This window comes from Acidovorax sp. FG60, assembly GCF_057808995.1.
In genome coordinates, this window is the sequence record NZ_JBMDJC010000024.1 from 1 (window position 1) to 83,946 (window position 83,946).

Sequence of the window (83,946 nt, forward strand, 5' to 3'; positions counted from 1 at the left end):
TCCTTCGGGCATGACTTCTTTGCCGATGCCGTCTCCGGGCAGGACGGCGATGCGGTAGGTCTTGGTGGTGGGTGCGTTCATGGTGCTGGGTATGGTGGGGGCAGGGTAGAGGGAAGCCGCAGGTGGGTGCGGTCGGTGTGTGCACTGCATTATTCCGAGCGCCATCAAAAACTACAATCTGCCAACTGTGGCTCCATTTTTCACATATCGTGCATAAAACTCCCTCAGCCGACGATTTGCGCGTTTTTACGGCGGTGGTGCGCAAGTCCAGCTTTGGCGCGGCAGCTGCCGAGCTCGGCACGTCGCCCGCCTATGTGAGCAAGCGCATCCGCCTGCTGGAGCAGGACCTGCAGGTCAAGCTGCTGCATCGCACCACCCGCCGGGTGGCGGTGACGGAGGAGGGCGAGCGCGTTTTCCACTGGGCGCTGCGCATCCTGGACGACATGGAGCAACTCATGCAGGAGGTGGCCATCACGCGCAGCGAGCCACGCGGGCTGCTGCGGGTGAGCAGCAGCTTTGGCTTCGGCCGCCAGATCGTGGCGCCCGCGCTGTCGCGGCTGGTGGAGCAGCACCCGGGGCTGCAGGTGCGGCTGGAGGTGTTCGACCGGCTGGTGGACGTGGCGGGCGAAGGGTTTGACCTGGACGTGCGCGTGGGCGATGAAATTGCCCCGCACCTCATTGCCCGCCGCCTGGCCGACAACCACCGCGTGTTGTGCGCAGCGCCCGCCTACCTGCAGCGCAAGGGCTCGCCGCGCACGGTGGCCGACCTGGCCGCGCACGATTGCCTGGTGATCAAGGAGCGCGACCACCCGTTTGGCGTGTGGCGCCTGCGCAGCGGCGCGCAGGAAGAGTCGGTCAAGGTGCGTGGCCCGCTGTCGGCCAACAACGGCGAGATGGCCGTGCAGTGGGCCGTCGATGGCCGCGGCATCGTGCTGCGCTCGTTGTGGGATGTGGGTACGCACCTGCAGGCAGGGCGCCTGGTGCAGGTGCTGCCGCAGTGGCAGCAGGAGGCCAACGTGTGGGCCGTGTACCCCACGCGGCTGGAGCGGTCGGCCAAGGTGCGGGTGTGCGTGGAGTTTCTGCAGGAGCATTTCCGCGCCGGGTGGATGGCGCGGGATGCCGACGCGGGGGGAAGCACCCCGGTTTGAAGCAAAAATAGCTGCTACCGCCCGTCTGGCAAGCGGTAGCAGCTATCAAAAAGATACTGACTGGGTGGTGGTGAGGGGGCGGTCAGCCCGCCAGCGCAGCCTTCACGGCGGCCGACACCTGGCCCATGTCGGCCTTGCCCGCCAGGCGGGTCTTGACCACGCCCATCACCTTGCCCATGTCGCCAGGGCCTGATGCGCCGATTTCGGCCACGATGGCCTTCACGGCAGCCAGCGTTTCTTCGGCCGACATGCGCTCGGGCAGGTAGGCCTGCAGCACGGCCATCTCGGCCTTTTCCTTGTCGGCCAGGTCCTGACGGCCAGCGCCTTCAAAAGCGGTGATGGAATCCTTGCGCTGCTTGATGAGCTTGTCCACGATGGCGACCACGGCGGCGTCGTCCAGCACGATGCGCTCGTCCACTTCCTTTTGCTTCATCGCAGCCTGAAGCAGGCGGATGGTGCCCAGGCGCTCACTGTCCTTGGCGCGCATGGCGGTTTTCATGTCTTCGGTGATCTGGTCCTTGAGGCTCATGGCGGCTTCCTTTTTTGGGTTTCAAACAGGGACAAGGGTTTGCCAAAAGGCTTTCTGGCTAGGCGTCAACGCCGCAGACAGTAGTCTCGCTACGGCAAGGGGTTGCAACGACGCCAGAAAGCCTTTTGGCAAACCCGAAAAACAAAAACCCGCGCTTGGCGTCCCTAGCGCGGGTTTTGGGACCCAAGCAAAAGGCTCGGGGCCGAAGATGGATCAGTACATCTTCTTGGGCAGTTGCATGCTGCGAACGCGCTTGTAGTGGCGCTTCACGGCGGCTGCCTTCTTGCGCTTGCGCTCGGCGGTGGGCTTTTCGTAGAACTCACGGGCGCGCAGGTCGGTCAGCAGGCCGAGCTTTTCAATGGTGCGCTTGAAGCGGCGCAGTGCAACGTCAAAGGGTTCGTTTTCTTTTACGCGGATCGTAGTCATTAGCTAATGGTTTTCCAAATGGTGCCTGCAGAGGGGCTTGGGGAGATCGGGCCTCAAGTCCGTACAAAGCGGTTTCCCCGTCTGTAACTAGTATTTGGCCGACGGGGCATTGCCAGCAAAGCCGGAGATTATAGCCTTTGTGGCGCGGATGGGAAGTACCCCTGTGCAGCTCCCTGCGTCCCGTCCCGCGCTGCGGGACGCCCCCACTGGTGGCCTGGCTGGGCATGGGCCATGTGGCACGGCTGTGGGCCGCGCCCGAACAAGGACTGAGGTCGTTCTCACCGGAGGCATTGCCTCCGTCCATCCTCGGGCCGCGCAATGGCGTGGAAATTGCTTCACGTTGTAACAATCACTTACCACCGTCGGTGGGTTGCCCAGGTCATCCGCCCGGGTGGGCCTGCCGCCACAGACACCATGGCATTCATGCACCGCGTTTCGGGCTGGCTGGGCCGCCTCAGTGTGGGGCGCAAGCTCATGCTCATCTACCTGCTGGACCTGTCGGCGGTGATCTATGTGTCCAGCATCCTGATCCACGAAAAGTACGTGGCCATCGATTTCACACGCAAGGAGATCGTGGGCACCACGTATGCTGCGGTGCTGCGCGACGGGCTCATGGGGCAGTTTCTGGATGCATCCCAGCAGCCGCCGCTGGCGGGCGATGTGATTGCACGGCTGACGGGTGTGCGCAAGGCGTATGACGAGCAGTTGCGCACACAGGAAGTGGGCGAACGCTTCAGCATGGTGCTCGGGCAACTGGCCGCCAGGCCGCCGTCTGCAACGGATGCGCAGGTGCTGACCGGGATGCGCAGCCAGCTGCTGCGCGAGGGCCGCGAGCTGCTGACCACGGTAGGCAACCAGTCCAACCTGATTCTGGACCCCGATCTCGACAGCTACTACGGCATGTCGTTGGTGGTGCTGCGGTTTCCAGAGCTGCTGCAGGCGGTGCACGACACGGTGGTGTTCTTGAACGCGGCGCAGACCGGGCGCGGTCCGCAGTGGTCCTTTGAGTTGCTCACGCTGGTGGGGCGGCTGGATGCTGTGATGCAGGGCATTGAGGCGGACTACAACCAGGCATTCATCGCAGGTTCGCCCGAAATGCGGGCGGCCTTGCAGGGGCCGCGCGAGGCGCTCCACCAATCCCTGGAGGGCTTCCAGGCGTTGCTGCAGGGTGTGGCGGCGGGGGAGTCGCGCCTGACCATGGCGCAGGTGGGCACGCAGCAGATGCAGGTGCTGGGCGCGCTGCGCGATGCCTGGACGGTGGGTATCGTGGACCTGGAGCGGCTGCTCAACCGCCGTGTGGATGGGCTCTTCGCTCGCATGTGGCTGCATTTAGGCACCGCGCTGGTGCTGCTGGGCTGCATCCTCTCCCTCGTGACGCTGGTGGCGCGGCAGATCGCCAAGCCGCTGCAGCAACTGGCGCGGGTGGCCGACGAGGTGCGCAAAAGCGGCGACCACACACTGCGCGCGCACTGGGTCAGCCGTGACGAGATCGGGCGTCTCGTCACGGCTTTCAATGAAATGCTGTCCCAGCTTGACCGCGACCGCGTGCTACAGCAGGAGCTGGCCGCCAGCGCGCGCGCGGCCGAGGCCCAGCGCGAGCTGGTCGAGGCCTTCCCCATCCCCATGGTGGTCACCTCGGTGCCCGAGCACGAGGTGCTGCACTCCAACGCCCCGGCTGCCCACTGGCTGGGTGACCGCAAGACCGACCCGTGGGCCGTGGGGCTGGAGCCCGGCGTGCGGGCGCGCTTCTTCCAGCGCCTGGCGGACCAGGGCTCGGTCGATGAGTTCGAGGTGCGCTGGAAGGGCACCGCCGAGCCTTCCTGGGCCGTGCTGTCGGCGCGGCGCCTGCAGTTCCAGGGGCGCGATTCGGTGCTCACCGCGTTCACGCCCATCAATGTGCTCAAAGTGATGGAGCAGCGGCTGGAGCTGTGGGCCAAGGTGTTCGAGGCCTCGTCCGAGGGCATCATCATCATGAACGCCGATCAGCAGATCATCAGCGTGAACAAGGCGTTCTGCCGCAGCACGCACTACGACTTTTACGAGGTCATCGGCGAGGACCTGGGCTTTCTGCTGGAAGAGTCGGGTGCCGAGCCGCTGTCGGCGCAGATCCACCGCACCATGCTCGACAAGGAGTCGTGGCAGGGCGAGGTGCGGTTTCGCCGCCGCTCGGGCGAGACCTATCCGGCCTGGCTTATGGTGTCGGCCGTGCGCGAGACCAAGGGTGGTACGTTGGCCAACCACATCGGCATCGCCATCGACATCACCGACCGCAAGCGCAGCGAAGAGCGCATTCAGTTCCTGGCGCACCACGACGTGCTCACCGAGTTGCCCAACCGTTCGCTGTGCGTGCAGCGTCTGCAGATGGCGCTGGCGCAGGCGCCGATCACGGGCGAGAAGGTGGCTGTGCTGTTCATCGACCTGGACCGCTTCAAGGCCATCAACGACACGCTGGGTCACCACATCGGCGACGGCCTGCTGCGCTCGGTGGCCGGGCGCCTCACGCAGGCCGTGCGCAGCCGCGACACGGTCAGCCGCCTGGGCGGCGACGAGTTCGTGGTGGTGATGCGCGACGTGGCCGGGCGCGAGGATGTGCAGCAGCTGGTGGAGCGGCGCCTGATTCCGCTCATCCGCCAGAGCCACCCGGTGGAAGGGCACGAGCTGAACGTGTCGTGCAGTGTGGGCATCGCCGTCTACCCCGAGGACGGCAGCGACATCGACGAGCTCATGCGCCGTGCCGACGCCGCCATGTACGAGGCCAAGACCACGGGCCGCGACATGGCGCTGTTCTATTCGGCCGAGACCGACCAGCGCGCGCTGGCCCGCCAGACGATGGAGCAGCAACTGCGCCGCGCGCTGGAGCGCCAGGAGCTGAGCCTGCACTACCAGCCGCGCCTGTCCGCCAAGGGCGGCGGCCTGCTGGGCGTGGAGGCCCTGCTGCGGTGGAACAACGCCACCCTGGGCCACATCCCGCCCAGCGAATTCATCCCCATTGCCGAGGAGACCGGCATGATCCGCGCGATCGGCGGCTGGGTGCTGCAGCAGGCTTGCGAGCAATGGGTGCGATGGCAGGTGCCGCTGTCGGGCCCATCCGCGCGCGCGCTGGTCCATCCGCTGGCGCATGTCTCCATCTCGGTCAACCTCTCGGCCGCGCAGCTGGCTGACCCGCTGCTGGTCAGCGACATCGAGGCACTGCTGGTGCGCACCGGCATGCCGGCCCACCGGCTGGAGCTGGAGATCACCGAGTCCCAGCTCATGGACAACGCCCACGCGGCCGAGCAGCAACTGGCCGCGCTCAAATCGCTGGGCGTGCAGCTGTCCATCGACGACTTTGGCACCGGGTATTCCAGCCTGGCCTACCTCAAGCGCTTTGACATCGATCGGCTCAAGGTGGATAAGTCCTTCGTGCACGACATGCTGAGCAACCCCGCCGACATGGCGATCACGCGCGCCATCATCGCGCTGGGCCACACGCTGGGCCTCAAGATTGTGGCCGAGGGGGTGGAAGACCTGGCCACGGCCCAGGTGCTGAGCGCGCTGGACTGCGAAGAGCTGCAGGGCTACCACTTCAGCCGCCCGCTGCCTGCGGACCAGTTGGAGGCCTGGGCCCGACAGCATCGCGGATTGTTGACGCGAGAGGTTGCGGCAGCGTAGCGAGAGCGGGGGGAAGGCCCGCAGGGCCTCAGGAGAGTGTCACTGCCAACGCCTGCGCGCACGCCGCAGCGCTGGCCCAGGCCCACTGGAAGTTGTAGCCCCCCAGCCAGCCCGTCACGTCCACCACTTCGCCAATGAAGTACAGGCCGGGCTGCGTCTTGCACTCCATGGTCTGCTGCGACAGCGCCTTGGTGTCCACGCCGCCCAGCGTGACCTCGGCCTTCTTGTAGCCCTCGGTGCCCGTGGGCGTCAGCTCCCAGCGCGCCAGCTGCTCGGCCAGCCGCGCCAGGGCCTTGTCGCTGGCCTCGTTGATGGGGCGCTGCCAGTCGGCCTCGCGCTGCGCCCAGGCGTCGGCCAGGCGGCTGGGGACCAGGGTGGCCAGTTCGTTGGCGATCAGCTTGCGCGAGCGGGCCTTGCCCTGCGCCAGCGCGGCGGGCACATCCACCGTGGGCGCGAGGTTGATGGCCAGCGGAGTGCCTTCCTGCCAGTAGCTGGAGATCTGCAGCACGGCCGGGCCCGAAAGGCCCCGGTGGGTGAACAGCAGGTCTTCGTCGAAGGCCATACGGGTTTTCTTGGCCCCGGTGCTGATTTGCACCGGAAGCGCCAAGCCCGCGAGTTGCGCATACGGCGCCCAACCCGTGCCATCAAAAGTCAGCGGCACCAGGCCCGGGCGGCGCTCGACAAGCGGGATGTTGAACTGCTGCGCCAGCCGGTAGCCAAAGTCGGTGGCGCCGATCTTGGGAATGGACAACCCGCCTGTGGCAATGACCAGCGAGCGCGCGTGCACCGGGCCACGGTCAGTATCAATTTGATAGCTGGTAGCGCTTGATGGATAAGCGCCAGGGGCCAAAAACTTTATATTTTTGACCGCACAAGGTTGCCAGTGCGTCACCTGGCCCGCCGCGCACTCGGCCAGCAGCATGGCGATGATGTCCTCGGCCGAGCGGTCGGCAAACAGCTGTCCCTTGTGTTTTTCGTGGAAGGCAATGCCGTGCTTTTGCACCAGCGCAATGAAGTCGGCGGGCGTGTAGCGCGACAGCGCCGAGCGGCAGAACTGCGGGTTCTGCCCCACAAAGTGTTTGTGGGGCGCGGCGGGGTCCAGGTCGCGGTTGGTGAAGTTGCAGCGTCCGCCGCCCGAGATGCGGATCTTTTCGGCCACCTTTTCGGCATGGTCGATCAGCAGCACCTTCAGGCCCCGCTGGCCCGCCTGGCCCGCGCAGAACAGGCCGGCAGCACCGGCGCCGATGATGACGACGTCAAAAACAGGGGAAGTGTGGGACACAGTGATGAACAGGCAGCGGTGACAGGGCCGCCATTGTCGCCGCAGCGTTCATCGGGCCCTCACGCCATCACTGCCGGTACACCCCGCCAGAGCCCACCACCGCGATGTCCACGTAGTTCGAGCCGTGGTGGTTCTGTGGGCTGAACTGGTAGCTGTAGCCGCCCAGGTCAAGGTTGCCCAGGCCTTCCATGGCCTGGACCAGGCTGGCCCGGGTGACGCCAGGCCCTGCTGCGCGCAGGCCTTCAATCAGCACGCGCGCATCCATGTAGCCGGTGTAGCGGTCGTAGTCCACAGGCTTGTCGTGGCGCTTCATGGAGGCCTGGAAGTCCCGCGTGAGCGCAATGGTGGGCTTGGTGGGCGAGGGGCCGGTGCGTGCCACGGCCAGACCGCGCGCGTCGTCACCCAGCGCCTTGAGCACTGCGGAGCCTGCGCCCAGCGACAAGGTGTAGACCGGCACTCCCAGGTGCGCGCGGTTGGCCCGCACGTAGGCCACCACAGGCGGCCCCGCCGCCACCAGCAGCACGGCTTGTGGTTTCTGGGCGGCCAGGGCCTTGGCGGCGTCGTTGGCGTCTGCCCCGGTTGGCGCGATGGCATGCGAGCCAGCCAGCGTCGCGCCTTCGGCGGCAATGGTTTTTTCGACCAGCGGCAGCAGCAGCTTGCCAAAGTCGTTGTTTTCGTAGGCCACGGCAATGCGGGAGGTCTGCACTGCCACCAGGTTGCGCACGATCTTGACCAGCTCGTCGGCATAGCTGGCGCGTGTGGTGAAGAGGTAGGGATGCTGCTGCGCCCGGATGGCAGGGCTGCCCGTGTACACCGAGATCAGTGGCAGCTTGGCTTGCACCAAGTAGGGCAGCAGCGCCATCACTTGAGAGGTGCCCGACACGCCCAACAAGGCCAGCACGCCCTCTTTTTCGCTCAACTGCCTGGCGTTCTCCAGCGTGCGGCGCGGATCGAACCCGTCGTCGAGCGTCACCAGGCGAATCTTGCGTCCGCCAATGCCGCCCTTGGCATTGGCGTCTTCCACTGCAGCGTCCTGTCCTTCATGGATGGGCGCAAGAAAAGGGGCCATGCCACCCGATAGCGCGGTAGACCGGCCAATGAGGATGTCGCCCTTGCCCGGAGCGGGTTGCGCCCTGGCAGACAGGCTGGCCAAGGCCGCACCGCCTGCCAGCGCCAGCATGAGGCTGCGGCGGCGCGCTTGGGAAAGCCGCTGGCTAACGGGCAAGGCAACGTGGGTCTTCATCAAACAGCTCCTCCTGGTCGTGGCCACCGTGGCCTCAAGGTGCGGCGATGGTAGGAGTGCGGTAGCCGCGCACCCACCGGGTTTTTACCGGGGGTGCGTCAAGTTAGGGACAGGCGTCTATCCCAATCCCTTTTTAAAACTGGAGCGGCTGCCCCCAGCCCTGGGGCACGCCTTGTTGGTGTCGGTCAAGGCCTCGATGCCACCAAGGAGGCTCTGAACCGGTCGTGCGCGGCGCGGTAGCATGTGGCATCCACCCGCCGAGGACTATTCCATGAAACCGATACGCTGTGCCGCCTGCGCCCTGGTGCTGGGCTTTCTGGCCCCGGCCTGGGCCGTCAACAAATGCACGGATGCCGATGGCAAGGTGTCGTTCCAGGATGGCCCTTGCCTGGGCCAGGGCGAGAAGATCGAGGTGAAGCCAGCCATGCAGGGCGCCACCCCTGTTCCACCCGGCCCCTCCACCGCGAAGGAGGGCGCCTTCGGCCCCACCTGGCAGCGCAAACACTATCTGCAGAACCAGGGCGTGCCGCAGGCGCGCGCGGCCCTCGAACGCAACCAGCAGGAATGCGCGGCAACGGCACCGGATGCCGCAGTGGCGCATGCAGGCCCGCTGCGGCGCAGCACCCTGGCACAAGGCTCCCAGTTCGCGCAGGAACGCGCGGCTGCAGCGGGCAAGGACAAAGCCGCGTGTGAGGCCCGAACCGAGGAGCTGCGCAACCAGCTCAAAGCGCTCGAAGCCGAACTCGGCAAGCTGTAGCCCTCCTCGGTGTGGGAGGTGAATCAGCCTCTCAGCCCTTCCATGTGAACGGAAACTTGAACTGCTTCACAAACCCGTTGGGCACGTAGTCGCCCAGCACGCCGTAGTGTTCTGGCCAGAGCTTGGTGCTTTTGACGGCGGTGCCAAACAGGTAGTCCAGAAACGCAAAGTGCGCCGCGTAGTTCTTGTCCAGCGCCTCCTGGTCCTGGCTGTGGTGCCAGTGGTGGAAGTTGGGCGTGACGAGCACGTAGCGCAGCGGGCCCAGGCGCACGCTCACGTTGGCGTGGTTGAAAACGGCCTGGAAGCCCACGATGACGATGTAGGCGTCGATCACTTCCTTGCTGAAACCCAGAACGTAGATGGGCGCCAGCACCAGTGTGCGGGTGATGAGCAGCTCCAGGATGTGCTGGCGCGAGCCGGCCATCCAGTCCATGCTTTTCACGCTGTGGTGCACCGCATGCAGGCGCCACAGCAGCGGCACCTCGTGGTAGGCACGGTGCGTCCAGTACTGCACCAGGTCGGCCACCAGCACGATGAGGAACAGCGCCACCCAGAAGTTCAGGCCCTGTACCCAGCCGCGCATACCGTCGTTGGCCGCCCAGCCAAAAAATTTGTGCACGATGAGGTTGGTGGCCAGGAGCACAAAGCCCACCACCATGTGGTTCACGATGAAGTGGTGGAAGTCGGTTTGCCACTCGGCGCGGAAGATGGGCTGGTCCTTGCGCAGTGCAAAGAGTTTCTCGATGAATATGAAGATCAGTGAGCTGCCCAGCAGGTCGAGGATGAACCAGTCCAGGCCGATGTACGGTGTGTTGTCAGGGAAGTTCGGGTCCACCTCCACCTTGTGGCCGCCCAGTAACGCCGCCAGCGCCACCATGGCAAAGGCAAACGTGGCCAGCCAGCGCGAACGGTTGAAGAGGATGTTGACGAGGGAGATGCCCCCCGCGATGGCCATGGCGGTCAGCATGATGGTGCGAATCACCGTCACGTCGTAGCTCTTGCGCAGCTGTGGTGTCGTCAGGTACTCGGGGAAGTGGAAGGCCAGCACGCCCAGAAAACACAGGATGGCCAGCGTGAGTGCAATCACGCCCGACACCAGCCCGCGCCCGGTGCGCAGCGCGCCATGGCTTTCGGTGAATTCATTGAGCTTGTCGATTTCGAGCATGGTTTCCCCTCTGGCCTCCCGGCCTGCTTGGCTTTTTTGATGGGCCGTGATCTGGCTTGTGTGGCGCGAGTGTAGCGGCCTGCAGCGTTGCGCCTGCGACACGGGGGAGCCCTAAAATCGCGGCATGAACATCCCTTCACACCAACTCAGCATGACGGTGCTGATGTCCCCCGACATGGCCAATTTTTCGGGCAATGTGCACGGCGGGGCCATTCTCAAGCTGCTGGACCAGGTGGCCTATTCGTGCGCAAGCCGCTATTCGGCCTGCTATGTGGTGACGTTGAGTGTGGACCAGGTGATGTTTCTGCAGCCCATCCATGTGGGAGAGCTGGTGACCTTCCTGGCTAGCGTGAACTACACCGGTTCCTCGTCGATGGAGGTTGGTATCAAGGTGGTGGCCGAAGACATCCGCTCGCAGGTGGTGCGGCATGTGAACAGCTGCTTCTTCACGATGGTGGCAGTGGACGAGGCGCGCAAGCCGGTGCAGGTGCCGCCGCTGTCGCCTTCCACGCCCGACGAACGCCGCCGCTGGGATGCGGCACTGCTGCGCAAATCCTTGCGCAAGGAGCTGGCGGAGCGTTTCAGGCAGGTGCGCGAGACTGCTGGCGGGTAGGCCGGGAACCCGGAACAAAAAAGGGCCCTGCATGGCAGGAGCCCTTGTTCAATTGGGGAAAAAGTTGCTTAGCGCGCGGCGCAGAAACCAAATTCGGCCGCTGCCCCGGGGGCGAGGGTCTTGTTCCAGTCCACGCCGGACGCGTTCAGGTTGCTGCCAGCCTGCGTCCATGTGGCATTCCAAAGATTGTTGATGGTGCCGCTCACGGGGATGGTGATCGCCCAGTTGCCAGCGGCGGTGCCCTGGTTGGTGACGCGGACCCGCTGGCAATAGCCTGCGTTCCAGACACTGTCCATCATCTCCTGCACCGAGAAGCCACCGGTAGGCGTCGGTGGGGTTGGCGTTGTCGGCGTTGTGGGGGTGGTTGGCGTCGTAGGTGTTGTTGGCGTCGAACCATCGCCCCAGAGGCGCTGCAGCAACTGGACCTTGTCGGTGCGCACGGTGGTCCAGTCATCGTCCAGAATGCCGCCGGTGTCGCCACTGTTGGGGTTCCACGACCAGTAGAAGCCGCTGCGCATGCCCTTGCCGACCATGTAGTCCACCAGCGCGTTCTGCCACTGCACATCCCGCGCATCGCCCCGGCCAAATTTGCCACCGAACTCGCCCAGCATGACGGCATAACCGGCCTGCACGAACTGGCCAAAATGCTGGTCCCAGATGGCCGGCATGTTGCTCGGGAAGTTCGAAGCATTGAAGTAAGGCTGCACGTAGACATCCGGCCCGTAGGTGTGCGGCGCCAGCAGCAGGCGATTGGCGGGGATGTTCAGGGGCGTGCAGGCCAGAGGTTCTAGGTTGCCACCCCAGAAGTGCGCGTTGCTGCCCGAGCAGCTGGGGTTCTCGCCGATGCCTTCCACGGCAATCAGCCAATGGGGAGCCAGCGGCAATATGGCAGCGGCTGCGCGCTCGGCGGCGCGGTTCCAGTCGGTGGCGTTGTTGCCCGTGCCCCAGGTGGCGGCGCCGTGGGGTTCGTTCTTGATATCGATGCCGATGACGCCGGGTACGCCTGCGTAGCGCTGGGCGACAAAGGCCAGATCACTGATCCATTGCTGTTCGCTGTAGCTCTGGGTGTACCAGAGTTCACTGATGGTCTGGCAATCGGGGGTGTGATGGTCCAGCAGCACATACATGCCACGGTTGCTCAGTTCCGTGACCACCTTGTCCATCACCTGGATGGCCGAGAGGCCCTGCAGGTCGGCATTGCGGCCGTAATCGATGCTGCTGGGCGGCGCCGAGCCGTGCAGGGTGGCGGGGCAGAACGGCAGGCGCACGGCGTTGAAGCCCTGGGCCTGCATTTGCGTGATCATTTCAGTCCAGTTGCGCGCCCACAGGCCATGCACCACATGGTTGTTGGTCTCAAAGCCAAACCAGTTGACGCCGCGCAGCTGGATGGCCTTGCCCGCACCGTCCAGCACCTTGCCTGCGTTGATTTCGTAGCTCCAGGCCATGCTGGTACTTGCCAGCAGGCAACCGGCCAACGCCAAGCTCTTGCACAGGGTGGTGATCTTCATGGCTTACGCATCTCCCGAAAGTGTTGTGTGTCTGGCGTGAAAGAGTACAGGCCCGCTACAGCCGGGCTACGGCCCGGTGGTGGGCTGAGTGTGGGCGCTCTGCCCATCGGCCACCGTTTCCAATGGCTGTCAATTGTAAGTGCCTGTTGCGCCCTTTTCAGGCTGCGCCACGGCTGCGTCCAGCCAGCGATACTGCCTGTAGCGAAAGGCCGTCTATTTCGTTGGTGATACCCGACAGTACGTTGGCCACCACCGCAAATTCCCGTCCGTGCTGGCCTGCGCGGGCGGCCATGACCTGGGCATTGAAGCTGACCACCTTGGCCTCGCGGGCCACGGTCTGGATGGACGCCACGATGCCCGCCAGTTCTTTCATGAGGGTTTCGGACTTGGCCTTGCCCACTTGATCGAACGCGGTGGTGGCGGTATTCAAGGCCTCCAGTGCGCTGTCGGTGGACTCCACCAGCCGCGCCAGCGCGTCTTCCACACGCGGGCTGTGGCGCTCTGCCAGGTCCAGCGTGGTGCCCACCTGCTGAGCAAACGCATCAATCGTGGCGCCAACGCCGTTGGGGCCGTGGTAGGTCTTGCGGATGATGTCGCCGTTGGCGGCATCCAAGTGACCGGCAGTGTCTACCAGCTTGGCTTGGCTGTCGGTGAACAGCGTCAATGAGCTGCGCGCCGCCTTCATGTGCAGATCGCTGCCGCGTGCGGCCAGCACCGTCTGCAACACCATGCGCTGCGACAGCATGCGCTGGCGTGCCGCCAGGTTGACCAGCGACATCTCGCCGTCACGGTCGGTTGAAGACCCGGCCTTGGGCGCCAAAGACAGCGTCGAAGAGGGGGGCGAAAAGGACGTCGAAGCTGGCATTGAGGAAGTGGCCATGCCGTTGCGGGTGGAGATGGGGAAGGCTGCCATGGTGTTCCTTGTGCTGATTGCATTCAGATACATCTGGTCAAGCAATACCCGGGCCAGTGTCACGGTCGCAGCCGCTTTCGATGCGATGGATGCAGACGCACTGACGAGGTTTGGCCCGCGCCCGCTACCAGCCGCGCAAGGTGCTCTGGCACGTTGGCGGCAGGGAAGGGCGCGTGCGGCGCGGCGCTGGGCGCTCAGTACAACGCTGCGAAGCGCTCCACCATGCGCGTGGGGCCTGCCACGATGAGGTGGTCGCCCGGTTTGATTTCGGTATCTGCCTTGGCGTAGATGAAGTCGAGGTGGCGACGTTTGATGCCCACCACCGTAATGCCATGGCGTTTGCGCACGTCGGATTGCGACAATGGCTTGTTGTGTGTCTCCATCGGCGCCCGGGTTTTGGCAATGGCAAAGCCGTCGTCAAACTCGATGAAGTCGATCATCTTGCCGGTGACCAAGTGCGCCACGCGCTCGCCCATGTCCGCCTCAGGGTAGACGACATGGTGCGCACCCACCCGCTCGGCAATGCGGCCGTGCTGGGGGTCAATGGCCTTGGCCCAGATGTCCTTGAGTCCCAGCTGGCTCAGGTTCAGGATGGTAAGCACGCTCGCCTCCAGGTTGCCGCCGATGCTCACCACCGCGTGCGCAAAGTCGGGCACGGCCAGCTGGCGCAGGGTTTCCAGGTCGGTGGCGTCGGCCTGCACCACATGGGGTAGCACGCTCGCCAGCGACTGCACCGTCTCGGCATCGCTCTCGATGGCCAGCACGTCGTGGCCCAGCTCCACCAGTGATTTTGCAACCCCGGTGCCAAAGCGGCCCAGGCCAATCACCACCACGCTGCCCGACAGGTTCTTTACGGCTTTATCCAACAATGGGTTTCTCCTCGGGGTAACGGTAGTTGCGGCGCATCTGGTTGGTGGCCAGGGCCACGGCCAGGGTGACCACGCCCACGCGCCCAATGAACATGAGCGCAATGATGATGGCCTGCGCCCCCGGCACCAGGTCGGCGGTGATGCCCGTAGACAGCCCCACGGTGCCGAACGCTGAAATCACTTCGAACAGCACTTTTTCCAGCGGTAGCGGCGTGAGTGGCAAGATGAGCAAAATGGCCAGTCCCACCACGGCCGCGCTGAGCACCAAGATGGTGATGGCCTGGCGTTGCACCGAATCGGCGATGCGACGGCCGCGAAACTCGACGTCGCGGTGCCCACGGATTTCGTTCCACACCACCAGTACCAACACAAAAAACGTGGTCACCTTGACGCCCCCGGCGGTGCCCGCGCTGCCCCCGCCGATGAACATGAGGATGTAGTGCAGCGCCAGTGATTCGGTGCTCAGCGCTCCGATATCGACTGCATTGAACCCTGCCGTGCGTGCCGATACCGAGGTGAACAGTGCCACCAGCCCCTTGTGCGCCCAGCCCATGGGCCCCAGCGTTCCCGGATTGTCGAACTCGGCCAGAAAGATCACCACCGTGCCCAGTGCGATCAACGCCAGCGAGCCCCACACCGTGAGGGCGGTGTGCATGGACCACAGTGGGCGTTTGCGTCCGCGTTCGGCCAGCAGCTCGTGCAGCACCGGAAACCCCAGGCCCCCGATGATGATCGCCAGCATCAGCGGAGCCAGCACCAGCACATCGGACGAGAACCGCACCACGCTGTCTGCCCAGGTCGAAAATCCCGCATTGTTGAAGGCCGATATGGAGTGGAACATGCCTTGCCAGGCAGCCTCTCCCCAGGGCATGCCATAGCCCAGTGCGAACCGCAGGCCCAGGGCCAGCGCCATCAGCAGCTCGACGGCAACCGTCACTTGGAGCACGATCTTGGCAACGCTCTTTACGTCCCCCAGCGCCAGCGAATGGGTCTCTGCCTGCAGCAGCAGCCGGGTGCGTATGCGCATTTGCCCGCTGATGAGCAGCCCCATCAGCGTGGCCGACGTCATCATGCCGAAGCCGCCCAGCTGAAACAGGCCCATGATGAGGGCCTGGCCCGTGCCGCTCCAATAGGTGCCGGTGTCCACCACCACCAGTCCTGTCACGCACACGGCGGAGGTGGCGGTGAACAATGCCGTGAGAAATGGCGCGCTCTGCCCCTGGGCGTGCGAGAGCGGCAGCATGAGCAAGACCGTGCCGGCAGCGATGACGGTCAGAAAAGACAGCACCAGAACCGCTGCGGGGTGCACGACACGTTGGTTCAAACGAATTCCTGGGCGGGTGGCAACAATGCGCGGCCCGTGAAGGGTCGGGGCTTGGCGAAGACTCTCTCCAGAGTCTGCGCGCGGCGATGCTATCAGCTTTGGATAGATCTCTCGCCTGCTGCGACGCTGTGGAGGCGGCCGGTGCTGCGCACAGCCGCAGGCACCCCCACGTCGTCAGACAGCGCGCCGCGCCCGGGGTGCTTCGGATTTTTCAGACGTGGAATGCATCGCGTCCTGCGACGCCAGCGCCACACCCCGCACCACATCCCCCACAACGATCACCGAGGGGCTGGCGAGCCCGTCGCGCGTGATGGTGGCGTGCAGGGCTCCCAATGTGGTGACCGCGTGGCGCTGATGGGGCAAGCTGGCATGCTGGATGATGGCCACGGGCGTGCTGGCGGGCAGGCCGGTGAGCAGCTCCTGCTCGATGGTGGCGGCGCCGCTCACACCCATGTAGATCACCAGCGTGAGCTTGGCGTCGCGGGCCGTGGCGGCCAGTTGGCGCCAGTCGGTGCCCGCATCGCCGGGCTTGGCATGGCCGGTGACGAACACCACGCCGTGGGCATGCTCGCGGTGGGTGAGCGGCGCGCCCAGCGAGGTCAGGCCTGCCAGGCCCGCCGTGATGCCGTTGATGACGGTGACCGGCACGCCTGCCGCGCGCAGGTGCTCCACTTCTTCTCCACCCCGGCCGAAGATGAACGGGTCGCCGCCTTTAAGGCGCACCACGTTCTCACCCTCGTTCACCGCCATCAGCATCAGCTTCTCGATGAAGGCCTGGGGCGTGCTCTTGCAGCCACCACGTTTGCCCACGTAGACGATGCGGGCCGTGGGCGACGCGTGCGCCACGATGGCGTCGCTCACGAGGTCATCCACCAGCAGCACGGTGGCGGCCTGGATGGCCTTGAGCGCCTTGATGGTGAGCAGTTCCGGATCGCCGGGGCCAGCGCCCACCAGCGTGCAGCTGCCTCCCGTTCCGAGGTGGGGCTTGGAAGGGGGCAGGGTGTTGGTGTGCGTGGGGCGGCTCATGGGGATGTCTCCGAATTGGTTTGTTCCGCAAGTCGCAAGATATGTTCCACCTGGCGCTCAATCGCAGGCGGAATCGGCAACTCGCCCGCCAGCACGCAGCGGGTGTAACTGGCCGTTGTGGCCACGTCGATCTCCGTGGGTAAGCCGGGCACCTCGCTGGCGGTCCCGGGCTGCTGTGATTCCAGCACCGCGTGCATGCCGTGCACAAAACCGTCGTATCGCGGTGTGCGGCGCGGATCAGTAGCGACCTCGCCCTCCAGCCCGCGCGAGAGCAGCGCGCTCACGCCCAGCGTGCGAAAGGTGGTCTGCAGCATCTCGAAATATTCAGGGTGTGTGTACGCAGTGACCACCACCGACGGCCCCGCGCACGGGCTCATCAGCTTGACCACGCTGTGCCCCGGGTTGCGCAAGCCCACCACCTCGCGCACAGAGAGCAGGCGCGCCAGGCCTGCGTGCAGATGCTGGGTGTGGATATGGCGCACGGTGCCGTTTGCTATTTTTTCAGGAGCTGTTAGCGCAGGTACATCAAGCGCTAGAAGCACATCGGATGCCAAAATGCGCCGCGCCTCGGTGCGCATGCCGTGCAGCAGCACGGGCAGCCCCTCGCGCGCCAGCAGCAGCGCCAGCAGCGGCGTCAGCACCGGCAGCTTGCGCGCGCCGTTGTAGCTGGGCAGCACGATGAGCGGGCGGTCGGTGGCGGGCAGCAGGGCCAGGCGCTGGTGCGTGGCATCCAGAAAGCCGCACATCTCTTCGGACGTCTCCCCCTTGATGCGCATGGCCAGGCAGAACGCGCCGATCTCCAGGTCGCTCACCTGCCCGTCCAGCACCTGGCCGAACAGGTCAGTGGCCTGCTCGCGCGACAGTGGCTTGGCGCCGCGCGCGCCGCGGCCGATTTCCTTGATGTACTGGGCGATGGCCATGGTCTTTGGTGGCGGGACTTGTGAAACAGGGCTTCAGCGTCGTTGTTTCGGCTTGCCGTACAGGCGTACTGTCTGTGCCGAAAGCGCCTGGCTGCAGCCCTGTTGCACAAGTCCTGGTGGGGTTTGTTGGTTTGAAGGCTATTTTCTCGCAACCCAGAGAACTTTTGGTTATATGGTGGCCTGCGCCAGGGGCTTGGACGCCAGTGGCCCCGTGGCGCGCACCATGCGCTTGAGTTCGGGCAGGCACGAGCCGCAGTTGGTGCCGCAGCGCAGCTTGCCCTGTAGTTGCGCCAGCCGGTCGTCGTCGGTTCCGTGGCAGTGCGCCAGCTCGGCGGTGATGGCGGTGTCCGTCACGTTGAAGCAGGTGCACACCGATTTTCCACGCGACTGCACGGCCACGGGTGCTTTGGCGCCGGGCACGAGCAGCAGGCGGCCATAGGTCTGCGCGGGCAATTCTTCCTGCAGCAGGGTCTTGAGCCAGCCCTCGGCGCTGGTGTCGCCCGCGAGCACGATGCCTTCGAGCGTGGTGCTTTCGCCTCGGCGCATCAAGCGCGCGGCGCGGCGCTGGCCGCGTTTCTTGTCGGCATAACGCAGCGTGTCGGCCGAGGCCAGGCCCATCAGAGATTCGATGCGTTCCACAGTGGCGTCGGGCGGTGCCTCGTGCGCGGCGGCGCGCAGCAGCACACCCACGCGCTCACGGCCGGGTTCGCCCAGCGGTGTGTTGTTGCTGAAGGGAACGCAGCTCGCAAAAGGAAACTGCGCCATCAGCGCGGACAGCGCCTCGCGCGTGGCCTGGGCGCTGTCGGCGGGCAGCCAGGCCATGGCCAGCAGCGTCCAGGGCAGCTCGGCCTTGAGCACCTTCACGGCCGCGTGCTTGAGCTCGGGCTGCTTGGACGTGGGGCAATAGGCCGAGGTGGTGAGCGCGTTCACGCCTGCCAAGCGCTCGCCGGTGGACGAGCAGCCGCTCAAAAATTCGCTGCCCCAGTGCATGGCCATGAACGCCTGCGACAGGCCCACGGTGGTGTCGGCCTGCGCGGGCACCACGATGGTGCCGCGCTTGCTCGTCACGTAGACCAGGTCGCCGTTCTTCAGGCCGCGCCGCTCCATGTCCTGTGGGTGCAGTTGCACGCTGGGCTCGGCCACATGGCCGAACAGGCGGCCCAGTGTGCCGGTGCGCGTCATGCCGTGCCACTGGTCGCGCAGGCGGCCGGTGGTCAGGCTGAAGGGGTAACGCGACTCGCGCTGCTCGGCCGTGTGTTGCCAGGCGTTCGCGGCAAAACGGGCGCGGCCATCGGGGGTGGGGAACACGCCGTCTTCGTACAGGCGGGCCTTGCCCGTGGTGGATCCCTCAGGCAATGGCCACTGTTGGGGGCCTGCAGATTCGAGCGTCTCCCACGACAGACCGGTGATGTCCAGGTCGCGTCCGCGGGTGCTCTCGCGGTGCTCATTCCACACAGTTTCGGCGCCTTGGTCGGCGTCGTCAGTGGAGTAGGGGAACAGCGTGGGCTGGCCGGGGCGCAGGCGGGCCTCCAGCTGGTGCGCAAACTGCACCGCAATGGCCCAGTCGTGGCGGGCCTCGCCCGGTGCGGACACGGCAGTGCGCACGCGCGAGATGCGGCGTTCGCTGTTGGTCACCGTGCCAGTCTTCTCGCCCCAGGTGGTGGCGGGAAGCAGCAGGTCGGCATAGGCACAGGTGGCGGCGGTGGCAAAGGCTTCTTGCACCACCACAAACTCGGCGCGCTGCAGTGCGCGGCGCACGGTGGCCTGGTCGGGCATGCTTTGCGCGGGGTTGGTGCAGGCAATCCACAGGGCCTTGATCTCGCCGTCGGCGGCGGCCTGGAACATCTCCACGGCCGTCTTGCCCGGCTTGCTGGGCACATCGGCCACGCCCCAGAGCGCGGCCACTTCGGCGCGGTGCTGCGGGTTGGCCAGGTCGCGGTGGGCGCTGAGCAGATTGGCCAGGCCACCCACTTCGCGCCCGCCCATGGCGTTGGGCTGGCCGGTCAGGCTGAACGGGCCCGCGCCGGGCTTGCCGATCTGTGCGGTGGCCAAGTGCAGGTTGATGAGCGCTGCGTTCTTGGCCGTGCCGCTGCTGCTCTGGTTCAGGCCCTGGCAGTACAGGCTGAGCGTGGCGTTGGACTGCGCAAACCACTTGGCGGCGGTGGTCAGGTCGGCCACGCTGATACCGCAGGTCTGCGCCACGCGTTCGGGTGTGTAGTCGCGCACCAGGGCCTTGAGCTCGTCAAAGCCCGTGGTGTGCGCAGCGATGTATTCGGCGTCCGTCCAACCCTCCCACAGCATCAGGTGCAGCATGCCGTTGAACAGCATCACGTCGCTGCCGGGCTGGATGGGCAGGAACAGGTCGGCCATGCCGGCCGTGTCGGTGCGGCGCGGGTCGACCACGATGACCTTCATGCCCGGGTTGGCGGCGCGCGCGTCTTCGATGCGGCGGAACAGGATGGGGTGCGCCCAGGCCGCGTTGCTGCCCACAATGAACAGGCACTGCGCGTGTTTCACGTCGTCGTAGCAGGCGGGGGGCGCGTCGGCGCCCAGGGTCTGCTTGTAGCCCGCCACGGCGCTGCTCATGCACAGGCGCGAGTTGGTGTCGATGTTGTTGGTGCCGATCAGGCCCTTGGCGAGCTTGTTGAAGACGTAGTAGTCCTCGGTGAGCAATTGGCCGCTCACGTAAAAGCCCACGGCATCGGGGCCGTGGTTCTGGATGGTGTTTGCGAATTTTTCGGTGGCCAGGTTCAGCGCGGCGTCCCATGGCAGGGGCTGGGGAGCATCGCTGCGTTGCGCGCGATGCAGGGGCTGTAGCAAGCGGGTCTGCAGTGTGATGGGGCTGCTGGCCGTGAGGTGCAGGGTCGAGCCCTTGGTGCACAGGCGGCCAAAGTTGGCGGGGTGGGTGGGGTCGCCGCGCACGCCGGTGATCTGCGCGCCATCGGATTCGATGATCACGCCGCAGCCTACGCCACAGTAGGGGCAGGTGGATTTCGTTTCTTGCATGGCGTGGATTCCAGATGTTTTTGGGCTCTAGCGCTTAATGGAAAAGCGCTGATAGCTATGTATTTAATAGCTTTGGTGTTCGATGGACGTTGCGGGGTGATCAGGCCGCCAGGCCGCGCCGCGCCGGCCCTGCTACGGGGCGCGTCAAATCGACCGCATGCTCGTCCAGCTCCAGGGCATCCAGATACACCGCGCCATCTTCCACCTTCACGGCGAATTTGGGCGTGCAGCCTTCGTCGGGAGCCGATGCCTGCCCATCGCACAACCCAATCGTCCAGTTGTGCAGCGGGCACGCCACCTGCGTGCCAAACACAATGCCCTGCGACAGCGGGCCGCCCTTGTGAGGGCAGCGGTCGAGCAGTGCGAACACGCCTCCGGCATCGTTGCGGAACACGGCCACATCCAGGCCCTGTGGGCGCGCCACACGGCGCGAGCCCAGCACGGGGATGTCGTCCACGCGGCAGATCAGCTTCCATTGCGGGCTGTTGGTTGTGGTCATCAAGGTTCCTTCGGTGTCTTTGGATGTTGTCGGGGAGCCTGCCAGGGTCATCGTGGGGCGGCTCGTTATTTTTTTGAGGAAGTCTCGGGTGGGCTCAGGCGGCCAGCGCCGCATACATGCCGGTCACGCGGTCCATGCTGGAGAGCAGGTTCTCGCTGGCCACGTACACCTCGGCCACTTGGCGGTTCACGTTGCCGCCGCCCTGCATGCGCTGCAGCGCAGCGTCAAAAAACACCCATTGGCCGTCGGCCAGCTGCAGTTCCTGGCGGATGCGGTTGGTGGCCTGGGGGGCATTGCGCAGCAGCTCGGTGGCTGCGATGAATTCACTGCGGGCCTTGGCGATTTCGGTGGTGGCGGTGGACGCGTCCACCGGCAGCATGGCGGCCAGGTAGAACTTGGCCATGCGCTGGCTCAGCATGCGCTGGCGACCTGCAATGTTCACCAGGTGGCCCACGGGCTTGCCCGAGGCTGCCTCGTACTGCGTGGTGCCCAGATGGGCCAGGGCCAGCACCTTGGAATCGGCCTGCAGCATGGCGCTGGCATTGTCGGTGGACGATGTGGCGGCAGCCAGCGTGGTCTTGTGGGCGGCCCACGCGGTTTCCAGCTTGGTGTACGTTTCGCGGATGGTGGGCGAGGGCGCATAGGCCTTGAGTTCCACCAGCTGGCGCTCGAACAGCGCGATGGACTGCTCCATCACCTGGCGTGCCGTGGGCGTGTCGGCCTTGTGTGCCAGGGCCAGCCAGGCCTTGCCCACACGCTGGCTCAGCATGCGCTGGCGCCCAGCCTTGTTGATGGCGTCGTTGAGGTCGGTGACCTGGGCGTGGGCGCTGCCCAGCGGGGCGAGGGCGCTGCACGCAGCGGCGCAGCTGGCGGCGGTCAAAAGGGTTCTGCGGTGCATGGTGGGGTCTCTCCGGACTTGGGCGATCAGGCGCTCAAGGGCGCGAACTGGCGTGTGTCCACGGCCGCCTTGTCAAAGTCGAACCAGGGATCGGGCTCGCCGTCCAGCGCAAACTGCAGCTGCTCCCACAGCGCCTTGCGGCCTTCGTGGTCTTCCAAAATGCGCTTCTTCACGTAGTCCAGGCCCACACGGTTCACGTAGTGCACGGTGCGCTCCAGGTACCAGCCTTCCTGGCGGTACAGCTCGCAAAACGCGCCGGTGTACTCCAGCACTTCCTCGGCGGTTTTGAGCTTGGTGAAGAAGTGCGCCACCTCGGTCTTGATGCCGCCGTTGCCAGCCACATACATCTCCCAGCCGCTGTCCACGCCGATGATGCCCACGTCCTTGATGCCCGCCTCGGCGCAGTTGCGGGGGCAGCCGCTCACCGCAAACTTCACCTTGTGCGGCGCATACATGCGCCACATGGCGCGCTCCAGATCCTTGCCCATCTGGGTGCTGTCTTGCGTGCCCATACGGCACCACTCGCTGCCCACGCAGGTCTTCACGGTGCGCAGCGCCTTGGCGTAGGCGTGGCCGCTGGGCATGCCGATGTCCTTCCACACGTTGACCAGGTCTTCCTTCTTCACGCCCAGCAGATCAATACGCTGGCCGCCCGTGACCTTGACGGTGGGGATGTTGTATTTGTCCACCGCATCGGCAATGCGGCGCAACTCATCGGCCGTGGTCTCCCCGCCCCACATGCGGGGGATCACGCTGTAGGTGCCGTCTTTCTGGATGTTGGCGTGGCTGCGTTCGTTGATGAAGCGGCTTTGCGGGTCGTCCTTGGCTTCTTTCGGCCAGGTGCTGATGAGGTAGTAATTGACCGCCGGGCGGCAGGTGGCGCAGCCGTTGGGCGTCTTCCATTCCATGAACTTGAACACCTCGGCAATGCTGACCAGCTTGCTGCCGCGGATCGCGTCGCGCACGGCCTGGTGGCCGTGGTCGGTGCAGCCGCACATGGCCTTGGTCTTGGGCGTGGCGCTGTAGTCGCCACCGGCGGTGAACATGATGATCTGTTCCACCAGCCCCGTGCACGAGCCACAGCTGGCGCTGGCCTTCGTATGCTTGCGTACTTCATCCAGTGTGAACAGGCCTTTGTCCTTGATGGCCTTGCAGATGGCGCCCTTGGTCACGCCATTGCAGCCACACACCTCGTCGCTGTCCTGCATGGCGGCGGCCTTGCTCTGGCCCTGGTGGCCGGTGTCGCCCAGGTGCGATTCGCCAAACATCAGCTTGTCGCGGATGTCGCTCACGCTGCGGCCATCGCGCAGCAGCTTGAAGTACCAGCTGCCGTCCACCGTGTCGCCATACAGGCAGGCGCCCACGAGCTTGTCGTCTTTGATGACGAGCTTTTTGTACACGCCACCGAAAGGGTCGCTCATCACGATCTCCTCAGTGTCGTCTCCCCCTTGAAAGTCTCCCGCCGAGAAAAGGTCAATGCCTGTGACCTTGAGCTTGGTGGACGTGAGCGAGCCCTGGTAGCGGCCGATACCGAATTCGGCCAAGTGGTTGGCCAGCACTTTGCCTTGCTCGAACAGCGGGGCCACCAGGCCATAGGCAATGCCCCGGTGCGCCGCGCATTCGCCCACGGCGTAGATGCGGGCGTCGGTGGTGGTCTGCAGCGTGTCGCTCACTACAATGCCGCGGTTCACGTGCAGGCGCATCTTTTCGGCCAGGGCGGTGTTGGGGCGGATGCCCACGGCCATCACCACCAGGTCGGCGGGCACCTCGGTGCCGTCCTTGAACTTCACGCTGGCCACGCGGCCTTCGGTGTTGCCCACCAGCTCCTGCGTCTGCGCCTTCATCAAGAACTGCATGCCGCGCTCCTGCAGCGACTTTTGCAGCATCTTCCCGGCCACGTCGTCCAGCTGCCGTTCCATCAGCCAGTCGCCCACATGCACCACGCTCACTTGCATGCCGCGCTTCATCAGGCCGTTGGCGGCCTCCAGGCCCAGCAGGCCGCCGCCGATGACCACGGCATGCTTGTACGTGGCGGCCGCGTCGATCATGGCCTGTGTGTCGGCAATGTCGCGGTAGGCCAGCACGCCCTGCAAGTCTTTGCCGGGGATGGGCAGGATGAAGGGGTTGGAGCCTGTGGCGAGGATCAGTCGGTCGTATTCGGCGGTGACCACCGTGCCATCCTTGCTGGTGGCGCTGACCACGCGGCGCACGCGGTCCACGTCGGTCACGGTGAAGCCGGTGTGCAGCGTGATGTGATTGTCGGCATACCAGGACCAATCGTTCAGAATGATCTCGTCGATGGTCTGCTCGCCGGCCAGCACGGGCGAGAGCAGGATGCGGTTGTAGTTGGGGTGGGGCTCGGCCCCAAACACCGTGATGTCGTAAAGATCCGGGGCAATCTTGAGCAGCTCTTCCAGCGTGCGCACACCGGCCATGCCGTTTCCTACCATCACCAGCTTGAGCTTTTTCATCGTGACTCCGTCGGTTCTATCGCCTGGGCGATTCGAAAAACAAAAAAGGCGTCCACACGATGCCGTTTCGAATTCCTGTCGAAACCGCATGTGCGGACGCCTTCGTCCGGGCAATCCACCCCTGCGCCATTGCACGGGTGGATTGCGTGACCCTGTGGGGTCGTTGCTGGAGTTAAGCAATGCTTGTGCCAGTCGATTTGCACTGAGGTGGGGCGGCTTCTGGGGGTGTTTTGAGACCCGCGTGTGGGGGGTGGTGCAGTGCTGCCCCGGCTCTGCGCAGGCGCCACGGGGGTATGCCCTTGTCTGGCGCGGGGCGCACCACCTTGGGCACGGAACCTGCAAGGAGCTGGTGCATGACTTTTGAACTGGATTTCGGCCACACCTCGCAGGCCGGGCGCAAGGAGGTGAACGAAGACTTCGCCGCGCTCGTGCTGGGCCAGGGGCGCGACCGTGAGCGCGGAGCCATCGCGGCCATTGCCGACGGCGTGAGTACCGGCGGCAATGGCCGCGAGGCCGCCCAGACTTCAGTGAACACGCTGGTGAACGACTACTTCGCCACGCCCGACACCTGGGACACCACGGTGGCGCTGGACCGCATCCTGTCCGCCCACAACGGCTGGCTCGCCTCCATGAACCGGCGCCGCCAGCCTGCGGTGGGGTTGACCACGCTGACCGCGCTGGTGCTGTGTGGCCAGTCGTACACGCTGGCCCATGTGGGAGACACGCGCGCCTACCTGGTGCGCGAGGGCCGCCTGCAGCAGCTGACCACCGACCATGTCATGGCGCAGCACGATCTCAGGCACCAGCTCACCCGCGCCATGGGCCTGGACGACCACGTGGTGGTGGACTACAGCCAGGGCGAGCTGCGCAGCGGTGACCTGTTTGTGCTGCTGTCGGACGGCGTGCACGGCAGCGTGCCCGAGCGCGAACTGCGTCAGCTGCTGCGCCAGGAGATACCGGCCCAGGCGCTCAGCGACGAGCTGGTGCAGGTTGCCCTGCGCCGTGGCAGCAGCGACAACGTGACCGCGCTGGTGGTGCGGGTGCAGGGCGCGCTGGAGGCCACGCTGCAAGACGAATCGCGCCGCGCCCAGGACCTGCCTGTGCTGCCCCTGCTCAAGGTGGGCGACACCGTGGACGGCCTTACGGTGACAGCCATCGTGGCCGACAACGGCATCCACCGGCTGTACCAGGTGCGCGACGGGGCCACGCAGCGGCTGTATGCCCTCAAGACCCTGCTGCCCGCGCGCGCCCACGACACCGAAGAACGCGCCACGCTGGCGCACGAGGCCTGGGTGGCGCGGCGCATGCAGTCGGGCCAGGCCGCCGCCTATCTGGCGCGGCTCAACGACTGGCCGGTGGGAGACGGCGGCTTTGGCGATGGCGCCGCAGCCAGCGCGTTTTACCTGCTGTACGACTGGCATTCCGGCGACACGCTGGGGCAGCGCCTGCGCCATCGCCAGCACATGGCCGTGGGGCAGGCTGTGACGGTGACCGTGCAGGCCGCGCGCGTGCTGGGCTGGCTGCACCGCCAGGGCGTCGTGCACCGCGACATCAAGCCCGACAACCTGCACCTGGGCGACGACGGGGTGCTGCGTGTGCTGGACCTGGGCGTGGCCCTCTCAGGCCGCGAGCCCGAGGCCACCCGCCGCCTGCACGCCGGAACCCCCAGCTACATGAACCCGGAGCAGTGGCCGGGCTATGAAAAGGGCGGCGACCCCTCCGGCCAGTTGCCCGACATGGGCAGCGACCTGTTTGCGCTGGGGGTCACGCTGTACCAGCTGCTCAGCCACGGGCGCCTGCCCTATGGCGAGGTGGTGCAGTACCAGCTGGGCCGCTACCACCGTGACCCGGTGCCCCCCAGCCGCCACAACCCGGGCGTGCCGATCTGGCTCGACCAGATTGCCCTGAAGGCCGTGGCCCGCAACCGCGCCCAGCGTTTTGAAACTGCCGAGGAACTGCTGCTGGCCCTGGAGCGCGGCGCCTCACGCCCCCTGTCGGCGACCGGGCCCCAGCCGCTGATGCAGCGCGATGCCACGGCCCTGTGGAAGATCGCTCTGGCCGTGAGCGTGCTGGTGAATGTGTTGTTGATTTATTGGCTGCTGTTTTTGCCGCGGTGAGCTTTTGCGGCGATTTGCTATTAAAAACATAGCTTTTAGCGCTTATGAGATAAGCGCTGGGGCTTGTTTTGGTCAAAGACCGTGCATGCACGACGCCCATTGAGCGAGTGCCCTTTTGCTGGAAGTGCGGCGAGCGCTTGTGCGCTCACCGGCTACGCCGGTCACGCGCTGCGCGCACGTCCACCCTTCTCCGCCCACGTGCGCGTCCAGCGGATCTGCATCACCCGCAGTAGCACCAGCATGGCCAGCGCGCACACCGCAATGCCCACAAAGCCCCAGAGGTAGGTGCCGGTGTACTGGCGCGAGATGCCCATGCCATTGGGGATGAGGCCGCCCCCCAGCGCGCCGATCTCGCCGATCATCGAGCCTGCCACCGCCGTGGCCAATGGCCAGCGCAGCGGCACCAGCTGGAACAGGGCGCCGTTGCCTGCCCCCAGGGCCGCAAAACACACCAGGAACAGCAGCATGGTCACGGGCAGTGATTTTTCGGCCAGGCCACACAGCACCATGCTGGCGGCGGTGATGGCCAGCACGCCGGTCAGGGTGTTCACACCGCCCCAGTGGTCCGACAGCCAGCCACCAAACACGCGCAGGGCCGCGCCCAGAAATGCCGCCATCATCGTGAGCTGGCCGGCCGCCACCTTGCTCACGCCGAACTGGTCATAAAAGTAGCTGGGCAAGAAGGTGGTCAGGCCAATGAAGCCGCCAAAAGTCACGGCGTAGATCAGGCTGAAGGCCCAGCCGTCTTTTTCAAACAGGCAGGCGATGTGCTCACGGAAGCTGGCGTGGGGTGCCAGGTCGGGCGGCTCCTTGGCATACACCGCCATCACCAGCGCGGGTATCGCCACACTCACGGCAGCAAAGCCATACACGGCCTGCCAGCCAAACTTCTGCGCCAGCATGGGCGCGAGCAGGGCTGCCACTGCAGTGCCCACGTTGCCGGCGCCCACGATACCCATGGCCAGGCCTTTGTAGCGCGGTGGGAACGAGCCCGAGCCCAGTGACAGGGCCACCCCAAAGCTGGCACCCGCCACGCCCAGCAGGATGCCCATGGCGAGCAGGTCGTTGTACGAATGCACGAACAGGTAGCCATAGCCCATGGCCACAAAGATCCCCGCCATCTCGACCAGCGTGGCGTTCTTGCGACCGATGTACTGCGCCAGGATGCCCAGCGGAAACCGCATGAGGGCGCCCGCAAAGATGGGAATGGACAGCATCATGCCCATCTGCGTCGGCGTGAGCTGGAAGGCATCGCGGATGAACGGTGCCATGGCACCGTTGATCACCCAGACTGCGCACGAGAAACCGAAATACAGAAAGGACGACCACAGCGTGGGGGCGTGGCCGGACTTGAGAAACTCTCGAAATTGAAGCATGGCGATCTAGCGCAAAGAGGCTGCTGTGCTGCTGCAAGCACACCCACAACCGGGCAGAAAAACAAAAGGCGCCAACACGGGCCGCGCGGGCTTGCTGGTTTGTTTGCAAGCCACACACATCCCATGAAGACGCCAACGTCTTGTTCGCCCAATCCGCCGTTGCACCGGGCTGACACACGGCCAGCGTTGACCGTGGTGCCGAACATGCAAAGGATGTGCCAAGTTCTGGTGGCACTTGGTTTGGGTAAAAACGGCAGCTGGCGCTTGCGCATCGAGAGTTTTTTGCTATCAAATTTGAAGTTAAAATTGCCTGCCAGTCCAAGTTAGTGCAGCGTGCTCCGGTGTGATGCACTTTTTTGGCGCGATGCACCAATTTGGTGGCTGCAAACCAGCAGAGCCACTTAGGTGTTTCAAATCATAAATATTCAACATAGGATGTATTCGGTTCATCCGTTGCCGTGTTGCCCGGTTATGAGGTGACGAGGCATTCCCTGAGGAGGGTCCCCATGCGCGTCAATCTCCCGATCAGCACGCAGGAATATGCGTTCCCCAAAGGCCAGACCCTGGTGTCCACCACCGATCTCAAGGGCCGCATCCTGTACTGCAACCCGATGTTCATTGAGGTCAGCGGGTACGAGAAGGAAGAGCTGCTGGGCCAGCCCCACAACATCGTCAGACACCCCGACATGCCCGAGGAGGCCTACCGCGACATGTGGGAGACCATTGCCAGCGGCAACCCGTGGTCGGCCCCGGTCAAGAACCGGCGCAAGGACGGCACCTTCTACTGGGTGATGGCCAACGTCACCCCGCTCATGCAGGGCGACCAGCCCACGGGCTACATGTCCGTGCGCACCGAGGCCACCCGCGACCAGATACAGGCCGCCGACCAGCTCTACCGCCAGATGCAGGCCGAAAAACAGGCTGGAACCCTGGTGCACGTGCTGCGCGAGGGGCAGATCGTCAAGAACACGCTCTGGGGGCGCATGGCCCGCGCAGTGCAGCTCGGGCCGCTCGGCAAGATCATGCTGTGCACGCTGCTGCTGGTGTTCGCGTCGTGGGGGGCCGCGCTGCTGGGCGGGCACACCATGACCGTCGCGGCTGGCGCAGCCTGGCTGGGCGTGGTGCTGCTGGCGCTGGGCATGGCGGTGTACCTGCACCGGGCCACCGTGGCGCCGTTGTCGCAGATGCTGCGCTGGGCCAACCGCATGGCCGCAGGCGACCTTACCCAGAAGATTGCGGCGTCGCGCAGCGACACCGTGGGTCAGCTGCAAAAGGCGCTGGCCCAGCTCAATGTGAACCTGTTGTCCATCGTGCGCGATGCGCGCCAGGAGAGCGAACACATGCAGCTTTCCACCCGCGAGATCGCGCAGGGCAACCAGGACCTGTCGGAACGCACCGAAGCCCAGGCCAGCAACCTGGAGCAGACGGCGGCGTCGATGGAGGAAATCACCGGCACCGTCAAGCAGACGGCCGAATCGGCCCGCCAAGCCACCGTGCTGGCCACCCAGGCCACCCAGGTGGCTGAGCGCAGCAGCGAAGCCGTGGACGGCGTGGCCAGCACCATGAAGCAGATCCAGACTGCCTCCGGCCGCATCAGCGAGATCACCCAGCTCATCGACTCCATTGCGTTTCAGACCAATATCCTCGCGCTCAACGCCGCCGTGGAGGCCGCGCGTGCGGGTGAGCAGGGGCGAGGGTTTGCGGTGGTGGCCTCCGAGGTGCGCAGCCTGTCGCACCGTACGCTCTCTGCCGCCAAGGAAATCCGGCAGCTCATCGACGACTCGGCCACCAAGGTGAGCGAAGGCCACGCAAAGACCGACGCAGCGCAGAAGACCATGACCGAATCGCTGGAGCTGGTGCGCCGCGTGAACACGCTGATCGGTGAAATTCACAGCGCGTCCAACGAACAGCTCAGCGGCATCTCTCAGGTCAACGCCGCTGTGGCGCAACTGGACACCATCACGCAGCAGAACGCCGCGCTGGTGGAGGAAAACGCCGCCTCGGCGATGCAGCTCAACGGGCAGGCGCAGACGATGACCGAGACGGTGCAGGTGTTCCGCATCGATGCGTCGGCGCCCAGCCAGGCGCGGGATGCGGTGGCGTTGCGCAAGGAGATGAAGGCTGGCAAGGGCGCATCGTCGTCCAGCCGCGCCTTGGCGGCGCTCTGAGCGCCAAGGGATTTCACGCAGTCCTGGAAACTGGCACGGTGCCATCACCAGTGCCACCGTGGAACGGCTTCGCAAGGCCACAGGTGGCGTCCCCCTGGGGGAAGACGCGAAGCGGCTCAGGGGGCTTATGTACTTGCCCGCACTGTCAGCTCAAACCCCAGATTCACTGAATTTTTCTCCGGCATCTCGCCCCGCATCAGCGTCAGCAGCATCTGCGCACTGGCCTCGCCGATGGCCGAGCGCGGGGTGCGTACGGTGGTTAGCGGCGGCAGCATCTGGTCGCTGCCCGCCAGATCGTTAAAGCCGGCGATGGCCACGCGGCCAGGCACGGCCAGACCCAGACGCTGGGCGGCCAGCAGACCACCCTGCGCCAGGTCGTCGTTGCAGAAGAACACGGCGTCCACGCCAGGGCGGGTGCGCAGCACCTCTTCCAGCAGCTCTGCGCCCAGGCGGATGGATGAAGGCTGAGGGCTGAGCAGCTCCAGCCGTGGGTCGTACATCCCCGCCTCGCGCAGGCAACGGCGGTAGCCTTCGGCGCGCTGCATGGTGCGTGGGTCGAGCTGGGCGGCAACGAATGCGATGTTCTTGTGGCCGCGCGACAGCAGGTGGGTTGTCATCGCATGGCCTGCGTCCTGCTGCGAAAAGCCCACGCAGAACACGCCGGGTGCGGGCGTCATTTCCATCAAGTGCACGCAGGGCACGCCGCTGGTGGCAATCATGTGGCGGGCGGCCTCGGTGCGGTCAAAGCCCGTGACGAGCAGGCCCGCCGGGCGGTGGGCCAGGTAGGTGCGCAGTAGCTGCTCTTCTTCCTGCGGGTCGTAGTGCGTCACGCCAATCAGGGCTTGGTAGCCGTGCGGGAAGAGGGTGCGGTGCACGGCCTCCAGCACGTCTACAAACAGTGCGTTGGACAGCAGCGGTACCAGCACCGGCACCTGCACACTGCGCTGCGAGGCCAGTGCGCGGGCGGCGGGGTCGGGCACGTAGCCCAGTTGTGCGGCGGCGTCTTTCACACGCTGCACCAGTTCTTGCGCCACGCCGCGCTCGCCGCGCAGGGCACGGGACGCGGTGATGGGGCTCACCTCGGCGGCCTTGGCCACGTCGTTCAGCGTGATGCGGCCGCTGGAGCGGCGTCTTGTCTCGGGTTTGTTCAAGGGTTAACCCTCATGGGGGTTGAGATTGATCTGGTTAGGATAGCGCTGTCCAAGCGATGGAGCAAGGCGATGCCCGCCATTTTGGATGAAGTTGAAGAACTTGCCACAGTTTGTGCGGCATCCGGGAGCGGATGCCTTTTTTACGGATCGCTTGGATAGCGCTACCAACATGAGTGTTTTACCGTCAACGGTTTATCTGGTGGTCATGGGTGTGGCCGGGTGTGGCAAGTCCAGCCTGGGTTCTGCCCTGGCGCAGGCCCAGGGCCTGCCCCTGATAGAAGGGGACGACCACCACAGCCCGGTCAGCCGCGAAAAGATGCGCCAGGGCATTGCCCTGACCGACGAAGACCGCGAGGGCTGGCTGGCCACGTTAGGACAATTGCTGCAGGCGCACCCGCACGGTGCGGTGTTGACCTGCTCTGCGCTCAAGAAGGTATACCGGAACCGGCTGCGCAACGCCTGTCCGGGACTGCTGTTTGTCTTTCTGGAAATCGACCGTGCCAGCGCCGGCCAGCGTGTAGCAGCGCGTGCGGGCACCCATTTCTTTTCCAGCACGCTGGTGGACAGCCAGTTCGCCACGCTGGAGTCACCGGTGGGCGAGGAGGGCGTGTTGCGGCTCGATGCGCTACTGAATCTGGCCACGCTGCAGCAACAGGCTTCGGCCTGGATCGCCGCCCAGGAGTCGGCATGAACTCCCCCGCACAACATGCGCAACCGCAGCCGTCGCTCAGCCGGTTCGCCAGGATCGCCCAGCTGCTGATGGCCAGTTGCCTCGGCGTGATGGCCGTGGCGGTGTTCATCAACGTGGTGCTGCGCTACGGCTTTGGCAGCGGTGTGGCGGCCAGCGAAGAGCTGTCGCGCCTGCTGTTTGTCTGGATGGTTTTTATCGGTGCCGCAGCGGCCTACCCCGCCGGTGAGCACATGGCTTTTACCAGTCTGGCGGGCCTGTTGGCAAAGCGCCCGGTGGCCTTTGGCCTGTTGACGGCCGTGATCCGGCTGCTCGTGATCAGCGCCAGCGCCATGTTGGCCTGGGGCGCTTGGCAGCAGGTAGTGGTGGGCATGGGCAGCCGCTCCGTCGTCATGGCCTACCCGGCGGCGTTGCTACCACTGCCGGCCTTTTTGTGCGCGGTGGCCATCGGAGTGATGGCGGTCATCGAGTTGTTTCAACGCAAGCCGCTGGACCTCGGTCACGGCGCCGAGGTGGAGTAAGTGATGATGGCCATGGGACCCGAAGCGCAGGCTTTTATCGTTTTTTCGCTGGGCATGCTGGTGCTGATGGGCACCGGCATGAACATGGGCCTGGCCCTGGTGCTCACTGGCGCTGGCATGGCCTGGGTGCTGGATTTTTTCGACACGCAATTGCTCGCGCAGAACCTCGTGGCCGGGGTGGACAGCTTTCCGCTGCTGGCCGTGCCGTTCTTCATCCTGGCGGGTGAGCTGATGAACTCAGGCGGCATCAGCCGTCGCATCATCGACATGGCGCAGGCATGGGTGGGGCATATCCGGGGCGGGCTGGGTTATGTGGCCATCGGCGCTGCGGTGCTGATGGCCAGCATGAGCGGGTCGGCCCTGGCCGACACGGCCGCGCTGGCCACCATCCTGCTGCCCATGATGCGCCAGCAGGGCTACCCGATGAACACCTCGGCAGGGCTGATCGCCTCGGGCGGGATCATTGCGCCCATCATTCCGCCGTCCATGCCGTTCGTGATCTATGGCGTGACGACCAACACCTCGATCTCGGCGCTGTTTGTGTCGGGCATCGTGCCTGGCTTGATGATGGGCGCGGGCCTTATCTTTGCCTGGCGCTGGGTGCTGCGCGGCTTGGATCTGCCCAAGGGCGAACCCTTGCCCGCCAAGGACCGCTTGCGCGCCACGGCACGCGCCTTCTGGGCCATGCTGATGCCGCTCATCATCATCGGCGGCATGAAGACGGGGGTTTTCACCCCCACCGAGGCCGCCGTGGTGGCCGCGTTCTATGCGCTGGCGGTGGCACTTTTCATCCACCGCGAGATGAAGCTGGCGGACATCTATGGCGTACTGGTGCGCGCGGCCAAGACGACTTCTATCGTGATGTTCTTGTGCGCAGGCGCCCAGGTGGCCAGCTACATGATCACGCTGGCCGACCTGCCCAATGTGCTGACCAGCTGGCTGGGCCCGCTGGTGGAGAACCCGCGCCTGTTGATGGCCGTGATGATGATCGTGTTGGTGCTCATCGGCACGGCGCTGGACCTCACGCCCACCATCCTGATCTTTGCGCCCGTGATGCTGCCCATCGCCGTCAAGGCGGGGATCGACCCGGTGTACTTCGGCTTGATGTTTGTGCTCAACGGCGCCATCGGCCTCATCACGCCGCCCGTGGGCACCGTGCTCAACGTGGTGGCCGGGGTGGGGCGCATCTCGATGCACAGCGTGATCAAAGGCGTGAACCCGTTCCTCTTCACCTATGTGCTGATCCTGGCACTGCTGGTCGTGTTTCCGCAGATCGTGACCGCTCCGGTTCTGTGGATGCGTTGACGATGCTGCGCCCTCTTTTCCCGTGCCTTTCTTTCCTTCGCCAATGGAGACAACCATGAAAACTTTCCGCCGTACCCTGCTCGCCGCCCTGTCGGTGGCCGCCATCACCTGCTCGTTCCAGGTCGCTGCGCAAGACATCAAGCCGCGCATCATCCGTTTTGGCTATGGCCTCAACGAGGTGTCCAACCAGGGCCGCGCCACCAAGCTGTTTGCCGAAGAGGTCGAAAAAGCCTCGGGCGGCAAGATGAAGGTGCGCGCCATCGGTGCTGCGGCGCTGGGCTCTGATGTGCAGATGCAGCAGGCCCTGATCGGCGGCGCGCAGGAAATGATGGTGGGCTCCACCGCCACGCTGGTCGGCATCACCAAAGAAATGGCGATCTGGGACACGCCTTTCCTGTTCAACAACGCCAAGGAGGCCGATGTGGTGCTGGATGGCCCTGTGGGCCAGAAGGTGATGGACAAACTGCAGGAAAAAGGTCTGGTGGGCCTGGTGTACTGGGAGAACGGCTTTCGCAACCTCACCAACAGCAAGCGCCCCGTCAACAAGCTGGAAGACATGGACGGCATCAAGCTGCGCGTGATGCAGAACAACGTGTTCCTCGACAGCTTCAAGACCCTGGGCGCCAATGCCGTGCCATTGCCGTTCTCCGAACTCTTCACCGCGCTGGAGACCAAGACGGTAGATGGCCAGGAGAACCCCTACAACACCATCCTGTCGAGCAAGTTCTATGAGGTGCAGAAGTACCTCACCGTGACCAACCACGTCTACAGTCCCTGGATCGTGCTGGTGAGCAAAAAGTACTGGGACGGCCTGTCGAAGGCCGAGCAGAAGGTGCTGCTCGACGCTGCCAAGAAGAGCCGCGACTTCGAACGCCAGGACACGCGTGCCGAGGCCGACAAGGCGCTGGCCGACCTGAAGGGCAAAGGCATGCAAGTGAACGAGCTGCCCGCCGCCGAAGCCAACCGCATGCGCGAAAAGCTCAGCGCCGTGAACGCGAGCATCGCTGCCAATGTGGGTGAAAGCCTGTGGAAGGATGTGCAGGGCGCCGTGGCGCAGGCACGGGCTGGCAAGTAAACCAACGCTTGTTGACGGGGCTCAGCCCCGGCAATAGAAAAGGCCGAGGCCCCATGCGGGGCCTCGGCCTTTCTGCATTTGCAATCCAGAGTCTGCGCCACAGCGCAGACCCGGCAAATTACAGCGAGCCGATTTCGCCGGAAGAGATTTTGCCGGTGCGCAGCGCGTCCACAGCCTGAGCGTTCACTGCATTGCGGTCAGCCGTGGAGGTGTAGACCAGAGCACGCGAACCGACGGGGATGGCGCCGCTGGTCTGGGGCACGGTGGAGGCTTCAGCCATCACTTCAGCGCGGGTGCGGCTGGTTTCGAACTTCGTGGCGAATTGCGATGCATCGGCTTCGTCAGCCTGGGCACCGAAGGAAGCGAAAGCGGCAACAGCAGCGATGGAGAGGAAACGTGCGGTCTTGTTCATGGTGAAACTCCTGTGAAATTCAAAAAATGGGGACGAGGTGTCTGGAATACGTGAAGCGCGAAGCCGTGGATTCAAAAAGGTGAATCAACCGCCTTCAGCGGGGCCCACGCGGCCAGTGCGCATGGCTTGTGCGGCAGCTTCGGCACGCACTGCAGCGCGGTCTACCGTGGACTTGTAGGTCACCACGCGGGAGCCTGCGGGCTCCTGGCTGCGCATTTGGACTGCGGCGGCGGCTTCGGCAACCACTTCGGCACGGGTGCGGTTCGTGTCGAATTTCAGGGCAAATTGCGAACCATCAGCTTCGTCAGCCTGGGCACCCAACGAAGCGAAAGCAGCCACAGCGGCGATAGAGAGAAAACGTGCAGTCTTGTTCATGATGAAAGTCCTTGAAGTTAAAAAAAGCGTCTCAAAAAAGCCGGAGCGAAGATCAAAAACAACGTGCTTCGCACCGGGTTCGGTGAGTCGCCTTGCGGGTTCGGCTCATCGATGGGATGAACTGTACGCCGCAGGTGGATGAAGAAAAACCAGCTGGTCGCAAACTAACTGTTCCAGTTTTGGAAACAATCTAGACGCTTGTTTCCTGCCTGTGGCCGATGAGAAGAATCTCAGGCCCGCAGCCGGTCGCAAGCGATCGATCCGAGGCAAGAAGGGTGGGCGTTGATTCCTTTGGAAGTGCGTTGGACATGGGCTGTATCGTGCCCGGCCGACGCTGCGGAGTCGTCTCGTCGCCGTTTCGGTTCTTTTCAGTTTGTTTCGGGTTCGGCCGAATGCAACAGGGTCGAAACATATGCATCGCTGTTGCCACACCGGGCCCAAAAGCGGGATAAATCGGGCTTGCGCGGCTTGCGCCCGTTGGGCTTATGGGCTGAAATCTCTCTGTACCTGTTCCAGGTGTTACGAGGGAGGTTCCATGACCGTAGTCGCCAAAATTCTTCAGTCCAAACCGGACGCCACTGTCCACACCATTGCGCCCACGGCGTCGGTGTTCGATGCGCTCAAGCTCATGGCCGACAAGGGCATCGGCGCCCTGGTGGTTACCGAGGGGGATGCCATTGTGGGCATCTTCACGGAGCGCGATTACGCGCGAAAGATCGCCCTGCTGGGCCGCACGTCAGCCGCCACGCTGGCGCGCGATGTGATGACCACCTCGGTACGCTTTGTGCGGCCCGAGCAGACCAGCGAGCAGTGCATGCAGATCATGAGTACCGGCCGCCTGCGCCACCTGCCCGTGGTGGACAACAACGGCAAACTCGTGGGCATGATCTCGATCGGGGACTTGGTCAAGGACATCATCTCCGAGCAGAAATTCATCATTGAACAGCTGGAGCAGTACATCACCGGAACGCATTAAAGGGCAATCCCCTGAGGCGCTGCGCGCCTTCCCCCTTCCCGAATCGCTGCGCGATTCGGGAAGGGGGACGCCCCCAGCGCGGCGGGGCGTCCCTTGCGCGGGGGCGCTGGCTTGGGGTTGCGCGCGTGCGACGGCCCTGCCATGGGTGCAAAACGAAAAAGGGCTCTGACCGATCTGGTCAGAGCCCTTTTGATTTGCCGTGTTGTCGGGCCTGGAGCCCAGCGGTTCAAGCAGCTTTTTCGACGTGCCCCTGGCGGGTGTAGAGGAAGTCGATCACCGCCTTGCGGTAGTGCACGTACTGCGGGTCTTCGGCCAGCTCCACGCGTTTGCGGGGGCGGGGCAGGTCTACGGTCAGCACTTCGCCAATGGTGGCAGCGGGGCCGTTGGTCATCATCACGATCTTGTCCGACAGCAGCACGGCTTCGTCCACGTCGTGGGTCACCATGACCACGGTGCTGTGGGTGCGTGCGACGATTTCCAGCAATTCGTCCTGCAGCTTGGCGCGGGTCAAGGCGTCCAGCGCGCCAAAGGGCTCGTCCATCAGCAGCACCTGGGGCTCCATGGAGAGTGCCCGGGCAATGCCCACGCGCTGCTTCATGCCGCCAGAGATTTCACCGGGGCGTTTTTGCGCAGCGGGCGTGAGGCCCACCAGGGCCAGTGCGGCGTCGGTGCGGGCCTTGAGCTGGGCCTTGCTTTCCTTGCCGCCAAACACGCGCTCCACGGCCAGGTAGATGTTGTCGAAGCAGGTGAGCCAGGGCAGCAGCGAGTGGTTCTGGAACACCACGGCGCGCTCGGGGCCGGGGCCCTTGATCTCCTTGTTGGCACACAGCAGCGCACCGTTGGTGGGCGTGGTCAGCCCGGCGATCAGATTCAAGAGCGTGGACTTGCCGCAGCCCGAGTGGCCGATCAGCGCGACGAACTCGCCCTTGGCAATCGTCAGGTTGATGTCGCGCAGCGCGGGGAACAGGCCCTTGGCCGTCTTGAAGGTCTGCTCGACGCCGTGGACTTCGATGAACTTGGTGCTCATGGAAGGGTGTGTGGATGCTGCCGTGGTGGTCGTGTTCATGCTTTCACCTCTTCAAACGTAAATGCGGTGGCCAGCTTGATGAGCGCAAACTCCAGCACCAGCCCGACAATGCCGATCACGAAGATGGCGATGATGATGTTCTTGACGTTGAGGTTGTTCCACTCGTCCCACACCCAGAAGCCGATGCCCACGCCGCCGGTCAGCATCTCGGCAGCTACGATCACCAGCCATGCGGTGCCCACGGCCAGGCGCACGCCGGTCAGCATGTAGGGCAGCACGGCGGGGAAGAGGATCTTGGTGGCGATCTTCCATTCGCTCAGGTTCAGCACGCGGGCCACGTTCATGTAGTCCTGCGGCACACGCTGCACGCCCACGGCGGTGTTGATGATCATGGGCCAGATGGAGCAGATGAAGATGGTCCAGATGGCGGCGGGGTTGGCGCCCTTGAACACCAGCAGACCGATCGGCAGCCACGCCAGAGGCGATACCGGCCGCAGAAGGCTGATGAGCGGGTTGAACATGCGCGACAGGAAGTTGAAGCGCCCGATCACGAAGCCCGCCGGAATGCCCACCAGCGCCGCCATGCCAAAGCCCACGGCCACGCGTTCCAGCGACATCAGCACATTCCAGCCCACGCCCTGGTCATTGGGGCCATTGCGGTAGAACGGGTTGCTGAAGATTTCCAGCGCCTGCTTCCACGTCTCCACCGGATTGGGGATGCTGCCGCCGGTGGTGGTGGATACCACCGCCCACAGACCGATGAGCAGGCCCAGGCCACAGAGCGGCGGCAGCACGGTCATCCAGAAACTGCGCGACAGGGCCGCCCAGTCGCGACTGGCAGGGGCGGGGCTCGCCGTTGTTTCGGCTTTGGACTGTTTTTGGCTTCTGGCGGTTGCTGGAGAAGCGCTGATAGCTACATTATTCATAGCGTTCTGTGCAACCACGGGGGCTGCATCCAACGGGGAGTGAAAGACGGCACTGACCATGGTGTTCTCCTTGGCAGGGTGGGCGGGGCAGGGCGCTTACGCCTTGATCTTGAAGCTGTCGGCGTACTTGGCGGGGTCTTTGCCGTCCCACACCACGCCGTCCATGAGCTTGGCGGTGCGCATCGGGTCCTTGGGCACGTTGATCTTCATGGCGCTGGCAACCGACTTGTACAGGTCCACCTGGTTGATCTCTTTGGCCACGGCCAGGTAATCGGGGTGGCTCTTGATCAAACCCCAGCGCTTGTGCTGCGTCAGGAACCACATGCCATCCGACAGGTAGGGGAAGTTCACCGCGCCGTCGTTGAAGAATTTCATGTGGTTGGGATCGTCCCAGGTCTTGCCCATGCCGTTCTGGTAGCGGCCCAGGATGCGCTGGTTGATGGCGTCCACGCTGGTGTTGATGTAGGACTTCTGGGCCACCGTTTCGGCCATCTTCATCTTGTTGGACAGGCTGGCGTCAATCCACTGGCTGGCTTCCAGCACGGCCATCATCACGGCGCGGGTGGTGTTGGGGTTCTTCTTGACGAAATCGGCCGAGGTGCCCAGCACCTTCTCGGGGTGGTCCTTCCAGATGTCCTGGGTGGTGTTGGCGGTCACTCCGATGCCATCCATGATGGCGCGGTGGTTCCAGGGTTCGCCCACGCAGAAGCCATCCATGTTGCCCACGCGCATGTTGGCCACCATCTGGGGTGGCGGCACGGTGATCAGCTTGGCGCCCGACAGCGGGTTGATGCCGGCGGCGGCCAACCAGTAGTGCATCCACATCGCGTGGGTGCCGGTCGGGAAGGTGCCTGCGAAGGTGTACTCGCGCTTGTTGGCGGCCATGAACTTGGCCAGGGACGGGCCATCCACTGCGCCCTTGTCGGCCAGTGCCTTGGACAGCGTGATCGCCTGGCCGTTGTTGTTCAGGCTCATCAGCACGGCCATGTCCTTCTTGGGGCCGGCCGTGCCCATGTGCACGCCGTACACCAGGCCATACAGCACGTGGGCAAAGTCGAGTTCGCCATTTACCAGCTTGTCGCGCACACCGGCCCACGACGCTTCCTTGGTGGGGATGATGGTCACGCCATACTTCTTGTCAAAGCCCAGCACCGAGGCCATCACCACGCTGGCGCAGTCGGTCAGCGGGATGAAGCCAATCTTGACTTCCTTTTTCTCTGGGGCGTCCGAGCCCTGGGCGTGCACCAGGGCACGCAGTGCCGGGCTCACGCCCACTGCGCCCACGGTGGCGGCCTGCAGCACGGTGCGGCGGTTGAGGCTGGTTTTCAACAGATCGGTCATGGGGCGGTTCCTCGGTGCGTTAGAAAACAAAAAAGGCGTCCTCCCCTGGCCTGGTTGCATGCGCAAACGAGCTTCGGAGAGGGACGCCTTTGTCCATGGCAAAGCCCATTGGGGGGCTTTGTGTCAGCACCGGCCCGCCATTGGGTCAGTGCTGTCAGTGGTGGGACCGTCTTTGGTCTTGCCAGGGTCAATGCAAGCAGCGTGCCAGCGTGTTTTCGCCAGTTTGGCGCCACCATTACTATGTTTTTGATAGCTGCCTAGGCATGCTGGAAAGGCGCAAACGGCCTTTTTTGGCCTGCGACGGTCAGGGTTGGTGCATGCGCGCTGGCTGCACTGCGTTTGTGCGGCGCACCATCTGGGAGAAGCTGGTTGAGCTGGGCTTGGCCTAGGCGAAGGATGCCAAGCAAGGGCCGCCCCGCAGCGAGGGCATCGTCCCCCTTCCCGAATCGCGGCAGCGATTCGAGAGAAGGGGGAAGGCGCGCAGCGCCTCAGGGGGATGTCACCTGCCTACCCCAGCAGATCCATCACATCGAGCATGCGCTGGGCCACGTCCACGAGCTTGAGGCCCTTGTCCATGGCGGTCTTGCGCAGTTTCTCGTACGCGGCCTGTTCGCTCAGGCCCTGGCGCTGCATGAGCAGTCCCTTGGCGCGGTCGATGGTCTTGCGGTCCTTGAGTTCGGTCTTGGCGTCGGCCAGCTCGGCGCGCAGGGCCTGCTCGTGCTGGAAGCGCGCCATGGCCACGTCCAGAATGGGGCGGATGCGCTGGGGCGCCAGGCCCGCCACGATGTAGGCCGACACGCCCGCCGCCACCGCGTCCTTCACGTGCGAGGTGTCCTCGTCGTTGGTGAACATCACGATGGGGCGCCGCTCGTCGCGCGTGGCCATCACCACATGTTCGAGCGCGTCGCGCGCCTCGCTTTCGGCGTCCACGATGATGAGGTCGGGCTGCAGCTGGGCGATGCGCTCGCTCAGGAAGACATCGGCAGGCAGGGTGGCCACCAGGTTGAAGTTGTTCTCCAGCAACCCAATGCGCAGCGCCCGCGACCGTTCCGCCTGAAGTACGGCGTGTTCGTCGGCGGGGTCGGCGACTGCCAGATCCGGGGCAACCACCACGATGCGCAGAGACTCGTTCATACCCAGGAGCATAAGCAATTTTTACGCCACAAAATGGTGCATCGAAGCGGTGCGTTCCGGGGTTGCAGGCTGGCAGCAGGTTGTGGCAGCTTCCAAGGCCTGAAACTTGCTAATAGTTTGTCGATGGGCAGGGCATACCCGATAGCAGCTACCCGGTCGCATCGCATATACATCTGGTCACATTGACCCATTCAAGAGGATTTGCATGAACAAGCACATTGACCGGCGGCGTATCTCTGCCGGCTTGGCCCTGACCACCATGGCGGTATCCGCGCTGCTGGTGCTGACAGGCTGCAGCAAGGTGCCCGACACCATCAAGATCGGCGTGGCCCAGCCCCTCTCCGGCCCCTTGGGCGCGCTGGGGCAGGATTTGCTCAACGGCGTCAACCTGGCCGTGGCAGAACTGAACAAGGGCGGCTACACCGTGGACGGCAAGCGTGTGACGCTGGAGGTGGTGTCGGTGGACGACAAGGCCGACGCCGCCACCGGCAAGACCGTGGCGCAGCAGCTGGTGGACTCGGGCGTGGTGGCGGTGATCGGGCACCTGAATTCGGGGGTGAGCATTGAGACGGCTCCGATTTACGCCGCCAAGGACATCGCCCAGATAGCCATATCCACCAACCCCAAGTTCACGCAACTCGGCTTCCCAACCACCTTCCGCATGGTGGCCAATGACACCTTGCAGGCGCGCGCTATCGGCTCGTTTGCCGCCACACAGCTGGGTGCCGCCCGCTACGCCGCGCTGGACGATGGCACGCCTTACGGCAAAGGCCTGGCCGACGGGGCTGCCGAGCAGCTCAAGGCTGAAAAGAAGGAAGTGGTGGTGCGCAAGTCGTTTGACGACAAGACGGTGGCTTTCGACGAACTGGCTGGCGAGCTGAAGGCCGCCAAGGTCGAGGTCATCGTGTCCACCCTCAACGACTTTCAGGCCCTGGCTCTGCTCGAAGCCCTGCGCAAGGTGGACCACACCAAGGTCAGCCTGCTGGGCGGGGACACCATCAAGACCACCGACATGACCAAGGCCATGGGCATGGTCGAAGGCGTCTACGCCACATCGCCCGTACTGGAAGCCAAGGAGTTCACCACCGGCAAGCCCTTCCTTGAAAAGTACATCGAGGCCTACAAGAAGCCCCCGGCCTATGGCGGCCACTACAGCTACGACAGCACCTATGTGCTGTCAGCCGCCATCCAGAAGGCCAAGTCGGCCGATCCGAAAGCGATCACCAAGGCCATGCACAGCATCAACGGCTATGCGCCCGTGATCGGCACCATGACCTGGGACGACAAGGGCGAACAGCGCTACGGCGCCGTGGGCGTGTATGAACTGCGCAGTGGAAGCTGGGAACTGCGCATGCGTTCGGACCGCTGGTAGCCAAGCCACCGGGTCGTCAGGCGCCATCCATCCGCACAACCCCTGCTGGCGACTGCCAGCAGGGGTTTTTGCATCCGACCCTGAACGGGGCCGGGTTTTACACTCGGGGCATGAGCTTGCTGATCCTCGGTATTGAATCTTCGTGCGACGAAACGGGCGTGGCATTGGTGCGTTCCACGGGCAATGCCGTGCCCACGTTGCTATCGCACGCGCTGCACAGCCAGATTGAGATGCACCAGGCCTACGGTGGCGTGGTGCCCGAGCTGGCCAGCCGTGACCACATCCGACGTGTGCTGCCGCTGGCAACGCAGGTGCTGTCCGAGTCCGGCCAGTCGCTGGCCGATGTGGACGTGGTGGCCTACACCCGCGGGCCGGGCCTGGCGGGTGCGCTGCTGGTGGGGGCGGGCGTGGCGTGCGCGTTGGGCGCAGCGCTCAACAAGCCGGTGCTGGGTGTGCACCACCTGGAGGGGCACCTGCTGTCGCCCTTCCTCAGCGCCGACCCGCCTGAATTCCCTTTTGTGGCCCTGTTGGTGTCGGGCGGCCACACCCAGCTGATGCGTGTGGACGGCGTGGGCCGCTACGAGATCCTGGGCGAGACCATTGACGATGCTGCTGGCGAGGCGTTCGACAAGTCGGCCAAGCTCATGGGCCTGGGCTACCCGGGTGGGCCAGCGCTCTCGCGCCTGGCTGAGCAGGGCGATGCCGCAGCCTTCAAGCTGCCGCGCCCGCTGTTGCACAGTGGCAACCTCGATTTCTCTTTTGCCGGGCTCAAGACGGCGGTGCTCACGCAGGCCAAGAAGTTGGGCGATGAGCTGGAGGCACGCAAGGCCGACCTGGCGGCGAGCACCGAGGCTGCGATTGTCGAAGTGCTGGTGAAGAAGTCGCTGGCTGCGCTCAAGCAGACCGGTCTGAAGCGCGTGGTGGTCGCCGGTGGCGTGGGGGCCAACCGGCACCTGCGTGCGCAACTCAATGCGGCCTGCGCCGCGGCCAAGGTGCGCGTGCACTACCCTGAGCTGCACCTGTGCACCGACAACGGCGCCATGATTGCCATGGCGGCGGCCATGCGGCTGCAGGCAGGGCAGCAGCAGGCCAACACCGACTACGCCTTTGACGTGAAGCCGCGCTGGCCGCTGGATGCGATCACGGTTTGATTATCTGAGTAAAAAAGGCCGCTACCGCCTGTCCAGCAAGCGTTAGCAGCTATCTTTTTTGATTTTCAAAAGGGGTAGTGGCGGGGTGTCGTCTGCACCGTGATCCAGCGCAACTCGGTGAACTCGCGCACGCCCGCCATGCCGCCAAAGCGGCCGTAACCCGAACTTTTCACGCCACCAAACGGCATCTGCCCTTCGTCGTGCACCGTGGGGCCGTTGATGTGGCAGATGCCCGACTCGATGCGCGCGGCCACATTCCACGCCTTGGCCACATCGCGGCTGAACACGGCGGACGACAGGCCAAACTCGTTGTCGTTGGCGCAGGCAATGGCTTCCTTGACACCATTCACGCGCACCACGGGTTTGACAGGGCCGAACGATTCTTCGCGGTAGATGTCCATCTCTGCCGTCACATGGTCGAGCACGGTGGCCTGCATCAACGTGCTGTCGCTCTTGCCGCCGCAAATCAGCTTGGCGCCCTTGGCCAGTGCGTCGTCGATGAGGGCGTTGCAGCGGTGCACGGTGGCCATGTCCACCACCGAGCCCAACACCACCGGGCCCTTGCGCGGGTCGCCCAGCGGCAGGGCCTTGGCGCGCTCGCCCAGCTTGGCCACAAACGCGTCGGCCACGGCGTTGTCCACGATGATGCGTTCGGTGGACATGCAGATCTGGCCCGAGTTGGCGAACGCGCCAAACACGGTGCCCGCCACGGCGGCGTCGATATCGGCGTCATCCAGCACCAGCAGCGGGGCCTTGCCGCCCAGCTCCAGCACCACGGGCTTGAGGTACTTGGCGCAGGTCTGCGCAATGATGCGGCCCACCTTGGTGGAGCCGGTGAAGTTGACGCGGCGCACTGCCGGGTGGGCCACGATGGCCTCGACCACGGCGCCCGCATCGGCGGGTGCATTGGTCACGAAGTTCACCACACCGGGGGGCAAACCGGCCTCCTGCAGCGCCTCGATGATGAGGCCGTGTGTGGCGGGGCACAGCTCCGACCCCTTCAGGATCACCGTGTTGCCGCAGGCCAGCGGGGTGGCGATGGCGCGCACGCCCAGGATGACGGGTGCGTTCCACGGTGCAATGCCCAGCACTACGCCCGCCGCCTGGCGCACACCCATGGCCAGGCTGCCGGGCACGTCGGACGGAATCACTTCGCCTGCAATCTGCGTGGTCAGGGCGGCGGCTTCTTGCAGCAGGCCGGCAGCCAGGTGCACGTTGAAACCGGCCCACATGCCCGAGGCGCCGGTCTCGGCCGCCATGGCCACCGCAAAGTCGGCCGTGCGGGCCTCCAGCGCATGTGCCGCCTTGAGCAGCAGCGCGCGGCGCGCGTTGGGGCCCAGGGCCGACCAGGCCGGGAAGGCCTTGGCAGCCGCGTCGGCAGCGGCCTTGGCGTCGGCCACGCTGGCTGCTGGGGCGGTGGTGGCGACCGATCCGTCGAGCGGGTTGCGGCGCTCAAACGTGGCACCGCCAGTGGCTTGCACGCGCTCGCCGTTGATCAGCATGGAAATGGCAGTCATTGAAAGCTCCTGAAAAAGAACAGATAAAGAGGGGGAAAGAGGTATTCAGGTCACGCCCAGATAGGCTTGGCGCACCACGTCGGACTGCAGCAAGTCAGAGGCTGCGCCAGACGCCACGATGCGTCCTCGCTCCAGCACATAGCCGCGCTGCGCGATCTGCAGTGCCTTGCGCACGTTCTGCTCCACCATGAGCACGGTGACGCCCTGTGCGGCAATGCGCTGCACGATGGCGAGCAGCTCATCGACCATGCGCGGCGCCAGGCCCAGCGAGGGCTCGTCCAGCATCAGCAGGCGCGGGCCGCTCATCATGGCGCGGGCCACGGCGACCATCTGCTGCTCGCCGCCGCTCATGGTGCCGGCTAGCTGTGTGGCGCGTTCTTTGAGGCGGGGAAAGTCTTCAAACGCCTGGTGCAACCGCTCGGCGCGCACCCGCGACGGCACCAGCCAGCCGCCCAGCTCCAGGTTCTCGGTCACCGTCATCTGCGGGAACAACTGGCGACCTTCGCCGACCAGCGCCAGGCCGCGTTGCACGCAGGCCGTGGCGTTCATTGCAGGCACGGCCTGGCCGTCGAGCGTCACCGAGCCTTGGCGCGGCAGCAGGCCCGCCAACGCCTTGAGCAGCGTGGTCTTGCCCGCGCCGTTGGGGCCGACGATGACGGTGATGCCGGGCGCGGCTTCCAGTGTCAGGTCCTGCAGCACCTGAAAGCCGTGGTAGCCCGTGGTCAGGTTCTGCACGGTGAGGTGTGCGCCGCTCATGCCGTGGCTCCTTGTTCCGCGTGTTCTGCGCTGTGGGCCATTTCGTCCCCCAGATACGCCTCGATCACCTGCGGGTCGCGCACCACTTCGGCGGGTGTGCCGTCGGCAATCTTGCGGCCCTGGTGCAGAACCAGCACGCGCTCCACGTACTTGAGCAGCGTGGTGACTGCGTGCTCGATCCACACCACGGTCAGGCCCCAGTCATCGCGCAGGCGGCGGATGCGCTGGGCCATGGCGTCCACCTCGGCCTCTGTCAGGCCCGCAGCCACCTCGTCGAGCAGCAGCAGGCGCGGGCGTGTGCCCAGGGCCATGCCAATCTCCAACAGGCGCTGCTGCGACGGCGTCACGTCGGCGGCGGGGCGGTCGGCCAGGTGCGCCAGGCCCAGCATGGCCAGGATCTCGCCCTCGCTGCGCAGGCCCTCGGGCCCCTGGCGGTGGCGGCCTGCGAACTGCATGCCAAAGCGCACGTTGTCGCGCACCGTCATGTCGGGGAACACGCGCGGCGTCTGGAAGGTGCGGGCAATACCGTGGGCTGCATAGTGGTGCGGGCCCTTGCCGGTCAAGTTGTCGGCACCACAGTGCAGCGTGCCCGAGGTAGGCGGCTGCACGCCCGAGATGGCGTTGAAGAATGTGGTCTTGCCCGCGCCGTTGGGGCCGATGATGCCGATGAGCTCTCCCGTGTGCAGCGTGGCGCTCACGCCATCCACGGCAGTCAGGCCGCCAAAGCGCACGGTCACGCTGTCAATGGTCAAAAGGGCCTCAGCCATGGTGCGCTCCTGCAGCGGCTTTGCGCCGTTGCCACAGCGTGGCCAAGCCATTGGGCAGGTACATCACGCACAGAATGAGCAGCAGGCCCAGCACCATCATGTAGCCGTAGGGCAGCTGCAGGCGCAGCGTTTCGGCCAGCAGGCTGAACACGATGGCCGCCAGGATGGGGCCGCCCAGGCTGGTGGCGCCGCCAATCAGCGCGATCAGCACGGTCTGGAAGCCGATGAAGGGGCTGAACACGGCCGCAGGTTCGATGTAAGTCCAGCGCACCGCCATGGCCGCGCCCACGGCGCCTGCAAAGGCGGCAGTGATGCCAAAGCCCGCAATCTTGGCCAGGCGGGTGTCCACCCCAAGCGTCTGCGCGCGCTGCTCGTCGGCGCCAATGCCGGAGAGTGCCAGGCCAAAGCGGCTGCGCTGGATGGCAATCGCCGTAGCAATGGCGCCCGCCGCGATCAACAGCACCGTGAGGTACACCGTCTCGTTGCTGGGCACCACCGTGAGCACGCGGCCCACGGTGCCAGAGAGCTGCTTTTCGACAAAGGTGATGGCGTGGCGGATCAGCTCTGTCATACCGAACGTGAGCACTGCAAAGTAGGTGCCACGCAGGTGCAGCACGGCCGCGCCCATCACCACAGCCACGATGGTGGCGATCAGTGCGCCGCTCAGAATCACCAGCGGCCAGGGCAGTACGCCCAGCAGCGTGGCGCTGGTGTAAGCACCAATGCCGAAGAAAGCCGACGTGGCGAGTGAGAGGTAGCGGGTGGCACCGCAGAACAGCGACCAGCTGGTGGCCAGCGCGATGTACATCAGGCAGCTGAGCAGCACAGAGGTGGCGAACTCGGACACCAGCCAGGGCAGGGTGCCGACCGCGGCGGTGCCCAAGGCGAGCGCGAACCAGGGCTTGTTGGGATGGAGAGATTTCATTTTTTGGAAAAGAGGCCGTTGGGGCGCCAGATCAGCACGCCGATGAACACCGCGTAACTCAGCAGCATCTTGAGAGACGGGCTGCTGAAATGCATACCCAAAGCCTCGACCACGCCGAGCAGCAGGCCACCGGCCAGACTGCCCGCCAGGCTGCCGAAGCCGCCCAGCGTGATGACGATCAGTGCCGTCACGGTATAGGGCTCGCCCATCGACGGAGAAATCTCGTACGTCATCGAGAGCAGCGCACCCGCCACGCCCGACAGGCCCAGTCCAATGCCAAACATCATGGGATGCAGTCGCCGGGTGTTGATGCCCACCAACTGCGCGCCCGTGGGCGACTGCATCAGTGCCCGCACGGCCTTGCCCAGCAGCGTGAGCTTGAGCAGCGCGATCAGCGCGGCCGACAGCGCCAGTGCCACGCCAAACAGCACCAGCTTGTTTTCCGTGAAGCGCATGCCCGTAATCTGCACCGGGTCGGCCAGGTATTCGTACCCTCGCAGGTCACCACCCCAGATCAGGAGCGCGGTGTTCTGCACCAGGAACATGAGGCCAAAGCCCACCATCAGGCTGCGGGCCTCGAACACGTCCACGTTTGGCGCGCGCGCCGCCAGGCGCTTGAAGCACAGCGCGTGCACCACCACGCCCAACGCAAACAATGCGATGAAAGCCAGCGGCATGAGCAGCAGCGGCGAGATGCCCCATAGGGTGTGCGCGGACCAGGTGAGGAAGGCGCCCAGCATCAGGAACTCGCCATGCGAGATGTTCATGATGCGCATCAGCCCGTATTGCAGGTTCAGGCCCATGGCCACCAGCGCATAGATGCCGCCGGTAATGAGGCCACTGGCGACCAGTTCGGCCCAGGAGGTCAGGGACATTCCGTGTTACTTCCAGGCAGGCTTGTTGGTGTTCAATTGCGCCGTGGCGCGGTCCTTGGGCCAGACCACCTCGAAGTCGCTGCCCTGCCACTGGCTCACGGTGCCGGGGATGGAGGCGTTCTCGCTGCCCGCAAAGCGGATGCCGCCCAGGATGGTCTTGAACTCGTTCTTGGCGATGTGCTCGCGCAGCGCCTTGCGGTCCAGGCCCACCTTCTCCACCGCCTGCTGCAGGATCTGCAGGCCTGCCCAGGCATGGCCACTCGCCCAGCGGTCGGGCTCCTTGTTGAACTTCTTCACGTGGGCGTCGAAATAGGCCTTGGCCTCGGGGCTGGTCTTCACGCTCCACGAGCCCATGCCGATCACGCCCTCGGTGTTGGCGGCCATCACGTTCTTGTAGAGCTGGAAGGCCGTGCCCACCGAGGCGTAGAAGAACTTGGGGTTCAGGCCCACCTCGCGCGCCTGGCGGCTGGCCAGGATGGTGTCGGGCGGGTAGGTGATGCCGATGAAGGCATCGGGGTTCTGGTCCTTGATGCCGCGCAGCACGGGCGCCAGGTCCTTCACGCCCAGCGGGTAGCTCTTGCGCTCCAGCACCTGGATGCTGGTCTTCTTGAGGGCGTTGTTCAGCGCGGCGAAGTTCTCCAGGCCAAACAGGTCGTCCATGTAGACGATGGCAATGGTCTTGACGTTGTTGGCCACCAGCATGTCCACCAGCGCGCCCATCATCTTGTCGGGCTGTTGCAGCAGCGAGAAGAAGTAAGGCAGGTTCATGTCGATCAGCTTGCGCGACAGCGCCGTGGGCGCCAGCAGCGGGTAGCCAAAGCGGTTGGCCAGTGGTGCAATGGCGAAGTTGGCGCCCGAGCCCCAGGGCGGCAGGATCAGGTCCACCTTGTCGCTGCCCATCAGCTTTTCGTAGGTGCGCACGCAGGTTTCGGTCTCGCTGCGGTCGTCGTAGCCGATGAGTTCGATGGGGCGCTTGGTGCCCTTCACGCTCAGGCCGCCCGCTGCGTTCACTTGCTCGGCCCACAGCAGGTAGTTGGGCTCCTGGCTCACCTGGGCACCGGCCGCCCAGGGGCCCGTGCGGGCAATGGCATAACCGATGCGCACGGGTGCCGCGCTGCTGCCCTGGGCCCACAGCTGGGGTGCCACGGCCAGGGTGCCGACCGTGGCGGCGGCGCCCTTGATCCACTGGCGCTTGGAGGGTTGGTGTGCTGTCATTGTGTGTCTCCTCGGATGGGGCCTGCGTGGTGCACGCCGTGCCGGGAATCGTAGGCAGACGCGTTCATGCGCGCTGCGCTCAGCGTGCACAAAACGCTTGCCTCAGCGTGCAGGCGGCAGCGGGTTTACCCGAATTTCCCTCGGTGGCACGGGGTAACGGGGCGTCCGATAATTCAGCCGCATAACCATCAGGCTTGCGCAACCCGCACTGGAGACACCATGGCCCATCCCCTGACCGAGGTATCCACCGACGCCGTGCCTGCGCGCGACCGCCTGCACCTGTGGGGCGATGCGGTGTGGCGCCTGATTGGCGGGCTGGAGTCCGACGCGTTTGGTGACGATGCCTTTGCAGGCCACATCACCTCGGGCCAGGCGGGCTATGTGAACCTGTGCCAGCTGGACGTGAGCCGCCACCGCGTGGTGCGCACCCCCAGCCTCATCCGGGGCAGCGACCGGGCCTACATCAAGGTGGTGGCGCAGCTGGAGGGGCGCGCGTGCTTTGAGCAGAACGGCCGCCAGGTATGGTTGTCGCCGGGTGAGTGGAGCGTGTACGACACCACACGCGCCTACGCCGTGAGCAACCCCGAGGCCGTGCGCCAGATGGTGCTGATGATCCCCAAGGAACAACTGCCCGAGCGCAAGCTCAAGCTCGATGACCTGATGGTGCAGCGCTTCTCGGGTACATCGGGCGTGTCGCGGCTGGCCTGGGACACCATGCGCGCCGCGTTTGCCGAGCTGCCCACCATGTCCGACGCAGCCGCCGATGGCGTGGCCGATGTGATCACGCACCTGGTGCAGCTGTCGCTGCTGGAGCGCAACGGGCAGCAGAGCCTGCTGTCGCAGCGCGAGGCCCTGCGTGACCGCATCAGCCAGTACATCGACCGCCACCTGGGTGACCCCGACCTCACCATCGACCGCATGGCCCAGGCGCTCAACTGCAGCAAGCGGCACCTGTACAACGCGGTGGCTGATGACGAGGAAACCCTGGCCGCGATGATCCAGCGCCGCCGCCTGGAGGCCTGTCTGCGCGACCTGCGCCACCCGGCGCATGCGCAGCGCTCGGTCACCGACATTGCACTGTCATGGGGCTTCAGCAACAGCGCGCATTTCAGCCGCGCGTTCCGCTCGCATGTGGGGTGCAGCCCCAGCGAGTACAGGGTGCGAGCGGGGCTGTCTCTGGGCTTGGCGCACGCGCACTGAGGGCCAGGTGTTCCGAGCTGGAGATTCGTTTTATAAAGACGCCGAGAATCGCCGCCATGCAGCGTTGCAAATCCTCGCGATAGATATGGCTATCGCTGCGGTTTGCGCCTTGCCTGACGACGATTTCGGCATCTTTATTTCATCAACGAACTTCCAACTCGGGACACTCGCGAGGCGGGCGTCGGCCGTCTGTCCGCTGGCGAACCGATAGCCAAGTTTTTTGATGGGGCCACGCCGGTGGTTGGTGACGCCTTTGCGTTGCATCAATTCTTTACCTGGGGTTGACCCTTTCGGTACGTTTTGACCTGAATGGCTCCTCACAATCGGGTTTTCCCTCGAGCGATGCCTTTCCATGAGTCCTTCCCATCGCGTCACTGTCGACGTCTTGCGCGCCCACCCCAGGTGCAGCGCACCGCGTGTACAGATAGCGCTCGCCGCGCTGCTGGTATTGGTGATCTCGGGCTGTGCAAGCCTGGAGCCCAAGGATAGCCAGTTGCCCGCCGTCGCCGTGCCAGCGGCGTGGGCTGCGGGCGCGGGTGGCAATACAACTCCCGATCAGGGTGCCACGTCTTTGGCCCAGTGGTGGCAGCGTTTTGACGACCCTTCGCTCACCACGCTGGTAGAACAAGCCCTGCGGGCCAACACCAACGTGCGCACCGCCCAGGCCGCGCTGCAGCAGGCGCGTGCGCAGGTGGATGTGCAATCGGCCGGCCTGTTGCCCAGCGTGGGTGCATCGGCTTCGGCACAGCGCAGCAGGGCCAGCAACAGCACGGGCAACACCTTCCAGGCCGGTTTTGATGCGAGCTGGGAGCCCGATGTGTTTGGCCGCCTGCGCAGCGGCGTGAGCGCCAGCGAGGCTGACGCCCGCGCGGCAGAGGCCAGCCTGGCCGATGTGCAGGTGTCGCTGGCGGCCGAGGTGGCCGTCAACTACATCGAGCTGCGCGGGCTGCAGCAGCGCCTGGCCATTGCGCGCAGCAACCTGGCCAGCCAGCAGGAGACCTTGCAGATCACCCAGTGGCGCCTGCAGGCCGGGCTCACCACCTCGCTCGTCACCGAGCAGGCCCGTGCAGCGGCCGAGCAGACCGCGGCGCAGATTCCCAGCCTGGAAGCCAGTCTGGCTCAGTCGCGCTACAGCCTGGCCGTGCTGACAGGCCAGGTGCCCGGCGCGCTCGACGCTCCCCTGGCAGCCAGTGCCCCCGTACCGCAGCCAACTGCAGAACTGGCGCTGGCGATCCCGGCCGAGACGCTGCGCCAGCGGCCCGATGTGCGTGTGGCCGAGCAGCGCATTGCCGCCGCCCTGGCGCGTGTGTCGCAGGCAGATGCCGCGCGCTACCCCAGCTTCTCTCTTGGTGGCTCGCTGGGCCTGCGCGCCCTAACGCTGGGGGCCTTGTCGGGCGGCAGTGCCGTGACCAGTGCCTTGCTGGGCAGCGTGTCCATCCCGCTGCTGGATGGCGGCGCCGCCCGCGCGCAGGTGCGTGTGCAGTCTGCCGCGCTGGAGCAGGCCCGTGTGGCCTACGAAGCCACCGTGCTCACGGCCCTGCAGGATGTGGAGAACGCGCTGGTGGCCTTGCGTGGCGACAGGGAAAAACTGGAACGACTGACGGCGGCCGCTGACGCCGCCCGCAACGCCGCGCTGCTGGCGCAGCAGCGCTACAGCAGTGGGCTGATCGACTTTCAGGCGGTGCTGGAGACCCAGCGCACGCTGCTGTCCACGCAAGAGAGCGTGGCCACCACCACCGCTGCCGTCGCGGCAGACCATGTGCGTCTCTACAAGGCGTTGGGCGGCGGCTGGGCTGTAGCCGAATGAACAGCTGACAGCCCTTCCACACGCCCACTCCATTGCCTGCCAGCCCCCATTTTCTGATTCACGTCCCATGCCAAATTCCGACACTTCAGCTTCTTCTGCACCCGCCAAATCCGCCCCTGCCGACCTGAGCGCCTTGCTGGGTGCCGACCGGCCCTGCCGCTGGTGGCAGCGCACTACCGTGTGGCTGGGGGTGGCCGCGCTCGTGGTGGTGGGCGGTGGCTTGTACGCCTGGCAATCGCGCCAGAGCGCCAGCACTGCACCCACCTATGTCACCGAAGAGCTGCGCCGGGGCAATCTCACACTCACCGTGTCTGCCAACGGCACGCTGCAGCCCACGCGCTCGGTCACCATTGGCAGCGAGCTGTCGGGCACCGTGCGCAACGTGCTGGTGGACGTGAACGACAAGGTCAAGAAGGGACAGCTGCTGGTGGAGCTGGACACCGCCAAGCTCGAATCGCAGGTGCTGCGCTCGCGCGCCTCGCTGGCGTCGGCGCAGGCCCGCCTGGCCCAGGCCGTGGCCACCACCAAGGAGGCCATTGCCAACTTTGGCCGGCTCGAAGAAGTGGCCCGGCTGTCCGGCGGCAAGGTGCCCTCGGCCTCCGAGCTGGACGCAGGCCGCGCCACGCTGGACCGCGCCCGCGCCGATGAAACCAGCGCCCGCGCCACGGTGGAAGACGCACGCGCTGCGCTGTCCACCGACGAGACCAATCTGTCCAAGGCCTCCATCCGCTCGCCCATCGACGGCGTGGTGCTGACCCGCACGGTGGAGCCTGGCAACGCCGTGGCCGCTTCGCTGCAAGCGGTGACGCTCTTCACCGTGGCCGAAGACCTCACGCGGCTGCGCCTGGATGTGAGCGTGGACGAAGCCGATGTGGGTTCGGTCAAGGTGGGTCAGGACGCGAGCTTCACGGTCAGTGCCTATCCCTCTCGCCGCTACCCGGCCCAGGTCACGCGGGTGTCGTTTGGCTCCACCAAGACGGACAACGTGGTGACCTACATCACCTGGCTGGAAGTGAACAACGGTGACATGAGCCTGCGCCCCGGCATGACGGCGGCGGCCACCATCACCTCCACCGAGCGCAAGGATGTGCTGCTGGTGCCCAACACGGCGCTGCGCTTCACGCCTGCGCAGGCCGCAGGGGCCGATGCGAAACCCGGGGCGAGTGGCGCCAAGCCCGGCGCATCGGGCAGCGGCAGCGGCGGCGGCATCATGTCGCAGCTCATGCCCCGCATGCCACGGTCTGGCTCGGGCCCACGCAAGCCGGGTGCGGGGGGCGAGGCAGGCGATGGCGCGGGCAAGACGCGGCAGGTGTGGGTACTGCAGGACGGTGCCGCCAAGCCCATCGACGTGCAGGTGGGCATCAGCGATGGCCGCTACACCGAGGTGACGGGCGAGGGCCTCACGCCCGGCATGGCCGTGATCACCGACCAGCGCGCGGCCGGGGCCAAGCCATGAGCGTGGCGGGCGACACCCCCATCATTCGCCTGCGTGGCGTGACCAAGGTCTATGGCGAAGGGGCGCTGGCCTTTCAGGCGCTCAAGGGCGTTCATCTCGACATTGCGCAGGGCGACTTTGTGGCCATCATGGGCCCCAGCGGCTCGGGCAAGTCCACGGCCATGAACACGCTGGGCTGCCTGGACCGGCCCACCACGGGCGAATACCTGTTCAAGGGCGTGCATGTGGAGTCGCTCTCGCGCGACGAGCGGGCACGGCTGCGGCGGCGCTACTTTGGCTTTGTGTTCCAGGGCTTCAACCTGCTGGCGCGCACCTCGGCGCAAGAGAACGTGGAGCTGCCCCTGCTGTACCGGGGCGAGTCTGCCACGGCGCGCCATGCGGCGGCGGCGCGGGCGCTGGCTGCCGTGGGCCTCACGGGCTGGGAACACCACACGCCCGCCGAGCTGTCGGGCGGGCAGCAGCAGCGCGTGGCGATTGCGCGGGCCATCGTCACTGAGCCCGATGTGCTGCTGGCCGACGAGCCCACCGGCAACCTCGACACCCAGCGCAGTTACGAGATCATGGAACTGCTCTGGCGCCTGAACGTGGACCACGGCATCACCGTGCTGATGGTCACGCACGAGCCCGACATGGCGCAGTACGCGCGGCGCATCGTGCGGTTTGTGGATGGCGTGGTGGACAGCGATGCGGCCAACCCACACCCCAAGGGACTGGACGCTGATGCAGCATCGGCCCTGCCGGCGGTGGCCGGTTCGGATGCGGGAGGCCACTGATGTTGCTCAACACCCTGCTGCTGGCGTTGCGTTCCATCCGGCGCAACCTGATGCGCTCTTTCCTCACCATCCTGGGCATCGTGATCGGCGTGAGCGCGGTGATCACCATGGTCACGCTGGGCAATGGCGCCACGCTGGCCATTCAGAACCAGATCTCGGGCCTGGGCACCAACCTGCTGCAGGTACGCCCCGGCCAGCGCATGGGGCCCGGCGGTGGCACCGGCGCCCCGGCCTTCAAGGACACCGATGCCGACATGATCGCGCAGCAGATCGGCGGCATCCTGGCCGTGGCGCCCGAGGCGCGTGCCGCCGCCACGGCGGTGGTGGGCGGGCGCAACTGGACGACCAGCGTGATCGGCAGCACCAACGCCTGGCTGGAGACCGGCAATTGGACGGTGCGCACTGGCCGCGTCTTTACCGACGCCGAATTGCGCGCGGGTGCCGCCGTCTGCCTGATCGGCGAGACCGTGCGGCGCGAGCTGTTTGGCACGGCCGATGCCGTGGGCGGCCAGCTGCGCGTGAAGGCGTTTTCGTGCGAGGTGGTGGGTGTGCTCGCGTCCAAAGGGCAGGGCGCGTTTGGCAACGACCAGGACGACACCGTGCTGGTGCCCCTTCGCACGCTGCAGCGCCGCGTGACAGGCAACACGCGGGTGAACACGCTGCTGGTGTCGATGAAGGACGGCAGCGACCCCGAGCGGGTGAAGGCCAGCCTTACGCAGTTGCTGCGCGAGCTGCGCAAGCTGTCGGACTCGGACGAAGACAACTTCAATGTGCTCGACACCAAGCAGCTGGCCGACACGCTCTCGGGCACCACCAAGGTGCTGACCACGCTGCTGGGCGCCGTGGCCGCAGTGAGTCTGCTGGTGGGCGGCATCGGCATCATGAACATCATGCTGGTGAGCGTGACCGAGCGCACGCGCGAGATTGGCCTGCGCCTGGCCATTGGCGCGCTGGAGCGCGAGGTGCTGCTGCAGTTTCTGATCGAGGCCGTGGTGCTGGCCGCTTTAGGCGGGCTCATCGGCATCGTGCTGGCCACGGGCGCGTCGCTCGCGCTGTCGGGGCTGATGGGGGTGCCCTACCTGTTCAACCCCGGCGTGAACCTGCTGTCGTTCCTTTTCTCTGCGGGCATTGGCGTGGTGTTTGGCTACTTCCCGGCACGGCGCGCTGCCCGCATGGACCCCATCGATGCGCTGCGGCATGAGTAATGCATCGGGTCTGGAAAGAGAATTTGAATGAAAAACGCCCGTACCGCTGATGGTACGGGCGTTTTTAGCTATTAATTCAATAGTTAGTGGATCGTCAGCGTGGTGGCCTTGCTGGCAGGCTCCACCTTGGCCAGGGTCAGCGTCAGTACGCCGTTTTCCAGTTTGGCGCTACTGTTGGCGGCGTCGATGTCGGCGGCAAGCTCCCAGGCGCGCTGCACCTTGCGGGGGGCTCCTTCCACACTTTGCAGGCGCACCACGTTGCCTTCAATGCTGATCTGCAACTGCTCGCGGGCCAGGCCGGGCACATCCAGCTGCAAGGTGGTGGCTTTGTCGTCCTGCGTGACAGTGCAGCCTGCTGCAGAACGTGCGGCAGCGGGGTCGGCCAGCGTGCCCATCAGAAAACGCTGCAGTGCCTGGTCGGCGGAACGGGGTGCTTGGGCGTAGGCGGCGCGGCGGATCACGGGGGCGAAGATCATGGGGTACTCCTATACACTGCGCGGCTCTCGACGTGGTCGCCGCATGCCAAAGAGGTGTGTGCGGCCACACCGCATTTCAAGGGAAAAATGGCATGAATAAATTGCACTCCGTGGGCTTGAAAACAAGCGCAGCGGCATTACGTCAATCCGTTTTGGCCGCAGCAGCCACGCTGTGCTGCGTGCTGCTGCCGGTGTCCGCCAGCCATGCCCAGGCTGCAGCGCCAGCCACTGCCGTGGCGCAGGCCAAGCCCGTGAAGGTGGCGCTCATCGAAAGCCTGTCGGGCGCATTTGCCAACACGGGCGAAGCGGTTTACCGCAACATCTACTGGGCCATGGAACGTGTGAACGCGCGGGGCGGCGTGCAGTTGCCAGCCGCTGCGGGTGGCCCCCGCCCGCTGGCGCTGGAGCGCTACGACAGCAAGGGCCAGAACGAAGAGGCGCTGTCGGCCCTGCGTGCGGCCATCGACGATGGCGCGCAGGTCATCCTGCAAGGCAATTCATCGGCTACGGCGGCGGTGCTGATCGAGGCGATCAACAAGCACAACGAGCGCGAGCCGAACAAGCGCGTGATTTTTCTGAATTACTCGGCGGTGGACCCCATCCTCACCAACGAGAAGTGCAGCTTCTGGCACTTTCGTTTTGACGCCCACGCCGACATGCGCATGGCCGCGCTGATGGATGTGATGCGCGAAGACAAGTCCCTCAAAAGTGTGTACCTCATCGGCCAGGACTACAGCTTTGGCCAGGCCGTGCTGCGCGAGGCCAAGAAGCAACTGGCCGCACAACGCCCCGATGTGGCGGTGGTGGGCGACGAGCTGCACCCGGTGGGCCGCGTGAAGGACTTTGCACCCTACGCCGTGAAGATCAAAACCAGCGGCGCGCAGGCGGTGGTCACAGGCAACTGGGGCAATGACCTGACCCTGCTGGTGAAGGCCGCGCGGGAAGTGGGCTACGAGGGCAGCTTCTACACCTTCTATGGCAACGCGCTGGGTGCGCCCGCTGCCATGGGCGATGCAGGCATTGGCAAGGTGGTGGCGGTGGCCGATTGGCTGCCCAATGTGCCAGGTGCCCAGAGCGAGGCGTTCTACCAGTCTTTCCGCGAGCGTTTTCCCAAGCCGCAGGACGACTACGTGCACATGCGCATGCAGCTCATGGTGGAGGCTCTTGCCCAATCCATCGAGCGTGCGGGCAGCACCGACGCCGTGGCCGTGGCGCGCCAGATGGAGAAGGCCGATGTGCGGCTCTCGGGCCAGGGCGGCAGCATGCGCGCGGCGGACCACCAGTTCCAGCAGGCGCTGGTGGTGGGCGTGATGGACAAAAAAGGCGCGCCGGGCGTGAAGTTTGATGTGGAAGGCTCTGGCTACGGCTTTCGCGTGGTGCGGCAGATTCCTGCTGCCAAGGCGCAGCAGCCGCACAGCTGCAGCATGCAGCGGTATTGAGCCCACGTCCTGAACCGTTCACGCTGAGTCCGCCGAAGGGCTCAGCGTGAATGTTTTTGGGGCGGCGGGCTCAACGCCGGATGCGGCGCCCCGTCTTGAACACCCACCACACCACGACGAGGCACGCGGCCATGAACACCAGCGTCATGCCCGTGCTCACGCCAATGTGGACATCGGCCTGGCCATAGAACGCCCAGCGCAGTCCGCTGATGAGATAGACCACCGGGTTGAACAGCGAAACGGTCTGCCAGAACGGTGGCAGCATGTTGATGCTGTAGAACGCCCCGCCCAGAAAGGTCAGCGGCGTGATGACCAGCAGCGGGATGACCTGCAGCTTTTGGAAGCTGTCGGCCCACAGGCCAATGATGAAGCCGAACAGGCAGAACGTGACGGCGGTGAGCACCAGGAAGCCCACCATCCACACCGGGTGCGCCACTTCATAGGGCACAAACACCCGGGCCGTGGTGAGGATGAGCACCGACACCAGCAGCGACTTGCTGGCCGCTGCGCCCACGTAGCCCAGCAGCACCTCCACCCAGTTCACCGGCGCGCTGAGCAACTCGTAGATGGTGCCGGACCACTTGGGCATGTAGATGCCAAAGGCCGAGTTGGAGATGCTCTCGGAGAGCAACGACAGCATGAGCAACCCGGGGATGATGTAGGCGCCGTAGCCCACGCCGCCGATGTCACCCATGCGCGAGCCGATGGCGGAGCCAAAGACGATGAAGTACAGCGCCGTGGTGAGCACGGGCGCGATCAGGCTCTGCATCCAGGTGCGAAACGCACGGTTCATCTCAAAGCGGTAGATGGCGCTGACGCCATGCCAGTTCAGGCCGTTCATGCTTGGGGTGCTTTCTGTGGCGAAAGGGTGTCCGTTGGGTCCTGGTGTACCAGGCTCACGAAGATGTCTTCGAGCGAGCTTTCGCTGGAGTGCAGGTCCTTGAAGTCAATGCCGTGCTCGGCCAGTGCGCGCAACAGTGCGGCAATGCCCGTGTCCTCCTGCTGCGTGTCGAAGGTGTAGGTCAGCGCGGTGCCGCCCTGGCTCAGCACGAGCGGCCAGCGTGCCAGTGCATCCGGCACCCGGTCCATCGGCTGCTGCAGGGTGAGCGTGAGCTGCTTCTTGCCCAGCTTGCGCATCAGCACGTCCTTGTCTTCCACCACGATCAGCTCACCCTTGCGAATCACACCGATGCGGTCGGCCATGTCTTCGGCTTCTTCGATGTAGTGGGTGGTCAGGATGATGGTGGTGCCTCCGTCGCGCAACTCGCGCACCAAGCGCCACATGTCATGGCGCAGCTCCACGTCCACGCCAGCACTGGGTTCGTCCAGAAACAGGATTTTGGGCTCATGCGACAGCGCCTTGGCGATCAGCACGCGGCGCTTCATGCCGCCCGACAGCGCGAGGATCTTGCTGTCCTTCTTGTCCCACAGCGACAGGTCCTTGAGGATCTTCTCGATGAACGCCGGGTTGGGCGCCTTGCCAAACAGGCCCCGGCTGAAGTTGACCGTGGCCCACACGGTTTCAAACGAATCGGTGTGCAGCTCTTGCGGCACCAGGCCAATGGCCGCGCGGGCGGCGCGGTAGTCGCGCACGGTGTCATGGCCGTCTGCGGTGATGGAGCCAGCCGTGGCATTGCTCATGCCGCAGATCACGCTGATGAGCGTGGTCTTGCCCGCGCCGTTGGGCCCGAGCAGGGCAAAAATCTCGCCGCGCCGGATGTCCAGGTCGATGTTCTTGAGCGCCTGAAAGCCGCCCGCGTAGGTTTTGCTCAAGCCGCGCACCCTGACGATGGCGTCCACAGCGGGCGTTGGAGAAGGTGATACAGGCATGAAGAAAAGGGGTGGGGTGGGGTAGGGGGGGCCAAAGAGGTGTGCCGCTGCGGCAGGGCTGCCGGGCCAGCGGCCCAAGCCGGGCATTGTGGACTGACTGGCGCAAGCGCGCTTGTAAGCGCCGCCAAACCCCGCATCGGCCGTCCGGCCGTTCTCCTGCCGGGCCTGCGGTGCGCCGCAGCGCCTCCCCCAAAAGCGCCCCGGTGCGCGTGTGCGGGTCAGCGTGCGCGCGCCGCCGCCACTTCGCGGCCCAGCTCGATCACCGCCATCGCGTAGTAGCTCGACCAGTTGTAGCGCGTGATGGCGTAGAAGTTCTCGGTGCCCGCCACATAGCTCGGCGCCTCTGCGCCGTTTTGCAGCTCCACCAGCGCGAGCGGGCCGTTGTGTTGTACGCCAGCCGCGTCGAGCACAGCGCCCTTGGCTTGCATGCTGGCCACGCTGAAGGTGGGCAGGATGTCGGGCGCCAGCAGGTCATCCATCTGCAGCCGTGCCGTGTCGAACTGCACGCCAAAGTGCGTGGGCATGCCCGGCGTCCAGCCGTGGCCCCGGAAGTAGTTGGCTACCGAGCCGATGGCGTCGGCCGGGCTGTTGAACAGGTCCACGCGGCCATCGCCGTCATAGTCCACGGCGTAACGCACCCAGCTCGACGGCATGAACTGTCCCAGGCCCATGGCACCAGCGTAGCTGCCGCGCGGCTCGAACGGGTCGGTGTTGCTGCGGTTGGTGAGGCTCAGGAACTGCTCCAGCTCGCGGCGGAAAAATTCGGTGCGCTCCTTGGCGCGAGGATGGGCTGATGGGAAATCAAACGCCAGCGTGGCCAGCGCGTCCATCACGCGGAACGTGCCCATCTGCTGGCCGTAGATGGTCTCCACGCCGATGATCCCCACGATGATCTCGGCAGGCACGCCGTACTCGCGCTCGGCCCGCTCCAGCATGGCCTGGTTCTCCTGCCAGAACCGCTGGCCGGCGCGGATGCGGATGGGGTCGATGAAGCGGCTGCGGTACACGCGCCAGTTCTTGGCCGTGCCCTTGGGTGGCGGCAGCATGAGCCGGGGCACCTGCGGCAAAAAATGCGCCTGCCCGATGGCCTGGCGCACCCATTCGCGGTCCAGGTCGCGGCGCGCAGCCAGGTCGTCGGCAAACTGCAGCGCCTCGGGGCGCGATGCGTAGAGCACGGCTGGCTTTTGCTTTGTGATGCTGGTTTTGGAGGATTTTTGCGGACTAGCGCTTGCTGGTAGTGCGCAAGCAGCTATCAAAAATATAGCTGTTGTGATCCATGGAGCTGTCTTCTTCATTTGGGTTGTTCGTTACTTTGTTTTGTCCCTGCGCCCCGAAACCGACGCGACCCAGGCCAGGGATGCCAAGCAAGGGCCGCCCCGCAGCAAGGGCATCGTCCCCTTGGGGGGAAGCGGCAAAGCCGCTCAGGGGGGATTCATCGGTTTGGCCAGGGCAGTGCGCGAAACTCGCGCCGCAGGGCTCCCAGTTCGGTGTCGGGGTGGGGGGCGTAGCGCAGGCGTTCCAGCCGCAGCAGCCAGTCTGCCACCCCAGCAGCCTGCGGGCCGAAGTGCGCGCGCACCCGTTCGGCCATGGCGCGAGGGGGCAGGGTTTCGGGCAGCGTCAGGCCGGCGCGCGCCAGGCGCTGGCGCGTGCGGGCCAGCAGCCGCAGCCAGGGGTCGTGCTGGGCACGTTCCCAAAGGCTCCAGCCCATGCCGCCCAGCGCAGCCGCGATGACCAGGCTGCCCAGCACGGTGGTGAGGTCCTGCCAGCTGGGGGATTCAAACCCCAGCGCCTTGAGCAGGTCCATCTGGCGGCTCTGGGTGTAGTTGAGCACCCACTGGTTCCAGCCGTTGTTGACGGCTTCCCACACGGCCCGCAGGTTCTGCACCATGCCCGGGCTGAGGGTGCCCAGGGCGTTGGCGAACGCACCCTGGGGCGCGCGTAAACGCTGGAACTGACCCACGCGGTTCGGCGAGACGGCGCCTGTGGGATCTACACGCACCCAGCCACGCCCCTCCATCCAGACTTCGGACCAGGCATGGGCATCGGCGTTGCGCACCGTCCAGTAGCCATCGACGGGGTTGCGCTCGCCGCCCTGGTAGCCCGTGACGATGCGTGCTGGCACATCCATCGCGCGCATCAGCACCACGAAGGCCGAGGCAATGTGTTCGCAAAAGCCTTCCTTGCGGTCAAACCAGAACTCGTCGGCGGTGTGCTGGCCATAGACGCCTGGATCGAGGGAGTAGTTGTAGCCCCCTGTGCGCAGGCGTTGCAGGACGGCATTGACCAGAACTTCCGTGCGGGCGTTGGCCAGTGCAGGGTCTGCCCGCATCTGTGCCGCCAGCTCCAGGGTGCGCGGATTGAAGCCGGGCGGCAGCTCTGTGTACACGCGCAGTTGCCGCACCGACTGCTGGGGGCCGTGGCGGAACTCGGGGTAGCTCACGGCCTGGTAGCGCATCACCTCGGTGATGGGACGTGCCGTCATCCACTGCAGATCCTGCGTCATGTAGGCCTGCATGTTGTTGGGCAGCTGGGGCGCCTCGGGGGTGGCCTCCAGCACCATCAGCCAGGGCTGGCGCTGGGGTTCGAGCGTCACCTCATAGCGCACCGCCGGGCCGCTGACCTGCAGATTGGCGGGCAGGGCTGCACGTGCGGCCCAGGCGCTGTCTTCGCGGAAGGGCTCGGCCTGCCATTCCCGGCCATCGAACGCGGTCATGACGGGCCCGCGAAAGTACAGCATGGATTGCGCAGGCACATCGGTGGGCGCCCCCTCAAAGCGCAGGCGGATGGCCACCCGCTCATCCAGTGCGATCTCGGCCATGTCCCCGATCTTCATCGTGCCCGACAGGCCGCTGCGCCCGGAGAGGTTTTCGCCGGGCATGCCCCACAACGGTGACATGCGTGGGAACAGCATGAACAGCGCCACCATGATGGGCGCGCCCAGCAGTGCCATGGTGCCCGCCATGCGAAAGGTCTGCGCCAGCGGCGGGCGCCCCACCGGCATGTGGGCATTGACCAGTGCCATGAGCAGGCCCAGCAGCGCCACCAGCATGGCGGCGGCAGTCAGCAGAGATTGCGAGAAGAAGAAATTGCTGAGCATCGTGAAGAAGCCCAGGAAGAACACCACCATGGCATCGCGGCGTGCGCGCAGCTCCAGCATCTTGAGGGCGAGCAGCATGACGATGAGGGTGACACCCGCATCCCGCCCGAGGATGGTGCGGTGCGTGAACAGCGTGCCTGCCACCGCTACCAGGAGCAGGGCGGCCACTGTCCAGCGGCCGGGCAGGGGGCGGCCCGTCCAGGCCAGCCAGCCGCGCCACACCAGCAGACCGCCAGCCAGCAGGCTGGTCCACACCGGCAGGTTGGACACCTGCGGCGCGATGACCCAGACGATCACGAACAGCAGAAAAAGCGTGTCGCGGGCGTCGCGAGGCAGGGAAACAAGGGTCTGTCGCAGGTTCATGGCAAGGGGGCACGCCCGACAGGTGGTGATTGATTTGCTATCAAAAATGTAGCTATCTGCGCTTTTCTAGCAAGCGCAAGGTGCCAGTTTGATCTAAATTTTGAGGGACGAATCAGCACAATGCCAGTGCCTCCAGGCAATTTCTGCGATGGGCCGCCCCCGTGTCCGGGGCGATCTCCACACCCGGCAGGCGCAGGCCATAGTCCAGCCCCAGCCGGTCGGCTTGCAGCACCCAGGCGGTCAGGCGCGAGATGCGGGCTTCGTGGTCGGGCAGTGAGGCACGGGCCAGGTCCAGCCACAGCTCGTGCCGCTGGGCCTGCTGGGCGTCGCGGCTCACCAGGTCGTCTGTGCCAGTGGCCAGCGACTTGGCGGCCTTCTTCCAGACCACGAGCTTGAGCGGATCGCCCCGCCGGTAGGCACGCACACCGTCGAATTCGCCAATGCCCTGTGTGGGCGTGTTGCCCGCTCCGCCCGCGCGCGGTTCGCCAGACGGCAGGGGCGGTGTCGGGGTTTCGGGTGCGGGGTAGACCAGCACCTGGGCAGCGGGGCGCCAGTAGGTCCAGACGCGGAAGGTGCCCAGCGGAAAGCGCGTCTCGGCGGTCAATGTGGGAACGCGGTGCAGGCCCCGGCGCTCGGGCTTGAAAGCGACTTGCACGCTGGACTGTCCCTGCGCTGGCACGTCGGTCCAGGCCCAATGATGGGGTTCCTTTTGCGCCTCCTTGCCCGTGCCGTGCACCGACAGGGCGATGCCGTAGCGCGGGGTCTTGCGCTCGCTGGACAGCTGGATGTCAAACGCGGTGCTGCTGCCCATGAAGTGCGGCTCGGGTGCTTTCAGGTGCAGGGTCAGGCCGCGCAGGTTGGCGTGGCAGATGTGCATGCCGATCACCGCACTGCCCGCCAGCAAAAAGGTGAGCAGGTAGCCCAGGTTGAGCTGGTAGTTGATGGACGCGATGAGCAGCACGATCAGCGTCAACGCCAGCATCCAGCCCGAACCGGTGGGCAGGATGTAGACATTGCGCTGCGTGAGCGCCAGCGTGTCGCTCAGCGGCAGGCGCGCCTGCCACCAGCGCTGGAAGCGGCGGCGCAGCGGCGCAAATGGGTTGAGCGTGGCGGCCAGGCTGCGCCAGCGCGCAAGAGGTGGGAGGGGCGGTGGGGTGGCGGATTCCATGGGTCAGGGCAATGGAACCGCTTCGACCATCGCGCGCACCTGCTCCACCGCACCTCGTCCGGCGTCGCCCACGGGCACAAGGCGGTGGGCAATGGTCTGGGGCAGCACCGCCTGTACATCATCGGGCGCCACATAGTCGCGCCCGCTGATGAGGGCCTGCGCCTTGGCCGCGCGCACCAGGGCAATGCCCGCGCGGGGCGAGAGCCCTTGCAGAAACCACCGGCCCGAGCGGGTGGCCGCAATCAGGTCCTGGACATAGTTGAGCAGCGGATCGGCCGTGTGGATGGCCTGCACCTGGCGCTGCAGCTCGGCCAGTTCCTCGTCTGACAGCAGGGGCAGCATGGTGTCCACCATGTCGCGCCGGTCCGCGCCCGCCAGCAGCACACGTTCGGCGGCGCGGTCGGGGTAGCCGATGGAGATGCGCATCAAAAAGCGGTCGAGCTGCGACTCGGGCAGCGCGAAGGTGCCCAGCTGGTCGTGCGGGTTCTGCGTGGCGATCACGAAGAACGGGTGGGGCAGGGCGCGGGTTTCGCCCTCCACCGACACCTGCTTTTCTTCCATGGCTTCGAGCAGCGCGCTTTGCGTCTTGGGGCTGGCGCGGTTGATTTCGTCGGCCAGCAGCACCTGGGCAAACACCGGGCCGGGGTGGAACACGAAGGCTTCCTTGCCGCGTTCGTACACCGACACGCCGGTCAGGTCGCTGGGCATCAGGTCGGCCGTGAACTGCACGCGCGAGAACTGCAGGCCGAAGGTGCGTGACAAGGCGTGGGCCAGGGTGGTCTTGCCCACCCCGGGCACGTCTTCGATCAGCAGGTGCCCCCCCGCCAGCAGGCAGGCCACGCAGTCCTGGACCTGGGCCTGTTTGCCCACGATCACCGTGTTAAGCTGATCCAGAAGTGATTTGATTTTGTGCTGTGCGTTCATGGCATGACGTTATCCGAAAAATTGAGAAAAATGCGACACGCGGGGACAAGACTGTGAGCAAGACGGGCTATTTCACCCATCGGGATTGTTGGAAGCACGAGATGGGCCCGGGCCACCCCGAATGCCCCGAGCGGCTGGACGCCATTGAGGATCGCTTGCTGATCACCGGCGTGGCCGACGCGCTGGAGCGCTACGACGCCCCCGAGGCCTCGCTGGCCGACATCGAGCTGGCCCACGGCCGCATGCACATTGCGGCGTTGCGCGGCCTGTCAGACCGGCTCAACGAAGAGCTGATGGCTGGCGGCCCCAACTACGCGCAGATCGACACCGACACCTCCATCAACGCCCACACCTGGAAGGCGTCGCTGCGCGCTGCGGGGGCGGCACTGGCCGCCACCGATGCCGTGATGGCGGGCGAGGTGGAAAACGCGTTCTGCTCGGTGCGCCCCCCCGGCCACCATGCCTGCCGCGACAAGGCCATGGGTTTCTGCTTCTTCAACAACGTGGCCGTGGCGGCCAAATATGCGCTGCAGCGCTACAACCTGCAGCGCGTGGCGGTGGTGGACTTTGACGTGCACCACGGCAATGGCACCGAGGACATCCTGGCCAATGACCCCCGGGCGCTGATGGTCAGCATCTTCCAGCACCCGTTCTACCCCTACAGCGGCGACCATGATCCCGCCCCGAACATGGTCAACGTGCCCGTGCCCGCCTACACGCGGGGCATGGACATCCGCGAGATCATCGAAATGATGTGGATGCCCCGGCTGGAAGCCTTCAAGCCCGAGATGATTTTTGTGAGTGCGGGTTTTGACGGCCACCGCGAGGACGACATGGGCCAGCTGGGCCTGACCGAGCAGGACTACGCCTGGATCACCCAGCGTGTGAAGGACGTGGCACGCCGCTATTCCCAGGGCCGCATCGTGTCGTGCCTGGAGGGCGGCTATGTGATGGGGCCGCTGGCGCGCAGTGTGGAGGCACATTTGCGGGTCCTCGCGGATTTGTGACCAACCCCCTGAGCGGCTTCGCCGCTTCCCCCTTCTCTTGCATCGCTGCGCGATGCGGAAGGGGGACGCCGCCAGCGCGGCGGGGCGGCCCTTGCGCGGCGGCCCCCGCCTGGGCAATGCCAGTTTCAGTCGGCGTGCAGATGGCTGAGAGGAGCAAACTATGACGACAAAGAACTTCGATGATGTGCTGACGACCACCCGCGACGCCCGTGGCGTGGTCACCTTGACCCTGAACGACCCGGCCCGCTTCAACGCGCTGGGTGCAGAGATGCTCTCTGCGCTGCAACAGGCGCTGGACGATGCGGGCCGCGACGAGTCCGTGCGGGTGGTGGTGCTGGCCGCAGCAGGCAAAGCCTTCTGTGCCGGGCACAACCTCAAGGACATGGCGGCGAACCCGGAGCTGGCGTACTACCAGAAGCTGTTTGCGCAATGCAGCCGCATGATGCTGACCATCCACAAGCTGCCAGTACCCGTGATCGCCAGGGTGCAGGGCATGGCGACGGCGGCGGGCTGCCAGCTGGTGGCGCAGTGCGACCTGGCGGTGGCGGCCGACAGCGCCAGCTTTGCCACCAGTGGCATCCACTACGGTCTGTTCTGCGCAACGCCGAGCGTGCCGCTCGTGCGCAATGTGCCCGCCAAGCGGGCGATGGAAATGTTGCTCACCGGCGATTTCATCGATGCGCCCACCGCGCTGGCGCAGGGTCTGGTGAACCGTGTGGTGCCCGCCGATGCGCTGGATGCCGAGGTCGAAAAGTTGGTGGAGTCCATCCTGCAAAAGCCCCGCGTGGCCGTGGCCATGGGCAAGGCGCTGGTGTACCAGCAGCGGGAGCTGGGCATCGATGCGGCCTACCAGCTGGCGGGCCAGACCATGGCCACCAACATGATGGACGCCGCCGCGCAAGAGGGTGCGCGCGCCTTCGCCGAAAAGCGCCAGCCTACCTGGAAGCGCTGAGAGCCATGGCCACGACAGAAACCCCCATGCTGGAAGATGTGGGCCGCTGGGCCGAGGCGTTTCTTCGGCCCACGGTGCTGGTGGAATTTGCCGCCCTGGCTGCCTGCCTGGGCCTGGCCTGGTTGCTGGTGTCGCTGCTGCAGCGTGGGCTGCACCGGGGTGACCCGCGCTCCATCCTGTTCGGCACGCGGATTGTCGATGGCGCACTGTTTCCGCTGGCGTTGCTGTGCCTGGCTTATGTGGCGCGCACCGTGCTGCTGCAGTGGGTTCCGCTGGCCGTGTTCAAGGTCGCCGTGCCGGTGCTGGTGTCGCTGGTGGTCATCCGCATCGGGGTGAAGGTGCTGCAGGTGGCCTACCCGGATGCCGCCTGGGTGCGGCCGATTGAACGCTCCATCTCGTGGCTGGCCTGGCTGGGCATGGTGCTGTGGGTCACGGGGCTGTTGCCCCTGGTGCTCGAAGAGCTGGACCAGATCCACTGGAAGGTGGGAGGCGCCACGCTGTCGGTGCGAACCATGATTGAAGGGGCACTGACGGCTGCTGCCGTGCTGCTGATCGCGCTGTGGATATCTGCCGCCATCGAGTCGCGCCTGCTGCGCTCGGCCACCGGGGCCGAGCTGTCGCTGCGCAAGGCGGTGAGCAATGCCGTGCGGGCGCTGCTGATCTTCGTCGGGCTCATCATGGCCCTGTCGGCCGTGGGCATTGACCTGACCGCGTTGTCTGTGCTGGGCGGCGCTGTGGGGGTGGGGATTGGCTTTGGCCTGCAGAAGCTGGCGTCCAATTATGTGAGCGGTTTTGTGATCCTGGCCGAGCGCAGCATGCGCATTGGCGACAACGTGCGGGTGGACAACTTCGAGGGGCGCATCACCGATATCAATGCGCGCTACACGGTGGTGCGCTCGTCCACGGGCCGCGAGTCCATCGTGCCCAATGAGATGCTGATCATCCAGCGGGTGGAAAACCTGTCGCTGGCGGACCCCCGCGTCTGGTTGTCCACCGTGGTGAGCGTGGGCTATGACAGCGATGTGGACCTGGTGACGCGGCTGCTGGGCGAGGCCGCCTTTGCCAGCAGTCGTGTGCTGCGCGATCCGGCGCCCAGTGTGTCCTTGTCGGCGTTTGGTGCCGATGGGCTGGAGTTCACCGTGGGCTTCTGGATTGCCGACCCCGAGAACGGTTCGCTGGGCCTGCGCTCGGAGATCAACCGCGCCATCCTGAGTGCACTGCGCGCCCACAAGATCGAAATCCCTTATCCGCAGCGGGTCATGCATGTACAGGTCGAGGGAGCACTGCCCCCTGCTGTGTCGAATGCGGCGGTGGGCCGCGCACTGGCGGGTTCTGAGTAGCCTTGCCCGCTTGTCCGTTGGCTGCAGGTTGCCCAAGGCGACAGCAAACTCTAGACAGGTGCTGCGCCCACTCGCCTATAATCCACAAAAAGCACGATCGTTCTTTTTTCTAATCGTGTGATCTGTGTGCTGGGCCCGTAGCGCTTTCGTTGCAGTGCCGCATAGAATGTTCCAGTTTACGTAAACGTCAATTCAACCAACTCTAGGAGCCGCAGCAATGAAGGTCTTGGTCCCTGTCAAGCGCGTGGTGGACTACAACGTGAAGGTCCGCGTCAAATCGGACAACACGGGTGTAGACATCGCCAACGTGAAGATGAGCATGAACCCCTTTGACGAAATCGCCGTTGAAGAGGCCGTGCGCCTGAAAGAAAAAGGCCTGGTGACCGAAGTCATCGCAGTCTCCTGCGGCGTGGCCCAGTGCCAGGAAACCCTGCGCACCGCCATGGCCATCGGTGCAGACCGCGCCATCCTGGTGGAAACCGACGTCGAGCTGCAGCCCCTGGCCGTTGCCAAGATCCTCAAGGCCCTGGTGGACAAAGAGCAGCCCGGTCTCATCATCCTGGGCAAACAAGCCATCGACGACGACGCCAACCAGACCGGCCAGATGCTCGCGGCCCTGGCAGACCTGCCCCAGGCCACGTTCGCCAACAAGGTAGAACTCTCGGCCGACAAGGTCAGCGTGACGCGTGAAGTGGACGGCGGCCTGGAAACCCTGCAGCTGTCGCTGCCAGCGGTCATCACCACCGACCTGCGCCTGAACGAGCCCCGCTACGTCACCTTGCCCAACATCATGAAGGCCAAGAAAAAGCAGCTCGATACCGTCAAGCCCGAAGACCTCGGCGTGGACGTGGCTCCGCGCCTGAAGACCCTCAAGGTGACCGAGCCCGCCAAGCGCGGTGCTGGCATCAAGGTGGCGGACGTGGCCGCTCTGGTCGAGAAACTCAAGAACGAAGCGAAGGTGATCTAAATGTCGGTACTCGTTATTGCTGAACACAACAACGCGTCCATCAAGGGCGCCACGCTGAACACCGTGACGGCCGCTGTGGCCTGCGGTGGCGACGTGCACGTGCTGGTGGCCGGCCACAACGCCGGTGCAGCCGCCGCCGCAGCCGCCCAGATCGCCGGTGTCGCCAAGGTCATCCACGCCGACGCCCCTGGCCTGGAACACGGCCTGGCCGAGAACGTGGCCGCGCAAGTGCTCGCCATCGCCTCCAGCTACAGCCACATCCTGTTCCCCGCCACCGCCAGCGGCCGCAACGTGGCCCCCCGCGTGGCCGCCAAGCTGGACGTGGCGCAGGTCAGCGACATCACCAAAGTGGTGAGCCCAGACACCTTCGAGCGCCCCATCTACGCCGGCAACGCCATTGCCACCGTGCAAAGCGCCGACAGCGTAAAGGTCATCACCGTGCGCGCCACGGGCTTTGACGCCGCAGCCGCCACGGGCGGTTCCGCAGCCGTTGAAACCGCCGCAGCCACCGCAGACGCTGGCAAGAGCAGCTTCATGGGCAGCGAAATCGCCAAGAGCGACCGCCCCGAACTCACGGCCGCCAAGATCATCGTCTCCGGTGGCCGAGCCCTCGGCAGCAAGGAAAAGTTCGACGAAGTGATGACCCCGCTGGCCGACAAGCTGGGCGCCGCTTTGGGTGCCAGCCGCGCGGCGGTAGACGCAGGCTACGCCCCCAACGACTGGCAAGTGGGCCAGACCGGCAAGATCGTGGCGCCGCAGCTGTACATCGCAGCGGGCATCTCGGGCGCCATCCAGCACTTGGCGGGCATGAAGGACTCCAAGGTGATCGTGGCGATCAACAAGGACCCTGAGGCACCGATCTTCAGCGTGGCCGACTATGGGCTGGAAGCGGATCTGTTCACGGCCGTGCCGGAGCTGGTGAAGGCCCTGTAAGAACGCCCCTGTGCGCACAAAGGCATCGCTCGCGATGCCTTTTTTTTGACGAAATTTTGCTTTCCCGGAGACACCCATGAGCTACACCGCCCCCGTCAAGGACATGCTGTTCGCCATCGAGCACCTGGCCAACATTGAACAGATTGCGCAGATTCCCGGCTTTGAAGACGCCGGCCTGGACACGGCGGCTGCCGTGCTGGAAGAGTGCGCCAAGTTCAATGAAGGGGTGCTGTCGCCGCTCAACTGGGAAGGCGACAAGAATCCATCGAGCTTTCAATCCGGCGTGGTCACCACCACCCCCGGTTTCAAGGAAGCCTTCCGCCAATATGGCGAAGGCGGCTGGCAAGGTCTGCAGCACCCGGCCGACTTTGGCGGCCAGGGCCTGCCCAAGACCATTGGCGCGGCCTGCATCGAGATGACCAACAGCGCCAACATGAGCTTCGCGCTGTGCCCGCTGCTGACCGATGGCGCCATTGAGGCGCTGCTCACCGCAGGCAGTGACGAGCTCAAGGCCACGTACCTTGAAAAGCTGGTCACCGGCGAATGGACCGGCACCATGAACCTGACCGAACCCCAGGCTGGTTCGGACCTGGCCCTGGTGCGCACGCGCGCCGAACCCCAGCCCGACGGGACGTACAAAATTTTCGGCACCAAGATCTTCATCACCTACGGTGAGCACGACATGGCCGAGAACATCATCCACCTGGTGCTGGCCCGCGTGCAGGGCGCACCCGAGGGCGTCAAGGGAATCAGCCTTTTTGTCGTGCCCAAATTCATGGTCAATAAGGATGGCACGCTGGGTGCGCGCAACGATGCACATTGCGTGAGCATCGAGCACAAGCTGGGCATCAAGGCATCGCCCACCGCCGTGCTGCAGTTTGGAGATCATGGCGGTGCGGTGGGCTATCTCGTCGGTCAAGAGAACCGCGGCCTTGAATATATGTTCATCATGATGAATGCCGCCCGGTACGCCGTGGGCATGCAGGGCATCGCGATCTCCGAGCGCGCCTACCAGAAGGCTGTGCAGTACGCCAAAGACCGCGTGCAGAGCCGCCCCGTGGACGGCAGCATCAACGCCAGCGCCGCCATCATCCACCACCCCGATGTGAAGCGCATGCTCATGACGATGCGCGCCACCGTGGAAGGCTGCCGTGCCATGGCCACCGTGGCCGCAGCAGCGTTCGATGCTGCCCACCACCACCCCGATGCGGAAACGCGCAAGCAGAACCAGGCGTTCTATGAATTCATGGTGCCGCTGGTCAAGGGCTACAGCACCGAGACCAGCCTGGAAGTGACCAGCCTGGGCGTGCAGGTGCATGGTGGCATGGGTTTCATCGAAGAAACCGGCGCGGCGCAGTACTACCGCGACGCCAAGATCCTGACCATCTACGAAGGCACCACGGCCATCCAGGCCAACGACCTCGTCGGCCGCAAGACGGCGCGTGACGGCGGCCAGACCGCCAAGGGCATCGCCGCACAGATCGAGAAGACCGAGGCCGATCTGTTGGCCAGCGGCACCCTCGCCGCGCTGGCAGTGGCCAAGCGCCTCACGGCGGCGCGCAAGGCGCTGCTCGATGTGATTGACTTTGTGGCCGGTGGCACCAAGGCCCAGCCCAACGCCGTGTTTGCGGGCAGCGTGCCTTACCTGATGCTGGCGGGCAATGTGGTGGCGGGCTGGCAGCTGGCGCGCAGCCTGCTGGTGGCACAGGACCTGTTGCAAAAGGGACAGGACGAAGCGTTCATGCGCGCAAAAATCACTACGGCCCAGTTCTACGCTGATCACATCCTGGTGAAGGCCCCGGGCCTGCGCGACAGCATTGTGGAAGGCGCGGCCAGCGTTACCGAGTTGTCGCTGGAAGCCTTTTGAAGGTTGAGCGTGTTGTGAGGAGACGGACTGCCCGCAGAGCGGGCAGCTTATTGATATACAAATGATAGCTGCTAGCGCTTGATGAATAAGCGCTAGAGCCCTATTTCATCCAAAAACCTGTTCAGGAAGTTGTTGCCATGTCCAAACTGCCCGCCGCGCTGCAAAACCTCTCGCTGCCTGTCATCGGCTCGCCGCTGTTCATCATCAGCAACCCCAAGCTCGTCATTGAGCAGTGCAAGGCGGGTGTGGTGGGCTCCATGCCCGCGCTCAATGCCCGCCCCGCTGAGCTGCTCGACGAATGGCTGGCCGAGATCACGGAGACGCTGGCTGCCTACAACAAGGCCAACCCCGACAAGCCGGCCGCGCCTTTTGCCATCAACCAGATCGTGCACAAGAGCAACGACCGGCTGGAGCACGACATGCAGGTGTGCGCCAAGTACAAGGTGCCGATCATCATCACCAGCCTGGGCGCGCGCGAGGATGTGAACCAGGCCGTGCATGCCTGGGGTGGCATCGTGCTGCACGACATCATCAACAACAAGTTTGCCCACAAGGCGATTGAAAAGGGCGCCGATGGCCTGATCGCCGTGGCCGCCGGTGCGGGCGGCCATGCGGGTGTGAAGAGCCCGTTTGCGCTCATCCAGGAAATCCGCCAGTGGTTCGACGGCCCCGTAGCGCTGAGTGGTTCCATCGCCAGCGGCGACGCAGTGCTGGCCGCGCAGGCCATGGGTGCAGACTTTGGCTACATCGGCTCGGCCTTCATCGCCACGCACGAAGCGCGTGCCAGCGATGCCTACAAGCAGGCCATCGTGGACGGCAACTCCGACGACATCGTCTACAGCAACCTGTTCACCGGCGTGCACGGCAACTACCTGGCTCCGTCGATTCGCGCTGCGGGCATGGACCCCGACAACCTGCCCGAGTCCGACCCCAGCAAGATGAACTTTGGCGGCGATGCCAAGAAGGCCTGGAAAGACATCTGGGGCTGCGGCCAGGGCATTGGTGCCATCAACGCCGTGACCAGCACCGCCGAGCTGGTGGGCAAGCTGCGCCGCGAGTACGAGGCTGCGCGCGCGCGCCTCAAGCTCTGATGCTGCGTTGAGTTTTTTGGGCTCCACACCGCCGCCGCTGCCCAGGGCGTGGTGGCCTTGGGCAAGAGGGCTTCATTCGCCCGCAGTGCGCCTGGTGTGCACTGCGGGCGAAGCTGTTTCTGGCGCTCCCGAGGCAAGGGCAAACCCCCATAAGCCGGTTCTGGTGGCTGCGGATAATGATGATGATCAATAACCAAAGTGCGTGTGCTTGGGTTGCTCGGTCAGCACATTCTTTGCAAGGTGGGTGCGTGATGTTTCGTTCTTTTCTGGTGCTGCTGGTTGCCTTGTGCACAGGTGGCCTGGGCCATGCCCGCAACGAGGGCGTGACCGCCGATGAAATCCGTCTCGGCGCATCGGCGGTGCTGTCGGGGCCGCTCGGACCACAGACTGCGCAGTATGGCGAGGGCTCGCGGCTCATGTTCGACGCGGTGAATGCGCAGGGCGGCGTGCATGGCCGCATGATCCGATACACCACACTTGACGACGGCTTCGATCCCCAGAAAGCGGTGGAGAACACGCGCCAGCTGCTGGATACCGACAAGGTCTTCATGATCTACAACAGCACCGGCACGGCGCAGACGGCCGCCATATTGCCCCTGATCAAGGAGCACCGCACCCTGCTGTTTGGCCCGGTCACGGGCGCTTCGGTGTTTCGGGAAACCCTCAACCCCTACGTCTTTCATGTGCGCGCAGGGTATGCGAGCGAGGCTGCAAAAATCGTCTCACAGCTGCGCCAGCAGGGCATCAGCCGCGTGGCCGTGTTCTACCAGGACGACGGACTGGGCAAAACCTTGCTGGCCGAACTCAAGAAAGCCTCCGATGAGGAAAAACTGGCCTTCGTGGCGGAGATCAAGGTAGATCCCAAACAGCCGGACTTCGCTGCTGCGGCGCAGGCCACCGAAAAGGCACAGCCCCAGGCCGTGATCGTTGCAACCGCAGGAACCACGTTCACCAGCTACATCAAGGCCGTGCAATCGACAGCGGCGCGGCCCGCGTACTACGGGTTCTCTGTAGCCAGCATGGACGTGATCCACCGCGAACTTAAAGAAAGGGCGCGCGGCATCATCCTCGCGCAGATCATGCCGTCGCTGCGCAGCACCACGGTGCCCGTGGTGGCCGAATACCTGGCCCTGCTGCGCGCCAAGTCCCCCAGCGCCCGGCCTTCGGCTTCGCAGTTCGAGGGATTCGTGCATGCCCGGCTGCTGGTGGAGGGGTTGCGCCGCACGGGGCGCAACCTGACCACGGAGTCTTTCATCAAGACGATGGAGGATGCCGGTGAAATATCCTTTGGGCGCTTTAACGTCAAATACTCGCCCAAGAGCCACAACGGCTCGACTTATGTGGAACTGGCCATAGTGGACGCGGAAGGGAGTCTGCGGTATTGAGCGGAGGTTTCACAACCCGTATGTCAGCTCCCGCGCCTTGCCCCAGAACACCCGGTACATGAAGATGGTGTAGGCAATGATCGCTGGCAGCGTGATGGCCACGCCGATGCCGATCACCACCAGCGATTCCTTGGCGCTGGCGGCCTGCCACACTGTGAGGCGGTCGATCACGATGTAGGGATAGATGCTGTAGGCCAGCCCCAGGAAGGCCAGCACAAAGATCAGCACGGTGGCCCCGAACACGATCCAGCCGTAGCCGGCCTGCACCACGCGCGGCGTGGCCAGCACATGGCGGATGGCAAAGAAGGCTGCCACACAGGCCAGCGGGATGGGCAGCAGCGCAAACAGCTCGGGCAGTACAAACCACTTGGCAAACACCGTCGGGCTGACCAGCGGCGTGGCCAGCGAAATCCCCATGAGCGCAAACCCCATGGGCCACAGCGCACCCTGGCCCCAGCGGGCGGCCTTGCGCTGAAGATCGCCATCGGTCTTCATGAGGAGCCAGCCCGCGCCCAGCATCGCGTAGGCCGCAGGCAGGGTGATGGCAATGCCTGCGGAAAACAGCAGGCCCCAGGTGTCGTTCTGAAAGCCGGTGATGTAGGCCCCCAGCATCCAGCCCTGGGCCAGGGTGGTCGCCAGTGAGCCGGCCGCAAACAGGCGGTTCCATGTGGTCTTGTGCGAGTCGCGGGCCTTCACGCGAAAGTCGAAAGCCACGCCGCGCAGTATCAGGCCCACCAGCATCACGGCCACCGGCAGGTACAGGGCCGACAGCACCACGCCGTGCGCGGTCGGAAAACAGATGAGCAGCACCCCCACGCCCAACACCAGCCAGGTCTCGTTGGCGTCCCAGAAAGGGCCGATGCTGGACACCATCACGTCCTTCTCCGCATCGGTGGCAAAGGGCAGGAGGATGCCCACGCCCAGGTCGTAGCCGTCGAGGATCACATAGGCCAGCAGGGCCAGGCCCATTACGGCCATGAAGATCAGGGGCAGGGCGGTGGCCCAGTTCAGTGCGTCCATGGAGGCCTCCTTAAACGGCGCGAGGGGCTGGCGCGGGATGGGACGCCGCCGGTGTGGGCATGGCTGGGTGTTCGGCCATGTACTTGATCACGCCCACATAGGCCACCAGCAGCAGCCCATAGACGATGAGATAGGCAGCCAGCGTGCTGGCCACCATGGCGGGCGCGTGGGGGGCCACGGCGTCGGCGGTCTTGAAAAGGCCATAGACCAGGTAAGGCTGGCGACCGATTTCGGTCACGTACCACCCGGCCAGCGTGGCCACCCAGCCTGAGAACGCCATACCCACCAGCGTGTAGAGCAGTGGCCGGGGCAGGGTGGCCAGGTCTTGCTTGCGGCGGCTATACAGCACAAAAGCACCCACCCAGGCCACGGCCAGCATGAGCAGGCCCACACCCACCATCACGCGGAACCCCCAGAACACGGGCGCCACGGGCGGATGGGCGCCTGGGAATTCGTTAAGCCCCTTCAGCTCGGCGTCGCTATCGTGCGCCAGGATCAGGCTGGCCGCCTTGGGGATCTGCAAGGCGTAGTCGGTGCGACCTTCCTTCTCGTTGGGCAGGCCAAACAGCGTAAGTGGCGCGCCCTTCTCGGTGTGCCAGATGCCCTCGATGGCGGCGATCTTGGCGGGCTGGTGCTCCAGCGTGTTGAGACCATGCAGGTCGCCCATGAAGATCTGCAGCGGGATCACGACGGCCACGGCGGTGATGGCCGTGCGCAGGGCCTTGCGCGTGCCTTCGTTGGCCGTGCCCTTGATGAACTGCCAGGCACTCACCCCGGCGATCAAAAAGCCTGCCGTGAGGGCCGATGCCAGCAGCTTGTGGCCCAGTCGGTAGGGGAAGGACGGGTTGAACACAATCGCCAGCCAGTCCACCGCGTGGAACTTGCCATCGATAATCTCGTAGCCCACGGGCGTCTGCATCCACGAGTTCAAACTCAAGATCCAGAAAGCCGACAGCGTGGTGCCAAAAGCCACCATGAGCGTGGCGACAAGGTGCATGCGCTCGGACACGCGCCCCCGGCCAAACAGCATGATGCCCAGGAAGGTGGCCTCCAGGAAGAACGCCGTCAGCACCTCATAGCCCAGCAGCGGTCCGGCAATGTTGCCCACATGCTCCATGAAGCCCGGCCAGTTCGTGCCGAACTGAAAACTCATGGTGATGCCCGACACCACGCCCAGCGCAAAGGTCAGCGCAAACACCTTGGTCCAGAAGTAGTAGGCCTGCTCCCAGCCCAGCGCCGCCGGTGTGCCGCGCGTGGCCGTGTGCCGCATGCGGAAGAACACCAGAAACCAGCACAGCGCAATCGTGATGGTGGGGAACAGGATGTGAAAGCTGATGTTGGCCGCGAACTGGATGCGCGAGAGCGTGAAGGCGTCCATGGCGTCAAACTCCTGAGGGATTGCTCTTTGGCGAGTGACTGCCCTTGCCGGTCAGCCGGTCCTTGAATTCGAGCACCCGGGTAACGGCGGTGCCCATGCCCATGAGCTGCATCGCTGTTTCAGGCGCCAGGCGCTGCACGTCGTCGAACCATGTCATGAGCCGGTCGATCAGTTCGTGCATCTCGCGCATGCGTTCCTGGGCGTGGCGCTCTTCATCGGAGGAGGGCTCTTCGAGCAGCGCCATGCGCAGCATCGACAAGGTGGGTTCGATCTCGCGGCGGCGGCGTTCCTCGGCCAGCACACGGAAGATCTCCCACACGTCCTTGGGTGCCTCGAAGTATTCGCGCCGGTCGCCCGGCTGGTGGCTCAGTTTCACCAGCCGCCAGGCCTGAAGCTCCTTGAGCCCCATGCTCACGTTGGAGCGCGAAAACTCCAGCGTTTCAGCAATCTCGTCGGCATTGAGCGGGCGAGGAGACAGGAAGATGAGTGCATACATCTGGCCGACCGTGCGGTTGATGCCCCAGCGGCTGCCCATCTCGCCAAAGTGGGCCACGAACTGGCGGTTCAGAGGGGGTAAATGGTTGACGTAGGTCATATAGGCACGTATTGTGCGCTTGATTTTTTGAAATTTCAGTAATTTCTGAAAATTCAGGAAATTGCATCCCCAGAAGGCGGGGTACCGCGGCAGGCTCTGGGGCTGCGCAAACTGCTGGATGCGGGGGACAATAGAGGTTCTTGTCTGCCGGTGCGGCCCCGCCTCGGCACATGCCATACCTCCCCGCTGCCATGTCTTCGTCTCCTTCCCGCATGCCCCTGATCGATATGGTCAAGGGCGTGGCGTGCATCACCATCGTCTGGCACCACCTGGCCTTTTATGGCCCGATGTCGGACATCGCCCAGCCTCTCGCCCCCGCCTTGATGGCCTGGCTGTATGACTATGGGCGCATGGCGGTGCAGGTGTTTCTGGTGCTGGGCGGCTACCTTGCCGCAGCCAGCCTGGCGCCCCAGGGCGTGGCGCGGTTTGACCATGCCGGCAATGCAGTGGCCAAGCGTTTTGTACGGCTGGTGGTTCCCTACGCGGTGGCGTTGTTGCTGACGGTGGTGGTGGCTGCCTTGGTGCGCCCCTGGATGGAGCACTCTTCTGTTCCGGAAGAACCCACCTTGGCGCAATTGCTGGCCAATGCCTTGCTGCTGCAGGACATCGTGGACGAAGATGCCCTGTCTGCCGGTGTCTGGTATGTGGCCATCGACTTCCAGCTTTTTGCATTGAGCGTGCTGCTCTGGGCGGGCGTCAGAGCCCTGCCGGGCGTGTGGGCCCAGCGGCACGGGGCTGTTTTGGCCCGGGTGCTCATCGTGGCAGGTGTGGCGGCGTCGCTGTGGGTTTTCAACCGCATGGCCGGGCTCGACATGTGGGCGATCTACTTCCTGGGTGCCTATGGCCTGGGCATGCTGGCGTACTGGGCTGTGCGCGCAGCCAGCCAGGTGGGGTGGCTGAGCGCCATGGTGCTGCTGGGCGGTGTGGCCCTGGCGCTGGACTTCCGGGGCCGCATCGTGGTGGCGCTCGTCACGGCGCTGTGCCTGGTGGTGGCGTTGCGGTCCGAACGTCTGCGTGCCTGGGGCGGTTTTGCGCCGCTGGTTCGCGTGGGGCAGATGTCTTACTCCATCTTCCTCGTGCACTTTGCCGTGTGCCTACTGGTCAATGCCGTGGTCAGCCACTTGTGGCCTGCTTCGCCGGTGCCCAATGCGCTGGGCATGCTGCTGGCGTTTGTCCTGTCCCTCGCCGCCGGGCGCCTGCTCTACCTGCGGGTAGAGCGGCATGTGCCCACCTGGTCCACCGCATTGCGCTGGCAGGCGGGGCTGGTGGGCACCGGTCTGCTGGTGGCTGTTACCAACAACGGGTTCTGAATGAGGGCTCGTGAAGAGCTCTTCAACGCTGTAGCTTGCGCTCGCGCCGCTTGCGCTGCCGGTCCAGAAACCAGGCCATGAAGGGCAGGATCAGCATCGAGCCCGGCATCACCCAGATGAACAGGTAGGGACTCACGGACGAGGCGGACCGCATCACATCCCGCAAGTGGGCGCGCTCTGCGGCATCCCAGTTGCCCTGGCGGCGCTGCTGCACCAGCCACACCACCGAGCCCTTCATGGTTGCCATCTCGCGCTTGAGGCGGCTCTTTTCGCGGCTGTTTCCCGCCAGGAAGGAGCAGAACCATTCAGGAGCCCGCTCCATTCGCCGCTGGAATGCGACCGTCGAGTCCGGGTCGAACTGGTCAATCGATGGAGGGATGTCTGGCGTGTGCGGTGCGGGCGGTGTGGTCATGGCGGCTGCCATTGTCGCGGCTCATGGCGCTTTGCACCACCCCAATCCGTGGCACTTGCACCCTCCAGGCAGGGCTCGCCGGGAATAGAAGGCGCGCAGTGCTCCAGCGGGCTCCAGCTACCCAATAGCCTCAGAAACCGGCGTGCTCAAAGGCCAGGGCAGCCAAGCAAGGGCCGCCCCGCAGCGAGGGTGGCGTCCCCCCGCCCGCAGTGCGCAGCGCTGTGAGAGCGAGGGGAAGGCGCGCAGCGCCTCAGGGGGTGTCCCGAATTCAACGATGCAGTTCGCCGGCACTTTCAGGCTGGTACAGGATGTCTTTCACGCGCACCGTCATTGACTTGCCGCCCGGTCCGGGCCAGGCCAGTTCATCGCCCACCGCCAGGCCCAGCAGGGCGCTGCCCACGGGCGCGAAGATCGAGATGCGGTCCGCAGTGCCATCCGCGTCGCGCGGGTAGACCAGGGTCAGGCAGAACTCCTTGCCCGTCTCCAGGATGGAGAACTGCACGGTGGAGTTCATGGTCACCACGTTGGGCGGGATGTCCTCGGGCGGCACCACATCGGCCCGGTCCAGCTCTGCTTGCAGGTCCGCCTTGCCCGGGAAGACACTGGCCGGGATGGCGGCCAGCAGGGCTTCGATGCGGTCAACGTCGAGCGACGACAGGATGATCTGGGGCTTGCGCGCCATGGCAGTACCTCTAAGGTGGTGACAAAGCGCGGGACTGTAGACCATCGCGAATCTCGCACTGCCGCGCGCGGTCAATCTCCCTGGATGTTGCGCGCCTTGATCAGGGCGCCAAACCGTGCGCTGTCGATGGAAGCCCGTGCGTTGAAGTCGGTGGGCGACATGGGGGCGGGCACCCCGCCCAGCGCCGTGATGCGGTCCTTGACGGCCTGTGTGCCCAGCACCTTGTTGATCTCGCGGTTCAGGCGCGTGACCACGTCGGGCGGTGTGCCCGCCGGTGCATAAAAACCAAACCAGGTGTCTGCGTCAAAGCCCTTCAGGCCCACTTCGTCCAGTGTGGGAACGTCCGGGAAGAGGGGTGAGCGCTTGGCGCTGCCCACGGCCAGCAGCCGGAGCTTGCCCGCTTTCACATGCGAGAGGCCGATACCCGGGTCGAACATGAAGTCCAGCTGCCCACCCAGCAGGTCCTGCATGGCCGGTGCCGCGCCCCGGTAGGGCACATGCACCGCAAATACATTGGCCTGGGTCTTGAGCATCTCGGCCGCCAGGTGGGGCGAGCTGCCGTTGCCCGGCGTGCCAAAGCTCAGCTTGCCGGGGTTGGCCTTCAGGTGCGCGAGGAACTCCTGGATGGTGTTGACCGGCAGTGTGGGGCGCACCTCCAGGAAGACCAGCACCCGTGCAGCAGCAGCCACGGGTGTCAGGTCCTTGACGGGGTCGAAAGGCATCTTGGGATACAGGTGCGGGTTGACCGACACCATGCCGCCCGAACTCATGAGCAGGGTATAGCCGTCGGCCGGGGATTTGGCCACGGCCTCCCCGCCGATGTTGCCGCCCGCACCGCCCCGGTTTTCCACCACCACCGGCTGTCCCAGCACGGCCTGCAGGGGCTGGGTGACGGCGCGCGCAATCTGGTCGGCGGCGCCCCCGGCGGGGAAGTTGACGATGACTTTGATCGGCTTGCTGGGCCAGGTGTCTGCCATGGCGGCGGTGCTGAGCAGCACGCTGGCAGCGGCGCATGCCAGCGTGCGCAGCAGGTGGCGGGTGGTTGGGGAGGGCGGGTTGTGAACGATGTGCATGGTTGTCTCCAGTCAAGGTGAGCGCCCGGGTGCGCCGGGTCTGGTGTGTTGTGGTGATGGGGTGAGCCGGGAAGAACGGTTTGTGCAGGGCCTGTCAGGCCACGTCCACCTCAACCAGGATGGCGCGCGGGCTGGCCAGTGCATCGCGCAGCACCTGGTGCAGCAAGGCGGGGTCGCTCACACGCACGGCCTCGCAGCCCTGGCCACGGGCGAGCGCGAGGAAGTCGAGATCCGGCAGGTCGGTGCCTTCGAGCTTGTCGCCTGCGTGGAAGCCGAAGGTGGGGGCAAACTCCTGCAGCGCCGCGTAGCGGCGGTTCTTGAGGATGATGAAGGTGATAGGCAGCTTCAGCTGCGCCGCGCTCCACAGGGCCTGGATGGAATACATCGCCGAGCCGTCGCCCAGCAGTCCGATCACCTTCTTGTCGGGTTTGGCCAGAGCCACGCCCACGGCGGCAGGCATGCCATAGCCCAGGCCGCCGCTGCACATGGTGTAGAAGGTTTCGCTTTGCACAATGGGCAGGTAGGCGTGCATGGCTGCGCGCGAGCTGGGCGCTTCTTCCACCACGATGGAGGCCGCATCGCGCACCTCGGCCAGGGTCTGCATCACATAGGGCACGCTCATCAGCGGCCCCGTGGGCTCCACACGCGGGCGTGCGGGGCGCGGTTGTGGCAAGGCGCGTGGCGGTGGTGCGGGGCGCGCCAGCAGGTCGAGCACCCCGAGCCGGATGCCGCCCACGGCCGAGGTGCCTTCAGGCGTCCAGGCGGCGGTGCCGGGGTCTTCAATCAGCTGCACCAGTTGCGCGCCCGGCGGCACATGCGGGCCAAAGCCTTCCACGTGGTAGGTGAAGGCGGCGGCGCCCAGCGCAAACACCAGGTCGTGCCTGCCGAGCAGCGCCACGATCTTCTCGCGCATGGCGGGCAGCACACCCGCAAACAGGCGGTGGTCTTGCGGGAAGCCGCAGCGGCCGGACATGGGCGCAATCCACACGGCAGCGTTGTGCCGCTCGGCCAGCGCCACCACCTCGTCCCAGGCACGGTCGCGGTCCACGGCGGCACCCACCACGAAGACGGGGCGCCGCGCGGCATCCAGCGCATCGCCAATGGCCTGCAGCACGCGGGGCTCGGGACGCGTTTCGGTGCTCACGGTGCGCGCCTTCAGCGGCTCGCAAGGCTTGTCCCAATCGTCGGCGGGGATAGACACCAGCACCGGCCCACGCGGCTGCTGCATGGCGATGTAGTAGGCGCGGGCGATGGCCAGTGGCACGTCTTCGGCGCGCGCGGGCTCCACGCTCCACTTCACGTAGGGCTTGGGCAGCTCGGTGGCCTGGCCCGAGAACAGGAAGGGGTCGAACGGCAGGATGGAGCGCGCCTGCTGCCCGGCCGTGATGACCATGGGCGTGCGGTTCTTGTGTGCCGTGAAGATATTGCCCATGGCGTGCCCCACGCCGGCCGCCGAGTGCAGGTTCACAAAGGCGGCGTTGTGGGTGGCCTGCGCATAGCCGTCGGCCATGCCCACCACCACCGATTCCTGCAGGCCCAGGATGTAACGGAAGTCGCTGGGAAAGTCGAGGAACAGTGGCAGCTCGGTGGAGCCCGGGTTGCCAAAGATGGTATCGATGTGAAAGCCGCGCAGCAGGTCGAGCACGGCCTCGCGCACGGTGGGGAGATGGGGTTGTTCTGAAGGCATCCCCGCATCTTCGGATGGCTTGCTCTATCCATCAATACAATGAAATGACTAATCGGTATTCACTCAATGCATATCAAAGACATCGACCTCAACCTGCTGCGCCTGTTCGATGCCGTCTACCGCACACGCAATGTGAGCCGCGCCGCCGACCTGCTGGACCTGACCCAGCCCGCTGCCAGCCAGGCGCTGACGCGGCTGCGCCTGCTCATCAAAGACCCGCTGTTTGTGCGCGCAGGCGGCGGCGTGCAGCCCACCCCCAAGGCCGACCGGCTGGCCAACGCCGTGCGCAGCGCGCTGGGCCTGCTGGAAGAGGCCCTGAACGAGTCGGCCTTGTTCGATCCTCTGCAGTCGCGCAAGGTCTTTCGCATCCACATGAGCGATATTGGCGAGGGCCGCTTTCTGCCCGACCTGATGGTGGCGCTGCAGCGCCAGGCGCCCGGCGTGCGGCTGGAGACATTGCCCGTGCCACGCCACGAGATCCCCCAGCGGCTGGACAGCGGTGCCATCGACTTCGCCTTTGGCTTTTTGCCCACGGTGAAGGATACGCAGCGTGTGCAACTCCTCCAGGATCGCTACGTGGTGCTGCTGCGCGCAGGCCACCCCTTCGCCGCCACCAGGCGCAGCGGCCCTGTCCTGCTCAGCGCCCTGCACCAGCTGGAGTTTGTGGCCGTGCGCACCCACTCCGACACCCTGCGCATTCTGGAGATGCAACAGTTGCAGGACCGCATCCGCCTGACCACCGAGCACTTCATGGTGCTGCCCGCCATCGTGCGGGCCACGGACCTGGCCGTGGTCATGCCCCGCAACATCGCACGCACTTTTGCGGCCGACGGTGGCTACACCCTGATCGAGCCCGCACTGCCGCTGCGCGACTTCACAGTGTCGCTGCACTGGAGCCGCCGCTTTGAAAGCGACCCCGGCAACCAGTGGATGCGGGGGCTGATCGAGCAGCTGTTCAAGGAGTAAACCGGGCCAAGGCCGCGCGCATGCTTGCGGGGGCGGAGGGCAAGCACGCAGCACCAAATGGCTGTATATTTATAAGGGGTATCCACTTAGCTCCAGTGGCACCCTGGATGCTGTGTTTTTATAAG

At 65.2% G+C, this 83,946-nt stretch carries 72 protein-coding genes; 29 read left to right on the forward strand and 43 right to left on the reverse strand.

From position 1 onward, the window contains the following. Positions 1 to 209 precede the first annotated feature (209 nt). Positions 210 to 1,148 (forward strand): LysR substrate-binding domain-containing protein, encoded by a 939-nt coding sequence (locus ACODS0_RS24150; RefSeq protein WP_488837663.1) that lies wholly within the window; start codon positions 210 to 212, stop codon positions 1,146 to 1,148. Positions 1,149 to 1,230: 82 nt separating this feature from the next. Here the strand turns inward: ACODS0_RS24150 and ACODS0_RS24155 are convergent, their stop codons facing one another. Further along, a complete protein-coding gene (locus ACODS0_RS24155) occupies positions 1,231 to 1,677 on the reverse strand; it encodes a GatB/YqeY domain-containing protein (RefSeq protein ID WP_055400197.1) in 447 nt (148 codons plus the stop codon). 213 nt (positions 1,678 to 1,890) lie between these two features. Beyond that, a complete protein-coding gene (gene rpsU, locus ACODS0_RS24160; RefSeq protein ID WP_005799779.1) occupies positions 1,891 to 2,103 on the reverse strand; it encodes a 30S ribosomal protein S21 in 213 nt (70 codons plus the stop codon). A gap of 414 nt (positions 2,104 to 2,517) precedes the next feature. Here rpsU and ACODS0_RS24165 point away from each other — a divergent pair, with 414 nt between their 5' ends. Further along, positions 2,518 to 5,754, forward strand: coding sequence for an EAL domain-containing protein (locus ACODS0_RS24165; protein WP_488837666.1), 3,237 nt, complete (start codon positions 2,518 to 2,520; stop codon positions 5,752 to 5,754). 28 nt (positions 5,755 to 5,782) lie between these two features. On the opposite strand, the gene ACODS0_RS24170 is transcribed toward ACODS0_RS24165, so the two are convergent. Both ACODS0_RS24170 and ACODS0_RS24175 read right to left on the reverse strand, forming a co-directional pair. Further along, complete coding sequence (locus tag ACODS0_RS24170; protein ID WP_488837668.1) at positions 5,783 to 7,036, reverse strand: BaiN/RdsA family NAD(P)/FAD-dependent oxidoreductase; 1,254 nt, start codon at positions 7,034 to 7,036, stop codon at positions 5,783 to 5,785. A 67-nt stretch (positions 7,037 to 7,103) separates the two neighbouring features. Beyond that, positions 7,104 to 8,279 (reverse strand): ABC transporter substrate-binding protein, encoded by a 1,176-nt coding sequence (locus tag ACODS0_RS24175; RefSeq protein WP_487256700.1) that lies wholly within the window; start codon positions 8,277 to 8,279, stop codon positions 7,104 to 7,106. A 271-nt stretch (positions 8,280 to 8,550) separates the two neighbouring features. Between ACODS0_RS24175 and ACODS0_RS24180 the strand changes: the two genes are divergently transcribed. Next, on the forward strand, positions 8,551 to 9,036 hold the full coding sequence (locus ACODS0_RS24180; RefSeq protein ID WP_055400285.1) for a DUF4124 domain-containing protein: 486 nt from the start codon (positions 8,551 to 8,553) through the stop codon (positions 9,034 to 9,036). Between the two features lie 31 nt (positions 9,037 to 9,067). Here the strand turns inward: ACODS0_RS24180 and ACODS0_RS24185 are convergent, their stop codons facing one another. Then, positions 9,068 to 10,201 carry a sterol desaturase family protein gene (locus ACODS0_RS24185; RefSeq protein ID WP_487256699.1) on the reverse strand — a complete coding sequence of 378 codons (1,134 nt, stop codon included), beginning with the start codon at positions 10,199 to 10,201 and terminating at the stop codon, positions 9,068 to 9,070. A gap of 124 nt (positions 10,202 to 10,325) precedes the next feature. Here ACODS0_RS24185 and ACODS0_RS24190 point away from each other — a divergent pair, with 124 nt between their 5' ends. Beyond that, positions 10,326 to 10,814 carry an acyl-CoA thioesterase gene (locus tag ACODS0_RS24190; protein ID WP_010459986.1) on the forward strand — a complete coding sequence of 163 codons (489 nt, stop codon included), beginning with the start codon at positions 10,326 to 10,328 and terminating at the stop codon, positions 10,812 to 10,814. 68 nt (positions 10,815 to 10,882) lie between these two features. Here ACODS0_RS24190 and ACODS0_RS24195 read toward each other — a convergent pair whose 3' ends face one another. From ACODS0_RS24195 to nirB, 10 genes are all read right to left on the reverse strand, one after another. Continuing rightward, entirely contained in the window at positions 10,883 to 12,322 is a 1,440-nt protein-coding gene (locus tag ACODS0_RS24195; protein WP_488837671.1) for a cellulase family glycosylhydrolase, read from the reverse strand. 157 nt (positions 12,323 to 12,479) lie between these two features. Continuing rightward, positions 12,480 to 13,202, reverse strand: coding sequence for a methyl-accepting chemotaxis protein (locus tag ACODS0_RS24200; RefSeq protein WP_488837739.1), 723 nt, complete (start codon positions 13,200 to 13,202; stop codon positions 12,480 to 12,482). A gap of 227 nt (positions 13,203 to 13,429) precedes the next feature. Continuing rightward, a complete protein-coding gene (locus ACODS0_RS24205) occupies positions 13,430 to 14,101 on the reverse strand; it encodes a potassium channel family protein (protein WP_233573357.1) in 672 nt (223 codons plus the stop codon). Continuing rightward, a complete protein-coding gene (locus ACODS0_RS24210) occupies positions 14,094 to 15,428 on the reverse strand; it encodes a TrkH family potassium uptake protein (RefSeq protein WP_431152340.1) in 1,335 nt (444 codons plus the stop codon). The genes ACODS0_RS24205 and ACODS0_RS24210 overlap by 8 nt, the downstream gene beginning before the upstream one ends. Before the next feature lie 174 nt (positions 15,429 to 15,602). Further along, a complete protein-coding gene (gene cobA / locus ACODS0_RS24215; RefSeq protein WP_121507114.1) occupies positions 15,603 to 16,454 on the reverse strand; it encodes a uroporphyrinogen-III C-methyltransferase in 852 nt (283 codons plus the stop codon). After that, positions 16,451 to 17,374 (reverse strand): DNA-binding protein YbiB, encoded by a 924-nt coding sequence (gene ybiB, locus ACODS0_RS24220; protein ID WP_228900149.1) that lies wholly within the window; start codon positions 17,372 to 17,374, stop codon positions 16,451 to 16,453. Before ybiB ends, cobA begins: the two co-directional genes overlap by 4 nt. A gap of 168 nt (positions 17,375 to 17,542) precedes the next feature. Beyond that, positions 17,543 to 20,380, reverse strand: coding sequence for a nitrate reductase (locus tag ACODS0_RS24225; RefSeq protein ID WP_488837674.1), 2,838 nt, complete (start codon positions 20,378 to 20,380; stop codon positions 17,543 to 17,545). A 100-nt stretch (positions 20,381 to 20,480) separates the two neighbouring features. After that, positions 20,481 to 20,879: a nitrite reductase small subunit NirD gene (gene nirD, locus ACODS0_RS24230; protein ID WP_218299179.1), complete on the reverse strand. Its 399-nt coding sequence runs from the start codon at positions 20,877 to 20,879 to the stop codon at positions 20,481 to 20,483. A 94-nt stretch (positions 20,880 to 20,973) separates the two neighbouring features. Further along, entirely contained in the window at positions 20,974 to 21,777 is an 804-nt protein-coding gene (locus ACODS0_RS24235; RefSeq protein WP_488837676.1) for a type IV pili methyl-accepting chemotaxis transducer N-terminal domain-containing protein, read from the reverse strand. A gap of 26 nt (positions 21,778 to 21,803) precedes the next feature. Then, positions 21,804 to 24,248, reverse strand: coding sequence for a nitrite reductase large subunit NirB (gene nirB, locus ACODS0_RS24240; RefSeq protein WP_488837678.1), 2,445 nt, complete (start codon positions 24,246 to 24,248; stop codon positions 21,804 to 21,806). A gap of 353 nt (positions 24,249 to 24,601) precedes the next feature. On the opposite strand from nirB, the gene ACODS0_RS24245 reads away from it, so the two are divergent. After that, entirely contained in the window at positions 24,602 to 26,365 is a 1,764-nt protein-coding gene (locus tag ACODS0_RS24245) for a bifunctional protein-serine/threonine kinase/phosphatase (RefSeq protein ID WP_488837680.1), read from the forward strand. A gap of 161 nt (positions 26,366 to 26,526) precedes the next feature. On the opposite strand, the gene ACODS0_RS24250 is transcribed toward ACODS0_RS24245, so the two are convergent. Further along, positions 26,527 to 27,741 carry an MFS transporter gene (locus ACODS0_RS24250; RefSeq protein ID WP_121419398.1) on the reverse strand — a complete coding sequence of 405 codons (1,215 nt, stop codon included), beginning with the start codon at positions 27,739 to 27,741 and terminating at the stop codon, positions 26,527 to 26,529. A 506-nt stretch (positions 27,742 to 28,247) separates the two neighbouring features. On the opposite strand from ACODS0_RS24250, the gene ACODS0_RS24255 reads away from it, so the two are divergent. Further along, a complete protein-coding gene (locus ACODS0_RS24255) occupies positions 28,248 to 29,909 on the forward strand; it encodes a methyl-accepting chemotaxis protein (protein ID WP_121507108.1) in 1,662 nt (553 codons plus the stop codon). 125 nt (positions 29,910 to 30,034) lie between these two features. Here the strand turns inward: ACODS0_RS24255 and gntR are convergent, their stop codons facing one another. Next, positions 30,035 to 31,060, reverse strand: coding sequence for an HTH-type transcriptional regulator GntR (gntR, locus tag ACODS0_RS24260; RefSeq protein ID WP_218299183.1), 1,026 nt, complete (start codon positions 31,058 to 31,060; stop codon positions 30,035 to 30,037). Between the two features lie 205 nt (positions 31,061 to 31,265). On the opposite strand from gntR, the gene ACODS0_RS24265 reads away from it, so the two are divergent. From ACODS0_RS24265 to ACODS0_RS24280, 4 genes are read left to right on the forward strand one after another with little or no spacing between them, the layout of a single operon-like run. Continuing rightward, positions 31,266 to 31,751, forward strand: a complete 486-nt coding sequence (locus ACODS0_RS24265) for a gluconokinase (protein ID WP_488837741.1) — start codon at positions 31,266 to 31,268, stop codon at positions 31,749 to 31,751. Beyond that, a complete protein-coding gene (locus tag ACODS0_RS24270) occupies positions 31,748 to 32,269 on the forward strand; it encodes a TRAP transporter small permease (RefSeq protein ID WP_488837683.1) in 522 nt (173 codons plus the stop codon). The genes ACODS0_RS24265 and ACODS0_RS24270 overlap by 4 nt, the downstream gene beginning before the upstream one ends. Positions 32,270 to 32,281: 12 nt before the next feature. Next, positions 32,282 to 33,574 carry a TRAP transporter large permease gene (locus tag ACODS0_RS24275; protein WP_121422627.1) on the forward strand — a complete coding sequence of 431 codons (1,293 nt, stop codon included), beginning with the start codon at positions 32,282 to 32,284 and terminating at the stop codon, positions 33,572 to 33,574. Positions 33,575 to 33,629: 55 nt separating this feature from the next. Continuing rightward, positions 33,630 to 34,649 (forward strand): TRAP transporter substrate-binding protein, encoded by a 1,020-nt coding sequence (locus ACODS0_RS24280; protein WP_121422628.1) that lies wholly within the window; start codon positions 33,630 to 33,632, stop codon positions 34,647 to 34,649. Positions 34,650 to 34,767: 118 nt separating this feature from the next. Here ACODS0_RS24280 and ACODS0_RS24285 read toward each other — a convergent pair whose 3' ends face one another. Together ACODS0_RS24285 and ACODS0_RS24290 are read right to left on the reverse strand one after the other, a co-directional pair. Next, positions 34,768 to 35,061, reverse strand: coding sequence for a hypothetical protein (locus ACODS0_RS24285; RefSeq protein ID WP_055400235.1), 294 nt, complete (start codon positions 35,059 to 35,061; stop codon positions 34,768 to 34,770). An 84-nt stretch (positions 35,062 to 35,145) separates the two neighbouring features. Continuing rightward, complete coding sequence (locus ACODS0_RS24290; RefSeq protein WP_055400238.1) at positions 35,146 to 35,436, reverse strand: DUF4148 domain-containing protein; 291 nt, start codon at positions 35,434 to 35,436, stop codon at positions 35,146 to 35,148. A 535-nt stretch (positions 35,437 to 35,971) separates the two neighbouring features. On the opposite strand from ACODS0_RS24290, the gene ACODS0_RS24295 reads away from it, so the two are divergent. Beyond that, entirely contained in the window at positions 35,972 to 36,412 is a 441-nt protein-coding gene (locus tag ACODS0_RS24295; RefSeq protein ID WP_121507105.1) for a CBS domain-containing protein, read from the forward strand. Positions 36,413 to 36,638: 226 nt separating this feature from the next. Here ACODS0_RS24295 and ACODS0_RS24300 read toward each other — a convergent pair whose 3' ends face one another. The 4 genes from ACODS0_RS24300 to ACODS0_RS24315 form a co-directional block, all read right to left on the reverse strand. Beyond that, positions 36,639 to 37,478: an ABC transporter ATP-binding protein gene (locus tag ACODS0_RS24300; protein WP_488837686.1), complete on the reverse strand. Its 840-nt coding sequence runs from the start codon at positions 37,476 to 37,478 to the stop codon at positions 36,639 to 36,641. Continuing rightward, entirely contained in the window at positions 37,475 to 38,425 is a 951-nt protein-coding gene (gene ntrB, locus ACODS0_RS24305) for a nitrate ABC transporter permease (protein WP_488837688.1), read from the reverse strand. Before ntrB ends, ACODS0_RS24300 begins: the two co-directional genes overlap by 4 nt. A 36-nt stretch (positions 38,426 to 38,461) precedes the next feature. Continuing rightward, complete coding sequence (locus ACODS0_RS24310) at positions 38,462 to 39,706, reverse strand: CmpA/NrtA family ABC transporter substrate-binding protein (RefSeq protein WP_121419413.1); 1,245 nt, start codon at positions 39,704 to 39,706, stop codon at positions 38,462 to 38,464. 507 nt (positions 39,707 to 40,213) lie between these two features. After that, positions 40,214 to 40,840: an ANTAR domain-containing response regulator gene (locus ACODS0_RS24315; RefSeq protein WP_121419414.1), complete on the reverse strand. Its 627-nt coding sequence runs from the start codon at positions 40,838 to 40,840 to the stop codon at positions 40,214 to 40,216. 205 nt (positions 40,841 to 41,045) lie between these two features. Here ACODS0_RS24315 and ACODS0_RS24320 point away from each other — a divergent pair, with 205 nt between their 5' ends. Both ACODS0_RS24320 and tsaD read left to right on the forward strand, forming a co-directional pair. After that, on the forward strand, positions 41,046 to 42,212 hold the full coding sequence (locus ACODS0_RS24320) for a branched-chain amino acid ABC transporter substrate-binding protein (protein ID WP_306554790.1): 1,167 nt from the start codon (positions 41,046 to 41,048) through the stop codon (positions 42,210 to 42,212). A gap of 110 nt (positions 42,213 to 42,322) precedes the next feature. Beyond that, positions 42,323 to 43,363 (forward strand): tRNA (adenosine(37)-N6)-threonylcarbamoyltransferase complex transferase subunit TsaD, encoded by a 1,041-nt coding sequence (gene tsaD / locus ACODS0_RS24325; RefSeq protein WP_488837690.1) that lies wholly within the window; start codon positions 42,323 to 42,325, stop codon positions 43,361 to 43,363. Between the two features lie 65 nt (positions 43,364 to 43,428). Here tsaD and ACODS0_RS24330 read toward each other — a convergent pair whose 3' ends face one another. Genes ACODS0_RS24330 through ACODS0_RS24355 form a run of 6 tightly spaced genes read right to left on the reverse strand, consistent with a single transcriptional unit; the run spans position 43,429 to position 49,418 of the window. Further along, complete coding sequence (locus tag ACODS0_RS24330; protein WP_488837692.1) at positions 43,429 to 44,880, reverse strand: aldehyde dehydrogenase; 1,452 nt, start codon at positions 44,878 to 44,880, stop codon at positions 43,429 to 43,431. 45 nt (positions 44,881 to 44,925) lie between these two features. Beyond that, positions 44,926 to 45,636, reverse strand: a complete 711-nt coding sequence (locus ACODS0_RS24335) for an ABC transporter ATP-binding protein (protein WP_488837693.1) — start codon at positions 45,634 to 45,636, stop codon at positions 44,926 to 44,928. After that, a complete protein-coding gene (locus ACODS0_RS24340) occupies positions 45,633 to 46,403 on the reverse strand; it encodes an ABC transporter ATP-binding protein (protein WP_488837695.1) in 771 nt (256 codons plus the stop codon). Before ACODS0_RS24340 ends, ACODS0_RS24335 begins: the two co-directional genes overlap by 4 nt. Further along, positions 46,396 to 47,328 (reverse strand): branched-chain amino acid ABC transporter permease, encoded by a 933-nt coding sequence (locus ACODS0_RS24345; RefSeq protein ID WP_488837697.1) that lies wholly within the window; start codon positions 47,326 to 47,328, stop codon positions 46,396 to 46,398. Before ACODS0_RS24345 ends, ACODS0_RS24340 begins: the two co-directional genes overlap by 8 nt. Continuing rightward, entirely contained in the window at positions 47,325 to 48,203 is an 879-nt protein-coding gene (locus ACODS0_RS24350) for a branched-chain amino acid ABC transporter permease (RefSeq protein WP_488837699.1), read from the reverse strand. The genes ACODS0_RS24345 and ACODS0_RS24350 overlap by 4 nt, the downstream gene beginning before the upstream one ends. Positions 48,204 to 48,209: 6 nt before the next feature. Beyond that, positions 48,210 to 49,418 carry an amino acid ABC transporter substrate-binding protein gene (locus tag ACODS0_RS24355; protein ID WP_488837701.1) on the reverse strand — a complete coding sequence of 403 codons (1,209 nt, stop codon included), beginning with the start codon at positions 49,416 to 49,418 and terminating at the stop codon, positions 48,210 to 48,212. Positions 49,419 to 49,637: 219 nt separating this feature from the next. Between ACODS0_RS24355 and ACODS0_RS24360 the strand changes: the two genes are divergently transcribed. From ACODS0_RS24360 to ACODS0_RS24380, 5 genes are all read left to right on the forward strand, one after another. After that, a complete protein-coding gene (locus ACODS0_RS24360; protein WP_228900112.1) occupies positions 49,638 to 50,618 on the forward strand; it encodes an AraC-like ligand-binding domain-containing protein in 981 nt (326 codons plus the stop codon). A gap of 352 nt (positions 50,619 to 50,970) precedes the next feature. Next, positions 50,971 to 52,425: an efflux transporter outer membrane subunit gene (locus ACODS0_RS24365; RefSeq protein WP_487262301.1), complete on the forward strand. Its 1,455-nt coding sequence runs from the start codon at positions 50,971 to 50,973 to the stop codon at positions 52,423 to 52,425. A 67-nt stretch (positions 52,426 to 52,492) separates the two neighbouring features. Next, entirely contained in the window at positions 52,493 to 53,881 is a 1,389-nt protein-coding gene (locus ACODS0_RS24370) for an efflux RND transporter periplasmic adaptor subunit (RefSeq protein ID WP_488837704.1), read from the forward strand. Then, positions 53,878 to 54,654 carry an ABC transporter ATP-binding protein gene (locus ACODS0_RS24375; RefSeq protein WP_488837706.1) on the forward strand — a complete coding sequence of 259 codons (777 nt, stop codon included), beginning with the start codon at positions 53,878 to 53,880 and terminating at the stop codon, positions 54,652 to 54,654. Before ACODS0_RS24370 ends, ACODS0_RS24375 begins: the two co-directional genes overlap by 4 nt. Further along, positions 54,654 to 55,859 carry an ABC transporter permease gene (locus ACODS0_RS24380; protein WP_015015131.1) on the forward strand — a complete coding sequence of 402 codons (1,206 nt, stop codon included), beginning with the start codon at positions 54,654 to 54,656 and terminating at the stop codon, positions 55,857 to 55,859. Before ACODS0_RS24375 ends, ACODS0_RS24380 begins: the two co-directional genes overlap by 1 nt. 83 nt (positions 55,860 to 55,942) lie before the next feature. Here the strand turns inward: ACODS0_RS24380 and ACODS0_RS24385 are convergent, their stop codons facing one another. Next, positions 55,943 to 56,335 (reverse strand): Hsp20/alpha crystallin family protein, encoded by a 393-nt coding sequence (locus ACODS0_RS24385; RefSeq protein WP_488837708.1) that lies wholly within the window; start codon positions 56,333 to 56,335, stop codon positions 55,943 to 55,945. Between the two features lie 92 nt (positions 56,336 to 56,427). Between ACODS0_RS24385 and ACODS0_RS24390 the strand changes: the two genes are divergently transcribed. Then, positions 56,428 to 57,774, forward strand: a complete 1,347-nt coding sequence (locus ACODS0_RS24390) for a branched-chain amino acid ABC transporter substrate-binding protein (RefSeq protein ID WP_488837710.1) — start codon at positions 56,428 to 56,430, stop codon at positions 57,772 to 57,774. 70 nt (positions 57,775 to 57,844) lie between these two features. On the opposite strand, the gene ACODS0_RS24395 is transcribed toward ACODS0_RS24390, so the two are convergent. From ACODS0_RS24395 to ACODS0_RS24420, 6 genes are all read right to left on the reverse strand, one after another. Then, the gene (locus tag ACODS0_RS24395; RefSeq protein ID WP_370628636.1) at positions 57,845 to 58,615 is read right to left on the reverse strand and encodes an ABC transporter permease; all 771 of its coding nucleotides are present in this window, start codon (positions 58,613 to 58,615) and stop codon (positions 57,845 to 57,847) included. Next, positions 58,612 to 59,604, reverse strand: coding sequence for an ABC transporter ATP-binding protein (locus tag ACODS0_RS24400; protein ID WP_488837712.1), 993 nt, complete (start codon positions 59,602 to 59,604; stop codon positions 58,612 to 58,614). The genes ACODS0_RS24395 and ACODS0_RS24400 overlap by 4 nt, the downstream gene beginning before the upstream one ends. A gap of 218 nt (positions 59,605 to 59,822) precedes the next feature. Beyond that, a complete protein-coding gene (gene mltB / locus ACODS0_RS24405; protein ID WP_488837714.1) occupies positions 59,823 to 60,899 on the reverse strand; it encodes a lytic murein transglycosylase B in 1,077 nt (358 codons plus the stop codon). 137 nt (positions 60,900 to 61,036) lie between these two features. Further along, entirely contained in the window at positions 61,037 to 63,064 is a 2,028-nt protein-coding gene (locus tag ACODS0_RS24410; RefSeq protein WP_488837716.1) for a transglutaminase TgpA family protein, read from the reverse strand. Between the two features lie 112 nt (positions 63,065 to 63,176). Beyond that, the gene (locus ACODS0_RS24415) at positions 63,177 to 64,232 is read right to left on the reverse strand and encodes a DUF58 domain-containing protein (protein WP_121419432.1); all 1,056 of its coding nucleotides are present in this window, start codon (positions 64,230 to 64,232) and stop codon (positions 63,177 to 63,179) included. Positions 64,233 to 64,235: 3 nt separating this feature from the next. Continuing rightward, a complete protein-coding gene (locus ACODS0_RS24420) occupies positions 64,236 to 65,156 on the reverse strand; it encodes an AAA family ATPase (RefSeq protein WP_010460095.1) in 921 nt (306 codons plus the stop codon). Positions 65,157 to 65,257: 101 nt separating this feature from the next. On the opposite strand from ACODS0_RS24420, the gene ACODS0_RS24425 reads away from it, so the two are divergent. The 8 genes from ACODS0_RS24425 (at position 65,258) to ACODS0_RS24460 (ending at position 74,698) form a co-directional block, all read left to right on the forward strand. Continuing rightward, positions 65,258 to 66,163, forward strand: a complete 906-nt coding sequence (locus ACODS0_RS24425; protein ID WP_055396137.1) for a histone deacetylase family protein — start codon at positions 65,258 to 65,260, stop codon at positions 66,161 to 66,163. A 160-nt stretch (positions 66,164 to 66,323) separates the two neighbouring features. Then, positions 66,324 to 67,115 (forward strand): enoyl-CoA hydratase, encoded by a 792-nt coding sequence (locus tag ACODS0_RS24430; RefSeq protein WP_488837719.1) that lies wholly within the window; start codon positions 66,324 to 66,326, stop codon positions 67,113 to 67,115. A gap of 5 nt (positions 67,116 to 67,120) precedes the next feature. Continuing rightward, complete coding sequence (locus tag ACODS0_RS24435; protein ID WP_431152367.1) at positions 67,121 to 68,455, forward strand: mechanosensitive ion channel family protein; 1,335 nt, start codon at positions 67,121 to 67,123, stop codon at positions 68,453 to 68,455. Positions 68,456 to 68,672: 217 nt separating this feature from the next. Next, on the forward strand, positions 68,673 to 69,422 hold the full coding sequence (locus ACODS0_RS24440; protein WP_121507084.1) for an electron transfer flavoprotein subunit beta/FixA family protein: 750 nt from the start codon (positions 68,673 to 68,675) through the stop codon (positions 69,420 to 69,422). After that, a complete protein-coding gene (locus ACODS0_RS24445) occupies positions 69,423 to 70,355 on the forward strand; it encodes an electron transfer flavoprotein subunit alpha/FixB family protein (RefSeq protein ID WP_488837721.1) in 933 nt (310 codons plus the stop codon). A gap of 76 nt (positions 70,356 to 70,431) precedes the next feature. Further along, a complete protein-coding gene (locus tag ACODS0_RS24450; RefSeq protein WP_488837723.1) occupies positions 70,432 to 72,222 on the forward strand; it encodes an acyl-CoA dehydrogenase in 1,791 nt (596 codons plus the stop codon). Positions 72,223 to 72,359: 137 nt separating this feature from the next. Then, positions 72,360 to 73,313 (forward strand): NAD(P)H-dependent flavin oxidoreductase, encoded by a 954-nt coding sequence (locus ACODS0_RS24455; RefSeq protein ID WP_055394253.1) that lies wholly within the window; start codon positions 72,360 to 72,362, stop codon positions 73,311 to 73,313. A gap of 251 nt (positions 73,314 to 73,564) precedes the next feature. Then, complete coding sequence (locus ACODS0_RS24460) at positions 73,565 to 74,698, forward strand: ABC transporter substrate-binding protein (protein WP_488837726.1); 1,134 nt, start codon at positions 73,565 to 73,567, stop codon at positions 74,696 to 74,698. A gap of 9 nt (positions 74,699 to 74,707) precedes the next feature. Here ACODS0_RS24460 and ACODS0_RS24465 read toward each other — a convergent pair whose 3' ends face one another. Genes ACODS0_RS24465 through ACODS0_RS24475 form a run of 3 tightly spaced genes read right to left on the reverse strand, consistent with a single transcriptional unit; the run spans position 74,708 to position 77,691 of the window. Then, complete coding sequence (locus ACODS0_RS24465) at positions 74,708 to 75,718, reverse strand: cytochrome d ubiquinol oxidase subunit II (protein ID WP_488837728.1); 1,011 nt, start codon at positions 75,716 to 75,718, stop codon at positions 74,708 to 74,710. 10 nt (positions 75,719 to 75,728) lie between these two features. Further along, entirely contained in the window at positions 75,729 to 77,096 is a 1,368-nt protein-coding gene (locus ACODS0_RS24470) for a cytochrome ubiquinol oxidase subunit I (protein WP_488837730.1), read from the reverse strand. 4 nt (positions 77,097 to 77,100) lie between these two features. After that, a complete protein-coding gene (locus ACODS0_RS24475; protein WP_121419442.1) occupies positions 77,101 to 77,691 on the reverse strand; it encodes a GbsR/MarR family transcriptional regulator in 591 nt (196 codons plus the stop codon). Between the two features lie 191 nt (positions 77,692 to 77,882). Here ACODS0_RS24475 and ACODS0_RS24480 point away from each other — a divergent pair, with 191 nt between their 5' ends. Next, positions 77,883 to 79,001 carry an acyltransferase family protein gene (locus ACODS0_RS24480; protein WP_488837732.1) on the forward strand — a complete coding sequence of 373 codons (1,119 nt, stop codon included), beginning with the start codon at positions 77,883 to 77,885 and terminating at the stop codon, positions 78,999 to 79,001. Between the two features lie 22 nt (positions 79,002 to 79,023). Here ACODS0_RS24480 and ACODS0_RS24485 read toward each other — a convergent pair whose 3' ends face one another. The 4 genes from ACODS0_RS24485 to mdlC all read right to left on the reverse strand — a co-directional run bounded on the left by ACODS0_RS24485 (position 79,024) and on the right by mdlC (position 82,855). After that, the gene (locus tag ACODS0_RS24485; protein ID WP_488837734.1) at positions 79,024 to 79,413 is read right to left on the reverse strand and encodes a hypothetical protein; all 390 of its coding nucleotides are present in this window, start codon (positions 79,411 to 79,413) and stop codon (positions 79,024 to 79,026) included. A 268-nt stretch (positions 79,414 to 79,681) separates the two neighbouring features. Continuing rightward, positions 79,682 to 80,095, reverse strand: coding sequence for a nucleoside diphosphate kinase regulator (rnk, locus tag ACODS0_RS24490; protein ID WP_055394263.1), 414 nt, complete (start codon positions 80,093 to 80,095; stop codon positions 79,682 to 79,684). A gap of 71 nt (positions 80,096 to 80,166) precedes the next feature. Further along, the gene (locus ACODS0_RS24495) at positions 80,167 to 81,168 is read right to left on the reverse strand and encodes a Bug family tripartite tricarboxylate transporter substrate binding protein (protein ID WP_121419443.1); all 1,002 of its coding nucleotides are present in this window, start codon (positions 81,166 to 81,168) and stop codon (positions 80,167 to 80,169) included. A 94-nt stretch (positions 81,169 to 81,262) separates the two neighbouring features. Further along, the gene (mdlC, locus tag ACODS0_RS24500) at positions 81,263 to 82,855 is read right to left on the reverse strand and encodes a benzoylformate decarboxylase (protein ID WP_488837736.1); all 1,593 of its coding nucleotides are present in this window, start codon (positions 82,853 to 82,855) and stop codon (positions 81,263 to 81,265) included. A gap of 66 nt (positions 82,856 to 82,921) precedes the next feature. Between mdlC and ACODS0_RS24505 the strand changes: the two genes are divergently transcribed. Continuing rightward, complete coding sequence (locus ACODS0_RS24505) at positions 82,922 to 83,821, forward strand: LysR family transcriptional regulator (protein WP_488837738.1); 900 nt, start codon at positions 82,922 to 82,924, stop codon at positions 83,819 to 83,821. Positions 83,822 to 83,946 lie beyond the last annotated feature (125 nt).

What these genes read in the sequence shown, in the direction of transcription:
- ACODS0_RS24155 (WP_055400197.1), bottom strand. Translation starts at nt 1,677, where the DNA reads ATGAGCCTCAAGGACCAGATCACCGAAGACATGAAAACCGCCATGCGC.
- rpsU (WP_005799779.1), bottom strand. Translation starts at nt 2,103, where the DNA reads ATGACTACGATCCGCGTAAAAGAAAACGAACCCTTTGACGTTGCACTG.
- ACODS0_RS24165 (WP_488837666.1), top strand. Translation starts at nt 2,518, where the DNA reads ATGGCATTCATGCACCGCGTTTCGGGCTGGCTGGGCCGCCTCAGTGTG.
- ACODS0_RS24175 (WP_487256700.1), bottom strand. Translation starts at nt 8,279, where the DNA reads ATGAAGACCCACGTTGCCTTGCCCGTTAGCCAGCGGCTTTCCCAAGCG.
- ACODS0_RS24180 (WP_055400285.1), top strand. Translation starts at nt 8,551, where the DNA reads ATGAAACCGATACGCTGTGCCGCCTGCGCCCTGGTGCTGGGCTTTCTG.
- ACODS0_RS24185 (WP_487256699.1), bottom strand. Translation starts at nt 10,201, where the DNA reads ATGCTCGAAATCGACAAGCTCAATGAATTCACCGAAAGCCATGGCGCG.
- ACODS0_RS24190 (WP_010459986.1), top strand. Translation starts at nt 10,326, where the DNA reads ATGAACATCCCTTCACACCAACTCAGCATGACGGTGCTGATGTCCCCC.
- ACODS0_RS24195 (WP_488837671.1), bottom strand. Translation starts at nt 12,322, where the DNA reads ATGAAGATCACCACCCTGTGCAAGAGCTTGGCGTTGGCCGGTTGCCTG.
- ACODS0_RS24200 (WP_488837739.1), bottom strand. Translation starts at nt 13,202, where the DNA reads ATGGCCACTTCCTCAATGCCAGCTTCGACGTCCTTTTCGCCCCCCTCT.
- cobA (WP_121507114.1), bottom strand. Translation starts at nt 16,454, where the DNA reads ATGAGCCGCCCCACGCACACCAACACCCTGCCCCCTTCCAAGCCCCAC.
- ybiB (WP_228900149.1), bottom strand. Translation starts at nt 17,374, where the DNA reads ATGGCCATCGCCCAGTACATCAAGGAAATCGGCCGCGGCGCGCGCGGC.
- ACODS0_RS24225 (WP_488837674.1), bottom strand. Translation starts at nt 20,380, where the DNA reads ATGCAAGAAACGAAATCCACCTGCCCCTACTGTGGCGTAGGCTGCGGC.
- nirD (WP_218299179.1), bottom strand. Translation starts at nt 20,879, where the DNA reads ATGACCACAACCAACAGCCCGCAATGGAAGCTGATCTGCCGCGTGGAC.
- ACODS0_RS24235 (WP_488837676.1), bottom strand. Translation starts at nt 21,777, where the DNA reads ATGCACCGCAGAACCCTTTTGACCGCCGCCAGCTGCGCCGCTGCGTGC.
- nirB (WP_488837678.1), bottom strand. Translation starts at nt 24,248, where the DNA reads ATGAAAAAGCTCAAGCTGGTGATGGTAGGAAACGGCATGGCCGGTGTG.
- ACODS0_RS24245 (WP_488837680.1), top strand. Translation starts at nt 24,602, where the DNA reads ATGACTTTTGAACTGGATTTCGGCCACACCTCGCAGGCCGGGCGCAAG.
- ACODS0_RS24250 (WP_121419398.1), bottom strand. Translation starts at nt 27,741, where the DNA reads ATGCTTCAATTTCGAGAGTTTCTCAAGTCCGGCCACGCCCCCACGCTG.
- ACODS0_RS24255 (WP_121507108.1), top strand. Translation starts at nt 28,248, where the DNA reads ATGCGCGTCAATCTCCCGATCAGCACGCAGGAATATGCGTTCCCCAAA.
- ACODS0_RS24265 (WP_488837741.1), top strand. Translation starts at nt 31,266, where the DNA reads ATGGGTGTGGCCGGGTGTGGCAAGTCCAGCCTGGGTTCTGCCCTGGCG.
- ACODS0_RS24270 (WP_488837683.1), top strand. Translation starts at nt 31,748, where the DNA reads ATGAACTCCCCCGCACAACATGCGCAACCGCAGCCGTCGCTCAGCCGG.
- ACODS0_RS24275 (WP_121422627.1), top strand. Translation starts at nt 32,282, where the DNA reads ATGGGACCCGAAGCGCAGGCTTTTATCGTTTTTTCGCTGGGCATGCTG.
- ACODS0_RS24280 (WP_121422628.1), top strand. Translation starts at nt 33,630, where the DNA reads ATGAAAACTTTCCGCCGTACCCTGCTCGCCGCCCTGTCGGTGGCCGCC.
- ACODS0_RS24285 (WP_055400235.1), bottom strand. Translation starts at nt 35,061, where the DNA reads ATGAACAAGACCGCACGTTTCCTCTCCATCGCTGCTGTTGCCGCTTTC.
- ACODS0_RS24290 (WP_055400238.1), bottom strand. Translation starts at nt 35,436, where the DNA reads ATGAACAAGACTGCACGTTTTCTCTCTATCGCCGCTGTGGCTGCTTTC.
- ACODS0_RS24295 (WP_121507105.1), top strand. Translation starts at nt 35,972, where the DNA reads ATGACCGTAGTCGCCAAAATTCTTCAGTCCAAACCGGACGCCACTGTC.
- ACODS0_RS24300 (WP_488837686.1), bottom strand. Translation starts at nt 37,478, where the DNA reads ATGAACACGACCACCACGGCAGCATCCACACACCCTTCCATGAGCACC.
- ntrB (WP_488837688.1), bottom strand. Translation starts at nt 38,425, where the DNA reads ATGGTCAGTGCCGTCTTTCACTCCCCGTTGGATGCAGCCCCCGTGGTT.
- ACODS0_RS24310 (WP_121419413.1), bottom strand. Translation starts at nt 39,706, where the DNA reads ATGACCGATCTGTTGAAAACCAGCCTCAACCGCCGCACCGTGCTGCAG.
- ACODS0_RS24315 (WP_121419414.1), bottom strand. Translation starts at nt 40,840, where the DNA reads ATGAACGAGTCTCTGCGCATCGTGGTGGTTGCCCCGGATCTGGCAGTC.
- ACODS0_RS24320 (WP_306554790.1), top strand. Translation starts at nt 41,046, where the DNA reads ATGAACAAGCACATTGACCGGCGGCGTATCTCTGCCGGCTTGGCCCTG.
- tsaD (WP_488837690.1), top strand. Translation starts at nt 42,323, where the DNA reads ATGAGCTTGCTGATCCTCGGTATTGAATCTTCGTGCGACGAAACGGGC.
- ACODS0_RS24330 (WP_488837692.1), bottom strand. Translation starts at nt 44,880, where the DNA reads ATGACTGCCATTTCCATGCTGATCAACGGCGAGCGCGTGCAAGCCACT.
- ACODS0_RS24335 (WP_488837693.1), bottom strand. Translation starts at nt 45,636, where the DNA reads ATGAGCGGCGCACACCTCACCGTGCAGAACCTGACCACGGGCTACCAC.
- ACODS0_RS24340 (WP_488837695.1), bottom strand. Translation starts at nt 46,403, where the DNA reads ATGGCTGAGGCCCTTTTGACCATTGACAGCGTGACCGTGCGCTTTGGC.
- ACODS0_RS24345 (WP_488837697.1), bottom strand. Translation starts at nt 47,328, where the DNA reads ATGAAATCTCTCCATCCCAACAAGCCCTGGTTCGCGCTCGCCTTGGGC.
- ACODS0_RS24350 (WP_488837699.1), bottom strand. Translation starts at nt 48,203, where the DNA reads ATGTCCCTGACCTCCTGGGCCGAACTGGTCGCCAGTGGCCTCATTACC.
- ACODS0_RS24355 (WP_488837701.1), bottom strand. Translation starts at nt 49,418, where the DNA reads ATGACAGCACACCAACCCTCCAAGCGCCAGTGGATCAAGGGCGCCGCC.
- ACODS0_RS24360 (WP_228900112.1), top strand. Translation starts at nt 49,638, where the DNA reads ATGGCCCATCCCCTGACCGAGGTATCCACCGACGCCGTGCCTGCGCGC.
- ACODS0_RS24365 (WP_487262301.1), top strand. Translation starts at nt 50,971, where the DNA reads ATGAGTCCTTCCCATCGCGTCACTGTCGACGTCTTGCGCGCCCACCCC.
- ACODS0_RS24370 (WP_488837704.1), top strand. Translation starts at nt 52,493, where the DNA reads ATGCCAAATTCCGACACTTCAGCTTCTTCTGCACCCGCCAAATCCGCC.
- ACODS0_RS24375 (WP_488837706.1), top strand. Translation starts at nt 53,878, where the DNA reads ATGAGCGTGGCGGGCGACACCCCCATCATTCGCCTGCGTGGCGTGACC.
- ACODS0_RS24380 (WP_015015131.1), top strand. Translation starts at nt 54,654, where the DNA reads ATGTTGCTCAACACCCTGCTGCTGGCGTTGCGTTCCATCCGGCGCAAC.
- ACODS0_RS24385 (WP_488837708.1), bottom strand. Translation starts at nt 56,335, where the DNA reads ATGATCTTCGCCCCCGTGATCCGCCGCGCCGCCTACGCCCAAGCACCC.
- ACODS0_RS24390 (WP_488837710.1), top strand. Translation starts at nt 56,428, where the DNA reads ATGAATAAATTGCACTCCGTGGGCTTGAAAACAAGCGCAGCGGCATTA.
- ACODS0_RS24395 (WP_370628636.1), bottom strand. Translation starts at nt 58,615, where the DNA reads ATGAACGGCCTGAACTGGCATGGCGTCAGCGCCATCTACCGCTTTGAG.
- ACODS0_RS24400 (WP_488837712.1), bottom strand. Translation starts at nt 59,604, where the DNA reads ATGCCTGTATCACCTTCTCCAACGCCCGCTGTGGACGCCATCGTCAGG.
- mltB (WP_488837714.1), bottom strand. Translation starts at nt 60,899, where the DNA reads ATGAAGAAGACAGCTCCATGGATCACAACAGCTATATTTTTGATAGCT.
- ACODS0_RS24410 (WP_488837716.1), bottom strand. Translation starts at nt 63,064, where the DNA reads ATGAACCTGCGACAGACCCTTGTTTCCCTGCCTCGCGACGCCCGCGAC.
- ACODS0_RS24415 (WP_121419432.1), bottom strand. Translation starts at nt 64,232, where the DNA reads ATGGAATCCGCCACCCCACCGCCCCTCCCACCTCTTGCGCGCTGGCGC.
- ACODS0_RS24420 (WP_010460095.1), bottom strand. Translation starts at nt 65,156, where the DNA reads ATGAACGCACAGCACAAAATCAAATCACTTCTGGATCAGCTTAACACG.
- ACODS0_RS24425 (WP_055396137.1), top strand. Translation starts at nt 65,258, where the DNA reads ATGGGCCCGGGCCACCCCGAATGCCCCGAGCGGCTGGACGCCATTGAG.
- ACODS0_RS24430 (WP_488837719.1), top strand. Translation starts at nt 66,324, where the DNA reads ATGACGACAAAGAACTTCGATGATGTGCTGACGACCACCCGCGACGCC.
- ACODS0_RS24435 (WP_431152367.1), top strand. Translation starts at nt 67,121, where the DNA reads ATGGCCACGACAGAAACCCCCATGCTGGAAGATGTGGGCCGCTGGGCC.
- ACODS0_RS24440 (WP_121507084.1), top strand. Translation starts at nt 68,673, where the DNA reads ATGAAGGTCTTGGTCCCTGTCAAGCGCGTGGTGGACTACAACGTGAAG.
- ACODS0_RS24445 (WP_488837721.1), top strand. Translation starts at nt 69,423, where the DNA reads ATGTCGGTACTCGTTATTGCTGAACACAACAACGCGTCCATCAAGGGC.
- ACODS0_RS24450 (WP_488837723.1), top strand. Translation starts at nt 70,432, where the DNA reads ATGAGCTACACCGCCCCCGTCAAGGACATGCTGTTCGCCATCGAGCAC.
- ACODS0_RS24455 (WP_055394253.1), top strand. Translation starts at nt 72,360, where the DNA reads ATGTCCAAACTGCCCGCCGCGCTGCAAAACCTCTCGCTGCCTGTCATC.
- ACODS0_RS24460 (WP_488837726.1), top strand. Translation starts at nt 73,565, where the DNA reads ATGTTTCGTTCTTTTCTGGTGCTGCTGGTTGCCTTGTGCACAGGTGGC.
- ACODS0_RS24465 (WP_488837728.1), bottom strand. Translation starts at nt 75,718, where the DNA reads ATGGACGCACTGAACTGGGCCACCGCCCTGCCCCTGATCTTCATGGCC.
- ACODS0_RS24470 (WP_488837730.1), bottom strand. Translation starts at nt 77,096, where the DNA reads ATGGACGCCTTCACGCTCTCGCGCATCCAGTTCGCGGCCAACATCAGC.
- ACODS0_RS24475 (WP_121419442.1), bottom strand. Translation starts at nt 77,691, where the DNA reads ATGACCTACGTCAACCATTTACCCCCTCTGAACCGCCAGTTCGTGGCC.
- ACODS0_RS24480 (WP_488837732.1), top strand. Translation starts at nt 77,883, where the DNA reads ATGTCTTCGTCTCCTTCCCGCATGCCCCTGATCGATATGGTCAAGGGC.
- ACODS0_RS24485 (WP_488837734.1), bottom strand. Translation starts at nt 79,413, where the DNA reads ATGACCACACCGCCCGCACCGCACACGCCAGACATCCCTCCATCGATT.
- rnk (WP_055394263.1), bottom strand. Translation starts at nt 80,095, where the DNA reads ATGGCGCGCAAGCCCCAGATCATCCTGTCGTCGCTCGACGTTGACCGC.
- ACODS0_RS24495 (WP_121419443.1), bottom strand. Translation starts at nt 81,168, where the DNA reads ATGCACATCGTTCACAACCCGCCCTCCCCAACCACCCGCCACCTGCTG.
- mdlC (WP_488837736.1), bottom strand. Translation starts at nt 82,855, where the DNA reads ATGCCTTCAGAACAACCCCATCTCCCCACCGTGCGCGAGGCCGTGCTC.
- ACODS0_RS24505 (WP_488837738.1), top strand. Translation starts at nt 82,922, where the DNA reads ATGCATATCAAAGACATCGACCTCAACCTGCTGCGCCTGTTCGATGCC.